Annotated in this window: 103 protein-coding genes and 3 pseudogenes (2 of these 106 running past the window's edge); 53 read left to right on the forward strand and 53 right to left on the reverse strand. The window is 71.9% G+C overall.

The features are described 5' to 3' along the window. From ACP4J0_RS02895 to ACP4J0_RS02910, 4 genes are all read left to right on the forward strand, one after another. Positions 1-21, forward strand: the 3' portion of a protein-coding gene (locus ACP4J0_RS02895) for a SigE family RNA polymerase sigma factor (RefSeq protein WP_426597014.1). It extends 537 nt beyond the left edge of the window; only the last 21 of its 558 coding nucleotides appear in the window; its start codon lies beyond the left edge, outside the window; the stop codon is at positions 19-21. Next, positions 14-598, forward strand: a complete 585-nt coding sequence (locus tag ACP4J0_RS02900) for a hypothetical protein (protein ID WP_426597015.1) — start codon at positions 14-16, stop codon at positions 596-598. Before ACP4J0_RS02895 ends, ACP4J0_RS02900 begins: the two co-directional genes overlap by 8 nt. 126 nt (positions 599-724) lie before the next feature. Then, on the forward strand, positions 725-1,294 hold the full coding sequence (locus ACP4J0_RS02905) for a hypothetical protein (RefSeq protein WP_426597016.1): 570 nt from the start codon (positions 725-727) through the stop codon (positions 1,292-1,294). 31 nt (positions 1,295-1,325) lie between these two features. Then, entirely contained in the window at positions 1,326-1,814 is a 489-nt protein-coding gene (locus tag ACP4J0_RS02910) for a peptidoglycan-binding domain-containing protein (protein WP_426597017.1), read from the forward strand. Between the two features lie 66 nt (positions 1,815-1,880). Here the strand turns inward: ACP4J0_RS02910 and ACP4J0_RS02915 are convergent, their stop codons facing one another. After that, positions 1,881-2,156 carry a DUF397 domain-containing protein gene (locus ACP4J0_RS02915; protein WP_426597018.1) on the reverse strand — a complete coding sequence of 92 codons (276 nt, stop codon included), beginning with the start codon at positions 2,154-2,156 and terminating at the stop codon, positions 1,881-1,883. Beyond that, entirely contained in the window at positions 2,137-2,991 is an 855-nt protein-coding gene (locus ACP4J0_RS02920; RefSeq protein WP_426597019.1) for a helix-turn-helix domain-containing protein, read from the reverse strand. Before ACP4J0_RS02920 ends, ACP4J0_RS02915 begins: the two co-directional genes overlap by 20 nt. Positions 2,992-3,149: 158 nt before the next feature. Here ACP4J0_RS02920 and ACP4J0_RS02925 point away from each other — a divergent pair, with 158 nt between their 5' ends. Together ACP4J0_RS02925 and ACP4J0_RS02930 are read left to right on the forward strand one after the other, a co-directional pair. Continuing rightward, positions 3,150-3,353, forward strand: a complete 204-nt coding sequence (locus ACP4J0_RS02925) for a hypothetical protein (protein WP_426597020.1) — start codon at positions 3,150-3,152, stop codon at positions 3,351-3,353. Continuing rightward, entirely contained in the window at positions 3,353-3,835 is a 483-nt protein-coding gene (locus tag ACP4J0_RS02930) for an ATP-binding protein (protein WP_426597271.1), read from the forward strand. The genes ACP4J0_RS02925 and ACP4J0_RS02930 overlap by 1 nt, the downstream gene beginning before the upstream one ends. 27 nt (positions 3,836-3,862) lie before the next feature. Here ACP4J0_RS02930 and ACP4J0_RS02935 read toward each other — a convergent pair whose 3' ends face one another. Beyond that, on the reverse strand, positions 3,863-4,036 hold the full coding sequence (locus ACP4J0_RS02935) for a hypothetical protein (RefSeq protein WP_426597021.1): 174 nt from the start codon (positions 4,034-4,036) through the stop codon (positions 3,863-3,865). A 78-nt stretch (positions 4,037-4,114) separates the two neighbouring features. Further along, a complete protein-coding gene (locus ACP4J0_RS02940) occupies positions 4,115-4,987 on the reverse strand; it encodes an oxidoreductase (protein ID WP_426597022.1) in 873 nt (290 codons plus the stop codon). Positions 4,988-5,048: 61 nt separating this feature from the next. Here ACP4J0_RS02940 and ACP4J0_RS02945 point away from each other — a divergent pair, with 61 nt between their 5' ends. From ACP4J0_RS02945 to ACP4J0_RS02955, 3 genes and pseudogenes are all read left to right on the forward strand, one after another. Beyond that, a complete protein-coding gene (locus tag ACP4J0_RS02945; protein WP_426597023.1) occupies positions 5,049-5,642 on the forward strand; it encodes a TetR/AcrR family transcriptional regulator in 594 nt (197 codons plus the stop codon). Between the two features lie 66 nt (positions 5,643-5,708). Continuing rightward, positions 5,709-6,008: pseudogene (locus ACP4J0_RS02950) on the forward strand (AAA family ATPase); the annotation flags it as partial. Continuing rightward, positions 6,008-6,316, forward strand: a pseudogene (locus tag ACP4J0_RS02955) (hypothetical protein); the annotation flags it as partial. The pseudogenes ACP4J0_RS02950 and ACP4J0_RS02955, both read left to right, overlap by 1 nt. Before the next feature lie 23 nt (positions 6,317-6,339). Here ACP4J0_RS02955 and ACP4J0_RS02960 read toward each other — a convergent pair. After that, entirely contained in the window at positions 6,340-7,788 is a 1,449-nt protein-coding gene (locus ACP4J0_RS02960) for an AAA family ATPase (RefSeq protein ID WP_426597024.1), read from the reverse strand. Positions 7,789-8,040: 252 nt separating this feature from the next. On the opposite strand from ACP4J0_RS02960, the gene ACP4J0_RS02965 reads away from it, so the two are divergent. From ACP4J0_RS02965 to ACP4J0_RS02980, 4 genes are read left to right on the forward strand one after another with little or no spacing between them, the layout of a single operon-like run. Then, positions 8,041-9,117 carry a hypothetical protein gene (locus ACP4J0_RS02965; RefSeq protein ID WP_426597025.1) on the forward strand — a complete coding sequence of 359 codons (1,077 nt, stop codon included), beginning with the start codon at positions 8,041-8,043 and terminating at the stop codon, positions 9,115-9,117. Positions 9,118-9,133: 16 nt separating this feature from the next. Next, complete coding sequence (locus ACP4J0_RS02970) at positions 9,134-10,312, forward strand: toxic anion resistance protein (RefSeq protein ID WP_426597026.1); 1,179 nt, start codon at positions 9,134-9,136, stop codon at positions 10,310-10,312. After that, positions 10,309-11,853 (forward strand): substrate-binding domain-containing protein, encoded by a 1,545-nt coding sequence (locus ACP4J0_RS02975; protein ID WP_426597027.1) that lies wholly within the window; start codon positions 10,309-10,311, stop codon positions 11,851-11,853. The genes ACP4J0_RS02970 and ACP4J0_RS02975 overlap by 4 nt, the downstream gene beginning before the upstream one ends. Continuing rightward, positions 11,840-12,442, forward strand: a complete 603-nt coding sequence (locus ACP4J0_RS02980; protein WP_426597028.1) for a hypothetical protein — start codon at positions 11,840-11,842, stop codon at positions 12,440-12,442. The genes ACP4J0_RS02975 and ACP4J0_RS02980 overlap by 14 nt, the downstream gene beginning before the upstream one ends. A 335-nt stretch (positions 12,443-12,777) precedes the next feature. On the opposite strand, the gene ACP4J0_RS02985 is transcribed toward ACP4J0_RS02980, so the two are convergent. Further along, on the reverse strand, positions 12,778-14,607 hold the full coding sequence (locus ACP4J0_RS02985; protein WP_426597029.1) for a phosphoenolpyruvate carboxykinase (GTP): 1,830 nt from the start codon (positions 14,605-14,607) through the stop codon (positions 12,778-12,780). A 295-nt stretch (positions 14,608-14,902) separates the two neighbouring features. Here ACP4J0_RS02985 and trhA point away from each other — a divergent pair, with 295 nt between their 5' ends. The 3 genes from trhA to ACP4J0_RS03000 all read left to right on the forward strand — a co-directional run bounded on the left by trhA (position 14,903) and on the right by ACP4J0_RS03000 (position 17,044). Next, positions 14,903-15,607 (forward strand): PAQR family membrane homeostasis protein TrhA, encoded by a 705-nt coding sequence (trhA, locus tag ACP4J0_RS02990; RefSeq protein WP_426597030.1) that lies wholly within the window; start codon positions 14,903-14,905, stop codon positions 15,605-15,607. 308 nt (positions 15,608-15,915) lie between these two features. Then, positions 15,916-16,647, forward strand: coding sequence for a Mut7-C RNAse domain-containing protein (locus tag ACP4J0_RS02995; protein ID WP_426597031.1), 732 nt, complete (start codon positions 15,916-15,918; stop codon positions 16,645-16,647). Positions 16,648-16,708: 61 nt separating this feature from the next. Next, entirely contained in the window at positions 16,709-17,044 is a 336-nt protein-coding gene (locus tag ACP4J0_RS03000) for a hypothetical protein (protein ID WP_426597032.1), read from the forward strand. Here the strand turns inward: ACP4J0_RS03000 and ACP4J0_RS03005 are convergent. The 5 genes from ACP4J0_RS03005 to ACP4J0_RS03025 all read right to left on the reverse strand — a co-directional run bounded on the left by ACP4J0_RS03005 (position 17,031) and on the right by ACP4J0_RS03025 (position 25,781). Next, positions 17,031-19,442 (reverse strand): galactose oxidase-like domain-containing protein, encoded by a 2,412-nt coding sequence (locus tag ACP4J0_RS03005; RefSeq protein ID WP_426597033.1) that lies wholly within the window; start codon positions 19,440-19,442, stop codon positions 17,031-17,033. The genes ACP4J0_RS03000 and ACP4J0_RS03005 overlap by 14 nt on opposite strands. Next, positions 19,439-20,626, reverse strand: a complete 1,188-nt coding sequence (locus ACP4J0_RS03010; protein WP_426597034.1) for a glycosyltransferase — start codon at positions 20,624-20,626, stop codon at positions 19,439-19,441. The genes ACP4J0_RS03005 and ACP4J0_RS03010 overlap by 4 nt, the downstream gene beginning before the upstream one ends. After that, positions 20,623-22,272, reverse strand: coding sequence for an ArnT family glycosyltransferase (locus ACP4J0_RS03015; RefSeq protein ID WP_426597035.1), 1,650 nt, complete (start codon positions 22,270-22,272; stop codon positions 20,623-20,625). The genes ACP4J0_RS03010 and ACP4J0_RS03015 overlap by 4 nt, the downstream gene beginning before the upstream one ends. Beyond that, the gene (locus ACP4J0_RS03020) at positions 22,269-23,531 is read right to left on the reverse strand and encodes a glycosyltransferase (protein WP_426597036.1); all 1,263 of its coding nucleotides are present in this window, start codon (positions 23,529-23,531) and stop codon (positions 22,269-22,271) included. The genes ACP4J0_RS03015 and ACP4J0_RS03020 overlap by 4 nt, the downstream gene beginning before the upstream one ends. Positions 23,532-23,747: 216 nt before the next feature. Continuing rightward, positions 23,748-25,781 (reverse strand): thioredoxin domain-containing protein, encoded by a 2,034-nt coding sequence (locus ACP4J0_RS03025; protein WP_426597037.1) that lies wholly within the window; start codon positions 25,779-25,781, stop codon positions 23,748-23,750. Between the two features lie 199 nt (positions 25,782-25,980). Here ACP4J0_RS03025 and ACP4J0_RS03030 point away from each other — a divergent pair, with 199 nt between their 5' ends. Beyond that, positions 25,981-29,214: a tetratricopeptide repeat protein gene (locus ACP4J0_RS03030; RefSeq protein WP_426597038.1), complete on the forward strand. Its 3,234-nt coding sequence runs from the start codon at positions 25,981-25,983 to the stop codon at positions 29,212-29,214. 138 nt (positions 29,215-29,352) lie between these two features. Here ACP4J0_RS03030 and ACP4J0_RS03035 read toward each other — a convergent pair whose 3' ends face one another. Both ACP4J0_RS03035 and mca read right to left on the reverse strand, forming a co-directional pair. Beyond that, on the reverse strand, positions 29,353-29,589 hold the full coding sequence (locus ACP4J0_RS03035) for a hypothetical protein (RefSeq protein WP_398134934.1): 237 nt from the start codon (positions 29,587-29,589) through the stop codon (positions 29,353-29,355). After that, on the reverse strand, positions 29,582-30,442 hold the full coding sequence (gene mca, locus ACP4J0_RS03040) for a mycothiol conjugate amidase Mca (RefSeq protein ID WP_426597272.1): 861 nt from the start codon (positions 30,440-30,442) through the stop codon (positions 29,582-29,584). Before mca ends, ACP4J0_RS03035 begins: the two co-directional genes overlap by 8 nt. A 203-nt stretch (positions 30,443-30,645) precedes the next feature. On the opposite strand from mca, the gene ACP4J0_RS03045 reads away from it, so the two are divergent. Then, positions 30,646-31,044, forward strand: coding sequence for a DUF4307 domain-containing protein (locus tag ACP4J0_RS03045; protein WP_426597039.1), 399 nt, complete (start codon positions 30,646-30,648; stop codon positions 31,042-31,044). A gap of 181 nt (positions 31,045-31,225) precedes the next feature. Continuing rightward, the gene (gene greA, locus ACP4J0_RS03050) at positions 31,226-31,723 is read left to right on the forward strand and encodes a transcription elongation factor GreA (protein WP_055418146.1); all 498 of its coding nucleotides are present in this window, start codon (positions 31,226-31,228) and stop codon (positions 31,721-31,723) included. 97 nt (positions 31,724-31,820) lie between these two features. On the opposite strand, the gene ACP4J0_RS03055 is transcribed toward greA, so the two are convergent. The 3 genes from ACP4J0_RS03055 to ilvA all read right to left on the reverse strand — a co-directional run bounded on the left by ACP4J0_RS03055 (position 31,821) and on the right by ilvA (position 35,110). Further along, positions 31,821-32,678 carry an ABC transporter permease gene (locus tag ACP4J0_RS03055; protein WP_426597040.1) on the reverse strand — a complete coding sequence of 286 codons (858 nt, stop codon included), beginning with the start codon at positions 32,676-32,678 and terminating at the stop codon, positions 31,821-31,823. After that, entirely contained in the window at positions 32,675-33,682 is a 1,008-nt protein-coding gene (locus ACP4J0_RS03060) for an ATP-binding cassette domain-containing protein (RefSeq protein WP_426597041.1), read from the reverse strand. The genes ACP4J0_RS03055 and ACP4J0_RS03060 overlap by 4 nt, the downstream gene beginning before the upstream one ends. A gap of 198 nt (positions 33,683-33,880) precedes the next feature. Next, complete coding sequence (ilvA, locus tag ACP4J0_RS03065; RefSeq protein WP_426526307.1) at positions 33,881-35,110, reverse strand: threonine ammonia-lyase; 1,230 nt, start codon at positions 35,108-35,110, stop codon at positions 33,881-33,883. A gap of 166 nt (positions 35,111-35,276) precedes the next feature. Here ilvA and ACP4J0_RS03070 point away from each other — a divergent pair, with 166 nt between their 5' ends. The 3 genes from ACP4J0_RS03070 to ACP4J0_RS03080 all read left to right on the forward strand — a co-directional run bounded on the left by ACP4J0_RS03070 (position 35,277) and on the right by ACP4J0_RS03080 (position 36,771). Then, entirely contained in the window at positions 35,277-35,783 is a 507-nt protein-coding gene (locus tag ACP4J0_RS03070) for a MarR family winged helix-turn-helix transcriptional regulator (RefSeq protein ID WP_426526319.1), read from the forward strand. Between the two features lie 111 nt (positions 35,784-35,894). Continuing rightward, positions 35,895-36,431 carry a sigma factor-like helix-turn-helix DNA-binding protein gene (locus tag ACP4J0_RS03075; protein ID WP_426597042.1) on the forward strand — a complete coding sequence of 179 codons (537 nt, stop codon included), beginning with the start codon at positions 35,895-35,897 and terminating at the stop codon, positions 36,429-36,431. Between the two features lie 82 nt (positions 36,432-36,513). Beyond that, positions 36,514-36,771: a hypothetical protein gene (locus ACP4J0_RS03080; RefSeq protein WP_426597043.1), complete on the forward strand. Its 258-nt coding sequence runs from the start codon at positions 36,514-36,516 to the stop codon at positions 36,769-36,771. Between the two features lie 7 nt (positions 36,772-36,778). Here ACP4J0_RS03080 and ACP4J0_RS03085 read toward each other — a convergent pair whose 3' ends face one another. After that, positions 36,779-37,936: a cystathionine gamma-synthase gene (locus ACP4J0_RS03085; RefSeq protein ID WP_426597044.1), complete on the reverse strand. Its 1,158-nt coding sequence runs from the start codon at positions 37,934-37,936 to the stop codon at positions 36,779-36,781. Positions 37,937-38,033: 97 nt separating this feature from the next. On the opposite strand from ACP4J0_RS03085, the gene ACP4J0_RS03090 reads away from it, so the two are divergent. Beyond that, positions 38,034-39,152 carry a hypothetical protein gene (locus ACP4J0_RS03090; RefSeq protein ID WP_426597045.1) on the forward strand — a complete coding sequence of 373 codons (1,119 nt, stop codon included), beginning with the start codon at positions 38,034-38,036 and terminating at the stop codon, positions 39,150-39,152. Between the two features lie 99 nt (positions 39,153-39,251). Here the strand turns inward: ACP4J0_RS03090 and msrA are convergent, their stop codons facing one another. Continuing rightward, complete coding sequence (gene msrA, locus ACP4J0_RS03095) at positions 39,252-39,764, reverse strand: peptide-methionine (S)-S-oxide reductase MsrA (protein WP_426597046.1); 513 nt, start codon at positions 39,762-39,764, stop codon at positions 39,252-39,254. A 328-nt stretch (positions 39,765-40,092) separates the two neighbouring features. On the opposite strand from msrA, the gene ACP4J0_RS03100 reads away from it, so the two are divergent. Continuing rightward, the gene (locus tag ACP4J0_RS03100; protein ID WP_426597047.1) at positions 40,093-40,758 is read left to right on the forward strand and encodes a maleylpyruvate isomerase family mycothiol-dependent enzyme; all 666 of its coding nucleotides are present in this window, start codon (positions 40,093-40,095) and stop codon (positions 40,756-40,758) included. Positions 40,759-40,785: 27 nt separating this feature from the next. Here ACP4J0_RS03100 and ACP4J0_RS03105 read toward each other — a convergent pair whose 3' ends face one another. Next, positions 40,786-41,385 (reverse strand): TetR/AcrR family transcriptional regulator, encoded by a 600-nt coding sequence (locus ACP4J0_RS03105; protein WP_426597048.1) that lies wholly within the window; start codon positions 41,383-41,385, stop codon positions 40,786-40,788. A gap of 263 nt (positions 41,386-41,648) precedes the next feature. Next, positions 41,649-42,689: an NAD(P)-dependent alcohol dehydrogenase gene (locus ACP4J0_RS03110; protein ID WP_426597049.1), complete on the reverse strand. Its 1,041-nt coding sequence runs from the start codon at positions 42,687-42,689 to the stop codon at positions 41,649-41,651. A gap of 172 nt (positions 42,690-42,861) precedes the next feature. Between ACP4J0_RS03110 and ACP4J0_RS03115 the strand changes: the two genes are divergently transcribed. After that, the gene (locus ACP4J0_RS03115) at positions 42,862-43,737 is read left to right on the forward strand and encodes a helix-turn-helix domain-containing protein (protein ID WP_426597050.1); all 876 of its coding nucleotides are present in this window, start codon (positions 42,862-42,864) and stop codon (positions 43,735-43,737) included. Positions 43,738-44,072: 335 nt separating this feature from the next. Here the strand turns inward: ACP4J0_RS03115 and ACP4J0_RS03120 are convergent, their stop codons facing one another. The 3 genes from ACP4J0_RS03120 to ACP4J0_RS03130 form a co-directional block, all read right to left on the reverse strand. Then, positions 44,073-47,450, reverse strand: a complete 3,378-nt coding sequence (locus ACP4J0_RS03120) for a S8 family peptidase (protein ID WP_426597051.1) — start codon at positions 47,448-47,450, stop codon at positions 44,073-44,075. 330 nt (positions 47,451-47,780) lie between these two features. After that, a complete protein-coding gene (locus ACP4J0_RS03125; RefSeq protein WP_426597052.1) occupies positions 47,781-49,028 on the reverse strand; it encodes a L,D-transpeptidase in 1,248 nt (415 codons plus the stop codon). 223 nt (positions 49,029-49,251) lie between these two features. Continuing rightward, positions 49,252-49,605 carry a hypothetical protein gene (locus ACP4J0_RS03130; RefSeq protein WP_426597053.1) on the reverse strand — a complete coding sequence of 118 codons (354 nt, stop codon included), beginning with the start codon at positions 49,603-49,605 and terminating at the stop codon, positions 49,252-49,254. 109 nt (positions 49,606-49,714) lie between these two features. Between ACP4J0_RS03130 and ACP4J0_RS03135 the strand changes: the two genes are divergently transcribed. Further along, on the forward strand, positions 49,715-50,032 hold the full coding sequence (locus tag ACP4J0_RS03135; protein ID WP_426597054.1) for a hypothetical protein: 318 nt from the start codon (positions 49,715-49,717) through the stop codon (positions 50,030-50,032). Between the two features lie 127 nt (positions 50,033-50,159). Here ACP4J0_RS03135 and hutH read toward each other — a convergent pair whose 3' ends face one another. The 5 genes from hutH to ACP4J0_RS03160 all read right to left on the reverse strand — a co-directional run bounded on the left by hutH (position 50,160) and on the right by ACP4J0_RS03160 (position 57,153). Continuing rightward, entirely contained in the window at positions 50,160-51,698 is a 1,539-nt protein-coding gene (hutH, locus tag ACP4J0_RS03140; protein ID WP_426597273.1) for a histidine ammonia-lyase, read from the reverse strand. Between the two features lie 95 nt (positions 51,699-51,793). Beyond that, positions 51,794-52,942 carry a diguanylate cyclase domain-containing protein gene (locus tag ACP4J0_RS03145; protein ID WP_426597055.1) on the reverse strand — a complete coding sequence of 383 codons (1,149 nt, stop codon included), beginning with the start codon at positions 52,940-52,942 and terminating at the stop codon, positions 51,794-51,796. A 169-nt stretch (positions 52,943-53,111) separates the two neighbouring features. Further along, positions 53,112-53,912 carry an enoyl-CoA hydratase/isomerase family protein gene (locus ACP4J0_RS03150; protein WP_426597056.1) on the reverse strand — a complete coding sequence of 267 codons (801 nt, stop codon included), beginning with the start codon at positions 53,910-53,912 and terminating at the stop codon, positions 53,112-53,114. A 1,047-nt stretch (positions 53,913-54,959) separates the two neighbouring features. Next, on the reverse strand, positions 54,960-56,111 hold the full coding sequence (locus ACP4J0_RS03155; protein WP_426597057.1) for an adenylate/guanylate cyclase domain-containing protein: 1,152 nt from the start codon (positions 56,109-56,111) through the stop codon (positions 54,960-54,962). Positions 56,112-56,286: 175 nt separating this feature from the next. Further along, a complete protein-coding gene (locus tag ACP4J0_RS03160; RefSeq protein ID WP_426597058.1) occupies positions 56,287-57,153 on the reverse strand; it encodes a biotin--[acetyl-CoA-carboxylase] ligase in 867 nt (288 codons plus the stop codon). 111 nt (positions 57,154-57,264) lie between these two features. Between ACP4J0_RS03160 and ACP4J0_RS03165 the strand changes: the two genes are divergently transcribed. The 4 genes from ACP4J0_RS03165 to ACP4J0_RS03180 all read left to right on the forward strand — a co-directional run bounded on the left by ACP4J0_RS03165 (position 57,265) and on the right by ACP4J0_RS03180 (position 59,985). Beyond that, positions 57,265-58,857: an acyl-CoA carboxylase subunit beta gene (locus ACP4J0_RS03165; protein ID WP_426597059.1), complete on the forward strand. Its 1,593-nt coding sequence runs from the start codon at positions 57,265-57,267 to the stop codon at positions 58,855-58,857. A 10-nt stretch (positions 58,858-58,867) separates the two neighbouring features. Continuing rightward, the gene (locus tag ACP4J0_RS03170; protein WP_426597060.1) at positions 58,868-59,074 is read left to right on the forward strand and encodes an acyl-CoA carboxylase epsilon subunit; all 207 of its coding nucleotides are present in this window, start codon (positions 58,868-58,870) and stop codon (positions 59,072-59,074) included. A gap of 110 nt (positions 59,075-59,184) precedes the next feature. After that, positions 59,185-59,313, forward strand: coding sequence for a morphogenic membrane protein MmpB (mmpB, locus tag ACP4J0_RS03175; RefSeq protein WP_426597061.1), 129 nt, complete (start codon positions 59,185-59,187; stop codon positions 59,311-59,313). A gap of 48 nt (positions 59,314-59,361) precedes the next feature. Continuing rightward, the gene (locus ACP4J0_RS03180) at positions 59,362-59,985 is read left to right on the forward strand and encodes a Maf family protein (RefSeq protein WP_426597062.1); all 624 of its coding nucleotides are present in this window, start codon (positions 59,362-59,364) and stop codon (positions 59,983-59,985) included. On the opposite strand, the gene ACP4J0_RS03185 is transcribed toward ACP4J0_RS03180, so the two are convergent. Further along, on the reverse strand, positions 59,954-60,433 hold the full coding sequence (locus tag ACP4J0_RS03185) for a hypothetical protein (RefSeq protein ID WP_426597063.1): 480 nt from the start codon (positions 60,431-60,433) through the stop codon (positions 59,954-59,956). The genes ACP4J0_RS03180 and ACP4J0_RS03185 overlap by 32 nt on opposite strands. A 430-nt stretch (positions 60,434-60,863) precedes the next feature. On the opposite strand from ACP4J0_RS03185, the gene ACP4J0_RS03190 reads away from it, so the two are divergent. After that, positions 60,864-62,636 carry an acetyl/propionyl/methylcrotonyl-CoA carboxylase subunit alpha gene (locus tag ACP4J0_RS03190; protein ID WP_426597064.1) on the forward strand — a complete coding sequence of 591 codons (1,773 nt, stop codon included), beginning with the start codon at positions 60,864-60,866 and terminating at the stop codon, positions 62,634-62,636. 322 nt (positions 62,637-62,958) lie between these two features. Here ACP4J0_RS03190 and ACP4J0_RS03195 read toward each other — a convergent pair whose 3' ends face one another. Together ACP4J0_RS03195 and ACP4J0_RS03200 are read right to left on the reverse strand one after the other, a co-directional pair. Further along, a complete protein-coding gene (locus ACP4J0_RS03195) occupies positions 62,959-63,963 on the reverse strand; it encodes a DeoR/GlpR family DNA-binding transcription regulator (protein WP_426597065.1) in 1,005 nt (334 codons plus the stop codon). A gap of 179 nt (positions 63,964-64,142) precedes the next feature. Next, entirely contained in the window at positions 64,143-65,591 is a 1,449-nt protein-coding gene (locus ACP4J0_RS03200; protein WP_426526475.1) for an NAD(P)H-quinone dehydrogenase, read from the reverse strand. Positions 65,592-65,675: 84 nt separating this feature from the next. Here ACP4J0_RS03200 and ACP4J0_RS03205 point away from each other — a divergent pair, with 84 nt between their 5' ends. From ACP4J0_RS03205 to ACP4J0_RS03215, 3 genes are all read left to right on the forward strand, one after another. Then, positions 65,676-66,113 (forward strand): gamma-glutamylcyclotransferase, encoded by a 438-nt coding sequence (locus ACP4J0_RS03205; protein ID WP_426597066.1) that lies wholly within the window; start codon positions 65,676-65,678, stop codon positions 66,111-66,113. Between the two features lie 121 nt (positions 66,114-66,234). Continuing rightward, positions 66,235-67,071 (forward strand): purine-nucleoside phosphorylase, encoded by an 837-nt coding sequence (locus ACP4J0_RS03210; RefSeq protein ID WP_426597067.1) that lies wholly within the window; start codon positions 66,235-66,237, stop codon positions 67,069-67,071. 370 nt (positions 67,072-67,441) lie between these two features. Then, the gene (locus ACP4J0_RS03215) at positions 67,442-69,088 is read left to right on the forward strand and encodes a phospho-sugar mutase (RefSeq protein WP_426597068.1); all 1,647 of its coding nucleotides are present in this window, start codon (positions 67,442-67,444) and stop codon (positions 69,086-69,088) included. Positions 69,089-69,274: 186 nt separating this feature from the next. Here ACP4J0_RS03215 and ACP4J0_RS03220 read toward each other — a convergent pair whose 3' ends face one another. Beyond that, positions 69,275-69,973 (reverse strand): PH domain-containing protein, encoded by a 699-nt coding sequence (locus ACP4J0_RS03220; RefSeq protein WP_426597069.1) that lies wholly within the window; start codon positions 69,971-69,973, stop codon positions 69,275-69,277. A gap of 107 nt (positions 69,974-70,080) precedes the next feature. On the opposite strand from ACP4J0_RS03220, the gene deoC reads away from it, so the two are divergent. The 5 genes from deoC (at position 70,081) to ACP4J0_RS03245 (ending at position 74,003) form a co-directional block, all read left to right on the forward strand. Beyond that, positions 70,081-71,052 (forward strand): deoxyribose-phosphate aldolase, encoded by a 972-nt coding sequence (gene deoC / locus ACP4J0_RS03225; RefSeq protein WP_426597070.1) that lies wholly within the window; start codon positions 70,081-70,083, stop codon positions 71,050-71,052. Positions 71,053-71,057: 5 nt separating this feature from the next. Then, the gene (locus ACP4J0_RS03230) at positions 71,058-72,494 is read left to right on the forward strand and encodes an aldehyde dehydrogenase family protein (protein ID WP_426597071.1); all 1,437 of its coding nucleotides are present in this window, start codon (positions 71,058-71,060) and stop codon (positions 72,492-72,494) included. Next, positions 72,487-73,386, forward strand: coding sequence for an aldehyde dehydrogenase family protein (locus tag ACP4J0_RS03235; RefSeq protein WP_426597072.1), 900 nt, complete (start codon positions 72,487-72,489; stop codon positions 73,384-73,386). Before ACP4J0_RS03230 ends, ACP4J0_RS03235 begins: the two co-directional genes overlap by 8 nt. Before the next feature lie 116 nt (positions 73,387-73,502). After that, on the forward strand, positions 73,503-73,751 hold the full coding sequence (locus tag ACP4J0_RS03240; protein WP_426597073.1) for a type II toxin-antitoxin system Phd/YefM family antitoxin: 249 nt from the start codon (positions 73,503-73,505) through the stop codon (positions 73,749-73,751). Then, entirely contained in the window at positions 73,752-74,003 is a 252-nt protein-coding gene (locus ACP4J0_RS03245; protein WP_426597074.1) for a type II toxin-antitoxin system RelE family toxin, read from the forward strand. Between the two features lie 22 nt (positions 74,004-74,025). Here ACP4J0_RS03245 and ACP4J0_RS03250 read toward each other — a convergent pair whose 3' ends face one another. After that, the gene (locus ACP4J0_RS03250) at positions 74,026-74,385 is read right to left on the reverse strand and encodes a hypothetical protein (protein ID WP_426597075.1); all 360 of its coding nucleotides are present in this window, start codon (positions 74,383-74,385) and stop codon (positions 74,026-74,028) included. Between the two features lie 181 nt (positions 74,386-74,566). Between ACP4J0_RS03250 and ACP4J0_RS03255 the strand changes: the two genes are divergently transcribed. Further along, complete coding sequence (locus ACP4J0_RS03255; protein ID WP_426597274.1) at positions 74,567-75,169, forward strand: uridine kinase; 603 nt, start codon at positions 74,567-74,569, stop codon at positions 75,167-75,169. 249 nt (positions 75,170-75,418) lie between these two features. Here the strand turns inward: ACP4J0_RS03255 and ACP4J0_RS03260 are convergent, their stop codons facing one another. Then, entirely contained in the window at positions 75,419-76,198 is a 780-nt protein-coding gene (locus ACP4J0_RS03260; protein WP_426597076.1) for a SigE family RNA polymerase sigma factor, read from the reverse strand. Between the two features lie 224 nt (positions 76,199-76,422). Between ACP4J0_RS03260 and afsQ1 the strand changes: the two genes are divergently transcribed. The 5 genes from afsQ1 to ACP4J0_RS03285 all read left to right on the forward strand — a co-directional run bounded on the left by afsQ1 (position 76,423) and on the right by ACP4J0_RS03285 (position 80,387). Continuing rightward, positions 76,423-77,100, forward strand: coding sequence for a two-component system response regulator AfsQ1 (afsQ1, locus tag ACP4J0_RS03265; RefSeq protein WP_426525625.1), 678 nt, complete (start codon positions 76,423-76,425; stop codon positions 77,098-77,100). After that, positions 77,097-78,740: an ATP-binding protein gene (locus tag ACP4J0_RS03270; protein ID WP_426597077.1), complete on the forward strand. Its 1,644-nt coding sequence runs from the start codon at positions 77,097-77,099 to the stop codon at positions 78,738-78,740. The genes afsQ1 and ACP4J0_RS03270 overlap by 4 nt, the downstream gene beginning before the upstream one ends. Next, a complete protein-coding gene (locus ACP4J0_RS03275; protein WP_426597078.1) occupies positions 78,740-79,360 on the forward strand; it encodes a hypothetical protein in 621 nt (206 codons plus the stop codon). Before ACP4J0_RS03270 ends, ACP4J0_RS03275 begins: the two co-directional genes overlap by 1 nt. A gap of 177 nt (positions 79,361-79,537) precedes the next feature. After that, positions 79,538-80,089 (forward strand): VanZ family protein, encoded by a 552-nt coding sequence (locus ACP4J0_RS03280; RefSeq protein WP_426597079.1) that lies wholly within the window; start codon positions 79,538-79,540, stop codon positions 80,087-80,089. Between the two features lie 94 nt (positions 80,090-80,183). Further along, the gene (locus ACP4J0_RS03285; RefSeq protein ID WP_426597080.1) at positions 80,184-80,387 is read left to right on the forward strand and encodes a PspC domain-containing protein; all 204 of its coding nucleotides are present in this window, start codon (positions 80,184-80,186) and stop codon (positions 80,385-80,387) included. A 195-nt stretch (positions 80,388-80,582) separates the two neighbouring features. On the opposite strand, the gene ACP4J0_RS03290 is transcribed toward ACP4J0_RS03285, so the two are convergent. Together ACP4J0_RS03290 and ACP4J0_RS03295 are read right to left on the reverse strand one after the other, a co-directional pair. Then, positions 80,583-80,912 carry an ATP-binding protein gene (locus ACP4J0_RS03290; RefSeq protein WP_426597081.1) on the reverse strand — a complete coding sequence of 110 codons (330 nt, stop codon included), beginning with the start codon at positions 80,910-80,912 and terminating at the stop codon, positions 80,583-80,585. A 178-nt stretch (positions 80,913-81,090) separates the two neighbouring features. Then, on the reverse strand, positions 81,091-82,293 hold the full coding sequence (locus tag ACP4J0_RS03295) for an adenosine deaminase (protein ID WP_426597082.1): 1,203 nt from the start codon (positions 82,291-82,293) through the stop codon (positions 81,091-81,093). 145 nt (positions 82,294-82,438) lie between these two features. On the opposite strand from ACP4J0_RS03295, the gene ACP4J0_RS03300 reads away from it, so the two are divergent. After that, a complete protein-coding gene (locus ACP4J0_RS03300; protein ID WP_426597083.1) occupies positions 82,439-83,200 on the forward strand; it encodes an alpha/beta hydrolase in 762 nt (253 codons plus the stop codon). A 48-nt stretch (positions 83,201-83,248) separates the two neighbouring features. Here the strand turns inward: ACP4J0_RS03300 and ACP4J0_RS03305 are convergent, their stop codons facing one another. Further along, a complete protein-coding gene (locus ACP4J0_RS03305; RefSeq protein ID WP_426597084.1) occupies positions 83,249-84,202 on the reverse strand; it encodes a LysR family transcriptional regulator in 954 nt (317 codons plus the stop codon). A 63-nt stretch (positions 84,203-84,265) separates the two neighbouring features. On the opposite strand from ACP4J0_RS03305, the gene ACP4J0_RS03310 reads away from it, so the two are divergent. Next, positions 84,266-85,567 carry an MFS transporter gene (locus ACP4J0_RS03310; RefSeq protein ID WP_426597085.1) on the forward strand — a complete coding sequence of 434 codons (1,302 nt, stop codon included), beginning with the start codon at positions 84,266-84,268 and terminating at the stop codon, positions 85,565-85,567. Positions 85,568-85,674: 107 nt separating this feature from the next. Further along, a complete protein-coding gene (locus tag ACP4J0_RS03315) occupies positions 85,675-86,679 on the forward strand; it encodes a sigma-70 family RNA polymerase sigma factor (RefSeq protein WP_426597086.1) in 1,005 nt (334 codons plus the stop codon). Here the strand turns inward: ACP4J0_RS03315 and ACP4J0_RS03320 are convergent. After that, entirely contained in the window at positions 86,572-86,958 is a 387-nt protein-coding gene (locus ACP4J0_RS03320) for an STAS domain-containing protein (RefSeq protein ID WP_426597087.1), read from the reverse strand. The two genes, ACP4J0_RS03315 and ACP4J0_RS03320, sit on opposite strands and share 108 nt — an antisense overlap. A 126-nt stretch (positions 86,959-87,084) precedes the next feature. Between ACP4J0_RS03320 and ACP4J0_RS03325 the strand changes: the two genes are divergently transcribed. Continuing rightward, a complete protein-coding gene (locus tag ACP4J0_RS03325; RefSeq protein WP_426597088.1) occupies positions 87,085-88,005 on the forward strand; it encodes an AEC family transporter in 921 nt (306 codons plus the stop codon). Here ACP4J0_RS03325 and ACP4J0_RS03330 read toward each other — a convergent pair whose 3' ends face one another. The 10 genes and pseudogenes from ACP4J0_RS03330 to ACP4J0_RS03375 form a co-directional block, all read right to left on the reverse strand. Further along, on the reverse strand, positions 88,006-88,590 hold the full coding sequence (locus ACP4J0_RS03330; protein WP_426597275.1) for a Uma2 family endonuclease: 585 nt from the start codon (positions 88,588-88,590) through the stop codon (positions 88,006-88,008). 91 nt (positions 88,591-88,681) lie between these two features. Then, positions 88,682-90,466, reverse strand: a pseudogene (gene ltrA, locus ACP4J0_RS03335) (group II intron reverse transcriptase/maturase). A gap of 748 nt (positions 90,467-91,214) precedes the next feature. After that, the gene (locus ACP4J0_RS03340; protein ID WP_426597089.1) at positions 91,215-92,498 is read right to left on the reverse strand and encodes a thymidine phosphorylase; all 1,284 of its coding nucleotides are present in this window, start codon (positions 92,496-92,498) and stop codon (positions 91,215-91,217) included. Positions 92,499-92,527: 29 nt separating this feature from the next. Further along, the gene (locus ACP4J0_RS03345; protein ID WP_426597090.1) at positions 92,528-92,920 is read right to left on the reverse strand and encodes a cytidine deaminase; all 393 of its coding nucleotides are present in this window, start codon (positions 92,918-92,920) and stop codon (positions 92,528-92,530) included. After that, complete coding sequence (locus tag ACP4J0_RS03350; protein ID WP_426597091.1) at positions 92,917-94,182, reverse strand: ABC transporter permease; 1,266 nt, start codon at positions 94,180-94,182, stop codon at positions 92,917-92,919. The genes ACP4J0_RS03345 and ACP4J0_RS03350 overlap by 4 nt, the downstream gene beginning before the upstream one ends. After that, a complete protein-coding gene (locus ACP4J0_RS03355; RefSeq protein WP_073724795.1) occupies positions 94,179-95,303 on the reverse strand; it encodes an ABC transporter permease in 1,125 nt (374 codons plus the stop codon). The genes ACP4J0_RS03350 and ACP4J0_RS03355 overlap by 4 nt, the downstream gene beginning before the upstream one ends. Further along, positions 95,303-96,862: an ABC transporter ATP-binding protein gene (locus ACP4J0_RS03360; protein ID WP_426597092.1), complete on the reverse strand. Its 1,560-nt coding sequence runs from the start codon at positions 96,860-96,862 to the stop codon at positions 95,303-95,305. Before ACP4J0_RS03360 ends, ACP4J0_RS03355 begins: the two co-directional genes overlap by 1 nt. A 222-nt stretch (positions 96,863-97,084) precedes the next feature. Then, complete coding sequence (locus ACP4J0_RS03365) at positions 97,085-98,131, reverse strand: BMP family lipoprotein (RefSeq protein ID WP_426597093.1); 1,047 nt, start codon at positions 98,129-98,131, stop codon at positions 97,085-97,087. A gap of 502 nt (positions 98,132-98,633) precedes the next feature. Next, complete coding sequence (locus ACP4J0_RS03370) at positions 98,634-99,677, reverse strand: BMP family lipoprotein (protein WP_426597094.1); 1,044 nt, start codon at positions 99,675-99,677, stop codon at positions 98,634-98,636. Positions 99,678-99,983: 306 nt separating this feature from the next. Beyond that, positions 99,984-101,222: a M20 family metallopeptidase gene (locus ACP4J0_RS03375; protein ID WP_426597095.1), complete on the reverse strand. Its 1,239-nt coding sequence runs from the start codon at positions 101,220-101,222 to the stop codon at positions 99,984-99,986. A gap of 552 nt (positions 101,223-101,774) precedes the next feature. Here ACP4J0_RS03375 and ACP4J0_RS03380 point away from each other — a divergent pair. Beyond that, complete coding sequence (locus tag ACP4J0_RS03380; protein WP_426597096.1) at positions 101,775-102,515, forward strand: ALF repeat-containing protein; 741 nt, start codon at positions 101,775-101,777, stop codon at positions 102,513-102,515. 87 nt (positions 102,516-102,602) lie between these two features. On the opposite strand, the gene ACP4J0_RS03385 is transcribed toward ACP4J0_RS03380, so the two are convergent. From ACP4J0_RS03385 to ACP4J0_RS03400, 4 genes are read right to left on the reverse strand one after another with little or no spacing between them, the layout of a single operon-like run. After that, positions 102,603-103,670 (reverse strand): hypothetical protein, encoded by a 1,068-nt coding sequence (locus ACP4J0_RS03385; protein WP_426597097.1) that lies wholly within the window; start codon positions 103,668-103,670, stop codon positions 102,603-102,605. Between the two features lie 52 nt (positions 103,671-103,722). Then, positions 103,723-104,661, reverse strand: coding sequence for an N-acetylneuraminate synthase family protein (locus ACP4J0_RS03390; protein ID WP_426525673.1), 939 nt, complete (start codon positions 104,659-104,661; stop codon positions 103,723-103,725). 14 nt (positions 104,662-104,675) lie between these two features. Continuing rightward, a complete protein-coding gene (locus tag ACP4J0_RS03395; protein ID WP_426597098.1) occupies positions 104,676-105,956 on the reverse strand; it encodes a cytidylyltransferase domain-containing protein in 1,281 nt (426 codons plus the stop codon). Positions 105,957-105,988: 32 nt separating this feature from the next. Continuing rightward, a complete protein-coding gene (locus ACP4J0_RS03400; RefSeq protein WP_426597099.1) occupies positions 105,989-107,335 on the reverse strand; it encodes a DUF6716 putative glycosyltransferase in 1,347 nt (448 codons plus the stop codon). A gap of 198 nt (positions 107,336-107,533) precedes the next feature. On the opposite strand from ACP4J0_RS03400, the gene ACP4J0_RS03405 reads away from it, so the two are divergent. The 3 genes from ACP4J0_RS03405 to ACP4J0_RS03415 all read left to right on the forward strand — a co-directional run bounded on the left by ACP4J0_RS03405 (position 107,534) and on the right by ACP4J0_RS03415 (position 111,505). After that, positions 107,534-108,514, forward strand: coding sequence for a glycosyltransferase family 2 protein (locus tag ACP4J0_RS03405; RefSeq protein ID WP_426597100.1), 981 nt, complete (start codon positions 107,534-107,536; stop codon positions 108,512-108,514). Beyond that, entirely contained in the window at positions 108,511-109,845 is a 1,335-nt protein-coding gene (locus tag ACP4J0_RS03410) for a polysialyltransferase family glycosyltransferase (RefSeq protein WP_426597101.1), read from the forward strand. The genes ACP4J0_RS03405 and ACP4J0_RS03410 overlap by 4 nt, the downstream gene beginning before the upstream one ends. A gap of 508 nt (positions 109,846-110,353) precedes the next feature. Next, a complete protein-coding gene (locus tag ACP4J0_RS03415) occupies positions 110,354-111,505 on the forward strand; it encodes an acyltransferase family protein (protein ID WP_426597102.1) in 1,152 nt (383 codons plus the stop codon). Positions 111,506-111,592: 87 nt separating this feature from the next. Here ACP4J0_RS03415 and ACP4J0_RS03420 read toward each other — a convergent pair whose 3' ends face one another. Further along, positions 111,593-112,480: the 3' portion of a trypsin-like serine protease gene (locus ACP4J0_RS03420; protein ID WP_426597103.1), read on the reverse strand. The gene runs 345 nt beyond the window's last position; only the last 888 of its 1,233 coding nucleotides appear in the window; its start codon lies off the right edge, out of view — the gene reads right to left on this strand; its stop codon occupies positions 111,593-111,595.

The raw sequence follows: 112,480 nt of genomic DNA on the forward strand, positions 1-112,480 counted from the left end.
TCGGAGGGACGTCATGGCTGACGAAACGAGGCTGGGGGATTACCTGGCCGACCTCGCCGAGTCGGGCCGACGGCACACGGACCCGCTCGCCGCGGAGCGGATCCGGGCGCGCGGTGAACAGCGCCTGCGCCGCAAGCGGGCCGCCCTGGCGTCGGGCGGCGCGCTGCTGGCCGCGGCTGTGGTCCTGGGCGGTGTGTCGCTGACCCGGGCCACTCGGGGACCCGAGCCGCCCGCCGCCGTCCCGGCGCCGACCGCTTCGCAGTTCGTGCCGCCGGCACCCGCCCCGGGTGAGGAGTACACCAGCGAGCTGGGCTATGTGTACGGCGCGGTGGCGCAGGGCGACACGGTGCGGGTCACCGTCGAGCGGCTGCGTGACGTGCGGGGAACCGCGACACCGGGTGGTGGGGTGCACACGCTGACCCTGCCGCGCACGACGCTGGTCGAAGCACGGCGGCTGGCCGGCGGGAACCCCGCGGACGTGGAACTGGGCGAACTCGTGGACCGACTGGCCGCCGGACCCCGGTGGGTGTTCGCGATCGACTACGACGGCGAGGGCCGCGTGCGGTCGCTGCGGGAGGCGTACTGGCTCGCGGAGTGAGTCCGCGTGGGGGGGCTGGGGCGGGCGGCATCAAAAATAAATCGCCTCGGGGTGTAACCGTGGGGGTGGGGTGCCACGTAGAGACTGCGTATCCAGAACACACGTGATCTCTCGGGGGACTTGACCATGCGCCTCGCACACCGCCGGCCCGCCCTGCGCTGCCTCACCGCTCTCACCTTCGGCCTTGTGGTTCTGACCGGGTGCGGTGGTGAGGGCGACGGGCAGGCGGCCACCAGCGCCACCACCGCACCCGCCACATCGGCGACGCCTTCCGCTTCCGCGGTGGCCGGGGAGAAGCCCCCGGCCACCGCGCCGGACGGTACGGCGTCGGCGTCGGCCGGTGCTGTCTCCTGGTCCGGCACCAAGAAGTTCGTCCAGATCGACGGCGCCCGGTCCAGCGACGGGCGGACGTACGTGTCGGTGCGGCCCGCCCAGAAGAAGGTCCACCCCAAGTTCGAGGCCTGGGTGATCACCCCGGGCAAGGGGCCCTACACGGAGGTACCCCTGGCCGAGAACGCCCAGGTGCTGCTGTCGGTCCCGCTCGGCGACGAGACGCGTGCCGCGTCGTACTCCCAGGCCGAGTTCGTCAGCCGGCTGACGGCGAAGTCGCCCTCGGCCCGCTCGGCCATCGGGTACGACCTGAGCTTCGACGGCCAGGGGCAGGTCACCAGGCTGCAGTCGCTGCCCATGCCCTGAACAGCGGATTTCACCAACCGAAGGGAAGACCATGCAGATCATCAATCGCCGTCGCCTCGCCGCACTGGCCACCACAGGAGCCACCCTCTCGGCCACGCTCGGAGCGGCGGTGGTCGCGGCCCCCGCCGCATCGGCTCACGGCAGCTACCGGCACTGCACGACCTCAGCGTCGCTGTTCGCGGCCAACAACCCGGACTTCAGGGTGGCGATCCCCCTCGGGTACAGCGGGAGCCAGAAAACCGCCACGTGCTACCTCACCAACGGTGACTCGGGCAAGGGCGTGACGGTCCTCCAAAGAGCCCTGAACAAGTGCTACTCGGCGGGCCTGGTGGTCGACGGCGTCTTCGGCGACCGGACGGAGGCCGCGCTGCGCGGAGCGCAGAGGGCCACCGGTGCGACCGTCGACGGCGAGTACGGCCCCAACACGCTGAAGCACATCGGCTGGCCGACCTACCGCCAGAGCACGGGGCAGTTCGTGCACTGCTACAAGTGGTCCAACATCCAGTGGGTGATGATCTGACCCTGCCCGTTCGGCCAGTGCCCGGGTGTGCCTTCCCTCGTGGCGGAGGGAAGGCACGCACGGCACCTACTTGAGGGACGTGACGAACGACGTCCAGGCCTCGGCCGTGACGGTGAGGACCGGGCCGTGGGGGACCTTGGAGTCACGGACGGGGACTACGGCGGTGTGGGCGTCGCAGACTTCGAGGCAGTCGCCGCCCGTTCCGTTGCTGTACGTGCTCTTGCGCCAGCGGGCGACGCCGGGGAAGGCTTCGGCTACCTCCACGCAGTTGCCGCCGGTGCCGTTGCTGTAGCTGCTCTTGCGCCAGACGGCCATGCTCAAGTCAATCCCGTTGCTTGCCATTTCGGTCATCCTCAGCCGCTTGCTCGATCAGGGCGAGGGACGCCTCCGGAGGCAGCGCGGCGGCCCTGAGCAGATCGTACGACCTGCGGTACTCCTCAACGAGGGCTGGATCATCGATGGTGTCCCCGCTGTGCTGCGACTCCAAGTAGACCAGCGGTGGTGCATCGGGGAAAGCCATAATTGTGGCCGCTCCCATCATGAGCGGATGCGGTCCGCAGTTCCACGGAAGGATCTGTGGAACGATCCGCCGACGCCGTGCCATCCCAGCAATGCGCTCCCACTGCTCAGCCGACTGTTCCGGCGGCAACATCGGCTGCCGCAGTAGAACCTCTGGCAGGATCGCCCAATACATCGGCATCTTGTGGTTCTCCTCGAAGAGCCGGGCCCGCGCCAGTCGTGCGCTGACCTTCTCCTCCACCTCCTCGACCTGAGCGAGTGGCATGGCGGCCTGAACAAGCGCCCGCGCGTAGGCATCCGTCTGAAGCAGGCCCGGAATCAGGGTCGGGCACCACTCCTCGATGGACTTGGCGTGCTTCTCAGCTTCCAGCACCCGCTCGAAGTACTGTGCGTGTCCCCGCCGTTTCGCCCTCCGCACGTCCTCGCACCGCCGCCGGAAGAAGCCGTCCGTGCCGAGCACCTTGTCCACGTGCTCGGCCAGCTCCGCCGGCATCCGGCGCGTCCCCCGCTCGATCTCGCTGAGGTGACTCGGACCGTAGAAGCTGCCCTCGACCAACTGCTGGAGGGTCAGCCCCGCCTCCTCCCGTTTCCAGCGCAGCTCGCTGCCGTAGAAGGTCGGGACGCCCGTCGAACCGTCGATGTCCTTGCGCTGCCCCATCGTTCACCTTCCTTGGTGTGCCGTTACCGCCCGCTACCGACTCCCGGACCGCATACGCGCAGTTCAGGACCGGGATGCCGAAGGGCTGTCACGCTACGCCGACCGGCGTCACAGTGTGAGCGGTTCGTCACACAGAGCACTGGAAGGCGTGAACCCCCATGCACAGCCCCACCGAAGCCGACGCCTGCGCCGAGGAGTTGCGGGCGGCGCTCGCCTCGCACGGCATCACCCTGCCGTCCCTCGGCGTCGACCTGCCGACCTTCGCGGCCCGCTGCCCCACCCGGCCGCTGATCGCGCTCGGCAACTGCAACCTCCTCACCGCCCAGGCCCTGACCGCCGCCCTCCGCAAGGGGGCCGCGTGATGCGACCGGTCACCACCCTGGAGCTGTTCGCGGCACCGGCCGAGCTGTCCGCCGTACGCCGCGCCCTGCGCGACTACGGCGCCGACGTCCAGCTCTGCGCCAGCGAGCTGGTCACGAACGTGATCCAGCACCTCGGCGAGGGCATTCCCGTCACCGTCCGGGTGTGGTGCGACGGCGGCGGGCCTACGCGCCTGGAGGTCACCGATCCCGACCCGCGTGCGCTGCCCGTCCTGCGGGCGGCGGTGGGTGCCGAGGAGGAGTCGGGGCGTGGGCTCGCGCTGCTGGACGCGCTGACGGTGAGGTGGGGCGTGACGCAGGGGCCCAGCCACAAGACTGTGTGGTGCGAGGTGAGGGAGGGGCCGTCGGACGGCGGCGTTGTCCCGGGCCGGGGCGCGGTGTCAGTGGCGTCCGTTTCCACCGGGCGCCGCCCTGAGCCGGAGAGCGTTGCAGGGACGACTACCGCGGGCCGCGGCCCGCGGTAGTCGTCCCTCAATCCGCGTCGCGGGGCGTCAGCCGCCCAGGACCGAGCCGAACTCGGTGTTCGGGTGGGTGAGGCCGAAGTCCTGCACGCTGAACGAGGTCGCGCCGGTCGTCGTCAGCCCGGCCGCCGAGCCGCGCAGCACCCCGTCGGCGCCGTCGCGCACCGACCCGGCCGGTGAGGTCCGGATCTCCAGGATGGACACGGAGCCGGGTGCACGCGGTGCGCCCGCGACATCGCTACGGCCTCGTCGAGCCGCACGACCCGTCGGGGCGGTGAGACCTCAGTCGCGCACCGACACCTTGGTGAGCTGCTCGGAGACCTCCCAGAGACGGCGCGCCAGCTCGGGGTCGCGGGCCGCTTTCGGGGCCTGCACCGGTTTGGGCGCGCCGTACATCTGCAGGACACCGGGCCCCACATAGGTACCGCCGGGGATGTCGGCCGTGGCGGCGTACAGGGTCGGCCGCGCGCCGGCCGCCGCCGACGACGCGAACAGGGGAGTGCTCAGCCGCATCAGCGTATGCGCGAGGCCGCGCGCGTCCGACAGGGCGCCGGTCGCCGCCCAGCCCGGGTGCGCGGCGGTGGCGAGGACCTCCGAGCCCGCCGCCGTGAGCCGTCGCTGCAGTTCGAAGGTGAACAGCATGACGGCGAGCTTCGACTCGTTGTAGGCGCGGGAAGCGTGGTAGCTCCTGCGCTCCCAGTTCGGGTCGTCGAGGTCGAGACGGGCCGCCTGGGCGACGGACGAGATCGAGACGACGCGGCCGGTGAGGTGCTCACGCAGGAGCTGCGTCAGGGCGAAGTGACCGAGGTGGTTGACGCCGAACTGCGCCTCGAACCCGTCCTTGGTGCGGGTCAGCTCAGGCGGGTAGATGGTGGCGGCGTTGTTGACCAGCAAGGAGATGTCGCCCTGCCAGTCATCGGCGAAGCGCCGGATGGAAGCGAGGTCGGCGAGATCGAGCGCGCGGACCTCGGTCCGTCCGGACAGCTCCGCGGCGACGGCTCGCCCTTTGTCGACATGGCGCACCGCGAGCACGACGCGGGCCCCGGCGGCGGCGAGCGCTCGTGCGGTCTCGCGCCCGAGGCCGCCGCTCGCACCGGTGACGATCACCGTTCCGCCGGAGAGATCAGGAAGGTGAGTGGCGTGGGATTCGCTCATGGCGCCAATCTAGACACTGTCAAGAAACTTGGCAACGACAAGATGCGGGTAATATCTGCCTGTGCCCAACGAAGCCCGCCCGTACCACCACGGCAACCTGCGCGCCGCGCTGCTCGACGCGGCCGAGCGCAACGTCGAGAGGTCCGGGACGGAGCAGCTGTCGCTGCGGGAGCTGGCGCGGGTCGTCGGGGTCAGTCACGCGGCGCCGCGCGCCCACTTCGCCGACCGTCAGGCGTTGCTGGCCGCGTTGGCGGAGCGGGGTTTCGGCCGCCTGGGCGCGCAGTTGAAGGCTGCACGCGACGGTGCCGGTCCGGATTTCGGCGAGCGGCTGCGGGCGGTGATAGCCGGGTTCATCACCTTCGCGAACAGCAGGCCCGTGCTGCTGGACCTGATGTTCTCCGCGAAGCCGTACGGGGACAAGGCGCGGCTGCCGGCGGCGGCCGAAGCCCTGGCGGTGGTGTACGACCTGATCGGCGACGGCGTGGCCGAGGGCGCGCTCGCCCCAGGTGACCCCGAGCGTTACGGGCTGCTGCTGTACTCGTGGGCCCAAGGCCTCGCGAGCCTGATCGCCGGCGGCGGCCTCGAACCCGAGGTGACGGACTCACTGGTCTCCGACGCGGTGTCGACGTTCATCCGCGGTAACGCCGCCGGCTGAACGTGCCCAGCCGACACCCGGCGCGAGGAGCGAGGAACGAGCGGCGCGCAGGACACGGCCCAGCGGCTGCGCGCGATCTGCCGCGAGCTGTCGGACCGCTTCTACGAGCGGGCGGACGTCGTACGGACGCTGGCGGTGACGTTGCCGGCCGGACAGCACTCGCTGGTGCTCGGTCCGCCCGGTACGGCGAAGTCGGAGCTGGCGCGGGAGCTGACGGGCCGGATCGAGGGGGCCGCGTACTGGGAGATCCTGCTGTCGAAGTTCACCGCGCCGACGCGGATGTTCGGGCCCATCGACGTCGCCGCGCCGGCCCGGGGCGAGTACCGGCAGGTGTACGACGGGCGCGCCACGACCGCGCACATCGCGGCGGCACGGACTTCCAGCGTCCGCTGGGCACCGCCGTGGACGTGCTGGAGGAGGAGTTCGACGACACGGCCCGCGGACGCGGCGACATCGTGCTGATCACCGACGACGCCTGCGAGGTGACGGAGAAGTGGGTGCGCGGCTGGAACGACGCCAAGCACCGCCTGGGCTTCCGCCTCTTCGGCGTGGCCATCGCCACCCCGGACGCCGCCACCGGGTCCGGGTCGGTCCTGGAGTCCCTGTGCGACGACCTCCGCACCGTCGAGGACCTGGCGGACGTCCACACGGCCCCCGACCTGTTCCGCGTCATCCGACCCGGTGCGCCCGCACGGGTTCAGGAACCGCGGTACAGCCGCCGCAGGTCGACCAGGACGACCTCGCCCCGGTCCGCGGCCGCACGCAGGTCCGGGTCGAAGCCCGCGCCGCTGTAGCAGGCGGGCGTGGCATGGCTGGTGTCCACGCCTCGTGCGGCCAGCAGGTCCAGCATGCGGTGCAGGCGTTGCAGGTGCCCGAGGTGCATCACCTTGTTCCACTTCGCCTCGCCCACGGACAGGAGGATGCCCTGGTCCTGGCCGATCGCGCCGTGCACCACGACGTCGGCCTCGATGCCGGTGCGGCTCGCGGGGTCGGCGACGGTCCCCGAGGAGACCTGGATCGGCATGCCTCCGAAGGTCCCGGGGTCCGCGTGCCACTCGGCCCACTCCCGGCACAGCCGCTCGAAGTGCGGCCCCACGACCTTGCTGAGGAACGTGGGACGGCTGTGTTCCCAGACCGTGGCGGCTCCCCGGCGGCGGCTGAGAAGTGCTGTCTCGGGCCGTAGGACGGCATGGTGGAAGCTGATCAGTGGCTCGGCGACGTGATACGTGGTGCGGTTGCCCCGGAAGGCGTCGGGCTCGGCGGTCAGCAGACCGCAGTTCTTCAGGACGGTCAGCGGGAGGGAGATGTCCGTGGCCTTACGGCCCACCGCGCTCGCGATGCCGCCGCTGGTGCGGTTGCCGCCCGCCACCGCGGCCAGGACCGAGTGGTACAGCGACCGGTCGCGCAGGTCCGGCTCGGCGGCGAGGAGGTACGGGGCCTCGCCGTGGATCGGCCGGGCCGGATTGAGCACGGTGCGGCAGACCCAGGCGTCGAAGTCGTCGGCGCCGTCCGGTACGTCGTCGTCGACGAACTCGCGCCGGTAGGCGGGGGTCCCGCCGACGATCGCGTGGACGAGGACCGCCAGCCGTGGATCCTGGATGCCCCAGAACTCGGCGGCCTCCCGGAAGCCGAGGGAGTGGACCACGAGGTCGAGGCCGGCCCGGCCGTAGAGCGGGGAGGCCCCGGAGAGCAGCCCGCCCATGAAGGACATCGCGCTGCCGCACAGCAGAATCCGGGGACGCTCCTTGCGGTGGCGTTCGGACCGTACGCCGAGGGCGGCCTGCAGCCGGGACGGGAGGGAAGGGGCGTTCCGCACCAGGTACGGGAACTCGTCGATGACCACCGGTAGCGGCCTCTCCGCCGCCAGCCCGAAGAGCATCTCCAGCGCCTCGTCCCAGCTCTCGGGCCGCCCGGGGACGGTGGACCCGGTGAAACGCGCGACCGCCTCGCCCAGCAGTCGCAGGGACTCGGTGGCCGACGCCTCGACGGCGGCGAAGTAGAAGCCTCCTGTGGCCTCGGCGAGCGCCTGGAGCAGAAAGCTCTTCCCTTGACGGCGACGGCCCGACACCACTCCGAGCCGGGGACCCGCGCCTTCGGCTGTCGCGAAGGCGGTCAGCTCACTCCACTCCCACTCCCGGTCGAACATGTCAGGCGGTCTCGGCAGGCTGCGTGATGCGGGCCGGGCCATGGGGACCTCCCTGGTCTCGGAGGCGCGCCCCTTTTTAGAGGCGTACCTCTTAGAAGTACATCTCTAAGAACGAAGGAAGTCGGTCCGGGTTACTCGAGGAGCGCCCGCCGGCCGGACTGGTCGGTTCCCGTTGCGTACCGGTATCACCCGGACACCGGCCGTTCACCGGGACCGCCGGGGAACGTTGGGTTCCGCGGGGATGCTCCGGGGGTGAGACGAATTACGGGAATCGTCCTCGCGGTGCTGCTGATCGGTGGCGTGGTGGCCGCCGTCGTCGCGGGCCGGGACAGCGAGGAGACGGGCACGGCAACGAAGACCGTGCGCATGGTGACCGGATCGGAGAAGGCGGAGTTCTTCGCCGATCCGGACGTGGTGGAGGCCCTCGCCGCCAAGGGCTACACCGTCGAGGCCGAGACCTCCGGGTCCTGGGCCATGGAAGGGCTGGACCTCGAGGGGTACGACCTCGCCTTCCCGTCCAGCCGGGCGCCCGCCGTCGAACTGGCCGAGAAGTACGAGGTCCGGGGGATGCTCCCGCGCCCGTTCTACTCGCCCCTCGTCGTCGTGTCCCGCCGCGGGGCCGCCGAGGTGCTGGCCGCGAACGGGCTGGCCGAGCTCGACGAGGAGAACCCGGGCACGCTGAAGATGGCGGCCTACCTCGACGCGGCCGAGCGCGACCGCACCTGGCAGCAGCTCGAGGGGGCCGGGAAGTACGGGGAGCTGACCGGCACCCTCTACATCTCCAGCACCGACCCGGAGAGCTCCAACTCCGGCGCGCTGTACCTCGCCGCCGCCTCCTACGTCGCAGGCGGCGGCAAGGTGGTCGCGAGCGACGCCGACGTCGAGCGCACCGCTCCCCTGCTGCGCAAACTGGTCAGCGTCCAGGGCGCCCAGCAGACCGGCACGGACGCCGCGTTCCGGGACTTCGTCAGCGGCGCCGGCAACCCGCTCGTCCTCGTCTACGAGTCCCAGGTGGCCACGCTCCTCGACGAGCAGCAGAACGCGGACGACCTCGTCGTCCTCTACCCGGACACCACGGTCAACAGCGACCACACCGTCGTCCCGCTCACCGAGAACGGCCGGGGGCTCGCCGAGCTCCTCGGCGACGACCCGACGTTGCGCAAGCTGGCCGTCCGGCACGGCTTCCGCCCGCAGGGCGACGTGGCCGAGTTCGCGGCGGCCGCCGTGGGCCGCACCGCCTACCTCAAGCAGCGACTGACCGGCGTCCGCCAGGCGCCCGTGCCCACCTCCGCGGTGCTGCGCGAACTGGCGCGACGGGCGCGCGGATAAGGGGGAACAGCAACCGATGAACAGCAGCGCAGACGGCGACTTCGTCCTCACGCCGCCCGAGGCCGTCCCGCCCGTGCCACGGGAGAAGGCCGGCGGGCTCGTGCCCGTCGACGACGGCGTGCGCGCCGGCATGGCGGCCAAGGCCGCCGCGTACGTCGAGGGGCTGGCCGCCCTGGACGCCCGCTCCCCCGAGTTCGCGGGCAAGGTCGGTGAGATCACCGCACTGGGCGCCGGCGAGATGCGTACCGCCACCGCGCAGTCCAACCGCATGCTGGAACGCACGGTCCGGAGCCTGCCCGACAAGGGCGGCGACGCCCAGTCCAAGGTCGCCGGATCGCTGGTCGAACTGCGGCGCGTGGTCGAGGACCTGGACCCGCGCGACCTGCCCGCGAACAAGGGCCGCAAGTTCCTCTCCCGGCTGCCGGGCGGCAACAAGCTGCGCGACCACGTCGCCAAGTACGCCTCCGCGCAGGGCACCCTGAACCAGATCGTGGGCTCCCTGCGGGCCGGACAGGACGAACTGCGCCGCGACAACGCGGCGTTGCAGACGGAGCGGGTCCGGCTGTGGGAGACCATGGGCAAGCTCCAGGAGTACGTCGTCCTGACGGAGGCCCTCGACACGGCCGTCGAGCGGCACATCGCCGGCGTCGAGGCGGCCGACCCCGCGCAGGCCGACTCGCTCCGCGCCGACGTCCTCTTCCCCGTCCGGCAGAAGCACCAGGACCTGCTCACCCAGCTCGCGGTGTGCGCGCAGGGCTACCTCGCCATGGACGTCGTACGCCGCAACAACGACGAGCTGATCAAGGGCGTGGACCGGGCGGCCACCACCACGGTGTCGGCGCTGCGGATCTCCGTGATGCTGGCGTCCGCGCTGGACCACCAGAAGAAGGTGGTCGAGCAGGTCAACGCGCTGCGCGGCACCACCGAGGAGCTGATCCGGGGCAACGCGGAGATGCTGGCGACGCAGAGCGGGGAGATCCAGCGCATCGCCGCCGACCCGGCGGTCGGGGCAGAGACCCTGCGGACCGCGTTCCAGCAGATCTACCGCACCCTCGACACCATCGACACCTACAAGGTGCGGGCGACCGAGGCGATGGCGGTGACGGTGGAGAACCTGACCTCCGAACTCCAGCACGCCAGCAGCTACTTGGAGCGCAGCCGGTCGCAGGGCGCGCTGGAAGGGGGGCTCGGATGAGACGACGGTCCCTGGCCGCGCTGCTCGCCGCCACCGCGGCCCTGCTGGGCGCGTGCACCGCCGCACCGGAGAAGGAGAAGGAGAAGGACCCGCACTCAGCCGAGCCGGGCACCCTGCGGGTCCTGGCCTCCAGCGAGCTCAGCGACATGACGGCGGTGCTGGAGCAGGTCGAGAAGGACACGGGCGTCACCGTCCGGCCGACCTGGATCGGCACCCTCGACGCCGTGGACATGCTGGCCACGGGGAAGGCGGACGGCAGGTACGACGCGGTGTGGCTGTCCTCCAACGACTATCTGCGGCTGCGCCCGGAGGCGGCGGAGAAGGTCGTCTCGGAGACACCCGTGATGTCCAGCCCGGTCGCCATCGGCGTCAAGCCGGCCACCGTGCGGCGGCTGGGCTGGAAGCCGGAGGACGTCACCTGGTCCCAGGTCGACCAGGCCGTGCGGGAGGGGGAGCTCACCTACGGCATGACCGACCCGGCCCGTTCCAACTCCGGTTTCGCCACGCTGGTCTCGGTCGCCTCGGCGCTCTCCGGAGCCCAGTCCGCGCTCACCGACGCCGACGTGACGAAGGCGCGCCCGCGGCTGAAGGAGTTCTTCCAGGGGCAGAAGCTGACCTCGGGCTCGTCGGGCTGGCTGGCCGGCGCCTATTCCCGCCGCGGTGACATCGACGCGCTCCTCAACTACGAGTCCGTCCTGAAGGGGTTCGAGAACCTGACGGTGATCCGCCCGAAGGACGGTGTCGTCACCGCCGACTACCCGCTGTCGTCGCTCGCCGCCACGGACAAGGAGACCCGCGACGACGTGCGCCGGGTGGCCGAGGCGCTGCGCACGGACGGTGTGCAGCGGCTGATCACCGACCGTACGTTCCGCCGGCCGGTCGTCGCCTCCGTGCCGCCGGCGGCCGGCCTCGACACGAGCAGGCGGCGCGAGCTGCCCTTCCCCGGCGATCTCTCGGTCGCCGACGGCCTGCTCGACGCCTACGAGAACGAACTGCGCCGCCCCTCGCGGACCGTGTACGTCCTCGACACCTCCGGCTCGATGGAGGGCGAGCGCCTCAGCCGGCTGAAGCAAGCGCTGACCCGGCTCACCGGGGACTTCCGCGACCGGGAGGAGGTCACCCTGATGCCGTTCGGGTCGGCGGTGAAGAGCGTGCGCACCCATGTCGTCGAGCCGGACGCCCCGGAGCAGGGGCTGGAGGCGATCCGCCGGGACACCGCGGCACTGCGGGCCGAGGGCGACACGGCGATCTACACGTCCCTGGAGAAGGCCTACGACCACCTCGGCACCGGTGAGGACACGTTCACCTCGATCGTGCTGATGACGGACGGCGAGAACACGGCCGGCGCCGAGGCGGGCGACTTCGACTCCTTCTACCGGGGGCTGTCCGGCGACCGCCGGAACACCCCCGTCTTCCCCATCCTGTTCGGCGACTCCGACCGCGCGGAGCTGGAGCACATCGCCGAGCTGACCGGCGGCCGGCTGTTCGACGGGCAGGGCTCGCTCGACGGGGCGTTCGAGGAGATCCGTGGCTACCAGTAGGGCGATGGCGTATCTGGAGTCCCGCAAGAACCTGGCCGGGGGCGCGGGCGGGCTGGCGGGGCTGGTGCTGACGTTCACGGGCGTGGCGGGCCCGTACTGGCCGGTCGTGGTGGTGGGGCTGTACGGGGCCGGGGCGCTGATCGCCCCGCCCGAGCGGCCCGCGCCGCCCGAGTTCCCCGACCCGTCCGCGCAGCTGGACGAGGTGCGGGCGGACTTCGAACGGCTGCGGGACTATCTCGCGGACGTCGATCTGCCGCCCACCGCGCGGGGCCGGCTCGACGAACTGACGGAGCTGCTGGCCGCGTTGCTGGACCCCGGGTGGGCGACCGAGATCCTCGCCCAGGACCCGGAGGCCGTCCACATACTGTCGCGAGCCGTGCGGCAGGACGTGGCGGAAGCCGTCGACGCCTACGTCCGCACCCGCTGGTGGACGCGGCTGACGCCGGGGCAGATGCCTCCGGAGCAGCACCTGGTGCGTCAGCTGGAGCTGCTGCACGCGGAGGCGGAGCGGCTGGCGCAGCAGCTGCGGGAGACCGAGGCCCGGCGGCAGGAGTCCCACACGCGGTACCTGGAGGACCGCTCGGGCTGACCGGCGCCGGGCGAGTCCGGGCACGCCGACGGGCCGGGCACGCCGAGGGCCGGGCACGCCGAAAGTCCGGACCCGCCGAAGGCCGGACACACCGAAAGTCCGGACCCGCCGAAGGCCGGACACACCGAGGGCCCGGGCACGCCGAAAGTCCGGGCACGTCGAAGGGCCGGGTCCTCCGCACGCCGTTGTGCGGCGACCCGGCCCGAGCGGGACCTCCCCCGCGCTCCGGGGTACTACGAGCTACTGGAGCGGAGGGAGACCCCCTCGCGGCCGGCCTTCGTGACGACTTCGCGGGTCAGGGCTAGTCGGACCGGCCGCGGAGACTGCGGGGGACGTCAGCCCAGGCGCTGCACCAGGGCCCGGTACTGGTCCCACAGCTCGGCGGGTGTGTGGTCGCCGAAGGTGTTCAGGTGCTCGGGGACGAGCGCCGCCTCCTCGCGCCACACCTCCTTGTCGACGCTGAGCAGGAAGTCCAGGTCGGCGTCGGCGAGGTCGAGGCCGTCGGTGTCCAGGGACTCCTTGGTCGGCAGCACGCCGATCGGGGTCTCGACGCCGTCCGCCTTGCCCTCCAGGCGCTCCACGATCCACTTCAGGACGCGGCCGTTCTCACCGAAGCCCGGCCAGACGAACCTGCCCTCGTCGTCCTTGCGGAACCAGTTGACGTAGTAGATCTTGGGCAGCTTGGACTGGTCCTTGTCCTTGGCCACGTCGATCCAGTGACCCATGTAGTCGCCCATGTTGTAGCCGCAGAACGGCAGCATGGCGAACGGGTCGCGGCGCAGCTCGCCGACCTTGCCCTCGGCGGCGGCGGTCTTCTCGGAGGCCACGTTGGCGCCGAGGAAGACGCCGTGGTTCCAGTCGAAGGACTCGGTGACCAGCGGTACGGCGGTGGCGCGGCGCCCGCCGAAGAGGATCGCCGAGATCGGCACGCCCTTGGGGTCCTCCCACTCCGGCGCGATGATCGGGCACTGCGCGGCGGGGGTGGTGAAGCGGGCGTTGGGGTGCGCGGCAGGCGTGCCGGACTCGGGCGTCCAGTCGTTGCCCTTCCAGTCCGTGAGGTGGGCCGGGGTCTCCTCCGTCATGCCCTCCCACCACACGTCGCCGTCGTCGGTGAGGGCGACGTTGGTGAAGACGGAGTTGCCCCACAGGGTCTTCATCGCGTTGGCGTTGGTGTGCTCACCGGTGCCGGGCGCGACGCCGAAGAAGCCGGCCTCGGGGTTGATGGCGTACAGGCGGCCGTCCTCGCCGAAGCGCATCCAGGCGATGTCGTCGCCGATCGTCTCGACGGTCCAGCCGGAGATGGTGGGCTCCAGCATGGCGAGGTTGGTCTTGCCGCAGGCCGACGGGAAGGCGGCGGCGACGTACTTGGGCTCGCCGGTGGGCGGGGTCAGCTTCAGCACGAGCATGTGCTCGGCGAGCCAGCCCTCGTCGCGGGCCATCACGGAGGCGATGCGCAGGGCGTAGCACTTCTTGCCGAGCAGGGCGTTGCCGCCGTAGCCGGAGCCGTAGGACCAGATCTCGCGGTCCTCGGGGAAGTGCGAGATGTACTTGGTGGAGTTGCACGGCCACGGAACGTCCTCCTGGCCCTCCTCCAGCGGGGCGCCGAGGGTGTGGACGGCCTTGACGAAGAAGCCCTCGTCGCCCAGCTCGTCCAGGACCGGCTGTCCCATGCGGGTCATGGTGCGCATGGAGACGGCGACGTACGCGGAGTCGGTGATCTCGACGCCCAGCGCGGACAGCGGGGAGCCGAGGGGGCCCATGCAGAAGGGCACGACGTACATGGTCCGGCCGCGCATGGAGCCGCGGAACAGGCCCCCTTCGCCCTTCTCACCCGTGAAGATCTCCCGCATCTCGGCGGGGTCCTTCCAGTGGTTGGTCGGGCCGGCGTCCTCCTCCTTCGCGGAGCAGATGAAGGTCCGGTCCTCGACGCGCGCGACGTCGGAGGGGTCGGAGGCCGCGTAGTACGAGTTGGGGCGCTTGATCGGGTCGAGCTTGCGGAAGGTGCCCTTCTCTACGAGCTCCCCGCACAGGCGCTCGTACTCGGCCTCGGATCCGTCACACCAGACCACTTCGTCCGGCTGGGTCAGTTCGGCGATCTCGTTCACCCACGAGATCAGCTCCTGGTGGTCGGTGGGGACGGGGGGAGCAGCGATGTCGCGCGCCACGATTGCTCCTAAATGAGGGTTTTTGGTTGGGAGGCCCCGTGGGGGCTGCGACCCGGATGCGTGACGATGACCTCTTGGGCGCTCATCCGGTGTCGACCGCACTCATTTGATCATCCGACGAGAGCGCCCATCTGTCCAGAGGGCGTCACACCTGAGCGGAGTGAGGATCGCCACGTGCCCGCGCCGGAGTTTTTCGGGGGTGCGCGGCCGGGTACCCCGTGAGACGATGACCACTCAGCGACCACGAACGTCCGTACTGATGCGTAACTTACGGTCCCGTAGGTACGATGCGCCCATGACTGCGTCCGCTTCCGACGCGCCCAGGGACACGCCGGCCGCCGGCCGCGGTCCCGTAGCGCTCTCCCTGCCGCATCCGGTCAAGCCGAAGCTGCGCGGCTGGCTGCATCTCGGCATGTTCCCGGCCGTCCTCGTCGCGGGTCTGGTCCTCACCGCCCTCGCCGAGTCGACCGAAGCACGCATCGCCTGCGGGATCTACGTCCTCACGGCCTGTCTGCTCTTCGGCGTCAGCGCGCTCTACCACCGGGGCGACTGGAGCCCGCGGATGGACGGCGTACTGCGCCGCCTCGACCACGCCAACATCTTCCTGATCATCGCGGGCACCTACACCCCGCTCACGATGCTCCTGCTGCCGGAGGCCAAGGGCCAGTGGCTGCTGTGGGGCATCTGGGCCGCCGCCGCCGCGGGCATCCTCTTCCGCGTCTTCTGGGTCGGGGCCCCGCGCTGGCTCTACACCCCGTGCTACCTCGCCATGGGCTGGGCGGCCGTCTTCTACCTCCCTGAGTTCATGCGGGCCGGCGGCATCGCCGTCCTCGTCCTGGTGATCGTCGGCGGACTGCTCTACAGCGCGGGCGGCGTGATCTACGGCCTCAAGCGGCCCAACCCGTCACCGCGCTGGTTCGGCTTCCACGAGGTCTTCCACTCCTTCACGCTGGCGGCCTTCATCGCGCACTACGTGGGAATCTCGCTGGTCGCCTACTAGACGCGCCGCCGAAGGCCCGGTGCGCCCCGTGCGGGCGCGTCGTGGCCGGCCGCGCCCACGCGGGCCGAGCCGCGGACGGCAGAACCCGTGCCCCCGCGGGCAGCCCATCCGCGGCAATGACCCCCATGACGGCCGCACGCCCCCGCTCCCCCGCCGACCGCTCCCGCGGCCTGGCGGTACCGGGCCGAGCACCACCACGAGAAGGATCCGGCCGACCTGGCCGCACGCGCCCCGGACGTCCTGGAGCACGGACGCCGACTCCCCGAAAAGGCTGAGGCCACCCCCCTGCCCCATGGCATCCTGACCCGGTGAACGGTCCCGAGATCCGCGTCGAATTCGCCCCCGAACTGCACCTGTTCGTCCCGCGGGCCCGCCCCACCGGCGCCGCCCGCGCCACCACCGACGGCGTCTCCACACTCGGCCACGTCGTCGAGTCCCTCGGCGTCCCGCTGACCGAGGTGGGCACGCTCCTCGTGGACGGCCGCGAAGTGCCGCGCGGACACGTTCCCAGCGGCGGCGAATCGGTCAGCGTCCGGGCCGTCGAACGCCCGCAGCGGGTCCCGGGCGCGCCCCTGCGCTTCCTGCTCGACGTGCATCTCGGCACCCTCGCCCGCCGGCTGCGGCTCCTCGGCGTGGACACCGCGTACGAGTCGACGGACCTCGGCGACCCGGCGCTCGCCGCGCTGTCGGCCGCCGAGAAACGGGTCATGCTCAGCCGCGACCGCGGCCTGCTGCGCCGCCGCGAACTGTGGGCCGGCGCCTACGTCTACAGCAACCGCCCCGACGACCAGCTCCGCGAGGTCCTGGACCGGTTCCGGCCCGAGCTGCGCCCCTGGACCAGGTGCACCGCCTGCAACGGGCTGCTGAAGCAGGCCACCAAGGAGGAAGTCGCGGACCAGCTCAAGGGCGGGACCGAACGGTCGTACGACGTGTTCGCGCAGTGCCGCGCGTGCGGGCGCGCGTACTGGAAGGGCGCGCACCACGAGCAGTTGGAGGCCATCGTGGAGGCGGCGGTACGTGCGAGTACTCAGGGCGGCTGAGCACCGGGTTTGAGTACGCGGACCGATCGCACGGGACGGCCGGCGCGGTGTGATGGGCGGCATGACCACTCCGCCCGCGCCCGTCCCGCCGCTGCCCACCGCCCGCATCGTGACCGGGTGCTCCGTGGCCGGGCTCGTCCTGCTGCTGCCGACCGTCGTCCTCGCGTGGCTGGCCGTGTTCGCCTCCGAACGCGGCGGCCGCTGTCTGACGTACGGCGAGCGGTGCTCGACCGTGCCGGGCGAGGCGCTGTGGGCCTGCTTCTGGGCGGCGGCCCTCCTGGGCGTGCTGGCGCTCGCGTGGCCCCGTACCCGGTGGAGGCCGGTCGGGTACGGGGCCGTCGCCCTGCAGTGGGGTGCTCAGCTCACGCTGGGCGGGCTGATCCTCAGCGGCGCCTGACGTCCCCCTTCCCGCAGGCGGTGCCGTCCCCGTTCGGGTCCAGGCGCAGCGGGTCGTCCTTGCCGTTGACCTTCAGCCGGCCGTAGTCGTGCTCCTTCAGCCAGGTGCAGCGCTCCGTCGTCGTCGCCTTCACCTCGGCGGGGAAGGCGGTCGGCACACAGACGTTGGCGGAGCCGTAGTGCCGGTCGCAGCCGGAGACGGTGGGGCCGACCGGCTGCGCGGCCCGCTTCTCGCCGGCCGCCGCCACCTTGCCCCGCGGGGCGTCGGCGAAGGAGTGGACGTGCGCGGAGGCGTCCTTGGTGCTGAGCGCCCGCGGACCGTCCAGGTGCACCCACTTCGCCACCGAGGGCACGCCGTTGGCGTCGACCGCGAAGAGCATGTACCAGCCGGGCGGGGCCAGGTTGGGGTTGCTGGTGACGTTGAGGTCGACGTTGTTCCCGTCGACGGACAGCGGCAGGTCGACGAACCGCTGGTTCGGGTCGGAGGAGTGGGTGACCGCGGCCGGGCGGATCAGCTCGGCCTTGGCGATGGGCCGGTCGACGGTGATCCGCTGGGTGTCGCCGTAGTTCCACTCGGTGTCGATGACCGAGGTGATCGCCGGACGCTCGCCCTTGAGGAGGTAGGGCGGGGTGTAGACGGACACGTCGTGGTTCCAGGAGCCGTTGCCCGGGTTGTCGCCGGTCGTCATCACCCGGCCGTCGGGGAGCAGGAACGCCGAGGAGTGGTAGCCGCGGGCCTCCGGGTCGGTGGCGACCGGGTCGAAGGTCTCCGTCTCCGGGTCGAAGATCGACGTCTCGAACACCGGATCGGCCCGGTTGTGCAGCGCGCCGCCGGTCTCCAGCACCGTGCCGTCGGGCAGCAGGACGGTGGAGACGTACATCTTGCCCTGGTCGCCGGTCTGCGGGACCGGGCCGTCGCCCAGGTCGACGGTGCCCTGCGGGAGCGACGGCCCGGCGACGTACGCCGGGTTCGGCTGCTTGAGGTCGATGATGTCGGTGAGGCGGTTGGCGTCCGGGTTGGAGTCGATGTTGCCGCCGCCGACGGTCAGCACCTTCTGGTCCTGCGCCGGGGGCAGCAGGACGCTCATCGACTGGTCCCGCTCGTCCTTGCGCTGGAGGCCGGGGACCTCGGTGATCGTGTTGGCCTCGTAGTCGTAGATCGCCGAGCCGGTGCCGGGGATGTTGTTGCCGAAGACGTGGCTGCCCGAGTAGAAGAGCCGGCCGTCCTGCATCAGGATCATCGACGGGTACAGGCCCCAGTACGACCAGGTCTGGTTGACCTGCCAGGTCGGCAGCCACTTCTGCTGCTCGTCGGACCACAGCTCGGCCGTCACCGAGCCGGTGGAGTCCTCGCGCAGGCCGCCGAAGGAGATGACGTCGCCGTTGCCGAGGATCGTCGCCGACGGGTACCAGTGGCCGTCGTTCATGTCGTTGGTCTTGAGGTAGGTCTCGGTCTCCGGGTCGAAGACGTACGAGTCCTTGTAGCCCTGGTAGCCGATCGTGCCGTCCGCCGAGGGGTAGCCCAGGTTGCCGCTCATGACGAGCACGCGGCCGTCCTTGAGCTGCACGTGCCCGGCGCAGAACATGTCCTTCGGCGTCGGGATCGTCCTGTAGTCGCCGGTCTGCGGGTCGTACACGGCGGAGGTGAAGGTGCCCGCCTCGAACATCTCCGGGTCGTTGCCGGAGCCCGCGATCAGCAGCACCTTGCCGTTGTGGAGCACGACGGAGTGCATGGAGCGGACCGGGTTCTGGGTGGGCAGCACGTCCCAGCGCCCGTTGGCGCACTCCTCGGCGGTGCCCGTGCACCCGGGGTCCGGGACCGGGTCGGCGACCTGCTCCATCGTGTAGTCGTCGGTGGTCGCCGAGCCGGTGCCGTAGACGGAGACGCCCCAGCTGATGCGGTCGGTGCCGGCCGGGACCTCGGGGGTGCGGACGCTCGCCTCGGTCCAGTCGGCCGCCAGGTCCAGGGTCTTCAGGTCGGTCCAGTACTGCCAGCCCGCGGTGGCGTCGTGCCGGAAGAGGGTGAGGGAGGCGTCCGGGGTCGTCGTCTTGTACCAGAGCGACAGGTCGTACTGCCTGCCCTCCGTCACCACCGGCGCGCACTCGGCGGACTCGGTGATCAGGGCCTTGCGGTCGCCGTCGGTCCGGCGGGTCAGCTCGACCTTCATGGCCCGGTCGCCGGAGTGGGCGTCGGCGACGGTCTCGTAGCTGAAGTCGTTGTCGCCCCAGCCGGACTTCTCCCAGCAGTACGGCATGTCGCCGGTGGACGCGGTCTCGAAGCCGGGGTTCTTGACGAGGTTGGCGGCCGACGCGGGCTGCGGTGCGGTGAGGAGGAGCCCGCCGGTGAGGGCGGACACCGCCAGGAGGGCGGAGGTTCTCCTTCGGGTTCTTCTTCTCATGCCTCACTCCTTGCTGGACCGGCCTTGCGGCGGCGCGGGAGGTACACGAGCGCTTCGGTCCCGGCGAAGCGCAGGACGAAGGTGATGACGAGGGCCAGGGCGGTGGCCGGCAGCACGGCCAGCCCGAACTCCCCGACGAGCAGGGCGATCAGCGGGATGCGCAGCACCAGGTCGGCGTTGGCGATCAGCACGAACCTGAGGGTCCGGTCGGCCCAGTGCCGGTGCCTGCGCCGGTCGCGGAAGAGCAGCCGCTCCAGCAGCAGGAAGTTCCAGGCCACGCCGAACTGGTTGGCGGCGATCTCGGCGGGCAGGTAGTGCACGCCCGCCTCGGTCAGCGCCCACAGCGCGGCCAGGTTCGGCACGAAGCCGCTCAGCCCGATCAGCCCGAACACGACCATGCGGGCCAGCGGCGAGGCGGTGCGCAGCCCGGCCAGGTGGCGCAGGAAGCGCAGCCCCTCCCGCGCCGTCGACTTGGACTCCCCGGCGAAGCGCTCCTCGAAGACGAACGGCACCTCGGTGACCGTCTGCGGGCGGCCGCGGACGGCGAGTTCCAGGAGGATCTTGTAGCCCAGCGGCTTGAGCACGTCGGCGGTGACCTCGCTGCGGCGGATGGCGAAGAAGCCGCTCATCGGGTCGCTGATGCCGTGCAGGCGGCGCGGGAAGAGCGCCTTGGTGAGCCAGGTCGCCGCGCGGGAGACGGCGATCCGGTAGCTGCCCGCCAGCCCGGCGCGGCTGCCGCCCTTGATGTAGCGGGAGGCGACGACGAGTCCGGCGTTCGCCCGCTCGCCGGTCGCCACCAGCTCCGGCACGAGGGACGGCGGGTGCTGGCAGTCGCCGTCCATGACGACGATCCAGTCCGAACCGGCCGCCTTCATGCCCTCGACGACCGCGCCGCCCAGCCCGCCGGCCGGCTCCTCGCGGTGCAGGACGGTGACCGGGAAGGGGCAGTCCGGCGCCGCCGCGCGGATGACGTCCGGGGTGTCGTCGGTGGAGTCGTCCACGAAGACGACCTCGCAGGGCAGCCGGGCCGGCACGGACTCGGTGATCAGCCGCAGCAGCCGCCGTACGTTCCCCGACTCGTTGAAGGTCGGTACGACGATGGTGACGGCGCCCGGCTCGGGCACCTCCGAGGCGCGTACGGCCGGATGTCCCAGCTCGTCGGGGACGGTCGACTCGTGGCTCATCGGGCGGCTCCGGAGGGCTGGACGCGGCGGATCTCGATACGGTCCGCACCGGTGCCGAAGACGGCTACCGGAGCCGAGTGGTTCATGGCCGCCTTGACGTTGGGCAGGTCGACCGCGTCGCGCCGCACCGTCGGGGAGGCGACCACGTAGTCGATGTCGCGCCAGCCGCCCGGCATCGTCTTCGTCACCGCCGGGTCGAGATCCGCCTTGTAGAACCAGATGACCCCGAGCCCGGGCTCGTACCCGGCGTGCACCAGGTCCAGCCAGAGCGCGTCGTCGACGAGGACGCGGGTGTCCTGCGGGTTCGGCACCTCGCTCGCCAGCCAGTCGGCGGCGGCCTCGTAGGGGGCGTTGGCGTCGGCGGTGACGGCGGTGCGGTCGCCGTCGTACCAGCGGGGCACGACGTAGGCGCCCGCGGCGAGCACCAGGACGCCGGCGAGCGCGTACCGGGCGAGGGTGATCCCCCGTTGCTCGGCCTCCGTGCGCCATCTGCGCAGCACGGCGTGGGCGACGCTCGCGGCGCCGCCGGCCAGCACCAGGGCGAGGAAGGGCAGGGCCTGGATGACGTACATCGCGGGCAGGTAGCCGCTCGGGCGCAGGGCGAGGGCGGCGAGGATCGCCACCGTCAGGGCCGGTCCGGCCAGGGACCGCGCGGTGACCGACCAGCGCCAGGTGGCCAGCAGGAGCAGCGCCCCGGCGAGGCCGCCGAGCGGCAGGACCCGGTCGTAGTACAGCCAGGACTGGAGGACGCCCCACGAGCCGGAGCCCTCGTCGAGGATGAAGCCGGAGCCGGGCCGGGTCAGCTGGTACTCGATGCCCTCCCACAGCGAGACGTGCCCGCCGCCCGGCAGCAGTTCGCCCTTGAGCAGGGCGAACAGGGGGTAGGAGAAGCCGATCAGCGCGCAGGCCGTGACGGCGCCGGTCACCGCGAACTTGCGGGTGTCCTTGTGGCTGTGCCGCCACATGGTGACCAGCACGGCGGGCAGGACGACGAGCATCGTCTCCTTGGTGAGCACGGCCGTGGCAGCGGCGATGCCCGCGCCGAAGTGGTGCCACAGGTGGCGGCTCGGGGAGGCGGCGAGCGCGAACGCCAGCAGGGTCCACATCACCGCGAGGTTGTCGAGGAAGATCTCCCGCTGGAGCACCACCGACAGCGGGGAGAGCCCGAAGAGGGCCATGGCGAGTCCGGCCGCCCAGCGCGGCAGGGACAGCCGGCGGGCGATGACGTAGACGAGGACGGCGGAGACGGCGCTGACGGTCAGCATCACGCCGCGCATGGCACCGACGGTCATCGACTCGGGGCTGACCAACGCGGGTATCCAGGTCAGCACGGCTATCTGGATCCAGCCGAGCGGCGGGTGGTCGTACCAGTAGGTGTAGTGGGCGAGGCCCTCGCCCTGCTGGACGGCCCAGGCCTGGGCGAGGTAGGTGCCCTCGTCGTCGCTGAGGGTCGGGTAGGCGGAGATGTTCCAGCCCTGCACGAGCATGATCGCCACGAGCAGCGTGCCGCACAGCAGGAGGTCGGGGCGCGAGGAGCGCAGGCGGCCCGGTGGCGCCTTCGTGCCGGTGGCCGGGCCGGTGTCGTGGGCAGGCTGCCGCTGCGCGGGGACCGTGGTGCCGGCCGCCGCGGGGAGGGTGGAGGTCACGCGGGAACGTCCTCTCGGTCCGCGGGTGCGAGGTGGGCGCCCACGTGGCTGGTCAGCTCCCAGTCGTTGCGGCCGCGCTGCTCACGCCATACGGCGCGGACGGCGGCCCCGGCGAGGAGGACCTGGTAGAAGGGGCCGCCGACGATCAGCTTCAGATAGTGCGTGAAGCGGATCCGCAGGCCGTACTGCTTGCCGAAGTCGTGCAGGCCGACGACCTCGAAGACGAAGGTGACCAGGGCGGTGACGGCCGGCAGGAAGGTGACGAAGGCGATGCCGACGGGCACGTCCAGGAAGAGCGCGACGGCCGCGTTGAGCGGGATGATCACACCGGTGAAGGCCTGCAGGAAGGGCGTCATCAGGGTGTAGCGGGCCAGCAGCCGCTGACTGAAGGTGGGCAGCTGGGTCCAGTCCTTCTTCCGGTACACCTGGAGGAAGCCCTGGTTCCAGCGGGTGCGCTGCTTGAGCAGGGACACCAGCGTGCCCGGCGTCTCCTCCCGGGTGACCATGTCGGAGTCGTAGGCGACGACGACCTTCTTGCCGGTGCTGGAGAGCCGGACACCGAGGTCGCAGTCCTCCGCCAGGCAGTCCGGGTCCCAGCCGCCGGCCGCCCGCAGCACGTCCGTACGCACGAAGACGGTGTTGCCGCCGAGCGGGATGAACCCCTTCTGCGCGTGCAGGTGCAGCCGGGAGCGGAACCAGAAGAAGTACTCCAGGCAGTTGCGCAGGCTGTACCAGCTGGAGTGGAAGTTGATCAGCTGGACGCCGCCCTGCACGACGTCGGCGCCGGTGGTGCGGAAGGCGTGGTCGACGTGGGCGAGCAGTTCGGGATGGACCTGGTCCTCGGCGTCGAAGACCCCGACGACGTCACCGCGGCAGTGCGGCAGCGCCGTGTTCATCGCCCTCGGCTTGTTCTTCTTCTCGTGGGTGTCGACGACGACCCGCACCCGCGGATCGGCGCCGGCGGCCTTCTCGGCGACGGCGGTGGTCTCCGGGTCGTCGTGTCCGACGATCACGATGATCTCGAAGTCGGTGTGGGACGAGGTCAGCAGCCGCTGGATGGTGTGGTCGAGCACGGCCTGCTCGTGCCGCGCGGGCACGAGCAGCGAGAACGAGACGTGCTCGTCGCCGTCGGGCGGGCTGAACCGGGTGGAGGCGAGTACTTCCGGCGTGCGCCAGGCGTGCATCTGCCACCACAGCGTGAACGCCGCCATCCAGAAGAGCGCCAGTGAAACGGCAGCGATGAAGACGGACGTAAGCAAGAAAGATCCCCCCAGATCTCCGAACTCCCCCTGACGCGGCGGAGCACCCGGACGGGGCGCCCGCTCCGCCGAGTCACGGTGAAGAGACTAGGGGTAACCTGTGAAACTCATAAGGTGTTTGAGTGAAGAGCATGTTTCCTCACTACGAGGACCGGGTCTGATCAGTTCGCCTGCCGGTTACGTTCCGAATACGTGCGGTTCTGCCGTTCCGGCTGTTCAGGTGGTACGCAGCGCGGCACGCAGACGTTCCGGGTCGGTGGTCGGCGCGTCACAGGTGAAGTTCCGGCAGACGTACGCGGCCGGTGCCCCGTCCATCAGCGGCCGGCCGGCGAGCAGGGGGAACTCGTCGCTCCCCTCGGCGCCGACGGCGACGACCGCACCGGGCGCCGTCCCCAGGAGTGCCGTACGGTGCAGGCCCTGCGTGGCGCTGTCATCCGGCGCGGGCCCGACGACGGCGACTTCACGCGGCCCGTCGAGCAGCGCCTCGGCGGCGGCCAGCCCCCAGCCGACGAAACGCGGGACCCGCGGGCCGAGCGCCTTCACCACGCCGAGGGCGTGTTCGGCGGCGGTGCGGTGCGGCGCGGAACCGGTGTGGGCGGCGTAGGACAGCAGGGCGTTCGCGGCGGCGGTCCAGCCGGACGGGGTGGCGTTGTCGGTGGGGTCCTGCGGGCGGCGGATCAGCCGCTCGGCGTCGGCCGCGGTGTCGTAGAGGGAACCGGAGTCGTCGGTGAAGCGGGTGAGGACGTGGTCGAGGAGCAGCCCGGCGAAGTCCAGCCAGACGCCCTCCCCGGTGACCGACGCGAGCGCGAGGAAGCCCTCCGCGACGTCGGCGTAGTCCTCCAGCACCCCGGCGTGGGCACCCGCCCGGCCGTCCTTGCTGGTGCGGCAGAGCCGGGCCTGCTCGTCGAGGTGCAGCCGCACGAGCAGGTCGGCGGCGGCGACGGCGGCCTCCACCAGGTCGGGGCGCTCGAAGTAGGCGCCCGTCTCGGCGAGCGCGGCGATCGCGAGCCCGTTCCAGGCGGCGACCACCTTGTCGTCCCGGCCCGGGGCGGGACGGCCGTCGCGGGCGGCCAGCAGCCGCTCCCTGACCGAGGCGATCCGCTCGGCGTCGAACACGCCCTCCTGCTGCGGGAGTTGCAGCACGGAGGAGCCGTGCTCGAAGGTGCCCTCCTCGGTCACCCCGAAGTACCGGGCGGCGAGTGCGGCGTCGTCGGCGCCGAGGACCTCGGTGAGCTGCGCGGGCGTCCACACGTAGTAGGCGCCCTCGACGTGCTTCCCCATGCCGTCGTCGCTGTCCGCGTCCAGCGCGGAGGCGAAGCCGCCCTCGGCGGTGCGCAGTTCGCGCACCATGAAGTCGGCGGTCTCCAGCGCGACCCGGCGGGCGAGGTCCGAGCCGGTGGAACGCCACAGGTGGGCGTAGACGCGGCACAGCAGGGCGTTGTCGTAGAGCATCTTCTCGAAGTGCGGCACGACCCACTCGCGGTCGACGGAGTAGCGGGCGAAGCCGCCGCCCAGCTGGTCGTAGATGCCGCCGCGTGCCATCCGCTCGCAGGTGTCGCGCGCCATCTCCAGCGCGCCGTCGGCGCCGGTGCGGGCGTGGTGGCGCAGCAGGAACTCGACCACCATGGACGGCGGGAACTTCGGCGCCCCGCCGAACCCGCCGCGCTGCGGGTCGTACTCCCGGGTCAGCCCGAGCAGCGCCTGTCCGAGCTCCGCCTCCCCGGGCGGCCGCGCGTCCCCGTAGGAGATCTCCCGCCCGGCGAGGTCCCGCACGATCTTCCCCGCGACCTCGGTGACCTCGTCCCGCCGCTCCGCCCACGCCTGGTGGACGCCCTGGAGCACCTGCCGGAAGGACGGCATGCCGTGCCGGGGCTCGGGCGGGTAGTAGGTGCCGAAGTAGAAGGGCTCCGCGTCCGGCGTCAGGAACACGGTCATGGGCCAGCCGCCCTGCCCGGTCGCCGCCTGCACGGCCTCCATGTAGACGGCGTCGACGTCGGGGCGCTCCTCGCGGTCGACCTTGACGCTCACGAAGTGGGAGTTGAGGAAGTCGGCCGTGGGCCCGTCCTCGAACGACTCGTGCGCCATCACGTGGCACCAGTGGCAGCTGCTGTACCCGACGCTGAGCAGCACCGGCACGTCCCGCCGCCGTGCCTCCTCGAAGGCCTCGTCCGACCAGGGCCACCAGTCGACGGGGTTGTCGGCGTGCTGAAGGAGATAGGGGGACGTCTCGTGCGCCAGTCGGTTCGGCATGGTGTCCATCCTGCCCCAGTACCCGCGCGTCCCCGGACGGCACACCGTCGTGGCGCCCGCCGACCCCTCCCCAGGGTCTCCCCGTCGCAGGACACTTGACCGACGGACAACCGGGGAAGGACCCGGTAACGGGCCGGGGGAGTCCCAGCGAGGTCTGGGGACACCCGGGCGACACCGATGCCGCCGGAGGGGGCGCGACATGCGGGACAGTCATCGGTCGGAGGCCGAGCGGTTACTGAGGCGGGCCGTGGAGGAGGAGGTGCGGCGTTCGGGCGGGCGCACGGACGGGAACGTGCTGCTGTCCCGGGCGCGCGGGTCGCTGGACGCGATGGCCGGGACGGCCGCCGAGGAGTACGAGGCCTACACCCGCGCCCTCGACGAGGCGGCGGCCGGACAGCTCACCTTCCGGCAGCGCTACGCCCGGGAGGGCGCCGGCACTCCCCTGCTGGTGGCGGCCGTGGCGGCGGTCGCCGCGGTGGTGGCCGACATGGCGCTCGGCACCGGCGCGGGTACCGCCGTGGGCGCGGGAGTGACCGTCGGGGTCGTCGGCGCCGCGGCGACCGTGGTGAAGGTGGTCGGCTCCCATGTGCCGGCCGCCCATCACCGGGCCGGGGCCGTGAGCCAGCCCGGCGGGCCCGAGCAGTTGCGGTTGCAGTGGCTGACGGCGCTGGAGGTACGCGGCATCCGGCCGTTCCTGGACCAGCAGCGGATGCTCGCCGCGTCCACCGGGCCGAAGAAGGCGGCGGCCGGGCCGAAGCTGCGGGGCGCCGACAAGAGTGCCGCGGCCCGGGGGCGCAGCGCGCTGGAGCAGTCGTTCGCGCAGCTCCCGGAGCCGGAGGGCACCTTCGCGGGCCGGCGTCAGGAGATGGCGCGGCTGCGGCAGTGGGTGCAGGCGGCCCGCGCGAGCACGGAGACGAAGCCGACGGTGGTGGTGCTGCACGGGGCGCCCGGCAGCGGCCGTACGACGCTCGCGGTCCGGGCCGCCCACGAGCTGCGGGACTACTTCCGCGGGGCGTGCGTGGTCGACCTGCGCGGGGACGGTGCCGGTGCGCGCGAGGGCGGCCCCGCGCCGGGCGGTGAGGCTCCGCTGAGTACCCGGGAAGCCCTGCTGCATCTGCTGAACCGGCTCGGGGCGCCCCGCGAGCAGTTGCTGTTCCGTGAGCGGTCCTCGGCGGACCAGCAGGTCAAGCGGCTCAGCGAGCTGTACCGCCAGCACCTGGCGGACGTGCCGGTCACCGTCGTCCTGGACGACGCCGCGGACGCCGACCAGGTGCGCGCGCTGCTGCCGGAGCGGTCGGACAGCCTGGTGCTGATCACCGCGCGGAAGGCGCTGCAACTGCCGGCCGACCTTCCCGCGCGGGTGTACGACCTGCCGGTCGAGGCGCTGGACGCGGCGGGCGCGGAGGAACTGCTCGGCGCCGCCGCGCAGGACGCGTCGGGGCCGTACGACGCCGAGTCCGCCGACCGGATCCGGCAGCTGTGCGGCGGGCTGCCGCTGGCGCTGCGCGTCGCGGGGTCGTCGCTGGGCCCGCGCTCGCCGCGCGCCCTGGCCACCGACCTGGCCGCGTACGGGCCGGTGGACCCCGTCGAACGGGCGCTGTGGCTGCGCTACACCGACCAGCCGGAGCCGGCCCGGCGGCTGCTGCGCCGGCTGGCGCTCGCGGGCCGCACCTCGCTGGGCGCCCCGGCCGCGGCCGCGCTGCTGGCCACGGACGAGACCGAGGCGGCGCGGCAGCTGGCGGCCCTGTCGCGGGCCGGCCTGCTCGACCGCGTCCGGGGCAGCCGCTACCGGCTGCACGACGTGGTGCGTGCCTTCGCCCGGTCCCGGCTCGCCGACGAGGAGGATCCGGGCGAGCGGACGGCGGCGCAGGAACGGCTGATCGCGAACTACGCCGAGCTGGCCGACTCGGTGCTGCGCCTGGTCGACGGCAACATGTCGACCCGCTCGGACCGCTTCGGGCAGTACGGCTTCACCTCCCTGGACGAGGCGCTGCGCTGGCTGGACGACGAGTCCAGCTTCATCACGGCGGCGCTCCGGCACGCGGAGGGCGTCGACCAGGGCGCGGTGCTGAACCTGCTGGGCGCGCTGTGCGACTACTGCCTGCTGCGCGGCGATCTGTACCGGCTGGGTGAGATCAGCGAGCTGGCGCAGTCCGTGGACCAGGGGCTGCTGGTGCGGTCCGTGCAGTGGCGTACCGGTATCGCGGCCCGGCAGCTGGGCGAGCTGGACAAGGCGCGCACGACGCTCACCTCCGTCGTCGACCTGTACATGGAGGCCCACCACGACGCGGGGGCGGCCCGTGCCCTGTGCTCGCTGGGCATCACGCTGCACCACCAGGGCAATCTGACGGAGGCGGCGGCGAAGCTGCGGGAGGCGCTGGACCTCCAGGCCCCGCCCGAGCTGGCCACGGACCGGGCGTGGACGCTGCACGCGCTGGCGGCGGTGCAGCGGGACCGGGCCCGGCTGGCGGAGGCCCTGGAGCTGCTCACCGAGTCGCTGGTGCTGCACCGCGCGGGCGAGTCGGTGCACGGCCAGGCGTGGGCACACTTCCAGCTCGGCCAGCTGCACCTGCGCATGGGCGACGTACCGCGTGCGGAGGCGGACCTGCGCACCGCCCTGGAGCTGTACGGCCGCACCCAGGACGCCCGTGGCGAGGCCTGGGCACTGACCCAGCTGGCGCGGGCCCGGCTGGTGGACGGGGACGTGTCGGTGGCGGTGGAGGAGCTGCGGCGGGCGGCGGCCCGGCACCGGGAGAACGAGGACGCGCGCGGCAAGGCGTGGAGTTTCTACTACCTGGGCCAGGCGCTGGAGGAGACGGGCGCCCTGGACCAGTCGGTGCGTGCGCTGGAACGCTCCCGCACGATGTTCTCGCGGATGCGGGACGCGTACGGTCTGGCCTGCGCCCGGCACCACTCTGCGCGGGTCACCCGCGACCAGCGTGCCGCCCAGACGGGCTCGCTGCGGAACTCCGGCTTCGCCCGGCAGCTCCTGGTCGACGCCCGCGCCGACTTCCAGCGGATCGGCGTCGGCCACGGCGAGGCGTGGACCTGCCTGGAGCTGGCGGTCGTGGACGGGGGCAACGCCCGTACGCCGCAGGCGCTGGCGCTGTGCGACGAGGCGGCCGAGCTGTTCGCGGCGTACGGCGACCGGCGGGGCGAGGACTGGGCCCGTTTCCTGCGCTGCACGCTGCTGCCGTACGCGGCCCCCGGGGGCGTGGAGGTCGGTACGGCGGTGGCCCAGGAGGAACTGGCCCAGCTGTCCCGCGCCCCCCATCCGGCACGGGACGCCAAGCTGGACGGCTACGTGCGGGCGTACCGGCTGCTCCTGGAACGGGGCGTCCAGCTGGAGTCCGGCTGGCAGGCCTGGCGCCTGGGCATGGTCCCGGACCGTCAGGCCCGGGAGGTCATGGGGGTGGCGGTGACGGCGACGTAGGACACCCCGGGGCGGCACGGGCGGGCGGTGGGGGTCCGGCGGGTCCACCGCCCGAGCACGGCGGGGAGTGGGGGCGTGCGACCGCACCGGGTCGCACTCCCCCGCCTCCGGTCCGCCGCCGGCGCCGGGGGCCGGGCGTCACCCCTTCTGCGGCTCGACCCGGCCGGAGGCCTCCGCCTCCGGCTCCGGGGCCTCCTTGAAGTCGACCTTGCCCATGTGCCGGCTCATGGACCGCATCAGACCCCACACCGCCAGGGCCATCACCGCGAAGACGATGAACCCGAGGACACCGGGGGTGACCTTGTCCTCGTCGAGCTCGGCGAGAGTGACGAGGTGCGTCATTGCCAGGCTTGCGCTTGCACTCATGTCAGGCATTGTCCCGGATGCCCGCGAAGAGGTCGTCCTCGGGGAGGGAGGTGTCCACGAGGGACTTGGCGAGCTCGTACTCCTCGGTGGGCCAGACCTCCTTCTGGACGTCCATCGGAACGCGGAACCAGCCGCCGTCGGGGTCGATCTGCGTGGCGTGGGCGATCAGCGCCTTGTCGCGGATCTCGAAGAAGTCGGCGCAGGGCACGTGCGTGGTGAGCGTGCGCTCCTTGCGCTCGAACTCCGACCAGCGCTTGAGCCAGTCCTCGTAGGGCGACTCCAGGCCGCGCTCCAGCAGCGCGTTGTGCAGCGCCTCGGTGCGGGGGCGGTTGAAGCCCTGGTTGTAGTAGACCTTCAGCGGCTGGTACGCCGTTCCGTACTCGGCCTCCGGGTACTTCTCGGTGTCGGCCGCGCCCTCGAAGGCCACCATCGTGATCTTGTGGGTCATGATGTGGTCGGGGTGCGGGTATCCGCCGTTCTCGTCGTAGGTGGTGATCACCTGGGGGCGGAAGGAGCGGATCTTCCGCACCAGCTCGCCGGCCGCCTTGTCGACGTCCTCCAGGGCGAAGCAGCCCTCCGGCAGCGGGGGCAGCGGGTCGCCCTCGGGCAGGCCGGAGTCGACGAAGCCGAGCCACTCCTGCCCGACGCCCAGGATCTCCCGGGCCTCGTCCATCTCCTTCTTGCGCACCTCGTGGATGTTCTCCTCGATGTACGCGTCACCCTGGAGCTTCGGGTTGAGGATGGAACCGCGTTCCCCGCCCGTGCAGGTCACCACCAGCACGTCCACCCCCTCGGACACGTACTTCGCCATGGTGGCCGCGCCCTTGCTCGACTCGTCGTCGGGGTGTGCGTGGACGGCCATCAGTCGCAGCTGGTCAGTCAAGACTCAATCCTCAAGTCGGTCGGCGCCCTGTGTGCATCGGCGCAATCCAATAGGTGCCGCCCCACAGGGGCGTCGTCGAGGGGCGGCGGTCGGGTGACGGGTGGGAGGCTTCTATAGTGACCGAATCGGGGGGCGAATAATTCCGGAGCCCGGGAAGAGCGGCTCCTGCCGGGAGGACGATCATGAGTACGGCGAGCACGCAGACGCCCGAGAGCCGGTACGGCCGCTCGTCGGACGAACGGGCCGACCGCACGCTCAAGATCGTCGGCGCCGTGCTCGGCGCCGTCCTGCTCGCGGTGATCGGCTGGTTCGGCTACCACTACGTCGGCCAGAACAAGATCAGCGGCGAGTTGATCGGGTTCGAACTCGCCGAGGACTCGGTGCAGGTGCACCTGGAGGTCCGCAAGGACGCCGGTGCCGTCGGCTACTGCACGGTGCGCTCCCAGGCGGAGGACGGCGACGAGGTGGGCCGGGCGGACTTCCGCTTCGGCGGCGACTCCACGCGCATCGACGAGGTCGTCACCCTGCGCACGAAGGCCCCGGGTACGACGGCCGAGCTGCTCGGCTGCCACGCCGACTGACTTCGCGAAGCCCCGTCGGCGCGAAAACGTCCGTGCTGACCTGCGAGGACATGAATCTGGTGGCTTATGTCCTCCCCCTTTGGCCCCTGAATTGTTAGGCTCGTGGTTTCGCCCTTCCGTGAAGGAACATCCTTCTGGGTAGGGCGTTGATTTGTATTCCCAGCACCAACGAGGAGCACCCGTGACCCAGACCAGCGAGAACGTCACCTGGCTGACCCAGGAGGCGTACAACAAGCTCAAGGAGGAGCTTGAATACCTTACTGGTCCTGCGCGCACCGAGATCTCTGCCAAGATCGCCGCGGCCCGTGAGGAGGGGGACCTGCGTGAGAACGGCGGGTACCACGCGGCGAAGGAGGAGCAGGGCAAGCAGGAGCTCCGCGTGCGCCAGCTGACCCAGCTGCTCGAGAGTGCCAAGGTCGGTGAGGCTCCGGCCGCGGACGGCGCGGTGGCGCCCGGCATGGTCGTCACGATCGCCTTCGACGGTGACGAGGACGACACGCTGACCTTCCTGCTCGCCTCGCGCGAGTACGCGAGCTCGGACATCGAGACGTACTCTCCGCAGTCGCCGCTGGGCTCGGGCGTCATGGGCCACAAGGTCGGCGAGGACGCGCAGTACGAGCTGCCCAACGGCAAGCCGGCTTCCGTGAAGATCCTCAAGGCCGAGCCCTACAACGGCTGACCAGGCTCCCTCCCCCGGCCGGTGGTGCACCCGGCCGCCTGTTGTCGACGAGCCCCCGGCGTCCCGGTGAATCCCGGTGACGCCGGGGGCCGCGTCGTCATGTGGCGGCTGAGCGGTACTTGCGCACCGCCAGGGTCCGGAAGACCACGATGATCAGGACGGACCAGATCACCGAGGCCCAGACGGGATGCTGCATGGGCCAGGCGTCGGACTGCACGACGCCCGGGTTGCCGAACAGCTCGCGGCAGGCCTGCACCGTGGCGCTGAACGGGTTCCACTCGGCGATGTGCCGGAGCCACGGGGTCATCTGGCTGGAGTCCACGAAGGCGTTCGAGACGAACGTCACCGGGAACAGCCAGATGATCCCGCCGGAGGTCGCCGCCTCCGGGGTGCGCACGGAGAGGCCGATCAGCGCACCGATCCAGGTGAAGGCGTATCCCAGGAGAAGCAGCAGGCCGAAGCCGGCCAGGATCTTCCCGGTGTTGGTCGGTTCCGCGGAGCCGGTGCGCCAGCCCACGATCAGCGCGACGATCGCGAGGACGAGCAGCGTGATGGCCGTCTGCGCGAGATCGGCGACGGTGCGGCCGGTCAGCACCGCACCGCGGGCCATCGGCAGGGAACGGAAGCGGTCGACGAGCCCCTTCTGCATGTCGTCGGCGATACCGGCCGCCGATCCCGCGGTGGCGAACGTGACGGTCTGCGCGAAGATGCCCGCCATCAGGAAGGCCTTGTAGACGTCCGGGTCGGTGGTGTTCCCGATCTTCATCGAGCCGCCGAAGACGTAGGTGAAGAGGACCACGAACATCACCGGCTGGATGACCCCGAACAGGACCATCTCGGGAATCCTGGTCATCCGGATCAGGTTCCTGCGGGCGATGACCAGGGAGTCGCGGAGGGACTGGCCCACGGGGTTGGCGGGCGCCGCGACCCGCGTGGCATCGGTGTCGGCGCTCACTTGGCCTCCTCCTTCTCCTGCTGGTGGCCGGCGCCCGCCGCCCGGCCGTTCGCCTCGGCCTCGGCCTCGGCCATGTGGCCGGTGAGGGAGAGGAAGACGTCGTCGAGAGTGGGGCGGCGCAGGCCGATGTCGTCGATCTCGATGCCGCGGGTGTCGAGTTCGCGGATGACCTCGGCGAGCAGCTTCGCACCGCCGGTGACGGGGACGGTCAGCTTGCGGGTGTGCTCCTCCACGGTGGTCGGCCCCTTGCCGAACCCGGCGAGCACCTCGGCGGCCTCCCTCATGTGGTCGCGTTCGTGGACCACGACCTCGACGCGCTCTCCACCGGTGCGGGCCTTGAGCTGGTCGGAGGTGCCCCGGGCGATGACGCGGCCGTGGTCGACGACCGCGATGTCGTGCGCGAGGTGGTCGGCCTCCTCCAGGTACTGCGTGGTCAGCAGCAGGGTCGTGCCGCCGGCGACCAGCTGTTTGATGACCTCCCACAGCTCCTGCCGGTTGCGCGGGTCGAGGCCGGTCGTCGGTTCGTCCATGAACATGACGGGCGGGGAGACGACCAGGGCGGCCGCCAGGTCGAGCCGGCGGCGCATGCCTCCCGAGTAGGTCTTCGTCGGGCGGTCGGCGGCGTCCGCGAGGTGGAACTGCTCGAGCAGCTCGCCGGCCCGGGCCTTCGCGGCCCTGGCCCTCATCTGGTAGAGCTGGCCGACCATCTGGAGGTTCTCCCGGCCGGTCAGGTATTCGTCGACGGCGGCGAACTGGCCGGAGAGGCCGATCGACCGCCGCACCTCGTTGGGCTGCCTGAGCACGTCGATGCCCGCGACGACCGCTTTGCCGCTGTCGGGGCGCAGCAGGGTCGTGAGGCAGCGGACGGCGGTCGTCTTGCCCGCGCCGTTCGGCCCGAGCAGGCCCAGGACCGTGCCCTCGGGAACGTCGAGGTCGACGCCGTCCAGAGCCCTTACGTCACCGAAGGTCTTCACCAGGCCTTCGGCATAGATGGCGCCTGGCATATGGGTCTCCACGTCTTCGGGGATACTTCGGAAAGCCTAGGTTTGTACGTTTCGCTCCGCTCAGCGAGCGATTTACGACACACAGTAACGCGATGTATCGCGTTCCACAATGCGGTTACCCGAACGAGTGACGCGGTGGCGGTGGCGATGGCGGATCAGGTGATGCTGGTCAGCCTGCGACGGTGAGCCCGACGGCGGTCAGCCGATGACGGGGTACCCCGCCTCCCGCAGCGCCCGGCCGACCTCGGCACAGTGCTCCGGCCCCTTCGTCTCCAGGTGCAGCTCGACCTCGGCCTCCGTGAGCCCGAGCCGCGGATCGGTCCGGACGTGGCTCACGTCGAGGACGTTGGCGTCCACCACCGACAGCACCCCGAGCAGTGTGGCGAGGGCACCGGGCCGGTCCGTCAGGCGCAGCCGGACCGCCAGGTAGCGGCCCTGCGCGGCCATGCCGTGCCGCAGCACGCCCTGCATCAGCACCGGGTCCACGTTGCCGCCGGACAGCACCGCCACCACCGGCCCCGCGAAGGCGCCGGGCTCGCTCAGCAGTGCCGCCACCGGACTCGCCCCGGCCGGCTCGACGACCAGCTTGGCCCGCTCCAGGCACAGCAGCAGCGCGGTGGACAGCTCGTCCTCGGAGACCGTGCGGACCTCGTCCACCAGGTCGCCGACGATCCCGAACGGCACGTCACCGGGCCGTCCCACCTTGATGCCGTCGGCCATCGTCGACGGATTCTCCACGGCCACCGGGCGGCCCGCGGCCAGCGAGGGCGGGTACGCCGCAGCGCCCTCGGCCTGCACGCCCACGATGCGCACGTCCGGCCGCAGCGCCTTCACCGCGACCGCGATCCCGGCCACCAGCCCTCCCCCGCCGATGCCGACCACGACGGTCCGCACCTCGGGGCACTGCTCCAGGATCTCCAGCCCGACCGTGCCCTGCCCCGCGATGATGTCGGGGTGGTCGAAGGGGTGGATGAACACCGCGCCGGTCCGCTCCGCGTACTCCTGCGCCGCGGCCAGCGTCTCGTCGACCACCTGGCCGTGCAGCCGCACCTCCGCGCCGTAGTCGCGGGTCGCGCTGATCTTGGGCAGCGGGGCGCCCTTCGGCATGAACACCGTCGAACGCACCCCGAGCAGCGACGACGCCAGCGCCACGCCCTGCGCGTGGTTGCCCGCGCTGGCCGCGACCACACCGGCGGCCCGCTGCTCGGGCAGCAGCCCGGCGATACGGACGTAGGCGCCGCGCAGCTTGAACGAACCCGTCCGCTGGAGGTTCTCGCACTTGAGGTGCACCGGCGCGCCGACCAGCTGGGACAGGTGCCTACTGCCCTCCATCGCCGTCACCCGCGCCACACCCGAGAGCATCTTCTGGGCTCCGCGCACGTCGTCGAGAGTGACGGGTCCGACAAGGGCGGCCGTGCTGTAGCTCATGTCTCCAGCATCGCAGTTCGCGGGCGCCGGGGGCCGTTGTGACCAACCTCCGAGACCCGCCCGCTTTGCGCAGCGCCGGCACGCCTCGCCGCCCGGCCGCGTACCCTGTCCCCCAATCAGCAGCCCTCCACGAAGTGAGCCCCCGGCCATGCCCACAGCACCTGAAATGTCGATGGACATGACGACTGCCGGTGACACCGGTCTTCTCGAGACGCTCCAGCACGAGGTGGCGCTCTTCGCCCGTCGTGCCGAACAGACCCGGCTCGGCGGTGTCGGGCAGGTGCGCAACTCCATGGACCGCGCCGCCTACCTGCTCCTCAACCGCCTCGACAAAGAGGGCCCGATGGGCGTGAAGGCGCTCGCCGCGAGCATGGGCATCGATTCCTCGACGGTCACCCGGCAGGTGGCCCCGCTCGTCGACACCGGGCTCGTGAAGCGGACCTCGCACCCGGAGGACGGACGCGCGGTCGTGCTCCAGCTCTCCCCGCGCGGCGAGTCGCGGCTGGAGGAGGTCCGCTCCTCCCGGCGTCAGCTCATGGCCGAACTGACCCACGACTGGGCACCGGAGGAGCGCGAGGCGTTCTGCACGCTCCTCACGCGCTTCAACGGGGCCCTGTCCGCCCGTATGGCCCCGCCCGGCGCGGCGGGGCCGGAGTCGCCGTCGGCCTCCTGAGCCGCCTCCCACCGGCTTTCCCGGGCGGTTCGCACCGCACTCTTGACCGGCGGGCCGCCCCTGGCCTGATATGAGACCTCAGGGGTCGTCGCCGTCCGGTCGGGAGGCGCGGTGCGAGAACGGCAAGCGTCCCAGAGTGCCCGCCGGGACCGGGAGTTCGAGGCGTTCGTCGCGGGCGCGGCAGGCCGGCTGCTGCATGCCGCCACCCTGCTCACGGCCGAACCGGCGGGCGACAACCCGCGCGCGCGACGCCTGCTGGGCCTGTCCCTCGCCCACACGTACGCGTACTGGGACCGGCTGCACGGGGAGGACCCGTACGACCGGGCCCGGCAGTACCTGGCCACCCGCTTCGCCCGCGAGGCCTGGCACCGGTACGGCGGCGGCCTCGGCCGGGCCCGTCGGCGCCCCGTCGGCACCCTGGGCGGGCTCGCCCCGCAGGAACGCCTGATCCTGGTGCTCAGGCTGTACGAGGGGGTCGCCGAGGAGCAGGCCGCAGCCCTGCTGGGCCTGCCCGTGGAACGCGTACGGACGATCTGCGACCGGGCGACGGCCACCCTTCTGCACCCGCCCTCGGGGCCGGCCGGCCCGCCGGCGGCCGCGAAGACGAAGACGGCGAAGACGGCGAAGACGAAGGCGGCGACACCATGACGGGCACGGCGTCCGGCACGACGACCGGCACGACGACCGGCACGGCGACCGGCACGCGCGCGTGGCGCACCGGGGGACGCCGGTGAACCGCCCCCAGCGAGAGGCCGCCGTTCGGCGGATCATGGAGCAGTCGCCGCCCCGGGTGCCGCCCGAGATGTACGCGGACGCGGTGCGCCGCGGCGGTCGCATGCTGCGGCGCAGGACCGCCGCCCGCCGCCTGATGTGGCTGGTGCTGTGCGCCGCGGCGGTGGCGTTCACGGTGTGGGCGGTGACCGTCCAGCCCTGGGTGGAGCCGCCGTCGGAGACGACCCCACCCGTGACGGGCTGGGACGGCTGGTGAGCCCTTCCTACTGGCCCAGGGCCTGCTGGAGGTCCGCGAGCAGGTCGTCGACGTTCTCGATGCCGACCGACAGACGCACCAGGTCGGCGGGCACCTCCAGGGCCGAACCGGCGGCGGAGGCGTGCGTCATCCGGCCGGGGTGCTCGATCAGCGACTCGACGCCGCCCAGGGACTCACCGAGCGTGAACACCTTCGCGCGGTTGCAGACCTCGACGGCGGCCTCCTCGCCGCCCGCCACGCGGAACGACACCATGCCGCCGAACGCCTTCATCTGCTTGGCGGCGACCTCGTGCCCCGGGTGCTCCGGGAGGCCCGGGTACAGCACGTCCGTCACGCGCGCGTGCCGGGAGAGCATCTCGGCGACCTTGCCGGCGTTCTCGCTGTGCCGGTCCATGCGCACGGCGAGCGTCTTGGTGCCGCGCAGCACCAGCCAGGAGTCGAAGGGCCCGGCGACCGCGCCCATCGCGTTCTGGTGGAACGCCAGCTCCTCCCCCAGCTCCTGGTCGTTCACGATCAGCGCGCCGCCGACGACGTCCGAGTGACCGCCCATGTACTTGGTCAGGGAGTGCACGACGACGTCGGCGCCGAGCGCCAGCGGCTGCTGGAGGTACGGCGTGGCGAAGGTGTTGTCGACGACGAGCCGGGCGCCGGCGTCCCGGGCGACCTGGGCGACGGCGGCGATGTCGGTGATGCCGAGCAGCGGGTTGGAGGGCGTCTCCACCCACACGGCCCTGGTCTTCGGCGTCAGCGCGGCCCGCACGGCGGCGGGGTCGCTGGTGTCGGCCACGGACCACTCCACGCCCCACCGGGTGGCGACCTTGGCGAAGAGCCGGAAGGTGCCGCCGTACGCGTCGTTCGGGATCACCACGTGGTCGCCGGGGCGCAGCAGCGTACGCAACAGGCAGTCCTCGGCCGCCAGTCCGGACGCGAACGCGAGGCCGCGACGGCCGCCCTCCAGGGCGGCGAGGTTCTCCTCCAGGGCCGTACGGGTCGGGTTGGCGCTGCGGCTGTACTCGTAACCGCCGCGCAGTCCGCCGACGCCGTCCTGCTTGTACGTCGACACCTGGTAGATCGGCGGGACCACCGCGCCCGTCAGGGGGTCGGCGGTGTTGCCCGCGTGAATCGCGAGCGTCTCGAAGTGCTGACTGATGTGCCTGTCGCTCATGAGCACCGAGGGTAGCGGCGCGGACGACTCCGCGCGTTTTCCACAGGACCGCGGCACAGGTTGGCCAATTGTCGGCGCCGTCTGGTTCGCTTGAGACATGGAGATTCTCTGGGTCCTGATAGCACTGGTCATGCTGGCCTTCGTGCTGCTTCCCGTTCTGCGGCGCCGACGGAGCGCGGTCGGCCTGGTACCCGCCGGCCACCCGGACGCGGCGGACCCCGCGAACTACGGCTTCGCCCGCGAGGAGGAGCTGGACATCCGCATGCCCGGCCCCGACCAGGACCTGCTCGACGTCCTCGACCTGGTGCAGCGCACGCAGGACTACCGGGGAGCCCAGCAGCTCCTGGCCGGCACGGAGGCGGCGGGCGAGCGGCGCTGGCAGCGCGTGCAGGCCTTCGCGGGCGCCGCGTCGCTGGAGCTGGCGCAGCGGCCCGGCGGCGTCGGGGAAGCGCCGGGCGGGCAGTGGCTGCGGGTGTGGCGGGCGGAGGCGCCCAAGGACGCGGGCGGCGCGGCCGTGCACGCCGAGTTCCTGGTGCAGCAGGCGTGGCGGACGGCGACGCCGGGCACGGACGACTTCCGGATCATCATGGAGGAGGCGAAGGCGGCCTGCGCGGAGGCGGCGCTGCTCGCCCCCGGTGACCCGGTCCCGTACATCGTCGAGCTCTCGGTGGCCCGCGGTCTCGGCTACCCGCGCGAGGACTTCGAACAGCTCTGGCTGAAGATCCTCGACCGTGCCCCGAACCACATGGGCGCGCACCTGGCGGCCCTGCACTACTGGTGCGAGAAGTGGCACGGCTCCCGCGACCTGGCGTACTCCTTCGCGGAGGCGGCGGCGGCCCGCGCCCCGCAGGGCTCCCTCCTCGCGGCGATGCCGCTCTTCGCGGTCTTCGAGCACCTGCCCGAGGTCAACCTGGTCAGCGGCTTCTACCAGAGCGAGGTCGTCGCCAAGGCGGTGCACGGCGCCCTGCACGCCGTCCACTCGGCCCGCCCCGACGACCCGATGCAGGCGCACGTCCGCCACCTGCTGGTCTTCTTCCTGGTCCGCGGCGAGCGCTGGGCCGAGGCCATGAACCAGCTGATACTCATCGACGGTCACGTCGGCGCCCTGCCCTGGACCCTGTCCGCCGACCCGGCGGCGGAGTTCGCCGTCTACCGCGCCCTGGCCGTGGCGGGGTACGAGGCGAACGGCGGCAGCCCGGCGACGCTGCCGCGCTGACGGCCCGGCCCTCCGCCCAGGCGGCCCGGCGGAATCCCGCCGGGCCGCCGTCTCGCGGTCGGCCCTCGGCGCGCGCGGGGAGCCCTCGGGGGCGGGCGGTCAGCCCTCGGTGCGCGCGGGCAGTCGCCATCCCGGGCGCGGGAAGTGGCAGGTGTAGCCCTCGGGGTAGCGCTGCAGGTAGTCCTGGTGCTCGGGCTCGGCCTCCCAGAAGGGGCCGACCGGCTCCACCTCGGTGACGACCTTGCCCGGCCACAGCCCGGAGGCGTCCACGTCCGCGATCGTGTCCTCGGCGATCCGCTTCTGCTCGTCGTCCACGTAGTAGATCGCCGAGCGGTAGCTGAGGCCGATGTCGTTGCCCTGGCGGTTCTTGGTGCTCGGGTCGTGGATCTGGAAGAAGAACTCCAGGATCGCGCGGAAGTCGGTCTCCTCGGGGTCGAAGAGGATCTCGATGGCCTCCGCGTGCGTGCCGTGGTCCCGGTACGTCGCGTTCGGCACGTCACCCCCGGTGTATCCGACCCGGGTCGCCGTGACCCCCGGGAGCCCGCGGATCAGCTCCTCCATCCCCCAGAAGCATCCGCCCGCCAGTACGGCCCTCTGCGTCTGCGTAGCCATTGCGGCCCTCCCATATCTGTCAGCTCGGTCACTCGGGCTACTCGGCTCGCACACCATCGGCGTCCACACCCTCTCCCTGCTCAACGCGCGAGGGTCCCGGCCGATTCCGTACGTGCCCGAGCCGCCCGCACCCGGTGGGCGTGCGCTCCGGGCTCGGGTGCCGGGAAGAAGATTCCGGGTGCCGGAGAAAAGATCACGCACGGGCGATGACTTTGCTCCGGAGCAGGAGTCTTGCCCGGGGGCGCCCCTGCCGGGCGTCCATCCCGTCCATCCCGTCCGTTCCGACCGGGACGACGCGGACCACGGCCATCGACAGGAGACCATCCCCGTGACTGATCCGGAACCGACGACAGACCGGAACCGCGCCACTGAGGTCTGGCCCTCGATCCACACCGAGCGAGCGGCACTGGCGGCGGATCTCGCGGATCTGGCGGACGAGCGGTGGGCCGTGCCGTCGTTGTGCACCGGTTTGACGGTACGGCAGGTGCTGGCGCACCTGACCGCGGGCGCCAGTCTCACCACCGTGCGCTGGCTGGCGGGTGTGATCCGCTGCCGGTTCGACTTCGACAAGCAGGTGGCCATGCGGCTGTCCGAGCACCTCGGCGCGACCCCGGGCGAAACCCTCGAACGTTTCCGGCGCGTCGTCCCGAGCACGACCAAGCCTCCCCTGCCCGCCATCGCCATGCTGGGCGAGACGATCGTGCACGGGGAGGACATCCGGCGCCCGCTGGGCATCCACCGCGACCGTCCGATCGAGGTCGTCACGCAGGTGGCCGAGTACTACCGGGGCACGGACCTCGTGGTCGTCGCCAAGGGACGCATAGGCGGCCTGCGGCTCGTCGCGGACGACGGCCCGTTCACGACCGGCTCCGGGCCTCTCGTGTCCGGGCCCACGCTGGCGCTGGTGATGGCCATGACCGGGCGCGCGACGTACTGCGACGACCTCGAGGGCGACGGTGTGGAACTCCTCCGCAGCCGCTGCGGGACGGGGTGACGCGAGGTCGCGCCGTGCGGCCCCGGGTCATTCCGGCCGGCGCAGCCCCGCGACGAGGAGCCCGACCAGGCGGCGCGCGTCGTAGCGGGGATCGTTCTCCGCGCCGATGCAGAGGTTGCCGACGCCGCGCATGAGCTCGTAGGCGGACAGGTCGGACCGGATCTCGCCGGAGGCGGTCGCGGCGTCGAGGAGCTGGGTGCACACGGGCACGAGGCGGTCGAGGAAGTACGCGTGCAGCGTCTCGAAGCCGGCGTTGTCGGACTGCAGGACGGCGGCGAGTCCGTGCTTGGTGACCAGGAAGTCGACGAAGAGGTCGATCCACCCGCCCAGTGCGGCGTACGGGGTCGGACTGCTCGCCAGGAGCGCCGGGCCGGCCTCGGCGCAGGACTCCACCTGGTGCCGGTAGACGCCGATGATGAGGTCCGCCCGCGTCGGGAAGTGGCGGTAGATCGTGGCCGTTCCGACGCCGGCCCGGGCCGCGATGTCGCGTACCGGCGCCTCGACGCCCGACTCGACGAAGACCGCGGCGGCCGCGTCCAGCAGGGTCTTCTGGTTGCGCCGGGCGTCCGCCCGCCGGGGCCGGGCCGCGTGCGCCGTGGCCTCGTCGCCGTCCTGCTCCTGCACCACGTCGTTTCCTCCGTCACCCGCGATTGCCAAACGGGACGCTGTCCCATATCCTCAAGCGGGACACGGTTCCATTTGACCGCCATGATGCCAGAGCCCGGAGCCGTCACCAAGCTTCGCATCGACATGGGGCGGGAGCGCCGGGTCCTGGCGCCCGGACGGGCAGGTTCCTGTCTCCTGGTTCCTGCCCGTCCGGGCGTCCGCCGTGTGTGTCCACGGCGGTAGGGCCCGGGGCGTCGCGACCGTGCGACAGCCGAGGGGACGGCTCAGATCGTCGCCGTGTCGATCACGAAGCGGTACCGCACGTCGCTCGCCAGGACCCGCTCGTACGCCTTGTTGACCTCGGACGCGGCGATCAGCTCGATCTCCGCGCCGATGCCGTGCTCGGCGCAGAAGTCCAGCATCTCCTGGGTCTCCCGGATGCCGCCGATCATGGACCCGGCGAGGGTCTTGCGGCCGCCGAGCAGCGTGAACAGGTTGAGGGAGACCGGCTCCTCGGGGGCGCCGACGTTCACCAGGGCGCCGTCCGTCTTCAGCAGGCCCAGGTAGGCGCCGAAGTCGAGCGGGGCCGAGACCGTCGAGACGATCAGGTCGAAGGTGCCCGCCAGCTGCTCGAAGGTGGCCGGGTCACTGGTGGCGTAGTAGTGGTCGGCGCCCAGCTTCAGGCCGTCGTCCCTCTTGCGCAGCGACTGCGACAGCACGGTCACCTCGGCGCCCATGGCGTGCGCGAGCTTGACGCCCATGTGGCCGAGGCCGCCCATGCCGACGACGGCGACCTTCTTGCCGGGGCCGGCGTTCCAGTGCCGGAGCGGGGAGTACGTGGTGATGCCGGCGCACAGCAGGGGCGCGGCCTCGTCCAGCGCGATGCCCTCGGGGATGCCGAGGACGAAGTTCTCGTCGACGACGATCTTCTCGGAGTAGCCGCCGTAGGTCGGCTCCCCGTCCTTGCCCACGGCGTTGTAGGTGCCGATGTTGCCGCTGGCGCAGTACTGCTCCTGGCCGGCCTCGCAGTTGTCGCACTCTCCGCAGGAGTCGACCATGCAGCCGACGCCCACCCGGTCGCCGACGGCGTACTTGGTGACGCCGGGGCCGACCTCGGAGACGATGCCGGCGATCTCGTGGCCGGGGACCATCGGGAAGATGGCCTCGCCCCAGCCTTCCTGTACCTGGTGGATGTCCGAGTGGCAGATGCCGGCGAACTTGATGTCGATCAGGACGTCGTGCTCGCGCACCTCGCGCCGCTCGATGGTGGTCCGCTCCAGCGGGGCCTTGGCGGCGGGTGCGGCGTATGCGGCGACAGTGGTCATGCCGGGGGGTCTCCGGAATTCTCGTGACAGCGGTGTGGGTATGGCCTCCAGCCTGCCTCCGATCCGGGCGTCCACCCAGACCACGGCTTTGCCTACGACCAGCGTGCGTACCACCGACGGGGACAGGCTCAGGGGCGTACGACCGGGAATACGACCGGCGATACTGGAGGGTATGGATGGACAGCTGGACCGGCGTGCCGAACTGAGCGAGTTCCTTCGCACCCGGCGGGCCCGGCTGAAGCCGGAGGACGTGGGGCTGCCGTCGTTCGGGCGGCACCGCCGCGTGCCGGGGCTGCGCCGGGAGGAGCTGGCGCAGCTGGCCGGGGTGTCGGTGGCGTACTACACACGCCTGGAGCAGGGCAACGGCCGGAACGTCTCGGCGGAGGTCCTGGACGCGATCGCCCGCGCGCTCCGGCTGACCGACGCCGAGCAGGCGCACCTGACGCATCTGGCGAAGCCGAAGCAGCAGCGCCGGCGGTCGGCGGGTGCGCGGGCTCAGCAGCCGGTCCGGGTGGCGCTGCTCCAGCTGCTGGACTCGATCGAGACCGTGCCGGCGTACGTGTCGGGCCGGCGCTCGGAGATCCTCGCCTGGAACCGGATGGCGGCGGCCCTCTTCGGCGACTGGGGCAAGCTGCCGGCCGAGGAGCGGAACTGGGCGCGGCTGGTCTTCCTGAACCCGGACTACCGCGACCTGTTCGTGGACTGGGACCAGAAGGCGTCCGACATGGTCAGCTTCCTGCGCATGGACGCGGGCCGGCACCCGGACGATCCCCGGCTGTCCGCGCTGGTCGGCGAACTCTCCGTGAAGAGCGAGGAGTTCCGGCGGCTGTGGGCCACGCACGACGTCAAGGAGAAGAGCTACGGCGTCAAGCGGATGCGGCACCCGCTGGTCGGTGACCTGACGCTGTCCTTCGAGACGTTCCGCCTGGTCGACGACGACGAGCAGGCCTTCGTCACGTACCACGCAGAGCCGGGCTCCCCGTCGGCTGAGGCGCTGCGGCTGCTGGCGAGCTGGGGGACGGACGCGGCGGCCTCGCTCACACCGTGAGCTCCGCGGCACGATCCGCGGAGTGATCCGACACCGCTCGGCGAGCCCCGCGATCCGGTGGAGCGATCCGGTCGAGCGATCCGGTCGAGCGGTCCGGGCGAGCGGTCCGGTCGAGCGGTCCGGGCGAGCGATCCAGACGAACTGTCCGGCCGAGCGGTCCAGACGGACTGTCCGGCCGGCTCCCCCTGCGGCACGCTCGGGTCGAGCGGCAGCGACTCGTGCGGGATCGCCCAGGAGGTCGGCGAGGGGCACGCGGTGCGGTGCCGCGCGCGGCGGCGGCACAGCGGCCCGGCCGGGGCCGTCGGCTCCGGCCAGGCCGTTTCGCGTGGCGCGGCCTACCTGCCGTGGTACGCGTCGTAGATCGTGATCACCGACTCGTTCTTCTTCTTGTCGGTGATCGTGGCGCGGAAGGAGACGGACTTCCCCTTCGCCGGGTTCCTGACGGTGACCTTGCCCTTCTTGACCGTGGCCTTCTTCCAGGTCTTGCCGTGGTCGTAGGACAGGTGCACGGTGAGGGACTTGAGGTTGCGGCCCGCGGCGGCGCCCTCGACGGTGACCGGGACGGTGACCCGCTTGCCTGCCGTGACCCTGCTGTCCAGGCCGGTGGCCGCTGTGAAGCGGGCGGTGGAGGCGGGCAGCTTGGTGAGTTCGGCCGTCTGCTCGGAGCGGAACGTCCAGCTCGCGTCGATGCGGCTGGAGGCCGCGGCGACCTCGGCGGACCGCTTGACCGACGTCGTCAGCCGGTACCGGGCGTCACCGGAGGGGACCTCGAACCCGTCCTCGCCGAAGAGCGGGTCCTGGTGAGAGCCGACCTTGGCGCCGTTGCGGTAGAGCGTGGTGGCGACCGAGGTGAAGGCCGAGGAGCCCGCGTGACCCTTGCCGTCGGCGAAGAGCGGGAGGGCGCCGGTGATGGTGTCGCCGTCGCGGTAGAGGCCGACGTCCGAGGTGAGGCGCGGACCGAAGACGGCCGTGTTGAAGGTCGCCGTGTAGCTCTTGCCCGCCTTGTAGCGCTGGGGCGTTCCGAGCGTGTAGCCGGCCTCGACGGTCGGGAAGCCCTCGGCGTCCCGGCCGCCGTACTGCTCGAAGCCGAGGTCCCACGTCACGCCGCCCCCGGTGGACAGGTGCAGGGTGCGGATGCCGGGCAGGGACTGCTCGATGCCGATCGAGGAGCCGCCGAAGCCGCCGGGCAGCCAGCCGACCGCGGAGACCGCGCCCTTCTTCCCGCTCGCGGAGGCGCCGAGGCCGGCCTTGAGGGTGGCCAGCTCGCCCGCCTTGTAGTGCCGGGTGTGGCCGGTGGCGAGCTGTTCGGTCCTGCCGCCGGCGACCAGGTCGTACTGCTCCGTGGCGCCCTTGCTCCAGTGGCCGTCCCACTGCTGGCTGAGCGAGCCGTCGGTGATCCGCGGGCCGAGGTGCCTGGTGCGCAGGCCCTCGTAGGTGTCCAGCCACCAGCCGAAGCCGTAGTGGCCGTCGCCCGTCTCCACCGTGAAGTCGACGGCGGCGAGTTCGGGCTTCGCGGCCTTGTCCGGGACGGTGATGTTCACCGGCTTCGCGGTGCGCGCGTCCAGGGTGACGGTGGTGTTCCCGGTGACGTCCAGTTTCGGCTGGGCGAGCCAGTCGGCGCCCTTCCAGGTCCCCGGGTCGTCGCTCACGCGGATCGCGGAGTTGAGGATGTAACCGCCCTTGGGCACGCGGACGGTGACGGTGCCGTCGGCCTCGTACGGAGTGACCCAGAGGTCCTTGCCGAGGCCGGAGGTGCCGGCCAGGTCGATCTCGTAGTTCGGGGTCGGTTTTCCGTCGCGGCCGATGACCTTCAGGGTGACCTCGTGCGTCTCCACCTCGCGGTGTACGGCGGCGGCGGTGCGGACGGTCTGCCCGCCGCCGTCCGCCGTGACGTACGCGGAGTAGGTGCCGTCGACGGTGCCGCCGAGCCGGGTGTCGGCGGTGAGGGCCACGGAGGCCCTGCCGCCCGCCGGGACGGTGACCGAGGTGGCGCCCAGCTCGAAGAAGCCCGCGGGGGCCGCCTCGCCCCTGGGGTCGGTCGCGGTCGACGTCAGCCTGAGCGTGACGTCCTCGGTGCCGAGATTGCGGTACGTCAGCTGCTTGGTGACCGGCTTGTCGTCGGTGTGCGGCCACTGCTGGGTGCCGAAGGCGGCCGACACCGGCTCGGCGATCACGGTCTGCCCGATCGCCCGGTCGACCTGGACGCGGCCCGAACCCTGCTGGAAGGGCGTGTACGCGCCGCCCTTCGCCGATCCCGTCAGCGCGCCCTTCAGCTCGGCGTACGTCCAGTCGGGGTGCTGCTGCTTGAGGAGGGCCGCGGCGCCCGCGACGTGCGGGGTCGCCATCGACGTACCGGAGATGGTGACGTATCCGGCGGGCTTCTCGCCCTCCTCGCGGGCGAGGACGCTGTCCTTCGCGGAGGCGGCGGTGATGTCGACGCCCGGGGCGGTCACGTCGGGCTTGATCGCGCCGTCGAGGCCGGGGCCGGTGCTGGAGAAGGAGGCGAGCTCGTCCCCGTCGTCGACCGCGCCGACGGTCAGTGCGGCGGCGGCGCTGCCCGGGGAGCCGACGGTGCGGTCGCCGAGTTCGCCGTCGTTGCCGGCGGCGATGGCGAAGAGGATGCCCTTCTCCTCGGAGAGCCGGTTGACCTCGGCTTCCAGCGGGTCGATCTCCGGGGTGTCGCCGCCGCCGAGGCTGAGGTTGACGACGTCGGCGCCCTGCGCGGCCGCCCACTCCATGCCGGCGAGGATGCCGGAGTCGTCACCGAAGCCGTCGTCGTCGAGCACCTTGCCGTTGAGCAGCTTGGCGCCGGGGGCCACGCCCTTGTACGCGGCGCCCCCCTTCGCGCCGGTGCCGGCGGCGGTGGAGGCGACGTGGGTGCCGTGGCCGTGCCGGTCGGTGGCGTCGGGCGACAGGGAGAAGTTCTTGGACGCGACGACCTGGTTCTTCAGGTCGGGGTGGGTGGCGTCGACGCCGGTGTCCAGTACGGCGATCTTCACGCCCTTGCCGTCGTAGCCGGCGGCCCATGCCTCGGGGGTGCCGATCTGCGGGACGGACCGGTCGAGGCTGGCCCTGCGGACGCCGTCGAGCCAGACGTGCGCGATGCCGGAGGCGGTCTTCCCGCCGTCGGTGACCGCGTCCCACAGCTCGGGCGCGTCCTCGTGCGGAGTCTGTACGGCGTCGGCGTTCAGGGAGGTCAGGGAGCGGCGGAGGGTGCCCGCGTCGCGGACGTCGGCCTTGGTGGCCTTGGCTCCGCCCCGGTAGCCGACGATGACCTTCAGGCCGTTCCGCTGGGCCTTCCGGGTCGTCGCCTTGTTCAGTTCGGTGATGTCGAAGAGGCGCCGGTCCAGTCTGCCGGTGGCGACCAGGCGGGCGGCGTCGGCCGGGACGACGAGGGTGTGCCCGCCGGCCCTGCGGATCTGGACGGGTATGTGCTCGCGGCCCTCGGCCCGCTCCAGGCCGACGACGCGGCCCTTGGCGTCGACGGCGACCCGGTCGCCGGTGATCAGTGTGACGCGGTTCCTGACGGTGCCGGCGGCGGCCTGTGCGGCACCGGCCGGCGCCGCCGCGGCGCGGGCGGGCGCCGCCGTACGGTCCCCGTCCGCCGTCCGTGCCCCGTCCGCCGCGGCCGGGCTGGTCATGCCCGCCGCGAGGGCCGCGGCGGCCGCCGTGGCGACCGAGGCCGCGCGGGCCCTTTTCACTTGTCTGCGCAACGTTCCCCCTTGCGGAAGTACCGGGAGAATTCCCCGTTCACCCGGCCGGGGGTGGTCTCGCACACGTGTGCTCCCCCGGAACTCGGAGTATGTCGAGGGGAGATCAACCGCTCAAGGGCGGAAGCGGCGGTGGCGGGGACGGTCGGGAAACCGCCTGCCAACTGTTACGAGACCGCCGTCCGGCGTTACGTGTTCGCGCGAACTCCGTGATGTGTTCGCGCGAACTCCGTGACACGTCAAGGGGGTTGAACGCCGGACGCCCGCCACCCCGGTACGGGGCGACGGGCGTCGGACGGTGCGAAGTCGCTGTGCGGCGTGGTGCGTTCGGCGTCAGACCGCCGAACCCGCCTTCCACTGGGCCCAGTCCATGTTCCAGCCGTTGAGGCCGTTGTCCGGGGCGATGGTCTTGTCGCCGGTGTTCTGTACGACGACCACGTCACCGACGATGGAGTTGTCGTAGAACCAGGCGCCCGGCGTGTTCGGGTCGTCGGCGCCCTGGGTGTCGGCCAGGCCCACGCAGCCGTGGCTGGTGTTGGCCTTGCCGAAGATGCCCTTGCCCCAGTAGTTGCCGTGGATGAAGGTGCCGGAGGTGCTCAGGCGCATGGCGTGGGGCACGTCCTTGATGTCGTACTCGCCCTCGCCGTCGTCGTCGGTGAAGCCGACGGTCGCGCCGTTCATCCGGGTCTCCTTGAACTTCTCGGAGATCACCATCTGACCTTCGTAGGTCTTGTTCTCGGGGGAGCCGGCGGAGATCGGGATGGTCTTGACGGTCTTGCCGTCCTGCGTGACCTTCATCTGCTTGGTCTTCGCGTCGACGTACGAGACCTGGTTGCGGCCGATCTTGAAGGTGACCGACTTCTGCTGGACGCCGTAGACGCCCTCGGCGCCCTCGACCCCGTCGAGCGCCAGCTTGAGGGTGACGGTCGCGCCCTCCTGCCAGTAGTCCTGGGGGCGGCAGTCCATGCGCTGGGTGCTGAACCAGTGGCAGGAGACTTCCTGGCCGCTGGTGGTGTTGACCGTGATGCCCTTCTGGACGGCGGCCTTGTCGGTGATCTCCTTGTCGAAGTTGATCGACACGGGCATGCCGACGCCGACGGTGGTGCCGTCGTCCGGGGTGAAGGTGCCGATGAAGCTGTTCTTCTGGGAGACCGTGGTGAACGAGGCGTTCTCGTGGGCGGCGCGGCCCTCCGAGTCCGTCGCGGTCGCCGTCACCTTGTAGGTGGTGGCCCGCTCCAGCTGGCCGCTGGGCTTCCAGCTGGTCTTGTCGGCGGATATCTCGCCGCTGACCACGGTGCCGTCGTTGGCGGTCATCTTCACCTCGGTGAGCGTGCCCTTGCTCACCGTGACGCCCGCGGAGTTGTTGATGGAGGCGTTGTCCGAGTTGTCCTTTGGCGTGATCTTGATCTGGGCCTCGGACGCCTTCTTGGCCGCCGCCTTGTCGGCCTCGGCCTGCGAGGTCTTGCCGTCCCCACCCCCGGAGGTGTCGGCGTCGCTACTGGAACATGCCGTGAGCACCAGCACACCGCCGAGCAGTGCGGACGCGGCCACCAGGCCCTTGCGCCGCTTACCGTCCGTCATCACACGTTTCTCCATCGTTGCCGATTCCGGAAACCCCGAGATTCCCCGTCAAGAACTTCCAACGCTACGACCGGTTCGTCCCGTTCCACATCGCTCGCATGTGTGGGGCATACCACGTTCACCGAAGAAGAGGGCGATACGGGAGCCGGTCGGCGCGCCCCGTGAGACGACGAAACCCCGGGCGGTGGTTGCCGCTCGGGGTCACGTATTTCCCCACACTGCGTCAGCCGACCGTCATTTCATCGTCTTCCGGGTCGTTCTCGTCGCCATCTTCCTCGCCGAGGTCCCATTCGGGCGAATCGGGGTCGTAGTCGATCAGCTCGCTGCTCCAGGAGGCCTGCTGGAGGTCGACTCCGGGCACCTGGCTGACCAGGTCGAACGGGTCCACGAGATGGGCCAGTGCCTCGGCGGTGTCCTCCGTCACAGCGCGCTCGGCGTGGGCCCGTTCCGCGTCGGACAGGTCGGCGTCGTCGGTGAGCGACTGGAGGGCGGCCCCGGTGACGGCCTCCTCGTCGTCGACCTCGAGGACGAGATCGACGCGGATCCGTACAAATCGTGATGTCTCTGGAGTGCTCATGCCCGGAGCGTAAGGCCGGCCGCTCCCGTGACTTTCCTGTGACCCGCGACTTTCACTAACATCTGCCCACACGGCCAATTCGCCAGCGCCACAAGGGGATCGATATTCCGTGTCATCCGCTCGCCGCCCGTTGCTGACCGCCGCCGCCGCAGGCGGCCTGCTGTGCGCCATGTGGTTCGTCCCGTCCGCGAACGCGACTCCCGACACACCCGTGCTCAATTCCGCGTTCACGAGCCCGTCCCCGCAGGTCACCGAGCAGGCCAGAGTCGCGTCCACGGGCACGGCGGTCACCGGTGAGGGCACGACCCGCCTGGCCGACACCGGAAGCTTCGACAGCACGCCGTACGTCGTCGGCGGTGCGCTGTGCCTCGGTCTCGGGGTCGGCTTCGTCGGGTATTCGGTGCGCCGGGAACGTCTCGGCCTTTGACAGTTCTTGACGTTCTTTTGGGTTTTTTGACCTGGCGGGGGCGTCGACTGCTCAGAGGCAGTGCCAGGCAGTGCGGTAGGGCCCCGTCGGTCATCCCGACGGGGCCCCGCGTGCTGTGCCGGTTCCGCTAGCGCAGCGGCCCGGTGACCGTCTCCGCCGCCGCGACCAGGTGCCCGGCGCGCACGAACGCGTCCGCCGCCGCGAGGTCGGGCGCCAGGTAGCGGTCCGGCCCGGGACCCTCGACACCGGCCGCCCGTACGGCGTCGATGACGGCCCGCGAGGCCGGGGCCGGGGTGAGACCCTCGCGGAGCTGGAGCGCGCGCGTGGCGGCGTACAGCTCGACGGCGATCACGCGCGTGAGGTTGTCGACGGCCGTGCGCAGCTTGCGCGCCGCCGACCAGCCCATCGACACGTGGTCCTCCTGCATCGCGGAGGACGGGATCGAGTCCGCCGAGGCGGGTACGGCCAGCCGCTTCAACTCGCTGACCAGGGCGGCCTGCGTGTACTGGGCGATCATGAGGCCGGAGTCGACGCCGGCGTCGTCGGCGAGGAACGGCGGCAGGCCGTGGCTGCGGTTCTTGTCCAGCAGCCGGTCGGTGCGCCGCTCGGCGATGGAGCCGAGGTCCGCGACGGCGACGGCGAGGAAGTCGAGGACGTAGGCGACCGGGGCGCCGTGGAAGTTGCCGTTCGACTCCACCCGCCCGTCGGGCAGGACGACCGGGTTGTCCACGGCCGCCGCCAGCTCGCGCTCGGCGACCAGGCCGGCGTGGGCCATGGTGTCGCGTCCGGCGCCGGCGACCTGCGGGGCGCAGCGCACCGAGTAGGCGTCCTGGACGCGGGGGGCGTCGTCCTGGTGGTGCCCGGTCAGGCCGGAGCCCTTGAGTACGGCGAGCATGTTGGCGGCGCTGGCGGCCTGCCCGGGGTGCGGGCGGATGGCGTGCAGCTCGGGGGCGAGTACGCGGTCGGTGCCGAGCAGGGCCTCCATGGTCAGCGCGGCGGTGATGTCTGCGGACTTGTAGAGGGTGTCGAGGTCGGCGAGGGCCATGACCAGCATGCCGAGCATGCCGTCGGTGCCGTTGAGGAGGGCGAGGCCCTCCTTCTCGCGCAGCTCGACGGGGGTGATCCCGTGCTCGGCGAGCAGTTCACCGGCCGGCCGCACGGTGCCGTCGGGGCCCTCCGCGTCCCCCTCGCCCATGAGGGTGAGCGCGCAGTGCGACAGCGGGGCGAGGTCACCGGAGCAGCCGAGGGAGCCGTACTCGTGCACGACCGGGGTGATCCCGGCGTTCAGCACGTCCGCCATGGTCTGCGCGACCTCGGGGCGGACGCCGGTGCGCCCGGAGCAGACGGTCTTCAGCCGCAGGAACATCAGCGCGCGGACCACCTCGCGCTCGACCCGCGGCCCCATCCCGGCGGCGTGCGAGCGGACGATGTTGCGCTGCAACTGGGCCCGCAGGTCCGGGCTGATGTGCCGGGTCGCCAGGGCGCCGAAACCGGTGCTCACGCCGTACACGGGGTCCGGCTTGGCGGCCAGCGCGTCCACGATCCCGCGGGCCGCGGCCAGGGCGGCCACCGCGTCGTCGGAGAGCTCGACCCGGGCGCCGGCGCGCGCCACGGCGAGGACGTCGGACGCCGTGACCCCGGAGGTCCCCACCACCACACTGTGCATATCCATATTCAGGAGCGTACGCACTGAATTCGATGATGTCACGAGGGAGGTACGTCACCAGCGGGCCCCCGTTTCACCCCTTACCGGCGCCGGCCCTACGGTGAGTGCCGCCCGCGGAAGCGCCTGCGCTCCCCGTCCTCCTCCCGGGACGGCTCGTCCGCGAGCCGCACGACGGGGTCGTCGGGTCCCTCGCGGCCGGCGACGACCGGTCCGGCCGACCGTTCGGCCTTGGCGCGGTACTGGGCGGCGTCGGCGAGCCGGAACAGCCGGCGGGCGGAACGAACGGGCCCCACGGGGTCCTCCGTGGACGCGACCCCGCAGGCCACGCCGTCACCGAGCTCCAGCTCGGCCGCCCGGCGGCACAGCTCCTCGGCCGCCTTGACCACCTCGTCGGCGGGCGGCCCGACCGCCAGGAGGCAGAACTCGTCACCGCCGAGCCGCGCCGCGAGCGCCCCCGGCAGCATCGCCCCGCACAGCGACAGCACCGACCCGAAACGCTCCAGGAGCCGGTCGCCGACAGCGTGCCCGTGCGTGTCGTTCACCCGCTTGAGGCCGTTCAGATCGCATACGGCGAGACTGACGACGACGTCCTCCTCGCGGTGCCGCTCGACGGCCTCGTCCAGGGCGGAGTCGACGGCACGGCGGTTGGCCAGCCCCGTGAGGGCGTCGGTGAACGCGAGGCGCCGGACCTCCTCAAGCCGCTCGGTCTGCGCGATCCCGGCGGCGACGACCGAGGCCAGCACGGTGGCGAAGTCGGCGTCGGCCCGCTCGAAGACCCGCTCCCCCACCGGACGGGCCACGTACAGCTCGCCCCAGGCGCGGCCGTGCAGCACGATCGGCGCGACCACACAGCAGCCGCGCCCCCGGCGGCGCAGCGCGGCGACGCGCTGATGGACGTATCCGGGACGCCCGGCGGCGGGCCCCTCGGCCGTCTCCACCCAGGCGTCGGGCTCACCGCCGCCGGCCCACCGCTCGTGCAGGAACTCGGTGATCTCCGCGAACTGGTGCACCGGGTAGGACTCGTCCTCCGGGAACTCCTCCTCGCCCTCGGCCAGCCGGCCGACGTTCACCAGGACCCGGAGGCGGCCCAGCTCGCGCTCCCACACCGACAGCGCGGCGAAGCTGCCGCCCAGCGCCAGGCACGTGCCGAGGGCCGCCGCCCGCCACGCGTCACGCGAGCTGTGCGCGGCGGCCATGCCCTGCGCCAACGCCACGACGGCCGCGAGCCGCCTGTCCTCACCCATCACTCCAGGCTAGGGAGATTCACGCCCGAACGGGACTCAAGCAGGGCGAACGGGGACGATCACCCTGCCGACACCGACACCGACACGGATACCGACACCGACATCGGCACCGACATCGGCACCGATACGGGCAACGGCACCGGCACGGACGCCCGGCCGCGGAGCGCCCTCACTCCCCCGGCCACCGCGGCGCCCGCTTCTCGTTGAACGCCGCCACCCCCTCCGCCCGGTCCCCCGAGAACGCCACCGCCCGCCACGCCGCGTCCTCGACCTCCAGACCGGCCCGCAGATCCAGCCCATGCCCGAGCCGCAGCGCGCGCTTGGCCGCCCGCAGCCCCACGGGCGAGTTCGCGGCCATCCGGGACGCCAGGTCCAGCGCCTCCGCCCGGTCCCGCCCCTCGTCGACCAGCTGGTCCACGAGCCCCAGCTCACGCGCTTCCCGGGCCTCCACCCGCCGCGCCGTGAAGACCAGCTCGGCGGCGCGCGCCGCCCCCACCCGCCTCGGCAGCAGCTGCGTACCGCCGCCGCCGGGAATCACCCCGACGGACACCTCGGGCAGCCCCACCACCGCCGTGGAGTCGGCCACGATCACGTCGCACGACAGCGCCAGCTCGAACCCGCCCCCCAGCGCGAACCCGTGCACGGCCGCGACCGTCGGCACCGGCAGCTCCAGCACCGCGGTGTACGCCGCCCGCGCCACCGGCCGCTGGCGCAGCAGATCGGCGTCGGAGAAGGAGTTGCGCTCCTTCAGGTCGGCCCCGACACAGAACGCCCGCTCGTGGGTCGAGGTCAGCACCACCACCCGTACGTCCCGGTCCTCGCCCAGCGCCGCGCACGCCGACCCGACGGACCGGGCCATCGCGGTGGAAACGGCGTTCATGGCCTTCGGCCGGTCGAGCGCGAGCTCCGCGACATGCCCGTCCGCGTGCCGCCGCACCAGGACGAACTCTCCGAACCGCTCCTCGCTCATGACACCCTCCGGTTAACGCGTGTTAACAGTCGACCACCCGATCATCGCAGGCGGGCCCGCGCGGCGGAAGGCCGGACGCGTCCGCGTGCCACCCCGCTCCGCCGCCTCGCGCCGCCCACCCGTTCGAGTGACATCCCCGCCGACCGCCGTACCCCGGCAGGCGGGAGCGCCTAGCCTCGCTCCGCCACGGCGCGGCGGGGGCGCGTGCGCACCGGGGAGGAATCATGACGACGACCGGCACAACCGGTACGACCGATACAACCGGTACGACCGGGGCGACCGGCACACCGGCGGATCCGCAGCACCCGGGGGGACGCCGCGGCCGGCACCGCAGGCCCCGCGCCCGCAAGGCGCTCCTCGCCGTCGGCGGCCTCGCCCTGGCGGCCGGCACCCTGAGCTTTGTACGCCTGGTGTCCGGGCCCGGCGGCGACGTGGGCGGGATCGGCGCCGAGGCCGGGCCACGCGGAGAGGCGGGCGGGGCGCAGGGCGCCGCGTCGGACCGGACGACGACACCGCCAGCGGCGAGCACCGCCGGTTCGCCCGGGGCGGGTCCGTCGGCGACCTCGGCCATGGGCGGCCCGAGCGGTCTCCCGGGGCCGGGGCCGTCCGCGAACGGCCCGTCGGCGGTGCCCCCCTCCGCGACGACCGCACCGGACACTCCGAACCCGAGCCGGGGAGCCCGGTCCCCCCTCACTCCGCAGCCGCCACAGCGGGCACAGCCGGGACAGCCGCCCCGGCCCTCGCAACCACCGCGGTCCGGTACGTCCGCGCCGCGCCCCACGCCGGCCCCGTCACCGACCCGCGGCACGCCACCCGCGCCCGCCCCGGAACCCGGCAGCCCGGACCTGTGCGTGCCGGTCATCGGCCTGTGCGTGGACCGGGACCTGCTCGACGGCGACTGACAGCCGACGGTAGAAGCCCGACGGCTGACGCCTGACGCCTGACGGGCTGACGGGCTGACGGGTTGACGACAGACGCCCGACAGCTGACGGCTGCGGCTGACGGCTGACGCTGCTGACTGCTGAGAACGACAGCTCCGGCGGCGCCCTACGACTCCCCGCCGTCGCCCCGCCGCGTGAGCAGCCAGGGCTCGACCACGCCGAGGCCGCGCACCGGCCGCTGCCACATCGGCTGGAGCGCGAAGCGGTACGCGGGCGGCTCCTCGCCCTCCTTCTCCGCCTCGGCGGCCTCCTCGGCCGCCGCTGCCTCCGAGGCCGGGGCGTCCCGGGTACGGATCAGCTCCTCCGCGAAGGCGGCGTCGACGAGGACGGCGTCCCGGGGGGCTATCGAGGTCAGCCGGGAGGCCAGGTTGACGGTCGTACCGAAAACATCGCCCATCCGGGTGGTCACCGTGCCGAAGGCTATGCCGACGCGCAGTTCCGGCATGGTCTCGTCGTTCGCCATCGTCTCGATGAGGCGCAGGGCGATCTCGGCCGCCGTACCGGCGTCGTCGGCGGCGTAGAGCACCTCGTCGCCGAGGGTCTTGATCAGCCGTCCGCCGCGTGCGGCCACCAGGTCGGCGGCGGTGGTCTCGAATGCCTCGACCAGCTCGCCGAGTTCCTCCTCCTCCATCCGGCGGGTCAGCCGGGTGAAGCCGACCAGGTCCGCGAAGCCGACCGCGAGACGCCGGTCCACCATCTCCTCGTCGTCACCGGCCTGGACGACCCGGCCGGCCGAGGCGGCGAGCTGGCGCCGCCAGACGTAGACGAGGAACTCCTGCAGTTCGGGCAGGAGCAGCTCGACGATGGGGTAGGTCACCTCGGTGCGCGTCATCCCGGGCTCCGGAGGCTCGGTCAGGCCCTCCAGGAAGGAGTCGATCTGCCACTCGGCCAACCGGGCCGTGGTCTGCCCGGTGGACCGGGCCACCTGCACCGCCATGGCCTCGCTGAGCAGCCCCGCCTCCACCAGGCCGGCCAGGCGCCGCAGGGCGAGGACGTCGGCCTCCGTGAGCGCCTTGACCTGGTTGATGTCGGCGAAGCCCATGGCCCGCCAGAACCGGGTGGCCAGTTCCATGGACACGCCCGCGCTGCGGGCGGCCTGGAAGGGGGTGTAGCGGCGCTCGGCGCCCAGGATGAGCCCTTCGAGGCGCAGCGCGAGCGGGTCCTCGCCGGAGTCGCCGGAGTCGGCGGACTCCGGGCCGGGCTCGGGGTCCACCCGGCCGTCCCCGTCCGCGCCGGAGCCCGTGTCGTCGACGGTCACGCCTGCTGCCCTTCCGATCTGCTGCGGTCAGGTTCGACCGGCCCCAACTTTACGTCAGGTGTGCCCCAGCTCACTCCCGACGAGCCTGCGGCCGCAGCCTGCGGGTTCCCGTGCGACGGGGGCCGCACGGGCGGGCGTGCTCACGCCGGCCCGGGGGCCGCACGGGCGGGCGTGCTCACGCCGGCCGCAGGTGCACGATGTCCCCCGCCCCCACCGGCTCCTGCACCCCCGCCTCCGTGGCCAGGACCAGCCTCCCGTCGCCGTCCACGGCCACCGCCTCCCCCACGAGTGACCGCTCCCCCGGGAGCTCCGCGCGCACGACCCGCCCGAGCGTCGCGCACCCCGCCGCGTACGTCTCCTGCAGTCCGCTGGCCGCCGGGTCGCCCCCCGCCGCCCGCCACCGCCCGTACCAGTCCTCCAGCGACCGCAGCACCCCGCGCAGCAGGGGGTCCCGGTCGGTGCTCACGGCCCCGGCCAGCGCGAGCGACCCGGCCCGTGCCACCGGGAGCTCGTCCGCCCGCAGGCTGACGTTGATGCCGACGCCGATGACGACCCCGTCGTCACCGGCCCGTTCGGCGAGGATGCCGCCCGCCTTGCGTTCCTCGTCGCCGACCGTCACCAGCAGGTCGTTGGGCCACTTCAGGGCCGTGTCGACGCCGGCGGCCCGGGACAGCGCGGTCGCGACCGCGACACCGGTGAGCAGCGGCAGCCAGCCCCAGCGGGCCACGGGCACCTCGGCGGGCCGCAGCAGTACGGAGAAGAAGAGCCCGGAGCGGGCGGGTGCCGTCCACTGCCGGTCCAGGCGGCCCCGCGCGGCGGTCTGCTCCTCGGCGACGAGGACGACCCCTTCCGCCTGCTTCCCCTCGGCGGCGCGGGCCACGAGGTCGGAGTTGGTGGAGCCGGTGCGCTGCACCACGTCCACCTGCCGCCACAGTCCGCCCTCCCGTACCAGCCCCCGGCGCAGGGCCGTGGTGTTGAGGGGCGGCCGGTCCAGGTCGGACCACCGGTTGCGGGGGGAGTCAGAGGCATCTCGGGGCGTCATGCAAGCCACGATAGGTGTGGGAAACACCGCACTGCCGATCGGAAGGCCCCCCACTACTCTACGGATGAGTAACCGTCCCCACCGTTTGAGCAGGCAGGGAGCCGCATCCCGATGTCCGAGCCGGAAGAGCAGCAGCCCGACATCCACACGACCGCGGGCAAGCTCGCGGATCTCAGGCGCCGTATCGAGGAAGCGACGCACGCCGGTTCCGCACGCGCCGTCGAGAAGCAGCACGCCAAGGGCAAGCTGACGGCCCGTGAGCGCATCGGTCTCCTGCTCGACGAGGGATCCTTCGTCGAACTGGACGAGTTCGCCCGGCACCGCTCCACCAGCTTCGGCCTGGACGCGAACCGCCCCTACGGCGACGGCGTCGTCACCGGTTACGGCACCGTCGACGGCCGCCCCGTCGCCGTCTTCTCGCAGGACTTCACCGTCTTCGGCGGGGCGCTGGGCGAGGTCTACGGCCAGAAGATCGTCAAGGTCATGGACTTCGCGCTGAAGACCGGCTGCCCGGTCATCGGCATCAACGACTCCGGCGGTGCCCGCATCCAGGAGGGCGTGGCCTCGCTCGGCGCGTACGGCGAGATCTTCCGCCGCAACACCCACGCCTCCGGCGTCATCCCGCAGATCAGCCTGGTCGTCGGCCCGTGCGCGGGCGGCGCGGTCTACTCCCCCGCGATCACCGACTTCACGGTCATGGTCGACCAGACCTCGCACATGTTCATCACCGGCCCGGACGTCATCAAGACGGTCACCGGCGAGGACGTCGGCTTCGAGGAACTGGGCGGCGCCCGCACCCACAACACCGCCTCCGGCGTGGCCCACCACATGGCGGGCGACGAGAAGGACGCCGTCGAGTACGTCAAGCAGCTGCTGTCGTACCTGCCGTCCAACAACCTCTCCGACCCGCCCGCCTTCCCCGAGGAGGCCGACCTCGCCGTCACCGACGAGGACGCCGAGCTGGACGTGCTCGTCCCGGACTCGGCGAACCAGCCGTACGACATGCACACCGTCATCGAGCACGTCCTCGACGACGCCGAGTTCCTCGAGACGCAGCCGCTGTTCGCGCCGAACATCCTCACCGGCTTCGGCCGCGTCGAGGGCCGCCCGGTGGGTGTCGTCGCCAACCAGCCGATGCAGTTCGCCGGGTGCCTGGACATCACCGCGTCCGAGAAGGCGGCCCGCTTCGTCCGCACCTGCGACGCCTTCAACGTGCCCGTCCTGACCTTCGTGGACGTCCCCGGCTTCCTGCCGGGCGTCGACCAGGAACACGACGGCATCATCCGCCGCGGCGCCAAGCTGATCTTCGCCTACGCCGAGGCCACCGTCCCGCTCATCACGGTCATCACCCGCAAGGCCTTCGGCGGCGCCTACGACGTCATGGGCTCCAAGCACCTGGGCGCCGACCTCAACCTGGCCTGGCCCACCGCCCAGATCGCCGTCATGGGCGCCCAGGGCGCGGTCAACGTCCTGCACCGCCGCACCATCGCCGACGCGGGTGACGACGCCGAGGCCACCCGCGCCCGCCTGATCCAGGAGTACGAGGACGCCCTCCTCAACCCCTACGTCGCGGCCGAAAGCGGCTACGTCGACGCGGTGATCATGCCGTCCGACACCCGGCGCCACATCGTCCGCGGCCTGCGTCAGCTGCGTACGAAGCGGGAATCCCTTCCCCCGAAGAAGCACGGCAACATCCCCCTGTAAGGAGCCTGACGTGATCAAGGTCGTACGGGGCAACCCCACCCCGGAGGAGCTGGCCGCCGCTCTGGCGGTGGTCCGCGCCCGCGCCGCGACGGCAGCCGCCGAGCCGTCCGGCGCCGAGGGGACGCGCGACGCGTGGTCCGACCCGTCCCGCATCGCGGGCCACCAGCTGCCCCACCCGGGCCCGGCGTCCTGGGGCCGCACCTACTGGCCGGGCTGAGACGTACGCCCCTGGGGCGCGAGGAACCGCCGCACAGCACGGCAACCCCGCGCCCCAAATAAGTACCCGTACTCAAGCGCCGCCCCGGGCCCGAGCCCCACGCTGGTGGCATGCTGTGGTCCGACCCCGAGAACGAGCCGCCCAAGGAACTGCGCGACATGCAGAACATGCTGCGGCGGCTGAGTGTCTTCCTGGCGGTGGCCATGGTCCTCGCGATGATCGTCATCGGCTCGAGCTGAGGCACCGGCGTCCCGGGCGGCCCCCGGCGCCGCCGATACCCTGGTCCCATGACAGACCAGCAGCCGCGCCGCCGACTCGTCCTCGCCTCCCAGTCCCCGGCCCGGCTCGGCCTGCTCCGCCAGGCCGGGCTCGCCCCCGAGGTGCTGGTGAGCGGCGTCGACGAGGACGCCGTCACCGCGCCCACCCCCGCCGAGCTGGCCCTCGCCCTCGCCGAGGCCAAGGCCTCCGTCGTGGCCGCGAAGCCGGAGGTGCACGGCGCCCTGGTGATCGGCTGCGACTCGGTGCTCGACCTGGACGGCCAGGCCCTCGGCAAACCGGCGGACGCCGAGGAGGCCACCGCCCGCTGGAAGGCGATGCGCGGACGGGCGGGCACGCTCCAGACCGGGCACTGCATCTGGGACACCGCCTCCGGCCGCCACGTCTCGGCCACCGCCTCCACCGTCGTCCGCTTCGGTGAGCCGACCGACGAGGAGATCGCGGCCTACGTGGCCTCCGGCGAGCCCCTGTACGTCGCCGGGGCCTTCACCCTGGACGGCCGCTCGGCCCCGTTCGTCGACGGCATCGAGGGCGACCACGGGAACGTGATCGGCATCAGCCTGCCCCTCGTACGCCGGCTGCTCGCCGAGCTCGGGGTCGGCATCACGGAGTTGTGGGCGCCGACGGCGGGATGACCGGGGAGCCGTCGTCGCCCCCGCGGTCCCCGGGGAGCCCTGCCGCGGGCTCCTCGCCCGCGTCGTAGGCCACCAGCAGCAAAACGATCAGGGCGAGCACGACGACCATGAACAGGAAGGCCCGCGGGCCTACCAGCCCCCAGGTGAAGGCCCCGAGCAGTCCGTGCACCACGGCGGCGCTGACCAGCAGGATCCGGCCGGGGCCCGCGGGCGGACGGTCGCGCAGCGCCACGAGCAGGGCGACCAGCCCGCACAGGGCGAAGTAGAGCCCGAAGACGACACCGCCGATCTTCGACGACACGGACATCGCGTCCGGGTCGAGACCCGCCAGGGACATGTTCTGCCGGTCGACGACGACTCCGAGGAACCAGTTCAGCGCCGCGACGCCGGCCGCCTCCGCGAAGAGCACGACCGCCACGGTCCACGCCACCGGCCTGCGCACTGTCACCGGTCCCCGCCCCCTTTCGGCCGCTGCCGCACAGGACAGCCGGTTGCCCCGGGCGCGCCCGCCCGCCGCCCGGCCCGCCACCCCTCGGGGAGACTCTCCGGGCCGTGCGTCTTCTTCGGCATCCGGAACGCTACTAACGGGTAAACCTCGCGACAAGGGGTCTGCGTCGGGCAAAGAATCATTGGGCCATTCGTAGGGACTCGACAAAGAAACCCGGTGGCACGCAGCACCCTCTTACAGAGACCTTGCCCACACCGGGGGGCTAGGGTTTCTTCGAGGAGTCCTGCGTATCGCGGTACGACAAGGGATTTCGCGGGTCGAGCGAGCCTCGAATCACGCTCCGTGTGGGCAAGCTCACCATTGGGGACGGGTCGAAGTGTCGTGTCGGCAGTCCCTAAACTCGGCTTGTTTCAAGGAGGGAGCCTCAATCGTGCGCAAGGTGCTCATCGCCAACCGTGGCGAAATCGCTGTCCGCGTGGCCCGGGCCTGCCGGGACGCCGGGATCGCGAGCGTGGCCGTCTACGCGGACCCGGACCGGGACGCTCTGCATGTCCGCGCCGCTGATGAGGCGTTCGCCCTGGGTGGTGACACCCCCGCCACCAGCTACCTGGACATCGAGAAGGTCCTGAAGGCGGCGCGCGAGTCGGGCGCGGACGCCATCCACCCCGGCTACGGATTCCTGTCCGAGAACGCCGAATTCGCCCAGGCCGTCCTGGACGCCGGCCTGATCTGGATCGGCCCGCCGCCGCAGGCCATCCGCGACCTGGGCGACAAGGTCGCCGCCCGCCACATCGCCCAGCGGGCCGGCGCCCCGCTGGTCGCGGGCACCCCGGACCCGGTCTCGGGCGCGGACGAGGTCGTCGCCTTCGCCGAGGAGCACGGCCTGCCGATCGCGATCAAGGCGGCGTTCGGCGGCGGCGGCCGCGGCCTGAAGGTCGCCCGCACCCTCGAAGAGGTCCCCGAGCTGTACGACTCCGCCGTCCGTGAGGCGGTGGCCGCGTTCGGCCGCGGGGAGTGCTTCGTCGAGCGCTACCTGGACAAGCCCCGCCACGTGGAGACCCAGTGCCTGGCCGACCAGCACGGCAACGTGGTCGTCGTCTCCACCCGTGACTGCTCGCTCCAGCGCCGCCACCAGAAGCTGGTGGAGGAGGCCCCGGCCCCCTTCCTGTCCGACGCGCAGGTGAAGGAGCTGTACGCGGCCTCCAAGGCGATCCTGAAGGAGGCCGGGTACGTCGGTGCGGGCACCGTGGAGTTCCTGGTCGGCGTGGACGGCACGATCTCCTTCCTGGAGGTCAACACCCGGCTCCAGGTCGAGCACCCGGTGACCGAGGAGGTCGCCGGCATCGACCTGGTCCGCGAGATGTTCCGCATCGCCGACGGCGAGGAACTCGGCTACGGCGACCCCGCCCTGCGCGGTCACTCCTTCGAGTTCCGCATCAACGGCGAGGACCCCGGCCGGGGCTTCCTCCCCGCCCCCGGCACCGTCACCGCCTTCAACCCGCCGACCGGCCCCGGCGTCCGCCTGGACGCGGGCGTGGAGTCCGGGTCGGTGATCGGCCCGGCGTGGGACTCCCTGCTCGCGAAGCTGGTCGTGACGGGCCGCACCCGCGCCGAGGCCCTCCAGCGTGCCGCCCGCGCCCTGGAGGAGTTCCAGGTCGAGGGCATGGCGACGGCGATCCCGTTCCACCGTGCGGTGGTCCGGGACCCGGCCTTCGCCCCGGAGCTGACCGGTTCCACCGACCCGTTCACGGTCCACACGCGCTGGATCGAGACGGAGTTCGTCAACGAGATCAAGCCCTTCACCGCGCCGGCCGGCGCCGAGGCCGACGAGGAGTCCGGCCGGGAGACGGTGGTCGTCGAGGTCGGCGGCAAGCGCCTGGAGGTCTCCCTCCCCTCGTCCCTCGGCATGAGCCTGGCCCGCACCGGCCTGGCGGCCGGCGCCAAGACCAAGCGGCGCGCGGCGAAGAAGTCCGGCCCGGCGGCCTCGGGCGACACCCTCGCCTCCCCGATGCAGGGCACCATCGTGAAGATCGCGGTGGAGGAGGGCCAGGAAGTCCAGGAAGGCGACCTGATCGTCGTCCTGGAGGCCATGAAGATGGAACAGCCCCTCAACGCCCACAAGTCCGGCACCGTCAAGGGCCTGGGCGCCGAGGTCGGCGCGTCCGTCACGTCGGGCGCGGCGATCTGCGAGATCAAGGACTGAGCGAAGGGCCGAGCGTCGGGCCTGACGGAGGCCCGACCGGGCCTGACGGAGGCCCGACGTGGGCCCGACCGAGGCCCGACGAGGGCCCGACGCAGGCCGACGAGGGCCTGGCGGAGGCCCGACGGAGGCCTGGCGAGGACCCGACGTGGGCCCGACCGAGGCCCGACGTGGGGCCCGACGTGGGCCCGACGGAACCTGACGCAGGCCGACGAGGGCCTGACGACCGTACGCACGTCCGGGGCGGGGGCGCCCGGTGGACCACAGCGGTCCGCCGGGCGCCCCCGCCGTTGGTGCCGGGGGACGCGACGGACCGTGCGGTGGCTCAGCGTCGGCGCATGTCCGCGACGCGTGCCCGTTCCGCCCCGGCGTTCTGCTCACCCAGGGCCGTCGCCGACCGCAGGCCGGCCGCAGCTCCCGGGACCTGACGGCGTGGTCCCGGAAGCGGCACGTCCCGGCGCTGCTGGCGTGCCGGGACGGCATCACTGCCGGAGGTCCCCGAGACCCCCGGGGCCGCGGGGCCTCCCGAGCCGGTCGCCGCTCCCCCCGACGCCCCGGTCACGGCGATCTGCACGCCCTGGTCGGCCAGGGCCTGGAGCTCGGTGGCGGCGCGGTCGTCGTGGGCGGCCGGCTCGTCCGTGACCAGGCGGGTGATGAGGTCCGTGGGCACGGTCTGGAACATGGTGTCCGTGCCCAGCTTGGAGTGGTCGGCGAGGACGACGACCTCGGCGGCGGCCTGCACCAGCGCGCGGTCGACGGACGCCGACAGCATGTTGGACGTGGACAGCCCCCGCTCCGCCGTCAGCCCGCTCCCGGACAGGAAGGCCTTGGACACCCGCAGCCCTTGCAGGGACTGCTCGGCGCCCGAACCGACCAGGGCGTAGTTGGACCCCCGCAGGGTGCCGCCGGTCATCACGACCTCGACCCGGTTGGCGTGGGCGAGGGCCTGGGCGACGAGCAGCGAGTTGGTGACGACGGTCAGGCCGGGCACCCGCGCGAGCCGGCGGGCCAGCTCCTGCGTGGTGGTGCCGGCCCCCACCACGATGGCCTCGCCCTCTTCGACGAAGCCCGCGGCGAGGTCGGCTATGGCCGTCTTCTCGGCGGTCGCGAGATGGGACTTCTGCGGGAAGCCGGACTCTCGCGTGAAGCCACCCGGCAGTACCGCACCACCGTGCCGGCGGTCGAGGAGTCCTTCTGCCTCCAGTGCGCGCACGTCCCGCCGTACGGTCACTTCGGAGGTCTGGACGACGCGGGCGAGCTCACGGAGCGACACGGCCCCGTTCGCTCGCACCATTTCGAGGATCAATTGGCGACGTTCTGCAGCGAACACGAAACTGACAGTAACCCCAACGACCGTCTGCTTTCAGCAGTATGCGCCGAATAACAGAAGTTGTTCGCAGGGCAGGGCGGGAAGTGGTATATGCGCCTACTCCGGCCGCCTATGCCGCCCACACACTCCGCAACTCCCCGTGACCAGCGGGGATCCGGTTCCGGCCGCGGGCTCCCGCCCTAGCCCTCCCCGCCGGCCTTCCGCGTGTGCAACTGCCGTGCCACCTCGGCGATCGACCCCGAAAGAGAGGGGTACACGGTGAAGGCGTTCGCGATCTGTTCGACCGTCAGGTTGTTGTCGACCGCGATCGAGATGGGATGGATGAGTTCCGAGGCGCGCGGTGCCACCACGACACCGCCCACCACGATCTCGGTGCCCGGCCGGCAGAAGATCTTGACGAAGCCGTCCCGGATGCCCTGCATCTTGGCCCGGGGGTTGCGCAGCAGCGGCAGCTTGACGACACGGGCGTCGATCCGGCCGGCGTCGACGTCCGCCTGCGAGTACCCGACCGTGGCGATCTCGGGGTCCGTGAAGACGTTGGACGAGACGGTCTTCAGGTTCAGCGGGGTCACGGCGTCGCCCAGGAAGTGGTACATGGCGATGCGCCCCTGCATGGCGGCGACCGAGGCGAGCGCGAAGACGCCGGTCACGTCACCGGCGGCGTACACCCCGGGGGCCGAGGTCCGCGACACCCGGTCGGTCCGGATGTGCCCGGAGTCCTTGAGCTTGACCCCGGCCTCCTCCAGCCCCATGCCCTCGGTGTTGGGGATGGCGCCCACGGCCACGAGGCAGTGCGACCCGGTGATGACGCGCCCGTCGGCGAGCGTCACCTCCACCCGGTCCCCCACGCGCTTGGCGGACTGGGCCCGCGACCGCGACATGACGTTCATGCCGCGCCGCCGGAACACGTCCTCCAGCACGGCGGCGGCGTCCGGGTCCTCGCCGGGCAGCACCCGGTCCCGCGACGACACGAGCGTCACGCGCGACCCGAGGGCCTGGTAGGCGCCGGCGAACTCGGCACCGGTCACGCCGGACCCGATGACGATGAGCTCCTCGGGCAGCTCCTCGAGGTCGTACACCTGGGTCCAGTTCAGGATCCGCTCGCCGTCGGGCCGGGCGTCCGGCAGCTCACGGGGATGCCCGCCGGTCGCGATGAGCACCGCGTCCGCGGTAAGCGTCTCCTCGCTCCCGTCGGCGGCGCGCACCACGACCTTCCGCGACCCGTCGAGCGCCTGCATGCCCTCCAGCCGCCCGCGCCCGCGCACGACCCGCGCCCCGGCGCGCGTCACGGAGGCCGTGATGTCGTGCGACTGCGCCAGCGCGAGCCGCTTCACACGCCGGTTGACCTTGCCCAGGTCCACGCCGACCACCCGGGCGGTCTGCTCCATGGGCGGGGTGTCGTCGGCGACGATGATCCCCAGCTCTTCGTACGACGAGTCGAAGGTGGTCATCACCTCGGCCGTGGCGATCAGGGTCTTGGACGGCACGCAGTCGGTCAGCACCGACGCCCCGCCCAGACCGTCGCAGTCGACGACGGTCACCTCCGCGCCGAGCTGCGCGGCCACCAGCGCCGCTTCGTATCCGCCGGGTCCGCCGCCAATGATCACGATCCGAGTCACGTACTCCATTGTCCCGCACCCTTCAACGTGGGGCCGCCCGGGGGCACGTCTGTTACAAGAGCGGCGCCCGGGAGCCTGCCGTACCCTCTCCCCATGTCGCTCTACGCCGCTTACGCCGGCAACCTCGACGCGCGGTTGATGACCCGCCGCGCCCCGCACTCGCCGCTGCGCGCCACCGGCTGGCTGAACGGGTGGCGGCTGACCTTCGGGGGCGAGCACATGGGCTGGGAGGGCGCGCTCGCGACCCTCGTCGAGGATCCGATCTCCCAGGTCTTCGTGGCCCTCTACGACATCGCCCCGATGGACGAGGAGTCGATGGACCGCTGGGAGGGCGTGGGGCTGGACATATACCGCCGTACGCGCGTACGCGTCCACACCCTGGAGGGCGAAGAGGGCGCCTGGACCTACGTCCTGAACGCCTACGAGGGCGGCCTGCCCTCCGCCCGCTACCTGGGCGGGGTCGCGGACGCCGCGGAATCGGCCGGCGCGCCGCACGACTACGTCATGGAGCTCCGCAAGCGCCCCTGCTGAGCCGCGGTCGCCCTCGCCCCACCTGGAAACGGTCCTTCGTCGGAAACGACAGGACAACGATCGCAATCCCGTGAGCTCTGTCATCTACGCGCGTAGGCGTAAACCGGCTACCCTCTTCGGCGTGAACGCATCTCTTCTTCCGGACGACATCCAGGGCGCCACCCCAGCAGACCCGAGGGCCGCCGCCGACGCCGCCGCGGCCCGCCTGCGCGAACTCACCGGCGCCGAGACCCACGACGTCGCCCTCGTGATGGGCTCCGGCTGGGCACCGGCCGTGGACGCCCTGGGCGATCCCGAGGCCGATCTCCAGGTCACCGACCTCCCCGGCTTCCCGAAGCCGGTGGTGGAGGGACACGGCGGCAGGGTCCGCTCGTACGCCATCGGTGACAAGCGCGCGCTGGTCTTCCTGGGCCGCACCCACTACTACGAGGGTCACGGGGTGGCCGCCGTCGCCCACGGCGTCCGCACGGCCGTCGCCGCCGGCGCCAAGACGATCATCCTGACCAACGGGTGCGGCGGCCTGCGCGAGGGCATGCGCCCCGGCCAGCCGGTCCTGATCGGCGACCACATCAACCTCACCGCCACCTCCCCGATCGTCGGCGCGAACTTCGTCGACCTGACGGACCTCTACTCCCCCCGCCTGCGCGCCCTGTGCAAGGAGGTCGACCCCACGCTGGAGGAGGGCGTCTACGCCCAGTTCCCCGGCCCGCACTACGAGACGCCGGCCGAGATCCGCATGGCCCGCGTCATCGGTGCCGACCTGGTGGGCATGTCGACGGTGCTGGAGGCGATCGCCGCCCGCGAGGCCGGCGCGGAGGTGCTGGGCATCTCGCTGGTGACCAACCTCGCGGCGGGCATGACCGGGGAGCCCCTCAACCACGAGGAGGTCCTGCAGGCGGGCCGCGACTCCGCCGCCCGGATGGGGTCGCTGCTGACGCAGGTGCTGGGACGGCTGTAGCCGCCGGTCCACCGACGCCGGTGCGGTACGGGTGACGCGGCCCACCGCCCACCCGTGCCGCCCCGGCCGCACGACTGCCCGCAGCCCCGGTGCGCGACGGGCGGAGAGCCGCGTACGGCGAGAAGGGGACGTGTCGGGGGGTGTCCGCCCGCAGCGGTTGGCGCGTCCGCGCCGGCACTTCCGTGGCCGACCGATTCCGCGCCGTTCCGAGGACGGACACCCCCCGGCGCGGCCCCGACCCACCACACGACGCACCGAGCCACCCCCACCCACCCCGCGCAGGCCGCCGCAGGTCCCCGCACCCCCACCCACCCCGCACAGGCCGCCGCAGGCCCCCGCACAGACCACGACCACAGAGAGGCTGACCGACGTGCACGACGACCTCCTCGCACGGGCCAGGGCATGGCTGGCCGAGGACCCCGACGCGGACACCCGCGCGGAACTCGCCGAGCTGATCGACGCCCAGGACCACGACGAGCTCACCGCACGCTTCTCCGGCACCCTCCAGTTCGGCACCGCGGGCCTGCGGGGCGAGCTCGGCGCCGGTCCGATGCGCATGAACCGCTCCGTCGTCATCCGGGCCGCCGCCGGCCTGGCCGCGTACCTGAAGAAGCAGGGGATCGAGCACGGGGACGGCACAGCCGGCCTGGTCGTGATCGGCTACGACGCCCGCCACAAGTCCGCCGACTTCGCCCGCGACACCGCCGCGGTGATGACCGGCGCCGGTCTCAGGGCGGCCGTCCTCCCCCGCCCCCTCCCCACCCCCGTCCTCGCCTTCGCCGTACGGCACCTCGGCGCGGTCGCCGGCGTGGAGGTCACCGCCAGCCACAACCCGCCCCGCGACAACGGCTACAAGGTGTACCTCGGCGACGGCTCCCAGATCGTGCCCCCCGCCGACGCCCGGATCGCCGCGGAGATCGACGCCGTACGCTCGCTGAACGACGTGCCCCGTCCGGAGACCGGCTGGCAGATCCTGGACGACTCCGTCCTCGACGCCTACCTCGCCCGCACGGACGCGGTCCTCTCCGAGGGCTCCCCGCGCACCGCGCGCACCGTCTACACCGCGATGCACGGCGTCGGCAAGGACACCCTCCTCGCGGCCTTCGCCCGGGCCGGCTTCCCCTCCCCCGCCCTCGTGACCGAGCAGGCCGACCCCGACCCGGACTTCCCCACCGTGGCCTTCCCCAACCCGGAAGAGCCCGGCGCGATGGACCTCGCCTTCGCGAAGGCCCGCGAGACCGGCCCCGACCTGATCATCGCCAACGACCCGGACGCCGACCGCCTCGCCGTCGCCGTACAGGACGGCACCGACTGGCGCATGCTCCGCGGCGACGAGGTCGGCGCCCTCCTCGCCGCCCACCTGGTCGGCCGCGGTGCGCACGGCACGTTCGCGGAGTCGATCGTCTCCTCCTCCCTCCTCGGCCGCATCGCCGGGAAGGCGGGCCTGCCGTACGAGGAGACCCTCACCGGCTTCAAGTGGATCGCCCGTGTCGAGGGCCTGCGCTACGGCTACGAGGAGGCCCTCGGCTACTGCGTCGACCCCGAGGGCGTACGCGACAAGGACGGCATCACCGCGGCCCTCCTGATCACAGAACTGGCCTCGACCCTCAAGGAGGAGGGCCGCACCCTCCTCGACCTCCTCGACGACCTCGCCGTGGAGCACGGCCTGCACGCCACCGACCAGCTCTCGGTCCGCGTCGAGGACCTCTCCGTCATCGCCGCCGCGATGCGCCGCCTGCGCGAACAGCCCCCCACGCTCCTCGCGGGCCTCCCCGTCACGAAGGCCGAGGACCTCACCCGGGGCACGGACACGCTGCCGCCCACGGACGGCCTGCGCTACACCCTCGACGGCGCCCGGGTGGTCGTCCGCCCGAGCGGCACGGAGCCCAAGCTGAAGTGCTACCTGGAGGTGGTCGTCCCGGTAGCGGCGCGCGCCGATCTGCCCGGAGCACGCGCGAAGGCGACGGACCTGCTGACGGCCCTCAAGCGGGACCTGTCGACGGCGGCGGGCATCTGACCGCGCGAATCTGACCGCGCGAGGCTGATCACTCGACCCCGATGGGGTGCCCCCACCCGGAGGCACCCCATCGGGTGATCTTCCCGTACGCGCACCGCCGAAGCACCAGGGAGCCGGCGCCGCGTCCTCGTGATCCCCTGGCCCCGCCCGGCAGCGGGCCCGTGCCCGTGCCCGCGCCGTGGAGCGTCAGCCGGTAGCCAGCAGCACAGCGAGCAGCACCGCCCCGGCCGCCGCCGGCGCGACGACCTCGTAGGCCCAGCGCACCGTCACCTCGCCCTGGGAGGTGTCGGCCTGCTTCCGCGCCTCCAGCGTCTCGCGCAGGTCGTCCATGACCTTGTCGGTCTCCGCCCGCACCGGCGCGTCCGCCGCGGCGGGCCCGGCACCACCCCGCGCACCGCCCCCGCCGAGACCGCCGAGGCCGCCGAGCATCCCGCCGCGTCCCTGGCCGCCCCCGGAGACCCGCCGCGTCTCCCGTCGCGCGGCCTTCTTCCGGGCGCGCAGCGAGACGGGAATGGACCACAGCTGGTACTTGTCGCCGGACTCGGTGAAGACCTCGTTGGAGTAGCCGGACCGGAAGGAGGCGACCTGCCCCCAGGGCAGCACGATCACCCGGAAGGGGTTGCGCACCCGCAGCCGGTCGTCGCCCGCGAAGACGGCGGGCCGCACGGTGTAGGCGGCGATGAGCGGCACGAGGAAGAGCAGCGCCGCGACCGCCGTCCAGGGCGTGCGCCCCTCGCCCGCGACCAGGGCGTCGATGCCGAGCCAGAGGGCGAGGGCGAGCAGCAGGACCCCGCCGGCGAGGCCCGCGGGCGAGCGGTAGATCCGGTCCTTCGACACGGGTACCGGCGGCTGCGGCGGTGGTGACTGGGACTCCGGGGTCGTCATGGTGCCGATTGTGCCCGACGGCCCCGGCGGCGCTCATCGGTGGTGCCGGTCCACGGAACGAGCGCGCGGGACTGTACAGCCGCTACGCGCGTAGATATGCTCGCCTGGTGACCATGCCCACCACTGCATCCGCTGTTCCCGCACACGGACTCGCCGACGTCACCGCGTCCGACAGCACGCTGCGCCGCTTCCTCCACGGGCTGCCCGGCGTCGACACGGTCGGCCTGGAGGCGCGCGCCGCCTCGCTCGGCACCCGTTCGATCAAGACCACCGCGAAGGCGTACGCCATCGACCTCGCCATCTCGATGGTCGACCTGACGACGCTGGAAGGCGCGGACACCCCGGGCAAGGTCCGGGCGCTCGGCGCGAAGGCGGTCCGCCCCGACCCGACCGACCGCACCGCCCCGGCGACGGCGGCCGTCTGCGTCTACCCCGACATGGTGCCCGCCGCCAAGGAGGCCGTCGCAGGCTCGGACGTCAAGGTCGCCTCGGTGGCCACCGCGTTCCCGGCGGGCCGCGCCTCGATGGCCGTCAAGCTGGCCGACGTGCGCGAGGCCGTGACGGCGGGCGCGGACGAGGTCGACATGGTCATCGACCGCGGCGCGTTCCTCGCGGGGAACTACATGAAGGTGTACGACGAGATCGCCGCCGTACGTGAGGCCTGCGGCACGTCCGCCCGCCTGAAGGTCATCTTCGAGACCGGCGAGCTGTCGACGTACGACAACATCCGCCGCGCGAGCTGGCTCGGCATGCTGGCCGGGGCCGACTTCATCAAGACCTCCACCGGCAAGGTCGCGGTCAACGCCACGCCCGCCAACACCCTCCTGATGCTGGAGGCGGTCCGCGACTTCCGCGCGCAGACCGGCGTCCAGGTCGGCGTGAAGCCGGCCGGTGGCATCCGTACCACCAAGGACGCGATCAAGTTCCTGGTCCTGGTCAACGAGACCGCGGGCGAGGACTGGCTGGACAACCACTGGTTCCGCTTCGGCGCCTCCTCGCTGCTGAACGACCTGCTGATGCAGCGCCAGAAGCTGGCCACCGGCCGCTACTCCGGTCCCGACTACGTGACGGTGGACTGATCACCATGGCACCTGTTTTCGAGTACGCACCGGCGCCCGAGTCCCGCGCGGTCGTCGACATCGCCGCGTCCTACGGCCTGTTCATCGACGGCGAGTTCACCGAGGCCGCCGACGGCAAGGTCTTCAAGACCGTCTCCCCCTCCACCGAGGAGGTCCTCTCCGAGGTCGCCGAGGCCGGCGAGGCGGACGTCGACCGCGCGGTGAAGGCCGCCCGCAAGGCCTTCGAGAAGTGGTCGGCGCTCCCCGGCTCCGAGCGCGCGAAGTACCTCTTCCGCATCGCCCGGATCATCCAGGAGCGCAGCCGCGAGCTGGCCGTCCTGGAGACCCTGGACAACGGCAAGCCGATCAGGGAGACCCGCGACGCGGACCTCCCCCTGGTCGCCGCGCACTTCTTCTACTACGCGGGCTGGGCCGACAAGCTCGACCACGCCGGCTACGGTGCGAACCCGCGCCCGCTCGGCGTCGCCGGCCAGGTCATCCCGTGGAACTTCCCGCTCCTGATGCTGGCGTGGAAGATCGCCCCGGCGCTCGCGACGGGCAACACGGTGGTCCTCAAGCCCGCCGAGACGACCCCCCTCTCCGCCCTGTTCTTCGCGGACATCTGCCGTCAGGCGGGCCTGCCCAAGGGCGTCGTCAACATCGTCACCGGCGACGGCCGCGCCGGCGCCGCGCTGATCGCCCACCGCGACGTGAACAAGGTCGCCTTCACCGGCTCCACCGCCGTCGGCAAGGAGATCGCGCGCACGGTCGCGGGCACCCGCAAGAAGCTGACGCTCGAACTGGGCGGCAAGGGCGCCAACATCGTCTTCGACGACGCCCCGGTCGACCAGGCCGTCGAGGGCATCGTCAACGGCATCTTCTTCAACCAGGGCCAGGTCTGCTGCGCGGGCTCCCGCCTGCTGGTCCAGGAGTCGATCCACGACGAGCTGCTGGACTCCCTCAAGCGCAGGCTCTCCACCCTGCGCCTCGGCGACCCGCTGGACAAGAACACCGACATCGGCGCGATCAACTCCGCCGAACAGCTGGCCCGGATCACCGCGCTGGCCGACCAGGGCGAGGCGGAGGGCGCCGAGCGCTGGTCCCCGGCCTGCGAACTCCCGGAGAACGGCTTCTGGTTCGCCCCGACGCTCTTCACGAACGTCACCCAGGCGCACACCGTCGCCCGCGACGAGATCTTCGGCCCGGTGCTGTCCGTCCTCACCTTCCGTACGCCGGACGAGGCGGTCGCCAAGGCCAACAACACCCCGTACGGCCTCTCCGCGGGCATCTGGACGGAGAAGGGCTCGCGCATCCTGGCGGTCGCGAACAAGCTGCGCGCGGGTGTGATCTGGTCCAACACGTTCAACAAGTTCGACCCGACCTCGCCGTTCGGCGGCTACAAGGAGTCGGGCTTCGGCCGCGAGGGCGGCCGCCACGGCCTGGAGGCGTACCTCGATGTCTGACCAGAACCGACTGAGCGTCTTCAAGACCTACAAGCTGTACGTGGGCGGGAAGTTCCCGCGTTCCGAGAGCGGCCGGGTGTACGAGGTGACCGACGCAAAGGGCAAGTGGCTGGCGAACGCCCCGCTCTCCTCCCGCAAGGACGCCCGTGACGCGGTGGTCGCCGCGCGCAAGGCGTTCGGCGGCTGGTCCGGCGCGACGGCCTACAACCGCGGCCAGATCCTCTACCGCGTCGCCGAGATGCTGGAGGGCCGCCGCGACCAGTACGTCGCGGAGGTCGTGGACGCCGAGGGCCTGTCGAAGTCGAAGGCGGCGGCGCAGGTCGACGCCGCGATCGACCGCTGGGTCTGGTACGCGGGCTGGACCGACAAGATCGCCCAGGTGGTGGGCGGCGGCAACCCGGTCGCGGGTCCCTTCTTCAACCTCTCCTCCCCGGAGCCGACGGGCGTGGTCGCCGTCCTGGCCCCGCGGGAGTCGTCGCTCCTGGGCCTGGTCTCGGTGGTCGCCCCGGTGATCGCGACCGGCAACACGGCGGTCGTGGTGGCGTCGGAGAAGTCCCCGCTCCCCGCCCTCTCCCTCGGCGAGGTACTGGCCACCTCCGACGTCCCCGGCGGCGTGGTCAACATCCTCTCCGGCCGCACCGCGGAGATCGCCGCCCCGCTCGCCGCCCACCAGGACGTCAACGCGATCGACCTCGCGGGCGCCGACGAGGCGCTGGCGAAGGAGCTGGAGATCGCGGCGGCCGACAACCTCAAGCGCGTCCTGCGTCCACAGCCTGTGGACGACGCGGACTGGTCGGCGACGCCGGGCACCGACCGCATGACGGCGTTCCTGGAGACGAAGACGGTCTGGCACCCGACGGGTGCGCTGGGCGCGTCCGGCTCGTCGTACTGAGCCGCCACGTCACCACGACCGAGCCGCGCCCTCCCACCGTCCGGGGAAGGCGCGGCTCTTCGTGTCACTCCATCACGGAATTGACCACAAGATGACAGTTGAGCCATCATGTGGTCATGACCGAGATCGCCATCAGTGCCGCCCGCTCCCAGCTCGGCGACCTCGTGCGCCGTGCCGCCCACGGCCGCGAGACCATCGCGCTCACCGACCACGGGCACGTGGCCGCCCTTCTCGTGTCGCCGCAGGTGATTGAGGATCTCGAAGACGCCCTCGTGTTCGCCGACTACCAGCGACGCAAGGCGGAAGGGACGCTGGAACCAGGCATTCCGCACGAGGAAGTCGGCCGGATGCTGGGGCTGCGGTAAGTGGCCTACGAGATCATCTGGGAGCCTCGCGCGTCCAACGCGGCCGCGCGCTTCCTCAAGGAAGACCCCAACGGCCTGTCAGCCGTCTACGAAGTCGTCGAATCCCTCAGTACGCAGCCCCGCCCACAGGGCTCCGTCCCCTACGGATCACCCAACCTGCGACGCCTCCATGTCGGCGACTACCGGGTTCTGTACCTCGTCGAGGACGACGTGATCCGCATTGTCGTAGCCCACCTCGGCCGAACCGCCTGACCCCCTCGCCGGGCCGGCCGCGTCAGCGCAGCAGCTCCGTCGCCTGCCCCACCACCGGCACGCCGCCCACCGACCGCGCCTGGGCGACCGGCCCCGTCAGGGCCGTCGAGGTCAGCGGCTGGAAGTCGGCGACCTTCGTGCCCACGCCGTTGTCCAGCGGGTCGACGCCGGTGACGGCCAGCGGGTTGGGCTTGAGGTCGGCGACCGGACCGGCGGCGTGGCCGACCGTGCCGGTCACCGCCCGGAGGCCCGACCGCGGATCCGGGCCGCCCTCCGCGGAGGCCGTGGCGGCGCCCGCGCCCAGTGCGGCCCCGGCGGTCGCGAGGACGGCCAGGGCACGCCGGACGGCCGGGGTGCGGGAGGAGGACGCGTGTCGGGCCATCGGCGAGCCACCTCGTGCTTCGGAGTACTTCGAAAGCACCGCGGAGAGTAATCGGCGTCGTGCGAAGCGTAGTTGAGGTGTGACGCCTGCTTCAAAGCCGGCCCTCGGGGTCGTACGGCGGCCGTTCGATGCCTCACACTGGTGTCCCGTGAGCTCCCATCCGCCCATACCGACGCGAGTCGTGCTGCTCTGCGGCCCCTCCGGCTCCGGCAAGTCCCTCCTCGCCGCCCGCTCCGGACTTCCGGTGCTGCGCCTCGACGACTTCTACAAGGAGGGCACGGACCCGTCGCTGCCGCTGGTGCCCCAGAGCTCCGACATCGACTGGGACCATCCCGACTCGTGGGACGCGGACGCGGCCGTCGCCGCCATCACGGAACTGTGCCGCACGGGCCGTACGCCCGTGCCCGTCTACGACATCGCGCTGAGCGCCCGTACCGGCGAGGAGACGGTCGACATCGGGCGGACCCCGCTGTTCCTCGCCGAGGGCGTGTTCGCCGCCGAACTCGTGTCCCGCTGCCGGGACCTGGACGTCCTGGCCGACGCGCTGTGCCTGAGCCGGGGCCCGCTGACGACCTTCCGCCGCCGCTTCCTGCGGGACCTGCGGGAGGGCCGCAAGTCCGTGCCGTTCCTGCTGCGCCGCGGCTGGCGGCTGATGCGGCGGGAACGGTCGGTCATCGCACGGCAGACGGCCCTGGGCGCCCACGTCTGCGACCGGGACGAGGCGATGGGCCGGCTGGCCGCCGCGGCGGCGGGGCGGTGCGCCACGGCGCGTACGGCGGTGTGACGCGGCCCCTGACCCAGGCCGTCTGACACAGGCCCCTGACACAGCAAGAGCGGGACTGGACGGACCCCCCGGCCCTCCAGCCCCGCTCTCTTTGTGCTCCCCCGTGCTTCCCCCCGGTTTCCCCCGTTCCCCCGTATCCCCCCCGGGGTTGTTCCCCCGTGTCCCCCGTGGTGCTTCCCCGTGAGTAAGAGCCGGGTGTCCTCCCCCTGATACACCCCGGCCCCGAACTTTTTTCACGGGGACCGTCCTTCAGGCGACCAACTCGCCGAAGGCGTCCTCCCGGTCACGGCCGAAGCTGAGGACCTCGTCCTCGCGCAGCCGGCGGAGCGACCGCCAGATGCTGGACTTCACCGTGCCGACGCTGATGCCGAGGATGTCCGCGATCTCCGGGTCCGTGCGGCCCTCGTAGTAGCGCAGGACCAGCATGGTGCGCTGGAGCTCGGGCAGCCGGGCCAGCGCCTGCCACAGGACCGTGCGCAGCTCGGTGCCGCGCATGGCGTCCGTGTCGCCCGCCGTCTCCGGCAGTTCCTCGGTCGGGTACTCGTTGAGCTTGCGGCGCCGCCAGGCGCTGATGTGCAGGTTGGTCATGGTGCGGCGGAGGTATCCGCCGACCGCCGCCTTGTCGGTGATCCGGTCCCACGCCCGGTACGTCGAGAACAGCGCGCTCTGCAGCAGGTCCTCGGCCTCGAAGCGGTCGCCGGTGAGGTGGTAGGCGGTGGCGTACAGGGAGGCGCGGCGTTCCTGGACGTAGGCGGTGAACTCCGCCTCCGACAGCGAACGGCGCTCCCCCGGGTCCTCCCCGTACGCCGGCCCCCCGTGCGTCTCCCCCTGACGCGTGTCGACCACCGCCATGTAGGCGGTGTGCTGACGCCCGGCGCCGCGAGCGCACCCCCGCCCTCCCCCACGCTCGAACCCGCTCGCGCGGGAGGGGCCCCCATCGGCACCGGACTTCTCGGAACCCCGGTGCAGGTGCACGTCGTGCAGACGCGTGACCACTGCGCTGGTGCTGGTGCCCTTCAGCGTGTTCATCTCGCGCCCCCCGTCGTGGACTTCCGGATTTCGGCCTGCTGTGTTGCCTGTGCCGAAAAGCTTGCCCCGGTGACTTCATGGCCGTGTCCGCCGACTGTCACAGACCTGTCACAGGGGTCCGCCACGGTTGCGCCACCGTTCCTTCACAGGGTCCGGCGGCGTGTCGGGGCCCCATCCGGACCCACAGGTCGAACCGCACCCCCTCCATGGGCCAGAATGAGCCCGTGCCTTCCCTGTTGCTGATCGAGGACGACGACGCCATCCGTACGGCCCTGGAGATCTCCCTGAGCCGCCAGGGCCACCGGGTGACCACCGCTGCCAGCGGTGAGGACGGTCTGAAGCTGCTGCGCGAGCAGCGGCCGGACCTGATCGTGCTGGACGTGATGCTGCCCGGCATCGACGGTTTCGAGGTGTGCCGTCGCATCCGGCGCACCGACCAGCTGCCGATCATCCTGCTGACCGCGCGCAACGACGACATCGACGTGGTCGTCGGTCTCGAGTCGGGCGCCGACGACTACGTCGTCAAACCCGTCCAGGGCCGGGTGCTGGACGCCCGGATCCGGGCCGTGCTGCGGCGCGGGGAGCGGGAGTCGACCGACTCGGCGAGCTTCGGCAGCCTGGTCATCGACCGGTCGGCGATGACCGTGACGAAGAACGGCGAGGACCTCCAGCTCACGCCGACCGAGCTGCGGCTGCTCCTCGAACTGAGCCGGCGGCCGGGGCAGGCGCTGTCCCGGCAGCAGCTGCTGCAGCTGGTGTGGGAGCACGACTACCTCGGCGACTCCCGGCTGGTGGACGCCTGCGTGCAGCGGCTGCGCGCCAAGGTCGAGGACGTGCCGTCGTCCCCGACCCTGATCCGTACCGTGCGTGGTGTCGGCTACCGGCTGGATCCGCCTCAGTGACACAGGAACACCAGGGGGGTCCACGCGGCTGGGTCGCGGCTCGCAAGGGAGTCTGGTCCTGGCTGCGCTTCACCAGCCTGCGTCTGCGGCTGGTGCTGGTCTTCGGGCTGGTCGCGCTCACCGCCGCCGTGTCCGCGTCCGGCATCGCCTACTGGCTGAACCGGGAGGCGGTGCTCACCCGCACCCAGGACGCCGTGCTGCGCGACTTCGAGCGGGAGATGCAGAACCGGGCGGGCGCGCTGCCCGAGCACCCCACCCAGGACGAGTTGCAGCACGCCGCGGGGCAGATGGCGGGCAGCGGCCAGCGGTTCAGCGTGCTGCTGGTCGCCGAGAGCGCCGACGGCACCGCCGTGTACGGCAGTTCCGGCGGCCTGGGCGGCTTCTCGCTGTCCGACATACCCGAGTCGCTGCGCACGGCGGTGAACAAGGAGCAGCAGGTCACCAAGGCCAACAAGCACCCGTACCACCTGTACTGGCAGCGGATCACCGAGGACGACACGCCCCAGCTCGTGGCCGGCACGAAGGTGATCGGCGGCGGGCCGACCGGCTACATGCTCAAGTCCCTGGAGCCGGAGGCCAAGGACCTGAACTCGCTCGCCTGGTCGCTGGGGATCGCGACCGCGCTCGCGCTGCTCGGCTCCGCGCTACTCGCGCAGGCCCTCGCGACGACCGTGCTGAAGCCGGTGCACCGGCTCGGGGTCGCGGCGCGACGGCTGGGCGAGGGAAAGCTGGACACCCGGCTGCGCGTGTCCGGCACCGACGAACTGGCCGATCTGTCACGCACGTTCAACAGCGCCGCCGAGGCACTGGAGAAGCGGGTCGCGGACATGGCCGGCCGGGAACAGGCGTCGCGGCGCTTCGTGGCGGACATGAGCCACGAGCTGCGTACACCGCTGACGGCGATCACCGCCGTCACGGAAGTACTGGAGGAGGAGCTGGAGTTCGAGGGCGGCGGCTTCGACCCGATGATCGAGCCCGCCGTACGACTGGTGGTCAGCGAGACGCGGCGGCTGAACGACCTCGTGGAGAACCTGATGGAGGTCACCCGCTTCGACGCGGGCACCGCCCGGCTGGTCCTGGACGACGTCGACGTCGCCGACCAGATCACCGCCTGCATCGACGCCCGCGCCTGGCTGGACGCCGTCGACCTGAACGCCGAGCGCGGCATCCACGCCCGGCTCGACCCGCGCCGCCTCGACGTCATCCTGGCCAACCTGATCGGCAACGCGCTCAAGCACGGCGGGTCGCCGGTGGGGGTGTCGGTGACGCGGGCGGACGACGAGGTGGTCATCCGGGTGCGGGACCACGGGCCCGGCATCCCCGAGGACGTCCTGCCGCACGTCTTCGACCGCTTCTACAAGGCGAGCGCCTCCCGGCCGCGCTCCGAGGGCAGCGGGCTCGGCCTGTCCATCGCCCTGGAGAACGCGCACATCCACGGCGGGGAGATCACCGCCTCCAACTGCCCCGACGGGGGCGCGGTGTTCACGCTGCGACTGCCGCAGGACCCGTCTCCGCCCGCGGAAGAGGACGCCGAGGACGCCGAGGACACGGGGGGCTCCGGTGGCTCCGGCGGCCCCGCCGGCGCCGAGGGCGCCTCGGGCGACGAGAGCACGGGCAAGGACGCGAAGGGACAGGTCTGATGACCGCACGCCGCCTGCCGGCACTCCCCGGGCTGGCCGGTCTGGCCGCGCTGGCCGCGCTGCTCGCCGGGTGCGGCATCCGCGCCACGGAGGTACCCACGGACTACGGTCCCGCGCCCTCGCGGGTGCGCTGCTCGCTCGCCGAGCCGGACGTGTCGGCGCGGACGGCGCCCGGCGTGCCCGTGCAGGTGTTCCTGCTCTGCGGCTCGTCGCTGGTGGCCGTGGACCGGACGGTGCGGGTGCCGGACGGCGCGGCGGACTCCGGGCGGCGCGTGCTGGTGGCCCAGGCGCTGCTGAACCAGCTCACGGCACCGTCGCCGGCCGCGGAGAAGGAGGCCGGCTACACCACGGACGTGAGCCGCGGGATCACCGTGACCGGCCCGCGCCCCGGCGACCCCGAGGACACGTTGCGCCTCGGCACCGACCCCGACGACCTCACCTCGTACGCCCTCGCCCAGGTCGTCTGCACCCTCTCCGACTCGGCCGCGGCCGAGGGCGACGGCTCCGTCGTCCTGGCCGGCCCCTCCGACCGGCCCGCACGCCGCTACGTCTGCACGGACGAGGTCCGCGCCAGGCCGGGCAGCAACGAACCGCCGTCCGGCGAGGTCGCGGGCGGCTGACGTGCTGACGTGCCGTGCTGACGGCCGGCGGCCGGTGACGCGCGGCCGGGGCGCCGGCCCGGGCCCGGCGGTGGGGCCGGCGCCCCGGGGGACGGCGGGCGGGCCATGTGGCGCAAGCCTCACCCTTGCGAGGGAGGGACCGGAACCGAGTACGGCGGCGGCCGCGTCTAGGGGTGCGTGCAGCGTCATGGGTTCCTCGGCGGCAGCGTCGCGCTCCGCATCCGTGTGACAGGAAGTGTCCTCCTGGTCGCACATCTCGCGTTCGTCGCCTGGTACACGCTGCGGCCACTCGACGTCCCCTGGGTGCTGCCGCCCAACCTGGAGCCGGGCGCCGGGATCCGCGCCGATCTGGCGCTCGGCTGGCCCGCGGCGGCCCATTCCCTCGGCGGGGCGCTCGCGCTGCTGGCGCCCCTGGGGGTGCTGCTGCCGATGGCGGGCGGCCGGCTGGCCGTCTCGCCGCTCGCCTCCCTGCTGCGTACCACGGCCGCGGGGGCCCTGTTGTCGCTGGGCATCGAACTGCTGCAGACGGGGGTGCCCGGCCAGGTCGTCGACGTCGACTCACTGCTGCTCAACACGGCGGGCGTGGCCCTCGCGCACCTCGCCCTGGTCCCCGCGGGCCGCGCCCGGCTCCGTCGCAGGTCCCGGCGGGGCGGCCGGGAGGACGTCCGCCGGGAGGAGCCCACTCAGGGTCGGACCCCGACGATTCCCAGGGTCGGAATCGCACCGTAGAGCGACGCTTTGCTCCGTTCGTCTCCGTAGCGTGGAAGGCAGATGAAGGGGAAGCCGAACGGCAGCCCCACCACACGCTCACGAAGGAGCCGCGATGTCCCGCCTCGCCCGCCCCACCAACGGCCGCATGATCGGCGGAGTGTGCGCCGCGCTGGCCCGGCGCTTCGGCACCTCCACCACCACGATGCGGGTGATCTTCCTGGTCTCCTGCCTGCTGCCCGGCCCGCAGTTCCTGCTCTACATCGCCCTGTGGTTCCTGCTGCCGTCCGAGGAGAAGGCCGCCCGCACGGCCTGGTGACGGACCCATGGCCTGGTGACGGGCCGACGGCCTGGTGACGGGCCCATGGCCTGAGGAAGGCCCGTACGGGGCCGTGCCGGCGGGCTGACGGACGTACCTCCCCTCTGGTACACCGACGGGGCGCACCCGGTGACACCGGGTGCGCCCCGTCGGCGCGTGGGAGGATGCGGGCTCAGCCGCCGTCCGGGAGGCCGTTCAGACCAGGCCCTTGGCCGGCATGCCGCCGAGCAGGCCGGCGACCGGCTGGACCGGAAGGTCGGAGAGCTGCTCGGCGACCACCTGATCGGCGAGCGGAGGCGCGGCGGTCAGACCCTCACCGGCGATGTGGCGGGTCTGCTCCAGCCCGTTGGCCGTGAGGGGCGCCACATCGGAGAGGGTCTCCGCGGGGAGCGTCCGGGCCACGGAGTCCACCGCCTGGGTGGCGTCCGGGAGCTCCGGGGCCGCGGTGGCCGTGCCCGCACCGACGGCGGCGAAGGCGGCACCGAGGGCGGCGACACCGAGGGTCTTGACAGCAGACTTCTTCATGAAATGCGTCCTCGAAATGGGATGACGGGGATACGAGCGGTACTCGACCGTAAACATGCGGCACCCCCCGCGGCAAACATCGAAATGCGGATGGATTGTGAAACCCCGTCCCCATTTCCGTATTACCGTAGACCCCCTATCAGCCCTCATCGTGCGAGAAACCGCTGATGGAAGCCTTCTACTGGAACAGCCATTCGGATTTCAGCTCCGCGTAACCGGGCTTGATCACGTCATTGATCATGGCCAGTCGTTCATCGAAAGGAATGAACGCTGATTTCATCGCATTGACGGAGAACCACTGCATGTCGTCGAGCGTGTAACCGAACGCGTCGACAAGGTGCTCGAATTCCCGGCTCATGCCGGTGTGGGACATCAACCGGTTGTCGGTGTTGACGGTGGCACGGAACTGCAGCCGGCGCAGCAGCCCGATGGGGTGCTCGGCGTAGGAGTCGGCCGCCCCGGTCTGCAGGTTGGAGCTGGGGCACAGTTCGAGCGGGATGCGCTTGTCCCGGACGTACGAGGCGAGCCGCCCGAGTTCGACCGTGCCGTCCTCGTGGACCTGGATGTCGTCGATGATGCGCACGCCGTGCCCGAGCCGGTCGGCGCCGCACCACTGCAGGGCCTGCCAGATGGACGGCAGCCCGAAGGCCTCGCCGGCGTGGATGGTGAAGTGGTTGTTCTCGCGCTTGAGGTACTCGAAGGCGTCCAGGTGCCGGGTGGGCGGGTACCCGGCCTCGGCCCCCGCGATGTCGAAGCCGACGACGCCCTGGTCCCGGTACCGGTTGGCGAGTTCGGCGATCTCCAGGGCGCGGGCGGCGTGCCGCATGGCAGTGAGCAGGGCGCCGACACGGATCCGGTGGCCGTTGTCCCGTGCCCGGCGCTCGCCCTCCCGGAACCCCTCGTCGACGGCCTCGACGACCTCTTCCAGGGTCAGCCCCCGATCGAGGTGCTGCTCGGGGGCGTACCGCACCTCGGCGTAGACGACGCCGTCCGCGGCGAGGTCCTCGGCGCACTCGGCGGCGACCCGGACCAGGGCGTCGCGGGTCTGCATGACGCCGACGGTGTGCGAGAAGGTCTCCAGGTACCGCTCCAGCGATCCGGAGTCGGCGGCCTGCCGGAACCAGGCGCCGAGCCGGCCGGCATCGGTCTCGGGGAGGTCCCCGTAGCCGGTCGCCCGGGCGAGTTCGACGACCGTGGCGGGACGCAGTCCGCCGTCGAGGTGGTCGTGCAGCAGAACCTTCGGCGCCCGGCGGATCTGGTCCGGCGCCGGAGTCCTCGCGGTGTTCTTCGCGGCGGCCTGCGCGGTGCTCGTCGTGGCGGCCTTCGCGGTGGTCGTCGTGGCGGCCTGCGCGGCGGTCTTCGCGGTGCTCTGGCTCGTCATTTCCGCACCCTAACTCCTACGCGCGTAGAGCGCGGGGCGAACGCGCGTAGCCGACGAGCCCGGCCGCGGTGTACGGATCCGACGATATGTAACGGTGACTGCGCGGACGGGTGGCGTACACCTGGACTTCTGAGAATCTTCTGCCATGGCACAGCAAGCGACGCCGGTCCGTCGGGCCCGGCTGGGGCGAACGCTCGGTCCGGACGGAACGGCGGTGAGCGGTGTGGTGCTGCTGCTCCCCGGTGGCGACGAGGTCTCCAGCCGCAGACCGTCCCCGCTGCTGGCGGCCTCCTCCGTACGCGCGTTGGGGCGCCGGCTGGCACGCGCGGGTCGGGAGGAGGGCCTGGCCACGCATGTCGTGCACTACCGCTACCGCGGCTGGAACGGCACGGAGGCCCACCTCGCCCGGGACGCCGACTGGGCCGCGGACGAGGCCGTACGGCGCTACGGCGACGTACCGGTCTGCCTGGCCGGCGTCGACATGGGCGGACGGGCGGCACTGCGCGCGGGCGGACACGAGGCCGTCAACTCGGTGCTGGCGATCGCACCCTGGCTGCCCGACGAGGACATGGCCGCGCCACCCGAACCGGTGAAGCAGCTCGCCGGGCGCCAGGTGCTGATCGTGCACGGCACGAACGACGAACGCAGCGACCCCGAGCTCTCGTTCCGGCTGGCCGCCCGGGCGAAGAAGGCGAACCGTTCCGTGTGCCGGTTCGAAGTGCACTCCGACGGCCACGGTCTGCGGCACTACCGGGAGGAAGTCGCCGCTCTGGCGGAGGACTTCGTGATGGGCGTGCTGTTCGGGCAGTCGTTCTCCCGGCCGGTGGAGGACGCGCTGGCCGCTCCCCCGCCGCTGGGGCTGCGGATGCCGTTGGCGGTGGGGTTCGGGAAGTCGTTGCGGCGTTAGAAGGCTCGCGTCCGGGCCGGCCGGGGTCAGGAGGGAGCAGGTGGCGGGTCAGGAGGGGAGCAGGTGGCCCCTCCTCGACAGCAGGAACTTCTTGAACGCCGCCACCGGGGGCGTGTCCGTACGGCCCGCCAGCCAGGCCACGCCGATCTCACGGGCCGCGCGCGGGGCGGTGACCGTCAGCTCGACCACGCCGGGGCGGGGCACCGCGGGCGGCGGCAGCAGGGCGACGCCGAGACCCGCCGCGACCAGACCGCGGAGCGTCTCCGCCTCCTCCCCCTCGAACGCCACCCTGGGCCGGAAACCGGCCTCCTTGCACAGGGCGTCGGTGATGCGGCGCAGGCCGTAGCCGGGCTCCAGGGTCACGAAGGCCTCGTCGGCGGCCTCGGCGAGGCGCACGCGCCTGCGCCCGGCCAGCGAGTGGTCGGCGGGGACGACCAGGCGCAGCTTCTGCTCGTCGAGGCGGCGGGCGACCAGGTCGGGGGCGTCCGGGACCGGGGAGGTGAGGCAGAGGTCGAGTTCGCCGGCGCGCAGTCGCTCCAGCATGGCCTCGCCGTAGTTCTGGACGAGGCTGAAGCGGACGCGGGGGTGGTCGGCGCGGAAGGCGTGCAGCAGGCCGGGTACGGTCTCGGCGCCCATCGTGTGCAGGAAGCCGAAGGCGACCTTGCCGGTGGCCGGGTCGGCGTCCGCGCGGACCTCGTCGGCGGCGCGCTCCACCTCGGCGAGGGCGCGTTCGACGGAGCCGAGGAAGGTGCGTCCGGCGACGGTCAGCGCCAGGGTGCGGCCGCGGCGCACGAACAGGTCGACGCCCAGGTCCGCTTCGAGGCGGACGAGGGCGCGGGAGAGCGTCGACTGAGGGACGTTCATCTCCTGGGCGGCCCGGGTGACGTGCTCGGTGCGGGCCACGCCGGCGAAGTGCGCGAGGCGGGGCGCGAGCAGCGCGACGATGTCTTCTGTGTCACCGGAAGGTGACAGGCGGGCCTGTGAGCTCTGCTGATGCACCATGGGAACGATTATGGCCATTCCATGCATTGGACGGATGAGTCGCGGGCTTCGTACGGTCCCGGTATGACTCCCGCCGATACCGGGGCGTCCACCACCGTGGGCGCCGCTGCATCCGTCTCCGACGCCTCCGAGACCCGCGACTCGCGCATGATCCCGGGCGGCCCCGGCTACCGCCGGATGAGTTTCGCCCTCTTCCTCGCGGGCGTCGCGACCTTCGCCCTCCTCTACTCCACCCAGGCCCTGCTGCCGCTGATCTCGGGCGACATGGGCGTCACCGCGGGCGACGCGAGCTGGACGGTGGCCGCCGCGACCGGTGGCCTCGCGGTGTTCGTCCTGCCGATGAGCGCGCTGTCGGAGCGCTTCGGACGGCGCACGGTCATGACGGCGTCGCTGGCGGTCGCGGTGACGGTCGGACTGCTGGTGCCCTTCGCCCCGTCGCTGCCGGCGCTGGTCGCGCTGCGCGCGGTGCAGGGCGCGGCGCTGGCCGGACTGCCGGCCTCGGCGACGGCGTACCTGGCGGAGGAGGTCACCCCGCGGGCGCTGGTCACCGCCATCGGCCTGTTCGTCGCGGGCAACAGCGTGGGCGGGATGAGCGGCCGGGTCATCACCGGCTGGGTCGCCCAGGAGTGGGGCTGGCGGGTCGCCGTCGGCGTGATCGGCGTGGTGGCGGTGGCGTGCGCGGTGGCCTTCCGGCTGCTGCTGCCCGCGCCGAAGCACTTCACGCCGGGCTCGCTGCGCCCGCGCGTCCTGGTCCGCACGGTCCGCGGCCACCTCGCCGACCCGCTGCTGCGCCGCCTGTACGCGATCGGCGCGCTGTTCATGACGGTGTTCGGCGGCGTCTACACGGTGATCGGCTACCGCCTGGCGGAGGCGCCGTTCTCGCTCCCGCAGGGCCTCATCGGCTCGATCTTCCTGGTCTACCTGGTCGGTACGGTGTCGGCGTCCACGGCGGGCCGGCTGGTGGGCCGCCTCGGCCGCCGCGGCGCGCTGTACCTGGGCGGCTCCACGACCGCGGCGGGGCTGCTGCTCTCCCTCGCCCCGTCCCTGCCGCTGGTCCTGCTGGGCCTGGTGCTGATCACGGCGGGCTTCTTCGCCGGGCACGCGGTGGCCTCCTCGGCGGTCGGCAAGACCGCCACGCACGGCCGCGCCCAGGCCTCGGCGCTGTACCAGTCCGCCTACTACGTCGGCTCCAGCGCGGGCAGCACGGTCGGCGCGATGGCCTTCCACTCCGGAGGCTGGGCCGGGACGGTCGGGGTCGGGCTGCTGGCGGTGCTGGGCGTCGTGGCGATCACGGCGCTCGGTTCGCTCGCGGCGCGGCGGCAGGCGGGGGGCACGCCGGTGCGCGCCTTGAGCATGCCTCGCTGACCTGCGCGTTTCCTGACTGCACAGGCCATTGTCAGTCCGCTGCGGTAGCTTCCGAAGTGCGAGGCGCGAAGACGCGCACGAAGGGACGCCACAGGGGTGGGTGGACGATGACCAACGGCACCGTGACGACGGAGCTGGATTCCGCGCTGGAGAAGCACCGGGTCGAGCTGACGGGGTACTGCTACCGGATGCTCGGCTCCTCCTTCGAGGCCGAGGACGCGGTCCAGGACACCCTGGTCCGCGCCTGGCGGAGCTACGACAAGTTCGAGGGCCGCTCCAGCCTCCGTTCCTGGCTCTACCGGATCGCGACCAACGTCTGCCTGGACATGCTGACCGCGGGCAACAAACGGGCCCGCCCGATGGACCTGACGGACTCGACGCCCCTCGCCCGGGCCGCCCTGTCCCCCCGCCCGGACAGCACCTGGCTGGAGCCGATGCCGGACGCCCGCGTACTGCCCTCGACCGCCGACCCGGCCGAGGCCGCCGTCGCCAAGGAGTCGGTGCGGCTCGCCTTCATGGCCGCGCTGCAGCAGCTGCCGCCCAAGCAGCGGGCGGTGCTGATCCTGCGCGAGGTGCTGGCGTGGAGGGCGAGCGAGGTCGCCGAGCTGCTCGGCACCTCGGTCGCGTCGGTCAACAGCGCCCTGCAGCGCGCCCGCGCGACCCTCGCCGAGCGGGAGGAGCGGGGCGACGGCGCGGCGGTGTCCGACCCGCTGGACGAGGAGCAGCAGAAGCTGCTGGAGCGCTATGTCGCGGCCTTCGAGGGCTACGACATGACGGCGCTGACGGCGCTGCTGCACGAGGACGCCGTGATGACGATGCCGCCGTTCGACCTGTGGCTGTCCGGTCCGGCGGACATCACCGGTTTCATGACGACGCTCGGCGCGGCGTGCGCGAACTCGCGGCTGGTGCCGGTCCAGGCCAATGGGCTGCCGGCCTTCGCGCACTACAAGCCGGACGAGGAAGCGGGCGGCTATGCCCCCTGGGCGGTCCAGGTGCTGGAGATCTCAGACGGCCGCATCACCGGGTTCCACTGCTTCCTCGACACCAAGCGGTGGTTCCCGCTGTTCGACCTGCCGCTCCGTCTCGAAGCGGAGGCCGACGAGGTCCAGTAGGGCGTGCAGGGCGGGGTCGGGGTCGCGCAGCCGGATCCGGCCCCCGGCCCGCCGGGCCGTGAGCTCCAGGCGGGCCAGCAGATCGACGACGGCGAGCCCCGGCGGTCCCAGCCCGCCGACGTCGCAGACGACCACCCCGGCCCGGGTGGTTTCCAGCAGTGCGCGCACCTCGGCACAGAGCCGGGGTGTCTCCCCTCGGGAGACGGGCCCCGGCAGCACGAGTACGGCGGGTGTCACGGCGTCCACGTGCGGTAGACCCGGGGCGGGCCGGGAACTCATCGGTGCCCACCATCAGAGATCACATTGACCTGGGCACGCCCCTGCCCGGAGGGTTTGCTGTATGCCCCACGCATCCCCTCCCCCCGCCATGCCCCACCAGGTCCGTCCGCTCGGCGGGGAGGTGCCGTGCAAGGGGTACTGACCGGCTTTGCGGTCATCGCGGTCGTCATCGCCGCCGGTTACGTGCTCGGTCTTCGGGGCCACCTCGGGCCCCAGGGGCGCGAGGTCCTGACGAAGCTCGCCTTCCATGTGGCCTCGCCGGCCCTGCTGTTCACCACGCTGGCGACCGCCGACCTGTCGGTGGTCTTCTCCAGCCGCCTGCTGGTCACGGCGCTGTCCACGGCCGCGGTGGCCGGGGTCTTCGTCGCGGTGGGTGTCGTACGGGGCTGGGGCGTGGGCCGGACGACGATCGGCGCGCTGTGCTCCGGTTACGTCAACTCCGGCAACCTCGGTATCCCGATCGCCGTGTACGTGCTGGGCGACGCCTCGCTGGTGGCGCCGGTCCTGCTGTTCCAGCTGGTGCTGGTGACGCCGGTGGCGGTGACGCTCCTGGACCTGTCGGGCGGGGGCGGGAAGGGCCCGCTGTGGCGGCGGCTGCTGACGCCGGTGCGCAATCCGATAGCGGTCGGCTCGCTGGCGGGCGTAGCGGTGGCAGCGAGCGGGCTGCGTGTACCGGCCCCGGTGATGGACCCGCTGACCCTGATCGGCAACATGTCGGTCCCGGCGGTCCTGCTGGCCTTCGGCATCGGCCTGTGCGGCTCCACGATGCCGCTGCGGGGCGTGGAACGGCGGCCGGTGCTGCTGGCGGTGGCGCTGAAGACGGTGGGCCAGCCGGCGGTGGCCTGGGCGCTGGCGTCGGGGGTCTTCGGACTGCGGGGCGCCCAACTCCTCGACGTGGTGGTGACGTCAGCACTGCCCGCGGCGCAGAACCTGTACACCTACGCGTCGACGTACGGGGTGGGCGAGCGGCTGGCGCGGGACGCGATCCTGGTGTCGACGGTGGTCTCGGTGCCGGTGCTGGTGGGGGTGGCGGCGGTGCTGGGGTAGTCAGGACTCGGGGAACTCGCTGGTGTCGATCGTGAGGTCGAAGGGGGCGGGCAGCCTGAGGGGGTCCCCGAACTTGGCGGCGCTCAGCACCCGGTAGACGTCGCCCTTCGGTTCGCCGTAGAGCGTGGCGGTGGGGCCACCGGGGGCCCAGCGGTCGACGAGGGGGTAGAGGGGGATGCCCGCGGTGGCGTAGGCGGCGGGCTTGCTGATGCGGTCGTGCCGGGCGTTGGACTTGGAGGTGACCTCGACCACGAGTTCGGCGAGGGCGGCGGGGATGTGGGTGTCGGACTCGGTGTGGTCGGGCAGTTGAGCCACCACAATGTCCGGGATGAGCATCCCCAAGCGGGACGGAACGGCGATCGCCAACGTCTGGAAGACCTCCCACTCCTCGGGAATCACCGTGTGCAGTCGCCGATGGATGCGCGCGGCGATGACGTTGTGCGGCAATCCCGGAGCAGGTGACACGGTGATGATCCCCTCGATGATCTCCACCTTGCTGCCCTCGGGCCATTCCATCTCCTCCCAGAACCGGACGAGGTCGTCCCAGTTCTGGTCGGGCTCCTGGCTCACAGTGAGTGCGCTCAGTCGGGTAGCCGGAGGGCGTTGCCGCCCTCCGGCCCCCTCAGAACCGGACGTGCGGCTGTTCACCGCATCCGGCTCAAGCGGGCCCCTGGAGTCACGCGGGTCGGTCATCTCGCTCGGCCCTTCTGTGGTCGCCGGCATGGTGCTGGCGATGGCAGTCGGCGTGTACGAGGCGAAGATTCGTCCGCTCGTCCGAGCCGCCGTCGCGCCGGTAGATGAAGTGGTGCTTGTGCAGCGGCTTCATCGATGCCGAGAACCACGCGGCCCACTCGCGCGGGTTGTCCGGTGTGTACTCGGCATCGGGGATCAGGGGCTGTTCACACAGCGGACAGATCCCCTTCTGACGGGATGCGAGGGTGATGGTCCACCTGTCGGCGGTCCCGGGCATCCTTTTGCGTCGGCGGTTCGCCCAGTACTCGGCCAGCGATGGATCGTCAGGTGAGTTGCGTTCCTTGACGATCACGTGCCGGACGATCCTGGTCCAGTTGAACTGTTAGAGGTAGGTGCCGGTGTCCCGGTCACCGAAGACCCACTGGTCCTTCCGGGTCGAGTTGAAGACGCCGTAGTGCTTGGCCAGTCGCCAGCTCTTCGGCTTGTTCGGGTGGGAGTGCTTGACCCACTTCTGCGTGAGCGTCCACACGTAGAAGTCCAGGGACTTGAAGGTCTCCTTGGACACCACCGTCCGGTAGTAGGTGGCCCACCCCTTGATGATCGGGTTGAGCCTCCTCACCACGGCTCCAGCGTTCGCCCCTCGCAGGCCGATCACTTCACTGCGGAGTCGTTCCCGGACCCTCTTCACAGCCGCCTTGCTCGGCTTGATCAGCAGAGTCCCGCTGTACCGCCGGATGTTGAACCCGAGGAAGTCGAAGCCTTCTTCAAGGTGGAGGACCGATGTCTTCTCCTCGTTGAAGGCGACCCCGCGCGGGGCCATCCAGACAGCCAGCTGCTCCTTGACCCGGTGCGCTTCGTCTTCGCTGTGGCAGAACACCGCGAAGTCATCTGCGTACCGGACCAGGACCGGAGCATCTCTTCGGGACTTGTGGGAACGTCCCTCTGTGAGGTGCCCGGCCGCCGTTTCCATGCCGTGCAAGGCCACGTTGAGCAGCAACGGGCTGATCACACCACCCTGAGGGGTTCCCTCATCGGTGGGTGAAAACCGTCCGCATTCCATCACTCCCGCCTTGAGCCACCCCCGGATCGCTTCCCGCGCTGGGAAGGTACCGATGAGACTCATCAGGTGGTCGTGCGAAATACGGTCGAACGCCGCTGTCAGATCAGCGTCGAGCACCCATAACCGCTTGGCCCGTTTCTGGCCTGCGATATTGAAGATGGCGCCGATCGCGTCATGACAGCCCCGGCCGGGGCGGAAGCCGTAACTTCGCTGTTCGAACCGGGCTTCCCACTCGGGTTCCAGTGCGTTCTTGACGCGGGCCTGGCGGACCCGGTCACGGATGACTGGAATTCCCAAGGGGCGCCGCTTTCCGTTGGCTTTGGGAATGTACACACGCCGGACGGGCAGGGGCTTTCCAGGCGAGCGTTCCGCTGTGATTTCAGCGGCGAGCCGTCCTCGCGCGTTCGGAGTGAGCGCACGTTCCTGGTCGATCCCGGCCGTCCGACGGCCTGTGCTCTGCTGCGTCACCCGCTTCACGCTTACGAGCGTGTTCGAGTGGGAGCGCAGCATGAGCTTCTGCAAGTTTCGGACCTTCTTCAGGTCCCCTTCCTGCGCGGCTGTGAAGATGCGCTACCTCAGTCGCCGTACCGACGCCTCTGCCTTGGCCCAGTCGATGCTGTGCCAGGCCTGGGCGTGGTCCTCCGGTCCGTTCGCCGTCGTGGGAGGCATCGCCGCCACGGCGGTCACTGCCACACCTTCCTTCGGCATCCAACTTGCCCTTCGGTTCGGGTCTCTTCGCAGTTCTTCTTCACGGGCCCACCTGATCCGCGTGGGCTCCCTTTCGGGCCGAGGCATCGCCTCGTGTCCGACGAGTTATGGGACGCGGCTGAGGTCTCCACGTCCTTTTCCTCTGGGCTTTCGCCCTGTCGGCGTTCGCTTCTCGGATCATCCTGTCCCGCTGGAGACTTGGTCCTTCGTTGCCTCCGGCTTACCGGGATCGCTCCCGGACTCCAACGGGGTTTCCACGTTCCGCTCCCACAAGATGCGACCGGGGTGGGCTCCCTCTTAATCCCGGGCCCGACGGTGTCCTCCCCCTTCGGCGCCAATCCTCTGGGGTCGTCGTGCGCTCTTCCGCGCCAGGGCCTGTCTGCCGCCGACAGCTCACCATCAACGCGGCACAGGAGTTACGAGATGTCGTCAAGGGTTCATTTTCATTAGCCCGTCCGGCCTTCCCCCCGCCTGTTGCGGTCCGATGGCCGTGCCGCTCTTGGGCTTGCGCTTCCGGCTTCACACCCCGCCGTTGCCAGCGACGCATGCGGAAGTGGGAACGGCCCTTGGACACTGGTCCGGGATGACCTGCTCATGACCTTCTTTCCTCGTACAGGCCATCCACTTGGGTGGAGCGACTTCGTGTCGCACCGGCGGTTCTCCTATCGGTGCGTCACCGATCCCAGCATGCCGAACGGGACCGGTGGAGGTCCACCGGTCCCGTTCACCCGATCGAGGAAACCCCTGGTCAGGCGATGCGTTCCAGCACCACCGGCGAGGCGGTGAAGTCCGTGCCCGCCGGAGCCACGTCGTAGGAACCCTCCACCGCCGCGAGCGCGTACTCGAAGCGGTCCGGGGTGTCGGTGTGGAGGGTCAGGAGGGGCTGGCCCTCGGTGACCGTGTCGCCGGGCTTGGCGTGGAGTTCGACGCCTGCGGCGGCCTGCACCGGGTCCTCCTTGCGGGCGCGGCCCGCGCCCAGGCGCCAGGCGGCGACGCCGATGTCGTAGGCGTCGAGGCGGGTCAGGACGCCGGCGGCGCCCGCCTTGACGACGTGCTGCTCCTTCGACGTGGGCAGGGCCGCGTCCGGGTCGCCGCCCTGGGCCGCGATCATGCGGCGCCAGACGTCCATCGCGGAGCCGTCGGCGAGGGCCTTCGCCGGGTCGGCGTCCGGCAGGCCGGCCGCGGCCAGCATCTCGCGGGCCAGGGCGAGGGTCAGCTCGACCACGTCGGAGGGGCCGCCGCCGGCCAGGACCTCGACCGACTCGCGGACCTCCAGGGCGTTGCCCGCCGTGAGGCCGAGCGGGGTGGCCATGTCCGTGAGCAGGGCGACGGTCTTCACGCCGTGGTCCGTGCCGAGGCCGACCATCGTGGAGGCCAGCTCGCGGGCGTCCTCGATCGTCTTCATGAAGGCGCCCGAGCCCACCTTCACGTCCAGGACCAGGGAGCCGGTGCCCTCGGCGATCTTCTTCGACATGATGGAGGAGGCGATCAGCGGGATCGCCTCGACCGTGCCGGTGACGTCCCGGAGGGCGTACAGCTTCTTGTCGGCGGGGGCGAGGCCGTCACCGGCCGCGCAGATCACCGCGCCGACGCCGTCCAGGACGTTCAGCATCTCCTCGTTGGAGAGGAGGGCGCGCCAGCCGGGGATGGACTCCAGCTTGTCCAGGGTGCCGCCGGTGTGGCCGAGGCCGCGGCCGGAGAGCTGCGGGACGGCCGCGCCGCAGGCGGCGACCAGCGGGGCGAGCGGCAGGGTGATCTTGTCGCCGACGCCGCCCGTGGAGTGCTTGTCGGCGGTCGGGCGGGACAGGGACGAGAAGTCCATGCGCTCGCCGGAGGCGATCATCGCGGCGGTCCAGCGGGCGATCTCGCCGCGGTTCATGCCGTTGAGCAGGATCGCCATCGCGAGCGAGGACATCTGCTCGTCGGCCACCGCGCCGCGCGTGTACGCGTCGACGACCCAGTCGATCTGCTCACCGCTGAGTTCGCCGCGGTCCCGCTTGGTGCGGATGACGGAGATGACGTCCATGGCCATACCTGGCTTTCCTTACGGGGTTGCGGGTGTTACTTGGTGAGGTGGTCGGGGCCGAAGGCCTGCGGGAGCATCTCCGACAGCGGGAGCACCCCCGCCGGGGTCTCCAGCAGCAGCTCCGGGCCGCCGAACTCGTACAGCAGCTGCCGGCAGCGGCCGCACGGGACGAGGACCGCGCCGTGGCCGTCGACGCAGACGAAGTGCGTGAGCCGGCCGCCGCCGGTGAGCTGGAGCTGGGAGACGAGGCCGCACTCGGCGCACAGGCCGATGCCGTAGCTGGCGTTCTCCACGTTGCAGCCGGTGACGGTGCGGCCGTCGTCGACCAGGGCGGCCGCGCCGACGGCGTACCCGGAGTACGGGGCGTAGGCCCGGGCCATCGCCTCGCGGGCCGCCGTGCGCAGCGCGCCCCAGTCGACGTCGGTCATTTGCCCTGCCCCTTCCGGTACTGCATGCCGTTCGCCTTGGGCATGCGCAGCCGCTGGGCGGACAGCGCGAGGACGACGAGGGTGATGACGTACGGCGTGGCGGAGACGACCTGGTTGGGCACGTCGTCGGTGGTGGCGTACCAGGCGAAGACGAGGGCGCCGACGACCACCGTGATCGCGGCCTTGACGTACTTCTTGCGGATCGCGAGCCAGATGGCGCCGGCGATCAGCAGCAGCGCGCCGAGCAGCAGCAGGGCGTGCACGTTGGCGGAGCCGCCGCGCAGGTTGAGGCTGTCGGTGTAGCCGAAGAGGCCGGCGCCGATGGCGAGGCCGCCCGGCATCCAGTTGCCGAAGATCATGGCCGCGAGGCCGATGTAGCCGCGGCCGCTGGTCTGGCCCTCCAGGTAGAAGGGGTTGGCGACGATGGAGAGGAAGACGCCGCCGAGGCCGGCCAGGCCGCCGGAGATGATCACGGCGAGGTACTTGTACTTGTAGACGTTGACGCCGAGGGACTCGGCGGCGACCGGGTTCTCGCCGCAGGAGCGCAGGCGGAGGCCGAACGGGGTGCGCCACAGGATGTACCAGCTGGCGGGGATCAGCGCGACGGCGATCAGGGTCAGCCAGGACACGCCGGTGACCAGGCCGCCGAGCAGGCCGGCGATGTCCGAGACGAAGAACCAGTGCTGGTCGTTGAGGCTTTCCAGGCCGTCGGAGAGGCCTGGCACCGAGAAGTGGCCCAGCGAGTCGACCGGCGGGGACTGCTTGGCGGAGCCGCCCTGGTGGCCCTCGAAGGCGAGCGGGGCCAGGTAGCGGGTGGCGCCGAGGGCGAGGATGTTGATGGCCACGCCGGAGACGATGTGGTTGACGTTGAAGGTGATCGTCACGATGGCGTGCAGCAGGCCGCCGAGCGCGCCGCCGACGATGCCCATCAGGACGCCGGTCCACGGGCCCCACTGGAAGCCGGCCCAGGCACCGAACCAGGTGCCGAGGATCAGCATGCCCTCGAGACCGATGTTGACGACGCCCGCGCGCTCGGCCCACAGGCCGCCGAGACCGGCGAGGCCGATCGGCACGGCGAGCTGGAGCGCGGTGGACATCTGGCTGACGTTGGTGATGCCGTTGGCGCCGGTGATCAGGCGGACGATGGAGGTCAGTGCCAGGGCACCGGCGATGATCAGCAGCAGGACGGGCAGCGAGATCCGGCGGCCGGCCGGTGCCCCGTGCTCCAGCGTGGGCTGGTTGAGGTCGGTCGCGGTGGTCATCGGCCGGCCACCTCCTTCTTGGTGTTGTCGGTGGCGCCGAGGACGTGTCCGGCGGCCAGCTCGGCGCCGACGCGGCGCTGCTGGCGGCGCAGGCCCCACTCGCGGACGGCCTCGTAGGAGACGACGACGGAGAGGACGATCAGGCCCTGCATGATGACCGCGATCTCCTTGTCGTAGCCGTGGAAGTCCAGCTCGGGCGAGGCCTTGTCGAGCCAGGCCCACAGGAGGGCGGCGAAGGCGATGCCGACCGGGCTGTTGCGGCCGAGCAGGGCGATGCCGATGCCGAGGAAGCCGATGCCGGTGGGGAAGTTGAGGCTGTAGGTGTGGGTGTCGCCGAGCAGGATCGGCAGGCCCGCGAGACCGGCGAGGCCGCCGGAGAGGAGCATCGCGGTGAGCACCATGCGCTTGGGGTTGACGCCGCTGGCCGCGGCGGCGGACTCGGAGGCGCCGGAGGCGCGCAGGTCGAAGCCGAAGCGGGTGCGGTTGAGGACGACCCAGTAGCCGATGCCGAGGAGGACGGCGAGGATCACCAGGCCGTAGATCTCGCCGGCCGCGCCCATGTCGATGCCGGGGATCCAGCCGGACTCGTGCATCTCGCCGGTGGTGTTGTTGTTGCCGATCTTGACGCCGAAGACGTCGGGCAGCCACAGGTAGCCGATGACGGAGGTCGCGATGGCGTTCAGCATGATCGTCGCGACGACCTCGCTGACGCCGCGGGTGACCTTGAGGACGCCGGCGATGCCGGACCAGAAGGCGCCGGTGAGGACGGCGGTCAGCAGGAGCAGCGGGATCTGGAGGAAGGCGGGGAGGTTCGCGTGGGCGCCGACGATCGCGGCCATCATGGCGGCGAGCTGGTACTGGCCGTCGACGCCGATGTTGAACAGGTTCATCCGGAAGCCGATGGCCACCGCCAGGGCCGCGATGTAGTACATCGACGCCTGGTTGATGATCAGGACCTGGATGTCGGAGAACCCGGCCTGCTCGAACATCAGGGCGAACGGTTCGACCGGGTTCTTGCCCGAGGCGATCAGGACGATCGCGCTGAGCACGAAGGCCACGGCGAGTGCGATGACCGGTCCGGCCACCGCGAGGAGCACGCGCTCCTTGTCGAACTTCTTCATCAGCGGGCCTCGTCTTCCGCGCCCGGGCCGCCGTCGGCCGGGGTCTCTTCGTGTTCGAGGTGTCCGGAGGCGGCGCCGGTCATCGCCGAGCCCAGCTCCTCGGGGGTGATGGTGGCCGGGTCGGCGTCCGCGACCAGCCGGCCGTCGTAGATCACCCGGAGGGTGTCGGACAGGCCGATCAGCTCGTCCAGGTCGGCGGAGATCAGCAGCACGGCCAGGCCCTCGCGGCGGGCCTCGCGGATGTGGTCCCAGATCGCGGCCTGCGCGCCGACGTCCACACCGCGGGTGGGGTGGGCGGCGATGAGGAAGCGCGGCTTGTGGCTCATCTCGCGGCCGACGATCAGCTTCTGCTGGTTGCCGCCGGACAGGGAGGCGGCGGTGACGTCGATGCCGGGGGTACGGACGTCGTACGTCTCGACGATGCGGCGGGTGTCCTCCTGGGAGCCCTTGGGGTCGAGCCAGACGCCCTTGCTGTTGGGCTTCTCGGTGACGTGGCCGAGGATGCGGTTCTCCCAGAGGGGGGACTCCAGGAGCAGGCCGTGGCGGTGGCGGTCCTCGGGGATGTAGCCGACGCCCTGCTCGCGGCGCTTGCGGGTGGGCAGCGCGGTGATGTCCTCGTCGAGGAAGCGGATGGTGCCGGAGTCGGCGTGGCGCAGGCCGATGAGCGCGTCGACCAGCTCGGTCTGGCCGTTGCCCTCGACGCCGGCGATGCCCAGCACCTCGCCGGCGTGGATGGTGAAGGTGATGTCGTCGAGCAGGGCCTTGCCGCCGGGGGCCGCGAGGCGCAGCTTGTCGACGGCGAGGACCTCGCGGTCGGTGACCGTGGACTCGGCGGTCTCCGGGGTGGGCAGCTCGCTGCCGACCATCAGCTCGGCGAGCTGGCGCGGGGTGGTCTCGGCGGGGACGGCGGTGCCGACCGTGGTGCCGCGCCGGATGACGGTGATCTCGTCGGCGACGGAGAGGACCTCGCCCAGCTTGTGGGAGATGAAGATGACCGACAGGCCCTCGGCCTTCAGTTCGCGCAGGTTGTCGAAGAGCGCGTCGACCTCCTGCGGGACCAGGACGGCGGTGGGCTCGTCGAGGATGAGGGTGCGGGCGCCGCGGTAGAGGACCTTGAGGATCTCCACGCGCTGGCGGGCGGCGACGCCGAGTTCCTCGACGAGGACGTCGGGGCGCACGCCGAGGCCGTACCGCTCGGAGATCTCCTTGATCTTCCGCCGGGCCCTGGCGCCGATGCCGTACAGCTTCTCGCTGCCGAGGACCACGTTCTCGAGGACCGTGAGGTTGTCGGCGAGCATGAAGTGCTGGTGGACCATGCCGATGCCGCGGGCGATGGCGTCGGCGGGCGACGAGAAGGCGACCTGCTCGCCGTCGATCGCGATGGTGCCCTCGTCCGGCTTCTGCATGCCGTAGAGGATCTTCATCAGGGTCGACTTGCCGGCGCCGTTCTCGCCGACGAGGGCGTGGACGGTGCCCTTGCGGACGGTCAGGTGGATGTCGTGGTTGGCCACGACACCGGGGAAACGCTTGGTGATCCCGGCGAGTTCGACGGCGGTCACCGATTCGTTGACCGCCGCTCCGGCCGGAGGGCTGCTGGACGCGTTGATGGCGCACTCTCCTGGGGACGGGGGCCGTCTACGCGCGTAGCGCCCCTACGGCATCTAAAAGCGGCGGCGGCACATCGACACGACGGGGTACGGGGAGGGCCCCGGAGGCGTCCTCCCCGTACCCCGTCGAGCGGTGCGACCACCGCGGTTACACGCTGTTCGAGGTGTTGCTGCTCAGCTGCTCTTGACCTTGATCTCGCCGCTGACGATCTTCTCCTTGGCCGTCTCGATGGCTGCCTGGAGCTCGGCGTTGTCCGCGAACTTCGGGTTGGAGTTCGAGAGGCCGACCTCGCCGGACTTCAGATCGCCCCGAACGATACCGGTCTCGGGCTTGCCGTCCTCGACCGACTTCGCGAGGTTGTACACCGCCTTCGCGACGTCCTTCGTGGCCGAAGTCAGGATGTAGTCCTTGTACTTCGCGAGGGCGTCCTGCTTGTACTGGTCGGAGTCGACGCCGATCGCCCAGACCTTGTTGGCGGCGGCGGCCTCGATCACGCCCTGACCGGACAGACCGGCCGCGGCGAAGACGACGTCGGCCTTCTTCTCGATCTGGCCCTCGGCGGCGGTCTTGCCCTTGTCGGGGCTGGAGAAGCCGCCCTCCTCCGCGGTCTGCGTCAGGTACTGCGAGACCACCTTGACCTTGGGGTCGGTGTCCGTGACGCCCTGCTTGAAGCCGGCCTCGAACTTGTGGATCAGCGGGATGTCCACGCCGCCCACGAAGCCGACCGTCTTGGTCTTGGTGCTCTTGGCGGCGGCGACACCGGCGAGGTAGGAGGCCTGCTCCTCGTTGAAGACGAGGTCGGCGACGTTCTTCGCCTCGATCGTCGCGTCGTCCACGATGCCGAAGGTGACGTCCGGGTACTTCTCCGCGGCGCTCTTCAGGGCGGCGGCGTACGCGTAGCCGACGCCGATGACCGGGTTGTGGCCCTGCTTGGCCAGGGAGACCAGGCGCTGCTCCTTGTCGGCGTCGGTCTCGCCGTCGGTGGGCTCGACGTCGGCCGTCTCGTAGCCGAACTCCTTCTTCGCCCGCTCGAGGCCCGCGTACGCGGCGTCGTTGAAGGACTGGTCGCCCTTGCCGCCGACGTCGTACGCGATGGCGAGACCCTTGTCGCCCTTGGACTCCGACCCGGAGGAGGTCGAGGTGCCACCGCAGGCGGAGAGGGCGAGGGCCAGGGAGGCGGTCGCTGCGCCTGCGACCGTGATCCGGGAAATCCGGCGCATGTCTGGTGCTCCTGTCGTACAAAGCGCCGGACGGTTCGGCTACGGCGCTGGCTTCGCCGCAGATTAACGCGCGTAGACCTGCCTGAAAACCCCTTCTGTCCACCTTGTTATGCGCCCGTGAGCAAGGCGCCACGGACGGGGGCCCGGCGGCGGCCGGGGGCTTGCCGGACGCAAACGGAGGGTGGCGGAGGGTGACGCCGGGGGCGTGTGCGCGGGTGTGCCCGGCGGTGAGCGGTGGTGGTCGGCATGCGGAGGGTGTCCGGCGGTGAACGGTGGTGGCCGACACACGGGGGAGGCGTCCGGCAGCGAGCCGCAGTGGCCGACGTACGAGAGGCGTCCGGCAGCGAGCCACGGCGGCCGACATGCGGGAGGCGTCCGGCAGCGAGCGGTGGTGGCCGGCATGGGTGGGGGGCGGCGGTGGGGGGCGGCGGTGCGTGGCACGCCGGAGCGGGCGGGCGCCGTGGGTGCCCGCCCGCTCCGTTCGGTTCCGTGCCGCGCCGGTCTACTCGGTCTTGACCTTGATGGAGCCGTCGATGATGCCCGCCTTGGCCTTGGCCACGGCGTCCGTCAGGCCCGGCACCTCCGCGTACTTCGGGTTGCTGTCGGACAGGCCCACGCCGTCGGACTCGAGGTCGAAGGTCTGGGTGCCGGTCAGCGGCTTGCCGTCCTCGACCGACTTGGCCAGGGCGTACACCGCGCCGTCGATGTCCTTCAGGGCCGAGGTCAGGATGTGGTCCTTGTACGCGGCGAGGGCTTCCTGCCGGTACTGGTCGGAGTCGACGCCGATCGCCCAGACCTTCGCCTTCGCGGCGGCCTCGATCACGCCCTGACCGGAGAGGCCGGCCGCCTGGTAGACGACGTCGGCCTTCTTCTCGATCTGGCCCTCGGCGGCGGCCCGGCCCTTGTCGGGGCTGGAGAAGCCGCCCTCCTCCGCGGTCTGCGTCAGGTACTGCGAGACCACCTTGACCTTGGGGTCGGTGTCCGTGACGCCCTGCTTGTAGCCGGCCTCGAACTTGTGGATCAGGGGTACGTCGACACCGCCCACGAAGCCGACCGTGTTGGTCTTGGTGGCCTTGGCCGCCGCGACGCCCGCGAGGTAGGAGGCCTCGTTCTCGGCGAAGACGAGGGAGACGACGTTCTCGCCCTCGACCACGGAGTCCACGATGCCGAAGGTGACGTCCGGGTGCTTCGACGCGACGGCCTTCATCGCCGGGCCGTAGGCGAAGCCGACGCCGATGACCGGGTTGTAGCCCTGCTTCGCGAGCGAGGCGAGGCGCTGCTCCTTGTCGGCGTCGGTCTCGCCCTCGGTGGGCTCGATGTCGGCGGTCGTGTAGCCGAACTCCTTCTTCGCCCGCTCCAGACCCGCGTACGCGGCGTCGTTGAAGGACTGGTCGCCCTTGCCGCCGATGTCGTACGCGATGGCGAGGCCCTTGTCGTCCTTGCCGTCGCCGCCGCTCTCGCCGCTGGTACCGCCGCAGGCCGTGGCGGCGAGTGCGAGCGACGCGGCCCCCACCGCGGCGCGGGTCAGTCTCGATGTCCGACGCATCTGAAGCTCCCCATTCTCCAAAGCCCCGCAGCGGGCGCTCGGTTCGGCGCACATTAACGCGCGTAGAAACTCCTGGGAACGGGGTTCCGCGGGGCCGTTACCCATTCGTGCCGCGGGTTGTTGCCGGGGGTGTCCGAGGCGTGCCGCGTGACCTCGGGGCCTGTGCATCAGGGTGGCCCCGGCCCGCCACGGCCGCAACCGCGACGGGCCGCTGCGCCCTGCGTGACTACCGCACGGCGCGGCTACCGCACGGCGTGACTACCGCACGGCGTGACTACCGCACGACGTGGCTACGGCACGGCACGGCTACTGCACGGCGTCGATCAGCGCGGCCGCGGTGAACATCTCCACGCCGACGGTGATGGCGTGCTCGTCCACGTCGAAGTCGCCCTGGTGCAGGTCACGGATGGTGCGCTCGCCGGGCGGGCGGACGCCGAGGCGGGCCATGGCGCCGGGCACCTGCTCCAGGTACCAGGAGAAGTCCTCACCGCCGAGGCTCTGCTCGGTGTTCTCCACGGTCTCGGTGCCGCGCCGGGCGACCATGGCGGCCTGGAGCAGTTCGGTGCTGGTGACCTCGTTGACGACCGGGGGCACGCCGCGCACGTAGGTGATCTCGGACTTGGCCCGGTACAGGTTGGCGATCTCGTCGATGGCGCCGACCACGAGGTCGGGTGCCTGCCGCCAGGCGTCGAGGTCCAGGCAGCGCACGGTCCCGGCGAGTTCGGCGTGCTGCGGGATGACGTTCGGGGCGTGGCCCGACTCGACCCGCCCCCAGGTCAGGGCGAGCCCGCTGCGGCTGTCCACGCGCCGGGCGACGAGCGGGGGGACGTCGGTGACCACGCGGGCGGCGGCGGTGACCAGGTCGGTGGTGAGGTGCGGGCGGGCGGTGTGTCCGCCGGGGCCGTTCAGGGCGACCTCCAGCCGGTCGCAGGCGGAGGTGATGGGGCCGACCCGCAGCCCGATCCGCCCGGCGTCCACCCGGGGGTCGCAGTGCACGGCGAGGATGCGGCGCACCCCGTCGAGCGCGCCGCCCTCGATGGCGTCGGCGGCTCCGCCGGGCAGCACCTCCTCCGCCGGCTGGAAGACCAGCCGTACGGGCCGGGGCAGCAGGCCCTGTTCGTGCAGGGCGGCGAGCACCAGTCCGGCGCCGAGGACGACGGTGGTGTGCACGTCGTGTCCGCAGGCGTGGGCACGGTCCGGTACGCGCGAGCGGTACGGGCACTCGCTCTTGGTGTCCGGGATGGGCAGGGCGTCGATGTCGGCCCGCAGGGCGAGCATGCGCGGTCCTCCGGACCACTGTCCCGAGTCGGTGCCGGTGCCGATGTCGCAGACGAGCCCGGTTCCGACGGGGAGTACGCGCGGCTTGAGGCCGGCCTTCTCCAGCCGTTCCTTGATCGCGGCGGTGGTGCGGAACTCCTGGTTGCCCAGCTCGGGGTGCATGTGCAGGTCGCGGCGGAAGGCCACGAGCTCCGCGCGCAGCGCCTCGGGCAGCGCGCCGGGCAGCGCGGACTCACCGGGAGTGTCGGCCTCGGACTCTGGGGACATCAACGCTTTCACCCTTTGCAGAGTAGGGCGCCCGAGCGACCGGTGGACCCACGATCAACAAAAATTCAGCCCGTTAGGGTAAGAAATCGCGGCTGCCCTACGCATAGCAATCGACTCGCTTGGGTAAACTCGCCCGCCTTTCCGACCGAGCCGATCTTGAGAGATTCACCGGGAGTGGTCCGAACCGCTCACCGGCACCCGCCTGGGACACGGGTACCACGCGACGACCGCCCCACGCGCGCCGTGACGGTGCCGGTCGCGGCCCTGTTCCAGTGGGGCGGCACGGTGATCACGGCCCGGCCGGCGCCAGAGGCCGGCGCCGGGGTCGCTCCGTGCCGGGCCGCTCCCTACCGGTGGCGCTCCCTACCGGTGGCGCTCCGTACCGGGTGTCGTTCCGTACCGGGTGTCGTTCCGTAGCGGGCCCGCGCCCACGGCCCGTCGGCAATGAAGAACCTGTGAAGACTGCATGATCCATGCAGTCCCCCGGCCTGCCTCTCCTTGACACAATGCTCACGTCGCACAACATGCCCACGACCCAAGGTGGTTGACTCCATGAGACTGTCCCGCGTGGCTCTCGCCGTGGCCGCCGGTGCTCTCGCCCCGGCCCTGCTGCTCTCCACCCCCTCCTTCGCCACCACCCCGATACCGTCGGCCGCGGCAGCGGCGGCGGACACGGGTTCCCCCTACGACGAGATGGACGCCGACGACCTGCGCATCGCCATCGCCAGGACGCTCGCCGACCCCGACAGCGGCCGACGCGTGATCCAGGAGGCCAACGAGCTCCTCGACGACGCCACCGTGGACGAGATGCGCGCCTGGCTCAAGACCGGGTACCGCCTCGCCCAGGCCGAGGACGACGCCGTCGCCATCGCCAGGACGCTCGCCGACCCCGACAGCGGCCGGCGCGTGATCCAGGAGGCCAACGAACTCCTCGACAACCGCAACCCGGAAGAGATGCGCGCCTGGCTCGAGTCCGGGTACCGCCTCGCCCAGGCCGAGGACGACCGCGTCGCCATCGCCCGGCTCCTCGGCGACCCCGACAGCGGCAAGGCCGTCATCCGTGAGGCCAACGAGGCCCTCGACGACGGCAGCCCGGAGGCGGTGCGCGCGTTCCTGGAGACCGGGCTCCGTCTCGCCCGGGCCGAGGACGACAGCGTGACGATCGCTCGCATGCTGGCCGACCCCGGCATCAGCGACGCCCTGCGCGCGGCGGCGAACGCCGCCCTGGACGACGGCTCCCCGGAAGCGCTGCGCCACTTCATCGAGGTCGGCCAGTACGAGGCCGGCGCCTGAGCTTCGCCGGGACGGCACCGGCTGCGGCGCCGCGGGGCGGGCACCCCGGAAGCGGGTGTCCCGCCCGGCCGCGGCACGGGGACGGGACTACGCGGTGCCCGCCACCGCCGACAGCCGGTGCACGTCCCGTGCCGACCCCGTGACGCCGGAAAGGAACCCCCGGGCCCGCGGTGAGGCGGACTCGGTGAGCCAGGCCGGGTCGATGTCGCAGACGGCGACGCGGACCTCGGTGCCGGCCAGGGCCAGGGGGAGGGTGTGGACGACCGTGGAGGGGAAGCTGAGGACGGTGCGGCCGATCGGGCCGCGGCGGGCGATCAGTTCCAGCGGGAGGTCGGGGCGGACGATCTCCAGGCCCGTCTCCACGGCCAGCCGGTGGAGTTTCTCGGTGCTCTCGCGGCGGTGGGCGAAGTAGCGGGCCGCCCCGTGGGCCTTCGCCAGGCCGCGTACGGCGTCCATGTAGCGGTCGCCGTCGACCACGCCGGTCTCCACCAGGGAGGTGCCGACCATGTCGGCGCCCTTGGTGATGCGGGGCGGGCCGAAGCGGGCCCGGGTCCAGGCGAAGTCGTTCGCGGTGACGGTGACGCCGTCCGGGGTCTCCTCGATGGGCATGGAGGAGAAGACCTCCACGCGGCGGCCCCGGGCGGGGGTCAGACGGCGCCGGGCGGCCCCGGACACCGGGGCGAAGAGCAGGTCGCGGGGGCCGGGGCGGCTGCCCTTGCGGTGCCAGCGGACCAGGCGTTCGCCGTGGGCGAGCTGGGTGACGAACTCCATCGTGGCCGTGCCGTCGTCGACGACGACCAGGTCACGGGCGCGGGTGATGGTGAGGAGCAGCTGTACGTAGCGGGAGAACGGGTCGCCCATGACGATCCGGTCCGCGTGGCGGAGGACGGACGTCAGGCCGCCCACCGTGCGGAAGGGGGCCGCGGCGCCGCCCCTCGCCTCCTCCCAGCGGACCTCGTGGCCCTCCTTGCGGGCCAGTTCGGACATGCGGCGCAGCTGGCCGCGGGTCATCGGGTCGACGGGTGAGAGGACCACGAGGGTGAGCTCCGCGCCGGGTGCGCGGGTGTGCGCCCACTCCAGCACGTTCAGCAGTTGTACCGGGCTCTCGACGAAGGCGAGAGTGCGGGGGCCGGCATTCCCGGCGCGGGGGCTCATCGGCGTACGACCGTCCCGTGGTGAGGGCGTGGTGGGGGTGTCAGGCCGGGTGTCAGACCGTGACCGGCTCGCCCGCGGCGGCGGCGATCTCCGCCTCGGCGACGACGCCGGTGACGCGGCGCAGCTTCTTCATGGGGCCGAGCTCGGAGTCGTAGACCTTCTTGACGCCGTCGCCGAGGGAGGCCTCGATGGTGCGGATGTCGCGGACGAGGCGGGTCAGGCCCTGCGGCTCGACGGAGGCGGCCTGGTCGGAGCCCCACATGGCGCGGTCGAGGGTGATGTGGCGCTCGACGAAGGTGGCGCCGAGGGCGACGGCGGCGAGGGTGGTCTGCAGGCCGGTCTCGTGGCCGGAGTAGCCGATCGGGACGTTCGGGTACTCCTGCTGGAGGGTGTTGATGACGCGGAGGTTGAGCTCCTCGGCCTGCGCCGGGTACGTCGACGTGGCGTGGCACATCAGGATGTTGTCGCTGCCCAGGACCTCGACCGCGTGGCGGATCTGCTTCGGGGTGGACATGCCGGTGGAGAGGATGACCGTGCGGCCGGTGGCGCGCAGGGCGCGCAGCAGCTCGTCGTCGGTCAGCGAGGCGGAGGCGACCTTGTGGGCGGGGACGTCGAACTTCTCCAGGAAGGCGACGGCCTCGGTGTCCCACGGGGAGGCGAACCAGTCGATGTTCTTGGTCTTGCAGTACTCGTCGATCTGGCGGTACTCGTCCTCGCCGAACTCCACACGGTGGCGGTAGTCGATGTACGTCATCCGGCCCCAGGGGGTGTCGCGCTCGATGTCCCACTGGTCGCGCGGGGTGCAGATCTCGGGGGTGCGCTTCTGGAACTTGACCGCGTCGCAGCCGGCCTCGGCGGCGGCGTCGATCAGCTTGAAGGCGTTCTCGAGCTCACCGTTGTGGTTGATGCCGATCTCGCCGGTGATGTAGACGGGGCGGCCGGGGCCGGCCTCGCGGGAACCGAAGGCGCGGATGCGGGAGTTGGTGCTCATGGCGGGGGGCTTCCTTACTTGGACTGGGTGAGCGTGGGGAGTTCGAGGGAGTCGGGTGAGTCGGGGGAGTCGAGCGAGGGGCCGAGGATCCAGCCGGCGATCTCCCGGATCGCACCGTCACCGCCGGATGCGGTGGTGACCGCGCGGGCCGCGCCGCGTACGACGTCGTGGGCGCTGGCGACCGCCACGGGCCAGCCGACGAGGGCGAAGCACGGGAGGTCGTTGACGTCGTTGCCGACGTAGAGCACGCGCTCGGGCGCGATGCCCTGCTCCTCGCACCACTGCTTGAGTGCGAGGTCCTTGCGGTCGATGCCGTGCAGCACCGGGAGCTTCAGCTTCCGGGCGCGGGCGGCGACGACCGGGTTCACCTCCGTGGACAGGATCAGCATCGTCAGTCCGCTGCGGCGCAGGGCCGCGATGCCGAGGCCGTCGCCGCGGTGCACGGAGACGAACTCCCGTCCGTCGGAGTCGATCAGCACCCGGTCGTCGGTCTGGGTGCCGTCGAAGTCGAGGACGACCGCGTCGATGTCTTCGGCGGTCGGAAGGGCGCCGGGCCGGGAGGCGTCGAAGAGGGGCGCCAGGGCGCGGGCGCGGGCCAGGTCGTGCGGGTCGTCGATCTCCAGGACGCGGGCCGGGTCGGTGCGGACCAGTTCGGTGCGGCCGAAGAAGCGGTGCCGGTGCTCGCGGAAGCCGGGTGCGGCCATGGCGTAGGCGGCGCCGGTCTCCAGCAGGTCCTGCGGGCGGTCCTGGCGGCGGGGGCGGTACGACTTGTCGTGGTTGACGCCAAAGCCGCCTTCCGCTTCCCCGGTGGTCCCGTCCGCGCCGTCCCGCCACACGAAGCCGTGGAACGGGGCCACGGTCACCGCCGTGTCCGCGCCGCCCTCTGCGACCGCGCCGGCCACCCCGTCGATGTCCTCGCGGACGATGAACGGGCTGGTGCACTGCACGAGCAGCACCACGTCCACGGCCGCGCCGTGCAGGGCCTCGTGGGTGTCCATGGCGTGCAGCACGGCGGCCTCGGAGGTGGCCAGGTCCCCGGCGATGGCGGCGGGCCGCAGCACGACCTCGGCGCCGGCCTCCCGGGCCGCGGCGGCGATGGCCTGGTCGTCGGTGGAGACCACGACGTCCGTGACCAGCCGGGCGGCCCGGCACTCGCGTACCGCCCGGGCCACCAGGGGGACCCCGCCGACGGGCGCGAGGTTCTTCGCGGGCACGCCCTTGGAGCCGCCGCGCGCGGGGATCACGGCGAGCACGCGGCGCACGTCGGCGCCCCGGCCCGCTTCCGGTTGGGACATGGGCTGTACTCCTCGGGAACGGTTCGGGGCGGTCACAGCTCCCCCATGCGCCGGATCACCGGGGCGACCCGCTGGACGCCGTGCCGGTAGGCGCCGCGGGCCGCGCGGCGCACCACCTGCCGGACCGGGCCGGGTGCCTTGTCGGCGGCGGGCGCGCCGGGCAGCGGGGTGCCGTCGGGGGCGAGGTGGTGGCGGGCGAGGATGCCGGGGAGGTAGCCGGGGGCGGTGACCGGTGTGTAGTACGGGGCGATCGGGGGCAGGCCGCCGGGGCGGCCGAGCAGGCCCGCGATGCGCTTGCGGGCCTCGTCGAAGGCGGTCTCGTAACCGCCGTCCGCCGCCACGCCCTGCCGGGCGACCCACTCGGGGTCCGGCGCCGGGCGGTGGCCCTCGTCGAGCTGGTCCCAGGAGGCGAGGCAGCCGGAGCCGACGAAGTGGTGGTTGCCGAGCGCCTCGCGCACGCCCAGGTCGGTCAGGACGACCGTGGGGATGCGGCGGTGCAGGGATTCGAGGGCCGCCGTGGAGCTGACGGTGACCAGCAGGTCGGTGCGGTCGAGGACCTCGCCCATGTGCCCGTAGACCAGACGGAAGTTGGGCGGCGGGTCGGCCCGCTGCACCAGCTTCTGGTAGGGCAGCTCCTCGATGTGCGTGGTGTGTTCGCCCGGCCTGGAGCGCAGCTTGAGCAGCACGTCCCGCTCGGGGTGCCGGCGGGCGTGCCGGATCAGCCGTTCGAGGAGGTACGTGCGGTCCTTGCGGCTGTCCGGCACGGAGGGCTGGGCGGCGAAGACGACCGTGTAGCGGCGCTCCCCGTCGCCGGGCTCCCCCCGGTAGGAGGCTCCGCCCAGGAAGGGCAGGGCGACCTCGGTCACCGCGGCGGCGTCGGCGCCGACACCCTCGTACACGCTCCGGAAGCGGTCCGCGTCCTGGCGCGAGTTGGCGAGGACGAGGTCGGCTCCGTGGCGCAGCAGCAGGCCGTCGGCGAGCTTCTCGTAGACGACGCCGACGTAGCCGGTGACGACGACGGGCCGTTCGGCGCGGTTCTCCCAGACCCGGCCCAGGCCGTGCAGCATCGCCTGGACGCCGCCGCCGACCAGGGCGAGGACGACGATGTCGTAGGGCTCGTCGTCCGTCGCCCCGCCCATCGCCCGCAGGAACTCGGCGGCGGTCACCTCGCGGAGCGAGTCCGCGGTGACGCCGACTTCCCGCAGCTGGCGGGGGGTGGGGGTGGCTCGGCCGCGCAGGAGGTAGCCGTCCAGGCGGATGTCCGGGTTCTCGGGAGCCCCGGGTGAGATGCGGGTCGCGGTGAGCGCGCCCCATTTCCACCGGGTGTCGGAGTCCGCCAGGACGGCGACGCGCAGGGCCTTCGTTGCACTTGCTGGCACGTCGTAGACGCTAGGAAGCCATTTCTAGGAGCCGCCCAATTGGAATCCAACAAACGGTGAACAGCACATCGCCGAATGGCGAATCGGGCCGCCGGACGTCCGGAACAGCATGCGCTTCACGGCTTCGCCATGCCTCATTCACCCCGTGTCAAGGTTCAGGTAAAGCCGGGTGCCGGGCCGCCGCCTAACGTCGGTCACGTGCCAAAGCTCTCCGTCATCGTGCCGTTCTACAACGTGCGGCAATACGCACCCGACACCCTGCGGAGTCTGCGCGCGAACGCGCGGGACGACTTCGAATTCATTCTCGTCGACGACTGCTCGTCGGACGGGACCGTGGACCTCCTCGCGCGGGCCGAGTCCGAGCTGCCGGGGGCGGTGCTGGTCCGACACGAGCGGAACGGCGGCCTGGCCACCGCCCGCAACACCGGCATCGAGCGGGCGCGCGGCGAGTACGTGACCTTCCTGGACGGTGACGACTGGCTGGCCCCCGGCTACTACGACCGGCTCGTCGCCGCGATCGAGGAGCTGGGCTGCGACTTCGTACGCACCGACCACGTCCAGTGCACGGCGCGGGCCCGCGTCGTGCACCGGGTGCCGCACGGCCGCCGCAACGTGCCGCTGCGCCCGCGCGACGCGATCCTGCCCGCGCACCGGTCCACCTCCGTCGACTACGCCTACGCGTGGGCCGGCATCTACCACCGCCGGCTGGTCGAGCGCGGTCTGCTGCACTTCACCGACGGGCTGCGCACGGCCGAGGACCGGCCGTGGATCTGGAAGCTGCACCGGGAGGCGGAGTCCTTCGCGGTGACCGGGCTGCTCGGCGTCTTCTACCGGCGCGGGGTGGCGTCCTCGCTCACCCAGATCGGGGACGTCCGCCAGCTCGACTTCATCCGCGCCTTCGACGAGGTCGTCGCCGGGGCGGCCGAGGACGCCGACGCGGCGATTCTGCTGCCGAAGGCCGTACGCACGTACTGCGCGATCATTTCCCACCATCTCGGTTCCATCGAAAGGTTCGAACCCGCCGTGGCCCGCAAACTGAAGGTGCTGAGCGCCGCCGCGCTGCGGCGGATGCCGCAGGACGCGCTCGACGAGGTGCTCGGCTCGATGGACGCCGAGCGCGCCACCCGGCTGCGCCGGCTGCGCCGCCGTGCGGTGCCGGCCACGGAGGTGGCCGCGTGACCACGCAGATCTTCCTGGCGTCCACGCTGTACGGCACGGCCACCCTCGCCGCCGCCCTCGACTCCGGCTGCTTCGACGCGGCCGACCGGCGGATCCTGCTGGTCTCCAACAACGCGGCGACGCCCGAGACGACGCCTTCCGTGGACGAGATGCCCGGGTTCGAACAGCTGCGGACGCGGTTCGACGACGTGGTGTCGTGGAACGAGGCGATCTTCCCCTTCCACCCCGGCGGCTGGTCCCCGCGGGTGGAGGACGCGCCCATGTGGGAGCGGTATCTGCGGCTGGCCTGGGGAATCGGCGACGACGACGTGGCACTCGCCGTGGAGTCGATCCAGGTGCACCCCGCGCTCGGCGTCGCGGAGATCTTCACCGACGCGCCCCTGACCGTCTACGCCGACGGCCTGATGAGTTACGGCCCCACCCGCAACAAGCTCGACCCGCTGGTCGGCACGCGGGTGGAGCGGCTGCTCCACCTCGACCTGGTACCTGGCCTCGAGCCGCTGCTGCTGACCGAGTTCGGTGTCGGGGCGGAGATCGTGCCGACCGAGGCGTTCGTCAAGGTGCTGGCCGAGCTGGCGGACACCGGCGCCGGCCTGCCGGACGTGGAGCGGCCCGCGGTGCTGCTCGGCCAGTACCTGTCGGCGCTGGGCATCCTCTCCGCCGAGGAGGAGGAGAGCCTGCACGTGACCATGCTGACCGGCGCCGTCGGTCTCGGGCACACCCGCGTGGTCTTCAAACCGCACCCCACGGCCCCGGCCCGCTTCACCCGCACCCTGGAGCAGGAGGCGGAGAAGCTCGGCGTCGACCTCACCGTGGTGGAGACGCCGGTCCTCGCCGAGGTGCTGTACCGGCGGATGCATCCGGCACTGGTCGTGGGCTGCTTCTCCACGGCCCTGCTGACCGCCTCCGCGCTGTACGGGCTGCCGGTCGCCCGGGTCGGCACCGAGACGCTGCTGGACCGGCTGACGCCGTACGAGAACAGCAACCGCGTCCCGGTCACCATCGTCGACGCGCTGCTGCCCGAGCCGTCCGAGGCGGCCGCCGTCACGGAGGGGCGGCAGGGCCTGGACACCGACGCCCTCGCCGCGCTGGTGCGGGCCGTCGGATTCGCGATGCAGCCCAAGATCCTGCCCGAGCTGCGGCCGGCGGCCGAGGAGTACCTGCGGGACAACCTGAACGCCCGCACCCGGCGGTACTTCAAGAAGCGCCGGCTGACCTCGCTCGGCCTGCCCGGCGGCATCCCGGAGCGGCTGGCGTTCCTGCCGCACAATTCCACGGCACGCAAGGTGGTGCGGCGGGCGAAAGCCATTCGGCGCTCGATCAAGAAGTGAGGTGACCACCGGCGTCGAGGACATGCACGCAGGATGTCGCGATCGCCGAACCGCACTCCGTTCGCGTTCCCTCGATCCGCCGCTTGCCGCGTCCCGGCCGAAGACCTGACGGGAATTCCCCTCGGAACGAACACGTCTGTTGTGCATCCGCGCGTCACAGCCCTCTCCGGACCGGGCTGGTCGTCCGTGTTTTTCGCCGTCTTCACCGGGAACCACCACCGCCGACGTACACATGGGTGAACTGGAGTACGGCTTTCGAAGAGATTTTCCCGTACGCGCACGAGACCGAGCACGTCATGGCGTGCGGGGCCGCACCCCGGGAGCCGGCCGGACACCGGGAGTTCCACAGATGTTCTCGTGCCCGTCCGCTCGGTTGTTCATCTTCCGAACAGGCACTGCCTAGCCTGTGCCGCACCCGTCCCCCGGGCGAGGCCGCCCACCCCGCACGTCCGCGGGCGTCCTGAGAAACCGACATCGACCGGGCAGCGGTCAAAGGAGTAGTACGAGCGTGACCGAGACGGCCGTGAGCACCCCGACAGCGCGGCCCGGTCCGGCCGCTTCCCCCAAGGCACCGGCCGGACCGGCACCGGAACGGCGGAAGCCCGCGCCGGGCCGGCTGCGCGCCCTGGACGGACTGCGTCTGGTGGCCGCGCTGATGGTGGCGGCGTACCACTACGGCGGACGCGGCGGCACCGTCACCGACGCCTGGGGCACCTCCCCCGCGCTCCAGTTCCCGACCCTGCACACCCTTTTCGCCTACGGCTGCCTCGGTGTCCAGGTCTTCTTCGTGATCAGCGGGTTCGTGATCTGCATGAGCGGCTGGGGGCGGTCCCTGACGTCGTTCTTCGCCTCCCGCGTCTCCCGGCTGATGCCCGCCTACTGGGTGGCGGTCGTCCTGGTGACCGCGGTGTTCGCCCTGCCGGCGGTCGCCTACGAGGCGGTGTCGCCGAGCGACGCCCTGGTCAACCTGACGTTGCTGCAGCAGCCGCTGGGCGCGGACCGGGTGCTGGGCGTGTGCTGGACGCTGTGGGTGGAGGTCCGCTTCTACGCGCTGTTCGCGCTGTGCGTCGTACTGCCGGGCACCGACCGCCGACGGGTCCTGATGTTCTGCGGCGGCTGGCTCCTCGCCGCGGTGCTGGCGCAGGCCGCGGACGAGCCGCTGCTCGACCTGGTGCTGATGCCGGAGTACGCCCCCTTCTTCGTGGGCGGCATCGGCCTGTACCTCGTCCACCGCGACCGGCGGGACGCCCACGGGTGGGGCATCACGGCCGTGAGCTTCCTGGTCGGGCAGCACTACGCGGTCGCCGAGCTGTGGAACGCCGCCGACCCGGAGGCCTTCGCCCACCGCACGACCTTCGGCATCGTCCTCGTCGTCGCCTTCGGCTTCCTGGCGGTGGCGGCGATCGCGCTGGGCTGGCTGAGCCGGGCGAACTGGCGCTGGCTGACGGTGGCCGGGGCGCTGACGTACCCCTTCTACCTGGTGCACGAGCACCTGGGCTGGGTGGTGATCCGCGTCCTGCACCGCGATCTGCACGTGCCGTCGGCGGCGACCTTCGTGCTGACGACGGCTGCGATGCTGCTGCTGGCCTGGCTGTTGCACCGGTTCGTCGAGAAGCCGCTGACCCCGCGGCTGCGGTCGGCGCTCTCCCGGACGCTCTGAGCGCGTCCGGGCCGCCCCGGCGTGCGGAGGAGCGACCTCCGCACCGCACGCCGGGGCGGCCCGCGCCGCCTGTGACGCCGTGCGACGTCAGCCCAGGGGCAGCGGAGCCGGACCCGCCGGGGCACGGCCCGTGACGCGGAAGGTGTCGGCGTGCTCCAGCGTGAAGTGCTCCCAGCCGCCGACGACGGTCGTCGGGCGGGCGCGCAGCAGGTTCGCGTCGTCTCCGGTGAAGTTGGCCTCGGTGGTGACGTACTTGTCGTTCGCCTCCGACCGCAGGGCGTACTTCTGGCCTCCCTGCGGTACGAGCGTGAACCGCTCCCACCCGTTGAGGGCCTCGCTGCGGGCGCGCAGCACGCCCGCGTAGGCGCCGGTCTCGTTCAACTCGGTGGTGACGAAGAGACCGTTGGCCGCGGACCGGAGGCCCACCGTGGCTCCGCCGTCCCGGGTGTGGAGCGTGAACTGCTCCCAGCCCGCCACCTCGTCGCTGCTCGCCCGCAGCATGTCCTCGTGGATGCCGGAGGCGTTCAGGGCGGCGGACACGTACTTGCCGTTCGCCTGCGCCTTCAGGGACCAGCGGGCGACCTGGGTGCCGACCCAGTCCGTGATGTCGTCCAGCCTGGTCTCGACGGCACCGCGGCGGGTCTCCTCGGACCCGAAGCATCCGCCCTGCCAGGAGCGGCTGCTGATCGCGACCAGCTCGTCGCCGCCGGCACCGGAACGGACCGCCGGGCCGCCCGCGTCGCCCTTGCAGACCGCGGCGCCGTCCTGCCCCTCCACGTCCAGTTCCGCGCCGCGGGTCCCGGTGACGGTGAACGTTCCGGCGTGCGCCCGCAGGGGCGCCCATGCGTCCGCGGTGCGTCCGTAGCCGGCGACGGTCAGTTCCTCGCCGTCGACGGGCGCCTCGGCGCTGAGGGGTACCGGAGCGATGTTGTACGCCGGCGCGGACAGCCGCGCCAGCACCAGGTCCCGGTCCGT

Origin of the sequence: Streptomyces sp. WG7 (assembly GCF_049975785.1) — a bacterium.
Lineage (GTDB): Bacteria > Actinomycetota > Actinomycetes > Streptomycetales > Streptomycetaceae > Streptomyces.

Excerpts from the sequence above, each read along its gene's own strand:
- ACP4J0_RS03045 (WP_426597039.1), top strand. The coding sequence starts at position 30,646 with ATGAGTACGGCGAGCACGCAGACGCCCGAGAGCCGGTACGGCCGCTCG.
- ACP4J0_RS03310 (WP_426597085.1), top strand. The coding sequence starts at position 84,266 with ATGACTCCCGCCGATACCGGGGCGTCCACCACCGTGGGCGCCGCTGCA.
- ACP4J0_RS03220 (WP_426597069.1), bottom strand. The coding sequence starts at position 69,973 with ATGACGACCCCGGAGTCCCAGTCACCACCGCCGCAGCCGCCGGTACCC.
- ACP4J0_RS03070 (WP_426526319.1), top strand. The coding sequence starts at position 35,277 with ATGTCGATGGACATGACGACTGCCGGTGACACCGGTCTTCTCGAGACG.
- ACP4J0_RS02925 (WP_426597020.1), top strand. The coding sequence starts at position 3,150 with ATGCACAGCCCCACCGAAGCCGACGCCTGCGCCGAGGAGTTGCGGGCG.
- ACP4J0_RS03275 (WP_426597078.1), top strand. The coding sequence starts at position 78,740 with ATGACCGCACGCCGCCTGCCGGCACTCCCCGGGCTGGCCGGTCTGGCC.
- ACP4J0_RS03235 (WP_426597072.1), top strand. The coding sequence starts at position 72,487 with ATGTCTGACCAGAACCGACTGAGCGTCTTCAAGACCTACAAGCTGTAC.
- trhA (WP_426597030.1), top strand. The coding sequence starts at position 14,903 with ATGACTGCGTCCGCTTCCGACGCGCCCAGGGACACGCCGGCCGCCGGC.
- ACP4J0_RS03340 (WP_426597089.1), bottom strand. The coding sequence starts at position 92,498 with ATGGCCATGGACGTCATCTCCGTCATCCGCACCAAGCGGGACCGCGGC.
- ACP4J0_RS03165 (WP_426597059.1), top strand. The coding sequence starts at position 57,265 with ATGTCCGAGCCGGAAGAGCAGCAGCCCGACATCCACACGACCGCGGGC.
- hutH (WP_426597273.1), bottom strand. The coding sequence starts at position 51,698 with ATGCACAGTGTGGTGGTGGGGACCTCCGGGGTCACGGCGTCCGACGTC.
- ACP4J0_RS02940 (WP_426597022.1), bottom strand. The coding sequence starts at position 4,987 with ATGAGCGAATCCCACGCCACTCACCTTCCTGATCTCTCCGGCGGAACG.
- ACP4J0_RS03300 (WP_426597083.1), top strand. The coding sequence starts at position 82,439 with ATGGCACAGCAAGCGACGCCGGTCCGTCGGGCCCGGCTGGGGCGAACG.
- ACP4J0_RS03350 (WP_426597091.1), bottom strand. The coding sequence starts at position 94,182 with ATGACCACCGCGACCGACCTCAACCAGCCCACGCTGGAGCACGGGGCA.
- mmpB (WP_426597061.1), top strand. The coding sequence starts at position 59,185 with ATGCTGTGGTCCGACCCCGAGAACGAGCCGCCCAAGGAACTGCGCGAC.
- ACP4J0_RS03010 (WP_426597034.1), bottom strand. The coding sequence starts at position 20,626 with ATGAGCCACGAGTCGACCGTCCCCGACGAGCTGGGACATCCGGCCGTA.
- ACP4J0_RS03085 (WP_426597044.1), bottom strand. The coding sequence starts at position 37,936 with ATGAGCGACAGGCACATCAGTCAGCACTTCGAGACGCTCGCGATTCAC.
- ACP4J0_RS03110 (WP_426597049.1), bottom strand. The coding sequence starts at position 42,689 with ATGACCACTGTCGCCGCATACGCCGCACCCGCCGCCAAGGCCCCGCTG.
- ACP4J0_RS02905 (WP_426597016.1), top strand. The coding sequence starts at position 725 with ATGCGCCTCGCACACCGCCGGCCCGCCCTGCGCTGCCTCACCGCTCTC.
- ACP4J0_RS03320 (WP_426597087.1), bottom strand. The coding sequence starts at position 86,958 with ATGAGTTCCCGGCCCGCCCCGGGTCTACCGCACGTGGACGCCGTGACA.
- ACP4J0_RS03200 (WP_426526475.1), bottom strand. The coding sequence starts at position 65,591 with ATGGAGTACGTGACTCGGATCGTGATCATTGGCGGCGGACCCGGCGGA.
- ACP4J0_RS03390 (WP_426525673.1), bottom strand. The coding sequence starts at position 104,661 with ATGAGCACCAACTCCCGCATCCGCGCCTTCGGTTCCCGCGAGGCCGGC.
- ACP4J0_RS03380 (WP_426597096.1), top strand. The coding sequence starts at position 101,775 with ATGAGACTGTCCCGCGTGGCTCTCGCCGTGGCCGCCGGTGCTCTCGCC.
- ACP4J0_RS02975 (WP_426597027.1), top strand. The coding sequence starts at position 10,309 with ATGAGACGACGGTCCCTGGCCGCGCTGCTCGCCGCCACCGCGGCCCTG.
- ACP4J0_RS03365 (WP_426597093.1), bottom strand. The coding sequence starts at position 98,131 with ATGCGCCGGATTTCCCGGATCACGGTCGCAGGCGCAGCGACCGCCTCC.
- ACP4J0_RS02920 (WP_426597019.1), bottom strand. The coding sequence starts at position 2,991 with ATGGGGCAGCGCAAGGACATCGACGGTTCGACGGGCGTCCCGACCTTC.
- ACP4J0_RS03205 (WP_426597066.1), top strand. The coding sequence starts at position 65,676 with ATGTCGCTCTACGCCGCTTACGCCGGCAACCTCGACGCGCGGTTGATG.
- ACP4J0_RS03150 (WP_426597056.1), bottom strand. The coding sequence starts at position 53,912 with ATGAGCGAGGAGCGGTTCGGAGAGTTCGTCCTGGTGCGGCGGCACGCG.
- ACP4J0_RS02915 (WP_426597018.1), bottom strand. The coding sequence starts at position 2,156 with ATGGCAAGCAACGGGATTGACTTGAGCATGGCCGTCTGGCGCAAGAGC.
- ACP4J0_RS03115 (WP_426597050.1), top strand. The coding sequence starts at position 42,862 with ATGGATGGACAGCTGGACCGGCGTGCCGAACTGAGCGAGTTCCTTCGC.
- ACP4J0_RS03250 (WP_426597075.1), bottom strand. The coding sequence starts at position 74,385 with ATGGCCCGACACGCGTCCTCCTCCCGCACCCCGGCCGTCCGGCGTGCC.
- ACP4J0_RS03355 (WP_073724795.1), bottom strand. The coding sequence starts at position 95,303 with ATGAAGAAGTTCGACAAGGAGCGCGTGCTCCTCGCGGTGGCCGGACCG.
- ACP4J0_RS03395 (WP_426597098.1), bottom strand. The coding sequence starts at position 105,956 with ATGTCCCAACCGGAAGCGGGCCGGGGCGCCGACGTGCGCCGCGTGCTC.
- ACP4J0_RS03090 (WP_426597045.1), top strand. The coding sequence starts at position 38,034 with ATGGAGATTCTCTGGGTCCTGATAGCACTGGTCATGCTGGCCTTCGTG.
- ilvA (WP_426526307.1), bottom strand. The coding sequence starts at position 35,110 with ATGAGCTACAGCACGGCCGCCCTTGTCGGACCCGTCACTCTCGACGAC.
- ACP4J0_RS03370 (WP_426597094.1), bottom strand. The coding sequence starts at position 99,677 with ATGCGTCGGACATCGAGACTGACCCGCGCCGCGGTGGGGGCCGCGTCG.
- ACP4J0_RS03345 (WP_426597090.1), bottom strand. The coding sequence starts at position 92,920 with ATGACCGACGTCGACTGGGGCGCGCTGCGCACGGCGGCCCGCGAGGCG.
- ACP4J0_RS02960 (WP_426597024.1), bottom strand. The coding sequence starts at position 7,788 with ATGTTCGACCGGGAGTGGGAGTGGAGTGAGCTGACCGCCTTCGCGACA.
- ACP4J0_RS03290 (WP_426597081.1), bottom strand. The coding sequence starts at position 80,912 with ATGAAGAAGTCTGCTGTCAAGACCCTCGGTGTCGCCGCCCTCGGTGCC.
- ACP4J0_RS03285 (WP_426597080.1), top strand. The coding sequence starts at position 80,184 with ATGTCCCGCCTCGCCCGCCCCACCAACGGCCGCATGATCGGCGGAGTG.
- ACP4J0_RS02910 (WP_426597017.1), top strand. The coding sequence starts at position 1,326 with ATGCAGATCATCAATCGCCGTCGCCTCGCCGCACTGGCCACCACAGGA.
- ACP4J0_RS03385 (WP_426597097.1), bottom strand. The coding sequence starts at position 103,670 with ATGAGCCCCCGCGCCGGGAATGCCGGCCCCCGCACTCTCGCCTTCGTC.
- ACP4J0_RS03260 (WP_426597076.1), bottom strand. The coding sequence starts at position 76,198 with ATGAACACGCTGAAGGGCACCAGCACCAGCGCAGTGGTCACGCGTCTG.
- ACP4J0_RS03305 (WP_426597084.1), bottom strand. The coding sequence starts at position 84,202 with ATGGTGCATCAGCAGAGCTCACAGGCCCGCCTGTCACCTTCCGGTGAC.
- ACP4J0_RS03375 (WP_426597095.1), bottom strand. The coding sequence starts at position 101,222 with ATGTCCCCAGAGTCCGAGGCCGACACTCCCGGTGAGTCCGCGCTGCCC.
- ACP4J0_RS03130 (WP_426597053.1), bottom strand. The coding sequence starts at position 49,605 with ATGAGCACTCCAGAGACATCACGATTTGTACGGATCCGCGTCGATCTC.
- mca (WP_426597272.1), bottom strand. The coding sequence starts at position 30,442 with ATGGCCGTCCACGCACACCCCGACGACGAGTCGAGCAAGGGCGCGGCC.
- ACP4J0_RS03315 (WP_426597086.1), top strand. The coding sequence starts at position 85,675 with ATGACCAACGGCACCGTGACGACGGAGCTGGATTCCGCGCTGGAGAAG.
- ACP4J0_RS03125 (WP_426597052.1), bottom strand. The coding sequence starts at position 49,028 with ATGACGGACGGTAAGCGGCGCAAGGGCCTGGTGGCCGCGTCCGCACTG.
- ACP4J0_RS03025 (WP_426597037.1), bottom strand. The coding sequence starts at position 25,781 with ATGCCGAACCGACTGGCGCACGAGACGTCCCCCTATCTCCTTCAGCAC.
- ACP4J0_RS03145 (WP_426597055.1), bottom strand. The coding sequence starts at position 52,942 with ATGGGTGAGGACAGGCGGCTCGCGGCCGTCGTGGCGTTGGCGCAGGGC.
- ACP4J0_RS03005 (WP_426597033.1), bottom strand. The coding sequence starts at position 19,442 with ATGAGAAGAAGAACCCGAAGGAGAACCTCCGCCCTCCTGGCGGTGTCC.
- ACP4J0_RS02900 (WP_426597015.1), top strand. The coding sequence starts at position 14 with ATGGCTGACGAAACGAGGCTGGGGGATTACCTGGCCGACCTCGCCGAG.
- ACP4J0_RS03035 (WP_398134934.1), bottom strand. The coding sequence starts at position 29,589 with ATGCCTGACATGAGTGCAAGCGCAAGCCTGGCAATGACGCACCTCGTC.
- ACP4J0_RS02970 (WP_426597026.1), top strand. The coding sequence starts at position 9,134 with ATGAACAGCAGCGCAGACGGCGACTTCGTCCTCACGCCGCCCGAGGCC.
- ACP4J0_RS03295 (WP_426597082.1), bottom strand. The coding sequence starts at position 82,293 with ATGACGAGCCAGAGCACCGCGAAGACCGCCGCGCAGGCCGCCACGACG.
- msrA (WP_426597046.1), bottom strand. The coding sequence starts at position 39,764 with ATGGCTACGCAGACGCAGAGGGCCGTACTGGCGGGCGGATGCTTCTGG.
- ACP4J0_RS03240 (WP_426597073.1), top strand. The coding sequence starts at position 73,503 with ATGACCGAGATCGCCATCAGTGCCGCCCGCTCCCAGCTCGGCGACCTC.
- ACP4J0_RS03160 (WP_426597058.1), bottom strand. The coding sequence starts at position 57,153 with ATGACGCCCCGAGATGCCTCTGACTCCCCCCGCAACCGGTGGTCCGAC.
- ACP4J0_RS03060 (WP_426597041.1), bottom strand. The coding sequence starts at position 33,682 with ATGCCAGGCGCCATCTATGCCGAAGGCCTGGTGAAGACCTTCGGTGAC.
- ACP4J0_RS03230 (WP_426597071.1), top strand. The coding sequence starts at position 71,058 with ATGGCACCTGTTTTCGAGTACGCACCGGCGCCCGAGTCCCGCGCGGTC.
- ACP4J0_RS03030 (WP_426597038.1), top strand. The coding sequence starts at position 25,981 with ATGCGGGACAGTCATCGGTCGGAGGCCGAGCGGTTACTGAGGCGGGCC.
- ACP4J0_RS03180 (WP_426597062.1), top strand. The coding sequence starts at position 59,362 with ATGACAGACCAGCAGCCGCGCCGCCGACTCGTCCTCGCCTCCCAGTCC.
- ACP4J0_RS03000 (WP_426597032.1), top strand. The coding sequence starts at position 16,709 with ATGACCACTCCGCCCGCGCCCGTCCCGCCGCTGCCCACCGCCCGCATC.
- ACP4J0_RS02930 (WP_426597271.1), top strand. The coding sequence starts at position 3,353 with ATGCGACCGGTCACCACCCTGGAGCTGTTCGCGGCACCGGCCGAGCTG.